Genomic DNA, 115,343 nt, shown 5'->3' with positions numbered 1-115,343 from the left:
GCAGGTGACATGACCAGACTAAATACTCTTGCTGTTGAACCCGCGCGGCAAATGGACCCAATGTTGTATCAGGCATTGTTTGTTCAGCGCAATCAAAACTGGTTGCCGCAATTAGAGAATATGTTTGGTAATAGCAATAAAGAGCTGGTTTTGATTGGCGGTGGCCATTTAGCTGGCGAGCATAGTGTATTGGCTTTATTGCAACAGGCTGGTTACAAGCTGGAGCAAGTAAGTCTGTAAGCATAGCCTGAGGCCATTGGAGATTAATCAGGTGATAAATAAAACAACCCCCACGAGCATAAACAATGTATGCGACTGGGGGCAACCAATCAGGTTTAAGATATATAGGTTGGTAGCTATGAGCAATGTTGTGGCCTGGTGCAATAAGTCAGTACAAGAATACAAAAACATACTGATCGTCAGTGGGATTTGGTTGAGTCTTTGGGTCAGTGCAAATCTGAGCTTATTGCATTGCCTGATATTTTTTAGATAGAGAGTTTTCAGTTAAACACTGTTCAGCAAAATTTCACCCTGCTCCTGTAATCTGCTGCATTATCTATTAGAATAACCGCATCGAAATTACATGGATTTTTTTATGGCTTTAAATGTTGTGATCCTGGCGGCCGGTAAAGGCACACGGATGAAATCAGATTTACCTAAAGTACTGCACAAAGTGGCTGAACGTCCTATGGTACAACATGTGATCGACACGGCCCGTTCTTTGGGCGCAGAGTCTATTAATCTGGTGTATGGCTATGGCGCCGAACAACTAAAATCTGCCTTAGGTGAACAGGGTTTACACTGGGTATTACAAGCACAACAGCTAGGCACTGGCCATGCAGTACAGCAGGCTGTGCCTCATATCGCTGATAACGATACAGTGTTGGTGCTGTACGGTGATGTACCTTTAACGCGCAAAGAAACTTTAGAGCAACTGCTGGCGGCTAAATCTGTCGATGGTCTGTCAGTTTTGACTGTGCATTTAGCCAATCCAACAGGATATGGCCGCATGGTGCGCGAAAACGGCAAAGTAGTGGGTATTGTTGAGCAAAAAGACGCCAGCGCCGAACAGCTGAAAATCACTGAAGTAAACAGTGGCATTATGGCTGTACCTGGTAAACAGCTGAAACAATGGTTAAGCCAGTTACAGAACAACAATGCGCAGGGCGAATTCTACCTGACAGACATTATCGCCATGGCGCACAAAGAAGGGGTGGATATTGCTACGGCTCATCCGGTCACAGCCATTGAAACTGAAGGCGCAAATAACCGTGTACAACTGGCTCAGTTAGAGCGGGCTTATCAGGCGCGTAAAGCCGAAGAGCTGATGTTAAATGGTGCTAACCTGCGCGATCCGGCTCGTATTGATGTGCGTGGTGATGTCACTGTTGGCAACGATGTAATGATCGATATCAACGTGATTTTTGAAGGCAAAGTTGTGCTGGGCAATGGTGTAGTGGTAGGTCCTAACTGTGTAATTAAAGATGCAGTGATAGGCGATAATACAGAGATTAAAGCCAACAGTATGATTGAAAAATCCACTATTGGCATAGGCTGTTCTGTTGGCCCTTATGCCCGTATCCGTCCTGATTCAGTGCTGGCTGACGACAGCCATGTTGGTAACTTTGTAGAGCTGAAAAAAACTACCTTAGGCGTGGGTTCTAAAGCCAACCATTTAACCTATTTAGGCGATGCGGTGATTGGCAGTAAGGTCAACGTGGGTGCTGGTACTATCACCTGCAACTACGATGGCGCTAATAAGTTTGTCACTACTATTGAAGACGGTGTTTTTGTTGGATCAAACAGCTCATTGGTGGCTCCTGTGACTTTAGGTCAGAACTCCACTGTGGGCGCTGGTTCTGTAGTCACTGCCAGTGTAGCAGCGGATGAACTGGTTGTAGCGCGTTCGAAACAGCGTCATATCAGTGGCTGGAAAAGACCGGTGAAGATTAAGAAATAATGATCGGCTGATCAGAAACAAAACCCGTCCTTGTTGGCGGGTTTTTGTTTTTTGTGCTTTTAGCTAACGATTTGAATATGCGGGCAATGTTGCCGGAAAAATGATTTTACTGCGGGCAATTGTTCCAACGGAAAACTAAATTTTAGTTTGCCGTACATATTGTATGGAAAATCAATAAAGGCTTTTGTTTCATCCAACTGATCAATGGCAACCTTATGAACATCAGTGACCGCCAGCTGATGTTGTTTCACGTGAAGCATTTTTCCTTCCAGTCGCAATTGGCTGACTGGGTTTTCAAAATACTCCGGAAAGAGCTGAAGAGATGGGTCCCTGTATGTAAAAGGCTGTATAGCGAGAAAAAGCGAGTAGATCAGCGGTGTAAACCAGAGTTGGCCCAGCTCGACATAAAACATACTGACCAAAAGCAGTACACTTCCACTCCAACTTAAATAGGCCCAGCGTCTGGCTTTTTTTTCGGCCATAATCTGTTTAAGTGTCATCCTTTTACCCTTTTTCCTAAACGCTGTTCAAAAGGATAATAAAAAGGCAGCAAAAGCAGGTCAAGACACTTGTTGATTAAAAGTTAAAACAAAACCGACAACCAGCTCATAGGAAACAATAGCTCCGGCGCTATTAATGTCTGCTGATGCAAACTGAAACTTAGCCACTGCAATGCTGAATCAAAAGCCAGCAGTAACAGCACCAGCACAATAAAGGCAGTAATAAGCTGCCGCAGGCCTGGTAATTGAATTGAGTCTTGTGTATTCATCGTTGATCTCCCTGAAGTTCTGTTACTAAGTCGGGTCTAGTTGCGAAATAGTTGGAAGCTTTTAAAAATAAATCAGGTGAGGTTCATTCGAACTTGCTAAAGTTCGCGCCAAACAGCCCCTAAGGACAATAAAATGATCACCAAACACAAAATTCTGGCTCTTGCTTTATTGCTGTTGGCCTCTTGTACTCAGCTGAATCATCTGGATATTTTTAGCCTGAAGCAGCAGGAGTTGCAGAGCTTATTGCTGGATCAATTAGAGCAGCAACAAGGTAAAGGTAAAATGTTGGGTCTGCCACTGACACTAAGGGTACGTCAGTTGGAGCTACAATTGGCGCCGGAGAATAAACAGCAGGTTGAATTGAAGCTGGCTATTGGCGCTGAAGTGGATGCGTTATTTAAACCCTTGCACACAGATCTGAATTTGCACTTGTCGGCTTTGCCATATTTTGACGACGAGAAAAACGCAATTTATCTGAAAAACTTAACTATTCTGGATTCCAGTGTCGGCAGTGGCAGCTCGCAACTCAAACTGGCACCTTTAAGTAATGAAGCCAAAGCTATCCTGACCCAGGTGCTGAATCGTCAGCCTATGTATAAGCTTGATTGCAGCAAAGTAACGGAAAAAGTCTTATGTGGCATGCCTTTAACTTTAGTGCTGCAACCAGGCGAGTTGTTGTTAAAACCTAATTACTCAGCACAGTAATCACCGTTTTCAGCAGTAAGGCTCAGTTGCTGGGCCTTTTTACCTGTTTAATGTAAAGATGAAATGATCTAGTTGCAAACGATTCTCACTTGATCTAAAGTGGCGCCCAATATTTAAATGAGATTTATTCTCATTAACTGGAGCGCTTTATGTTTAAACTCAAACCCCTGCTTTGTTCTGCCTCGTTGTTGCTGGCTTTTACTGCGGCTGCTCACACTCCTTATCTGGCCCCTGCCAGTTTTGAACCCTTAGGTGGCTGGATCACGCTGGACGCTGCTTTTGCCGAGAAGTTTTTTGTACCTGAAGTGGCTTTTGATCAAAGCGAATTTAAAGTGCTGCAACCAGATGGCAAAGCAGTGGCACCAAAAGAACTGTTTTCAGGTAAAACCCGCACTGCAGTGGCGCACCAGCTGGAACAGGATGGCACTTATAAATTCAGCACAGGCCAACGTTTCGGTGCTGTATTTCGTAGCTGGCAACAAGATGGAAAAACTCACAACAGCAGAGATCCAAAAGAACAAATTCCTGCTGGTGCTAAGTTGACTGCGCATTTCCAGTCGGTGACGCTGGCCGAAACTTATGTCAGCAAAGGTGCGCCAAGTCAGGCTGCGCTGAAGCCGACCAATCAGGGGCTGGAGCTGGTGTTCCAAAGCCATCCAAACGACTTGTATATCCAAAGCCCAATCAAAGCCACTGTGCTTTATAACGGCAAAGCTTTGGCCGAACAAAAAGTGCAGGTGTATCCAGCCAATTCAGCAGAAGCCGAAACCAAAGCTTCAAAAGAGCTCATGACGGACAAGCAAGGTCAGCTGAATTTCGAGCTGGATAAAGCCGGTACCTATGTGCTGTTGACCCGTTTTCGTACCGATGCACCAGCAGGTGCCAAAGCCCCAACCTACAGTTACAGCTATAGCGCTGTAGTTGAAGTCACTGAATAGCAGGAGTTTATGATGCAACGCCGAAGCACAGCCCTTACTTTATTTTTAGCCATCACCAGCTGTTATTTAGCTGCTGATGAAAAAGCACCCAAAAAACCAGCTCATCAGCCTACAGCTCAGGGCAAAGCCAGTTTTATTCAGGATTATGACCTGGATAAAGACGGTACTGTCAGTCAGGCCGAATTTGAGCAGGTACGTCAGCAGCGTTACAGCGCTATGGACGAGAACAAAGATGGTCAGGTGTCGGTGGACGAATACGTTAATGAATATGCGGGTCGTCTGGATAAAAAACTCGATACCGAACGCACAGGCCAAATCAAACAAACGCTGGTGCGTATTGAAGCGCTGGATAAAAACAAAAGTAACACCATAAGCCAGAACGAATACAACGCCTCTGGTGATAAAGCTTTTGCCTATATAGATACCAATAAAGATGCCGTTATCAGCAAAGCTGACCCGCTGCCAGAGCGTGAGCGTAAACCTGATGCGAAACAATCAGTGCGTGCCCGTCCGGCTTTAGTGATGCCCACGACCCACAGTGTGGCCGGAATGCTGGATATGTACGACCAGAATGGCGACGCTAAGGTCGACAAGGTTGAATACCAACAACAACGTGATGCCGCTTTTGCCCGTACTGATCTGGATAAAAATGGTGAGCTGAGCAGCGATGAATACCTGAATGAGTTTGTGGACCGTCTGGATCGTCAAATCGCCAAAACCCGTACCGCCCAGTTAAAGCAGGCTGCAGTGCGCTTTAAAGCTTTAGATAAAGACAATGATCAGCAAATGAGTAGCGCCGAGTTTCATGCTTCAGGCGAACGTATGTTTAAACGCTGGGATACAGATTTAAACCAGCAAGTGACTATGGCTGAAGCTTTGCCAGTGATTAATCACGAACAAACCAAAGGTACGGCTGAGTAATGAAAAGTTTTGTCTGGCCTTTGACGCTATTATCGCTAAGTCCTGTGCTGGTGCTGGCAAAACCTGTCAGCTATCAGCAGGACGTTGCAGGGAAGCAGCTGAAACTGCAGCTGGAAGGCGTCAGCCAAAAGGACTGGCAGGCCAGACTACCCGAGTTTCAGCACTGGTTAGCCGGTGCTAAACCAAAACAGCATGAGTTAATTCAGCTCTGTGAAGAATGGCGTGCTTTAAGCCAACAAAGTTACAGTTGCCGTTTAGGCGCTATAGCTCAGCAATGGCAACAAGCAGCAAAAAACCAAGTGTTACCCGACAGAGTGGAATTACGCCGGCAAACCAGAGCCATAGAGCAGCAAGTCGTTTCAGCAGCTAACTACAATACTGTGCTCTGGCAGTTGGACGGCTTAGCTAATGCACGGCTGCTGAATGATACCGCTGTACTGCTAAAAAGCTGGTTCCCAAAGTTAAAGCAGATGGATTTACAATCTGGTGTCAGCAGGCTGTTATGGTCTGATGCGGGGGCAATACCGCTAAATTTAGGCACTGAACAACCCTTATTGCAGCAACTGCAGCTGAGTTCTATAGCTTTAGCTCAGACCGAAACTGCTGATACTCAGCAAGGTTATAAAGTGTCGTACCGGACTTTTAGTCCGCTATTGAACCCGACTGAAGGCTGGCCAGTGGAATACGGCCCAACAGCCACTGTGCTGGCTAAAGATGCAGTCACAGCCTATTTACTGGCGCAAAGTTTGGCTGTACTGGACTTGAAGCAGGGCCAGCAGCTAACCGATCAACAGCAGGCGGCAGCTTTAATCAAAACTGATTCGGCCAACTGGTATGCGTCCAACTCCTGGTATGGTTATTTGGCCGATAAAAGCCAAAGTCAGCAGCAGGGGCTGCAAATTAGCTATCAGTTACCCAAATTTAGTGACGCTAATTACAAAAGACCTTATGTGTCGGTATGGCTGACCGATCAGCAGAAAAAACCTGTGCGCCAAATCAGTCTGGTCGGCCAGCAAAGCCGCTGGTATCAGGAGCTGAATCACTGGTGGCGTCGGTTGGGTCGTAAAAATCCGGAACAAATTGATCAGATTGCCGGAGCTACCCAAAAGCCTGGCACTTATCAGCTGCAGTGGGATGGTCGTGATCAGCAAGGTGCTGTGGTGCCATGGGGTCAATACCTGTTGCATCTGGAAGTAGCACGTGAACATGGTGGCCATGAACATTTAACTCTGCCGCTGAATTGGCAAGCCGATCTGCAGCCAGTGGAGCAGCAAGGTGAAGCTGAGCTCGGGCTGGTGCGCCTGCAGCTTCAGAGCAAAGACGGCTAAGTTTTTAGTATCAAATTCCTGTTGAGTTGCCTCCCAACTCCTGTTGTTCTCCCTATTCTCTGGATAGGGAGCTTTTTGCGTCATAAAATTATAAGTAATTGAAATTAATAGAATTAATATGAACTTTATTGTTGAGAATAATTCTCATTTGATCTAGCATAACGCCATCCTGTGGACTTACCACACCTCTTAAGCTCGTCAAGGAGAGCGTCATGCCCTGTTCTAAAACTTTAATTGCTGTTGCTATCAGCAGCTTATTTTCCACCTCGTTGTTGGCAGAAGTTGCAGCTGAACAGGCCGCAAAAGATTTGTCACAACTGGATGCAGTAACTGTCACAGCTACTGCGCTTGAAGATAAAAAATCGACCACAGCTAATAGCACAGTGATTAAAGCCAAACAGCTGGAACAGCAGCAGGTGCAACGTTTAGAAGATATGGTGCGTTATATCCCAGGCGTCAGCTTAACTGACCAGGGCCGTTTTGGTTCGGCTGGCTTTAATATTCGTGGCCTGGAAGGCAATCAGGTCGCTATTACGGTCGACGGTTTGTCTGTAGGTGAAACCTTAAACCCGCCCACTTATGCTTTTTATGATTTCTTTGCGGCCGGCCGTGGTGGTATAGACCCGGATGCAGTGAAACAAATTGAGATCGTCAAAGGTGCTGATGCTATAGCTGCAGGCAGTGGCTCTTTAGGTGGCGCCGTGCTTTTTGTCACTAAAGATGCTGCAGACTACTTAGAACCGGAAGGCAACGACACTTTTGTCCGGTTAAAAGCGGCTTACAGTGGTGCCAATGATGAAACTCAGGGCACTGTGACAGTGGCGAACCGCAGCGGCAAACTGGAAGCTTTGGCCGTGCTGACCAAGCGTGAAGGCCACGAAATGGAAAACTATGCCGACTCAGCCGAACGTCAGGCCATTACAGGTTCTGGCCGCCCTGTTGCTGATCCGCAGGACAACAGCAGCCACAATCTGCTGACTAAATTAAAGTACCAACTGACAAATACTCAGGATATTGGCCTGACCGCTGAGTTATTTAAAGCCGATATCGACACCAACAACTTATCCTGGTTAAGCCGCAGCTACCTGACCCGTACCAGTGACGATCAGCAGGAGCGCAGCCGTATAGGCTTAAACTACAATTGGTTAGCTGGTCATCAATTATTTGATGCCTTCTCAACCAGCCTGGATTATCAGAAAACCAATAACGACGCTTTTACTCTGATGTTAGCACCAGCCAGTGCCGCCCGTTTATGTACCACTGGTCCTTGTTACCGCAGTGAAGACCGCGATTACCAGCAAGACTTGCTGAAGTGGGCTTTTGCTTTGGATAAAGAACTGCACACTCAGGGCAGTAGCCATCAACTGGTATACGGTGGTGCTTTGGAGCAAAAGTCGGTTGATTTTTCTGCCATTGATACCAGCTACGTTGGTCAGACCATGGAAATTGCGAAGCAGGACATAGACCCTGACTTTGTGCCTGAAACAGACGCTGACTTATGGCATTTGTACATACGCGACAGCATCAAATTTAACGACAGTGCTTTTAGTTTAACCGGTGGCCTGCGTTACGATCATGTGTCGTACAAACCTAAGTTAAATGATGGTTTTACCGATGTCACAGGTTCAGTGCAGGACAGCAGCTTCAGCGCAGTAACAGGTCAGTTAGTAGGGCATTATCAGCTGACAGAACAGCAAAGTGTAGCGCTGCAGTTAGGCCGTGGTTTCCGTGCGCCAAGCACAGAAGAAATGTATTTCCAGACCTCATCCGTCAGCCGTACTGAACAAGCCACTGGTACTGTGGTGACTGGTTTATATGGTTCTTTATCTAACCCCAATTTAGAAGCTGAGTACAGCACCAATCTGGAACTGGCTTATCAGTGGCAAGGTGATAACAGCAGAATCAAAGTGGCGCTGTTTAAGGATAACTACCGCGACATGATTGAAAATATCACCAAAGTACAAAATCCGGGCACAGTGTATGAAAGCTGTACCAGTTTCGGTTGTACTGTCACTCAGGGCAACCCTTATACCATCAACGAGAATGTCGGTGATGTCGATGTCACAGGCGTCGAGTTGCAAGGTGCTTGGCGCTTTAATCAAAGCTGGAGTGCTCAGTTCTCTTATAGCCATCATGAAGGCGAAAAAGACAATGGCGATCCGTTGATAACAATAAGCCCGGATAAATTGGTTGCAGGGGTCAGCTACCGCGCAACCGACTGGTGGAGTCTGGCGGCGAACTTAAGTTACAGCTCTGACGTCAAAGCTAAAGATGCCTACGAAACGGAAGAAGACGGCACTCAAACCCAATTAGTCACCTATTTGCCAAAAAGCGCCACAGTAGTGGATTTAGTCAGCAATATGGAATTTGGTGACAATTGGTTACTGAATGTCGGCGTGTATAACCTGCTGGACAAAGAATACTACCGCTGGGAGCGGATTCGTTATGCCGCCAGCACCCGGAATAATATCAGCGCCGACGGTATTCAGCGTTACAGCGAACCGGGCCGTTATGCCAAGTTGAGTGTCAGTTACAGTTTCTAAGTTTTGTTTGAGACCAGTTTCATCCTGGTGTTGTCATCCCCACATGTAGGGGCGGTGGCTTGTCCCCGCCCGCCTCGCAGTCAACAAAACTGCGGCTTCAGGGACGAAGGGGATTTTATGCTCAACCACCTGCTGGGAAGACAGGTGGTTTTTTTATTCGCAGCCATCCCTGGCGCCAGCTGAAGCTGTTAAAAATCGTTCCAGACGATTTTTTCTTTAAAAAACAAAGATCCGATCGAGGAAAAAACGTTATAATGTCACAGGTTTTTAGCGTGGCTCTTGCTGTCTGAACCTGACTATCTTTATCCGCTGTTATTTCCCATAGGACAGGATTTTTTATGTTGACTCTGTTTATCCTGCTGGCTGCCTTTCTGGTGATGCTGGTGTCCCTGTCCGGGGCCGTGTTATTTCTGCTGCCGCAAAGCAAACTGCAGCGTTTTTTACCGCTGATTTTAAGCCTGGCTGTGGGCGTATTGCTGGCCAATGCCTTTTTGCATTTATTGCCGGACGCGCTGCAGCATCAGGAGTCGCATCGCCAGCTCTTTGGTTGGGTACTGGCTGGTTTATTAGGTTTTTATTTTCTGGAACGTGCACTGCAACATGGTCACCCACAACTACCGGACCAGGCTATAAGTACCGCCAGCTATGGCAAAGTGAACCTGGTGGCTGATGGCGTGCACAATTTTATTGATGGCGTATTGATAGCCGGCAGTTTTCTGGTCGACCCTTTATTGGGTGTGACGACCACTGTCGCTATTTTGATCCATGAAATTCCGCAAGAAATTGCCGATGTCGCCGTATTGCTACATGCGGGGTTCAGCCGCAAAAAAGCTTTGTTGTATAACCTGTTATCGGCCAGCGCTTGTGTGTTAGGTGCGGTAGCCACTTTAACTATCAGCCATTGGTTAACACCAAATCTGAATCTCTTATTGGCTATTACCGCTGGTGCCTTTATTTATCTGGCCAGCGCCGACTTAATGCCACTGCTGCGAAAAAATGTCGAACAACCCTTCTGGTTACATGGCTTGATGATGGGGCTTGGTGTACTAATCATGCTGCTTTTAATTGGTCCCGAAGCTTCACATCAACATTAAGTTGTTGTAGGGGCCGTGGCTTGTCCCGGCCCGTCCGCGCGCACCGCGGTATCATTAGAGGGGCGGGTACAAGACCCGCCCCTACATTTTTTATTTAATATGCCCCGCTACCTCCTTCACCACTAGTCTATTCACAAAAGCTGAATTTAACTTTCACTCTTGCACTTATCTTTCGTTTCTGTACAATATCTTTCGAAACGAAACTTAAGTGACTGGCAGATGAACAAACGAAACACCCAACAACGCCGCCGCGCTATTCTCGACCTGCTGAATCTGCAGGGCGAAGTCAGTGTTGAGCAGTTGGCCCATCACTTTGAAACTTCTGAAGTGACTATTCGTAAAGACTTAGCTGCACTGGAAAATAACGGTTTGTTATTACGCCGTTATGGTGGTGCAGTGCAAGTGCCGCATGAACTGATCCAGGAAGCTGCGGTCGAAAAAGTTTCAGAACGAAAGCAAATTCTGGCCAAAGCTGCTGCAGAACTTATTCGTGATCACAACCGCATTATTCTTGATAGCGGCAGCACCACAGCAGCTTTATTGCCAGAACTTTCGCATAAACAAGGTTTAGTGGTGATGACTAATTCCTTGTCTATTGCCAATGCTTTACGTGAGCTGGAAAACGAACCTACGCTGCTGATGACAGGTGGCAGTTGGGATCCGCAGTCTGAGGCTTTTCAGGGCCAGCTGGCGGAACAGGTTTTGCGTGCATACGATTTTGACCAGCTGTTTATTGGTGCCGATGGCATTGATCTGCAGCGTGGTACTACTACTTTTAATGAGCTGACCAGCTTAAGCCGGGTAATGGCCGAAGTGGCGCGTGAAGTAGTGGTGATGGTGGAATCCGACAAAATAGGTCGGAAAATCCACAACTTAGAATTGCCCTGGTCGTCCATTAAAATACTGGTGACAGACGAAAAGTTACCCGCCAGCGCAAAACAGCAAATAGAACAACAAGGCGTAAAAGTGATTTGCGCCCCCCTTGGCTCAGTGGAGTAAGACTTTATGTGTGGAATAGTAGGTGCTGTAGCACAACGCGACGTAGTAGATATTCTGGTCGAAGGCTTACGTCGCCTGGAATACCGTGGTTATGATTCTGCCGGTGTGGCCATCATCAGCCCAACAGGCGAATTACAACGTATCCGCCGTTTAGGTAAAGTAAAAGAACTGTCTGACGCAGTAAAACTAACCCCTGTAGTGGGCGGCACTGGTATAGCGCACACTCGTTGGGCTACCCACGGCGAACCTTCAGAGCGTAACGCTCACCCACACGTATCCGGCAATATTTCTGTAGTGCACAACGGTATTATCGAAAACCACGGACCACTGCGTGAAATGTTAAAAGCCAAAGGTTATGTGTTTAATTCAGACACTGACACTGAAGTGATTGCGCACTTAGTGGCTGATGAAATGAAAACAGCTGGTTCTTTGTTAGCTGCAGTACAAACTGCGGTAAAACAATTTAATGGCGCCTACGGCACTGTACTGATGGATCAAAACGACCCAAGCCATTTAGTAGTGGCCCGTTCAGGCAGCCCATTGGTGATCGGCTTTGGTATTGGCGAAAATTTTATCGCTTCTGATCAGTTAGCTTTGTTACCTGTGACCCGTCGTTTTATGTTCTTAGAAGAAGGCGACGTGGCCGAAATTACCCGCACCAGCGTGACAGTGTACGACAAAAACGGCAAACAGGTAGAGCGCACTATTACTGAATCCACCGCCAGCTACGATGCCGGTGACAAAGGTCAGTACCGCCACTTTATGTTAAAAGAAATCTACGAACAGCCACATGCCATCAGCAACACCTTAGAAGGTCGTTTAGGCTCAGATTCAGTACTGGATGAAACCTTTGGTAACGGTGCAGCTGAGCTGTTCAAAAAAGTACGTCATGTGCAAATCGTCGCCTGCGGTACGTCGTATCACTCAGGTATGGTGGCCCGTTACTGGCTGGAATCTTTAGGTGGTATTTCCTGTAACGTCGAAATTGCCTCTGAATTCCGTTACCGCAAATCTTTTGTACAGCCAGGCAGCCTTTTGGTCAGCATTTCCCAGTCTGGTGAAACTGCTGATACTTTAGCTGCCTTACGTTTAGCCAAAGAAGCGGGTTATATCGGCAGCTTAACTATTTGTAACGTAGCGGGTTCTTCACTGGTGCGTGAATCAGATCTGGCCTTTATGACCCGTGCTGGTGCTGAAATTGGTGTGGCATCGACTAAAGCCTTCACCACTCAGCTGGTTGGTTTGTCGATGCTGACGCTGGCTATTGGTAAATACAATGGTTTAACAGCCCAGCAGCAACAGGACATGGTGCAGGCATTAAAAACTCTGCCAGCCAAACTGGAAGAAACCTTAACCCTGGCACCAAAAATCGAAGCTTTGGCCACAGAATTCGCCGACAAGCACCATTCGTTGTTCTTAGGCCGTGGCGATCAGTACCCTATCGCTATGGAAGGTGCGTTGAAGTTAAAAGAAATTTCTTACATTCATGCTGAAGCTTATGCCGCAGGCGAGCTGAAACACGGTCCATTAGCGCTGATTGACGCCGATATGCCAATTATTGTGGTAGCGCCAAACAACGAACTGCTGGAAAAACTGCAGTCAAACGTGGAAGAAGTGCGTGCCCGTGGCGGTATCCTGTATGTATTCGCCGACGTGGATGCCCATTTTAAATCAGACGCGACGCAGCGAGTGATCAGCGTGCCACATGTGCACCCGCTGATTGCTCCAATCATCTACACCATCCCGCTGCAGTTATTAAGCTACTACGTTGCCATTATCAAAGGCACAGACGTAGACCAGCCACGTAACTTAGCTAAAAGCGTTACTGTCGAGTAAGCTATTAATTTTAAACTGTTTTTTAAAGCCTGGGTTTCCCCAGGCTTTTTTATTTGCAGCGAAAAGCTCCTTACCACTGACATTTTACTGTTATTTACTCCTATTATTTAGTATTCACTAATATATCTAAATGGTATATGCTTATATCCATAATTTAGTTTGTTGGTTTTAAAATCAGCAGCTCTTTAACTTCAGCACTATCTAAGCAAGAGGGGTCTTATGATTGATTGGTCGCATTTTACAACTCAGTCGGCCTTATTGGGCGGGCTGATGATTGGGTTGGCTTGTGCTTTGTTGTGGTTATTCAATGGCCGGATAGCTGGCGTGATCGGCATTACAGCCGGAACTTTTGCCTCCTCAAGCAACGAGCGGCTGTGGCGATTGGCCTTTATTTCAGGCTTAGTACTGTCGTCCTGGCTTTGGTTGTTGGTTGCTCCATTGCCTGTGGCTGAAGTCAGCAGCAATTATGGCTTATTGGCTGCTGCGGGTTTGCTGGTGGGTATAGGTGCACGTTTAGGCTCGGGTTGCACCAGTGGCCATGGCGTTTGTGGTTTAGCCCGTTTATCTGTGCGCTCGCTGGTTGCCACCCTGACTTTTATGGGTGTGGCTGTGATCACTGTTTTTATTGTTCGTCATCTGTTGTAAGGAATGCCCAATGCAAAAACACTGGTTTTTATCCTTAAGTGCTTTTATCTGCGGCTTGCTGTTTGGTTTAGGTTTATTAATGGCTGGTATGGCAAATCCGGCTAAAGTACTGGGGTTTTTAGATCTGGCAGGCCTTTGGGATCCGTCTTTAGCTTTGGTGATGCTTGGTGCCATAGCTGTTGCTTTTATCGCTTTTAGGTTGAGCAAAAAAATGCCGCAGAGCCTGTTAAAAGCCAAATTCAACTGGCCTGAAGCTACTGCTATTACCACGCCTTTATTGGTTGGCAGTGCTTTGTTTGGCTTAGGTTGGGGTTTAGTCGGATTATGCCCAGGACCTGCTTTAGTGTTGGCTGGCACAGGTTCTGTTGAAGGCCTGGTATTTATTGTATTTATGCTGATGGGGATCCGGTTGGTGGATTACGTTCAGGCAAGGTGATCAGCTGGACGAACAAAACCAATTATGCGACTGTACAAGCGAAAGGTATTCAAAAGACTGCCTTTGCACAAGCGTCAAACCGGAAAAGCTGAGCCTGACTACCCATGCATTGCGCTATTTACCTGAAAAGTTCGGACGATAAAAAGCTGCTGATCCAGCAATTGCAAGAAGGCAGTGTCAGTGCTGCTTTGGGCCTGCACCTGACAGGTCGTGGCGCTTTGTATTCAGCTTTAGCGTTGGAACAGTTTCTGGCGGAAGAATACCGGCATGGTCGGGATGATTTAACTGCAGGCCAACCGCAAGCTCTGGCGTCTTTGTCTGAAGGGGAACAAAAACGCCTTTTGCTGGATTATTTACTGGCATCTAATCCTGATTATCTGATCCTCGATAACTTGTTTGATAGCCTGGATTTGGCCGGGCAGCAGATGATAGAACAGCGCCTGCACCAGCTGCAGCATCAAATTCCTTTGGTTCAATTGCTGAGTCGCCGCCGCGACAAACTGGCTTTTATTCATTCTCAGTTCCGGTTGCAGAACAAGCAGCTTGTGCCGGATCAGGGCGTCAGTGCCGCAATACCAGAGCTAAAAGGCAATATTCCCCCAGCTGCGGATCAACCTGCATTGTTGGACCCTTTGTTGATCAGTATGCGGGATTTGCAGGTCCGTTATGGCGACAAAGCTGTATTAAACGGCATTAACTGGGATATCCGCGCCGGTGAGTTCTGGCAACTGCATGGCCCAAATGGTGCGGGTAAAAGTACCTTAGTGCAGTTGATTAACGGCGAAAGCACTAAGGGCTATGGCCAGCAGCTGTATTTATTCGGCCGGAAAAAAGGTAGTGGCGAAAGCGTCTGGGATATTAAGAAAAACATTGGCTGTTTTACCCGGGTGATGGTACAGAATTTCAGCAGCCACGACAGTGTGGAAAATATGCTGATCTCTGGCTTTTTTGACTCTGTCGGTTTGTATCAACAGCCTTCTGCTATTCATCAAAGATTGGCGGCACAGTGGCTTGAGCTAGTCGGTATGACTGCTTATGCCAAACTGCCTTTTGCGCATCTGGGCGCCGGACAACAACGTTTAATTCTGGCGATGCGTGCTATGGTGAAACACCCGCCTTTGTTATTGCTGGATGAACCCCTTGTCGGGTTAGATGACGAAGAAAGTGCGGTACTGATAGCACTGATCAACCGCATGGCGTCGGCCAGAACCAGCGCTATTGTGTATATCTCACACCGGGCTGAATTGGGGTTAACTGCAGATGCGGTCTATGAGCTTGTGCCTCAGGTTACAGGCTCTGTTGGCCGTATTGCTGTTGTAAGTAGGTTTTAAAATCCGCTGCCGACAAAGGTTTACTGAAAAAGTAGCCTTGTCCCATCTGGCAACCCAGTTCCAGCAGTTTGTCTTTTTGCGCTTCCAGTTCAATGCCTTCGGCTATTAGTTGCAAATTCATCGACTGAGCCAAGGATATCACAGCTTTGACTATTTCCATGTCGCCTCTGTCTGTCAACATTTCATGGACAAAGGATTTGTCTATTTTCAGCACGTCGACCTGAAATTTTTTCAAATAAGACAAGCTCGAGTAGCCAGTGCCAAAGTCGTCTATGGAAATACAAATGCCAGCGGCTTTGAGCTGACTCAACATGCTTTGGGTTTTACTGACATCTAGCATCAACGAACTTTCAGTGACTTCCAGTTCTAATAAGTGGGCTGGCATTTGTAATTCCGCCATCAGGCTGCTGATTTGTTTTACCAACAGCGGGTCGGCAAACTGAGCGGCTGCAATATTCACCGATACCGGTACCTGATAACCCAGGTGTTGCCAGCTCAGACATTCCTCACAGGCCTGACGTAACACTTGTTGCCCAAGCTCCGCTATTAATCCGGTTTCTTCCGCCAACGGAATAAACTCTATAGGCGAAATCCACTGGCCCTGATTATTTTGCATACGAGCCAGGGCTTCTGCACCTAACAACTTGCCGGTCTGTAGACAGAGTTTGGGCTGATAATAGACCTGAAGCTGCTGATTGGCTAAATTGTCCCGCAGCAGCAATTCCAGTTGATGACGATGAATGATTTGCTGTTCCAGTTCGTCGGAGAAAAAGCTGGTTCTGTTGCGGCCTTCAGATTTGGCTTTAAACATGGCGACATCGGCATGGCGCATAAACATTTCAATGGTTTGGGCGTCGTCCGGATAAATACTGACGCCAATACTGACAGCCATCTGGTACTTTTTGTCTTCCAGTACAAAAGGTTGCTGGAACTGACTATGCACCTGGCTGGTAAACAACCCTACTTCTTCAATAGACCACAGTTCGGGCAGTACCAGTACAAACTCATCACCGCCTAAACGAGCCAGTGTGGTGCCTGCACAACAAATAGAACTCAGGCGCTCTGAAGCCTGTTTGATCAACAAATCGCCGAAGTTATGGCCAATGGAGTCGTTGACGTATTTAAAGTGGTCCAAATCAATCAGCAGCAAAGCCGATTTATGATGCAACTGCCCAGCTCTTTTGATGGCCTGTTCTATGCGGTCGTACAGCAATATTCTGTTGGGTAAATTGGTTAAAGGGTCGTGATTGGCCAGATGACTCATTTTCAGCGCCAGCGCCATGCTTTCGCTGACATCATGAAACACCACTATGCTACCCAGGCACTGACCTTTGTGATCAATAATAGGGGCGGCAGAATCCTCCACCTGAAACAGCTGGCCTGTGCGTGAAACCAACTGGCAATTTAACGCCATAGCCACTACACGTTGTTCTTTTAACGCGAAATAAATAGGGTTCCATCGTGGCTCTAAAGTATGAGCATCCCGCAGTTGCATCACTTTTTCTATAGGGCGATGCAAGGCTTCCTTCGCCAGCCAGCCCGTCATACGTTCAGCTATGGGGTTCATAAAGCTGATTTTTCCATCCAGATCAGTGGCTATAACAGCGTCACCAATCGAATCAAGCGTTACTCGCAGCCATTCTTTTTCTGCAGCCACCTGACGGCTATAGCAACTTAAATTCAGTAAGTTTTTGATACGGATACGACAAGTTGTCGCATGCAAAGGTTTACGTAAAAAGTCGATGCCCCCTTCAGATAAAGAAGATATTTCGTGTTCTATATCAATATGAGAGGTAATAAACACTATAGCGATATCGCGGGTGGCGGGGTCAGCTTTTAAGGCTCTGCAAACAGCGAAACCATCCATACCTGGCATATCAATATCCAGCACTATCAGCTCAGGGAGGTGTTTACGCGCTAGCTCAAGTGCATGAAGGCCATCGGTGGCAAAATACAAAATGGCTAAATCCTGCAATAGTTCGCGTAGTAACAGTAAGGACGATGCCTGATCATCAACGAGTAGAATTTTTGACGAAGATACGGCGGATGGAGTGATTTGCATCTGGCACTTCCCTGTTTTGCCTATTTTTTTAGTGTAGACGGAAAAACTAGCCAGACAAAATTAACTGGACAAAGCACGGGATTTTTCAGCTAAAGCCCATTATGCTGGTGGAAATCATTCGGGTAGCTTTATATGCTGTTTAATTTTAGTGTGCTTGAGCAATTAATTGGCTTTTCTCAAGATGCGTTCCTGCATCTGTTTCCTGCTGTGGCAAAGTTGATTGCATCAACTCCCAGTGAAATTCAACAGCTTAGCCTGTCTTATCAGCGGCAAGACCATAAAGCCATCGAGCTTTCTTTGCATAAGTTGCGCGGCAGTTATGCCACTTTAGGTGCAGCAGCTTTGCCTGAATTATCACGTCCGCTGGAAATTCAGTTGCAACAGGGTCAATTGCCACGTGCTACTGCATTTACGAGCTATCTGGAATGTCTGGAGCAAACTTCTGCGGCTTTAAATTTATGGCTGAGCCAGTTCAAATACAGCTCAGACAGCAGCTTGCCTGACGTAGCGTTGTATATCCAGTATCTTGAAAGTAACGACATGCAGGCCTACAGCTTGTTTCAGGTACAAAGAGCTGGCTGGATCGCCTATTTGGGGCCGGATGATTTTGTGCTGATGGAACAGGACATCATGACGTTGAACTTTGCAGCAGTGGCAGAGCGCTTAAAACAGCACCTCAGCAGACAAGGAAAGGGATAAATCAGATGGCATGGTTTAAACGTAATCAGCAAGAACTGTTCGCTATTTTAGTTCCAGCTATGCTGCTTGCTGTGCTTGGATATTACATTTCTGTGCATGTTGAGCGCGATCAGTTAAAACAAAATGAGCAGAATATTCAGCACAGTCTGGATACGAAAGCCAGACAATTGGCTGATGCCATAGTCGAGAAGATGACGATTTATCAATACGGCTTGCGTGGTATGCGAGGGGCTGTATTGAGTGCCGGTCCACAAAACTTTGGTTATAAAAACATGTTGGCGTATAGCCAAAGCCGTGATCTCAATACGGAGTTTCCTGGCGCTCGTGGCTTCGGCGTTATTCGAAAAGTAACTCAGGATCAACTGACTGAATTTTTGCTCGAAGCTACAAAAGATAGAGGGCAGCTGTTTAAACTAAATCAATACAGCCCGCATCAGCATGACCTTTTTGTGATCCAATACATTGAGCCTGTAGTGGACAACTCTAGTGCGGTTGGGCTGGATATTTCATCAGAAACAATGCGCTATCAGGCGGCTTTAGCGGCAGCGCATCAGAATAAAGCTGTATTGACGGAGCCTTTGACCTTAGTGCAGGCCCAGAATAAAAAGTCGCAAGGCTTTTTATTGCTGATGCCTATTTACTTGCAACAGGCTATTCCGGAACAAGCAGAACAGCGTTATCAACAGTTGTTTGGTTTTGCTTATACGCCTTTATTGATTGATGAAATATTGTTCAGCATTAATGCTGCAAACAAAGGTATTCAGCTTGAAGTTGTTGACCTCGAACACTCACCTGAGCAGCCTTTTTTTGTCAGAGCTGTCGAAGGTTCGGCTTTAGCTGAACTACATTCAGAGGCTGAACTGACTATTTTTAGCCGTAACTGGCAAGTCAAACTGGTCGCTAGCCAATCTTTTATTAACCAACTTGAGCTGCAAAATCCTCAAAGTGCCTTTTATAGTGCTTTAAGTATCACTGCATTGGTTATCCTGATTGTCGCGTTTTTCCAACTAGCTCTGATTAGACGTTTACAGCTGTCCAGACACAGAGCTGTACTTGCCGCTATCGTTGAGAATGCCAATGAAGCTGTCATTGGAACTGACAAAGAAGGCCGAATTAGCAGCTGGAACCCTGCGGCTGAACAAATGTTCGGGTACGGCGAAGATGAAGCCATAGGTAAAAGTATTAGTACTCTGATTGTGCCTGAGGAATTGAAAGCTGAGCAGCTGCAGTTAGAGCTAGAGGTGAGTAAAGGCCACAAAGTTCGCTACAAACAAAGTATGAGATTACATCAGTCAGGGAAGTTGTATCCAGTCTCGTTGAACCTTGCACCTATATTGGACGAAAAGGGCCAATTTATAGGCGCAGCTCTGACCGTGAACGACATCAGCCATATCAAGCAGGCAGAGCAAAAGCTACAGCAAGCCAATGAAGAGCTGGAGCATCAGGTGGCGCTCCGTACTGCTGAGATTGAAAGGGTTTCCACCTTACAGCGCAGTATTTTACGCAACGCCAACTATGCCATTATCACTACTGATTTAGATGGCGTGATTACATCTTTTAACCCAGCAGCTGAAACTATGTTGCAGTATCAGGAAGTGGAGCTTGCTGGCCTTTATAGTCCGGCTCTATTTCACGATCCAGCCGAAGTGCTGGAGTATGCAGAGCAACTGACGACAGAGCTTGGTTATCTGGTTGAGCCCGGCTTTGCTGTTTTTGTCGAAAAGGCAAAGCATGGAAAAACTGACAATAGAGAGTGGAATTACATTCGCAAAGATGGCAGCAGGTGTCCTGTGCAGCTTGCTGTAACCTCTTTATTGGATCAGCAAAAACAAGTGGTGGGTTATTTAGGGATTGCCCGGGATTTAACGCTGCAAAAAGATCTGGAATTTGAGTTGGCGCTGGCGAAAGTGTCCACAGAGCAAAGCCCGGATTTAGTCTTTTGGTTAAACGATGCCGCTGATGTCATTAAAGCCAATCCGGCCGCTTTAGCCTGTAGCGCCGGTAAGTTAAGTCTGGCCGATCTTGCATTGCAGTTAGTGGGAGATAGATTACAGCAACTGATTCTTAGCACTGAGAGAAAACGCAGTGTGCAGTTTGAAACCCAGTTTGAAGACTCGCATGGCGTTTTGATCCCTTTGTCGGCAACTTTGTCCTGGATCCGATTTGAACAGCAGGATTATTTTTATCTGGTGGCCCGAGATCGTTCCGAGCAACACAAAAGGGAGCAGGAGCTGGCATATGCACGGCGACTGGCTGATGCAGCCAATGATGCAAAATCGTCCTTTTTGGCCAATATGAGTCATGAAATCCGCACGCCAATGAACGCTATTCTGGGCATGTTACAGCTAGTGCAGCAAACCAGTTTAACCCGCAGACAAGAAGATTATATCCGTCAGACCGAAATGGCAGCTGAGTCCTTATTGGCCATCCTGAACGACATTCTGGACTTCTCTAAAGTAGAAGCTGGCAAGCTGGAGATGGATAGTCATAGCTTTGAACTAGCGTCGCTAATGGAAGATTTGGGCACTATTTTATCGGCTAATCTGGGTAGCAAAGATGTAGAAGTCCTGTATCAGTTCGCTGAAGATTTACCACAGCTGGTGGTGGGTGACAGTTTACGACTGAAACAGGTGCTGTTAAATCTGACCGGTAATGCCATCAAGTTCACCGAAAAAGGCGAAATAGTGGTGAGCTTGCAGGTGACAGAGCGCACTGCAGAAGCGACCAAAATTAAGTTTAAAGTCACAGACACTGGCATAGGCATGACAGAACAACAACTGGCGGTGATTTTCCAGAGTTTCAGTCAGGCCGAGTCTTCTATCAGCCGTCGTTATGGCGGTACAGGTTTAGGTTTGGCTATCAGTAAAGGCCTGGTCGAACTGATGGGTGGCCAATTGTCGGTCGACAGCCAGTGGGGATCGGGCAGTTGCTTTGAGTTTGAGCTCTGGTTTAACTGTTTAAGCCTGAATGCTGCTCAAGCCGACCTGTCTTTGTTGCAGGGTTTGAAAGTGCTGGTGGTGGATGATAACCAGCAATCCCGGCAGATTTTATCCGAAGTGATGCGGCATTATGGTTGTCAGGTTGATTTAGCCAGCAGTGGCGAGCAGGCATTGCAACTGTTGCAGCAGCAAAATGGTTATAAGCTGGTATTGCTCGACTGGTTAATGCCAGGTATGGATGGTTGGCAAACAGCGGAAAAAATTCGTCAGTTAGTGCAAGGCCCTGAGATGCCACTGGTGATTATGGTGACAGCTCATGGCCGGGAATGTCTGGCGCAAAAACAGCAGGAAGAACAAAGTCAGCATTTGCTGAACGGTTTTATTGTCAAACCTGTCACCCCCAGCCGGCTGCTGGATGCAGTGCTGGATGCGCTGGCCGGTAAACAGATGTTTTCTAATGCGCAACAAGATGCGGCGCCAAGGCAAAGTCGCTTGAATGGCTTACAACTGCTGCTGGTGGAAGATAATCCAACCAACCAGATCGTTGCTTCTGAACTGTTAGGCAATGAAGGCGCTTTAGTGGAGATAGCACCAGGCGGTACTTTTGCTTTGGCGATGCTGGAGCAGCAGCCGGATAAATACGATCTGGTGCTGATGGATATTCAAATGCCGGATATGGATGGTTATGAAACCACCAGACGTATTCGCAGCAAAGCCGCTATGTTGGCCTTGCCTATAGTCGCCATGACCGCCAATGCGATGCAATCAGATAAACAGGCTTGTCTGGACGCTGGCATGAATGATCATGTTGCCAAACCTTTTGCCATCGACAATCTGGTGCAAACCATACTGAAGTGGTCAAAAACTCCGGTTGACCCCAGTTTGCCTGTCGCTGCCATTCAGCAGCCCCTGCTTAATCCTGCGTTGGTTGATGCCGCTTTACAGCAAGGGGTGCAGCTGAATTCTGCATTAAACCGCTTGGGCAACTCAGTCTCTGTGTATCATAAAACCCTGAAGTCTTTTGTCACTGAACTCGATGCTGCGTTGATTAAATTAAAAGCTGGACCCGCAGCCCTGACAGAAAAAGAACTGTATCTGTTGGCGCATTCACTGAAAGGTTCCGCCAGTTCTTTGGGTATTGTGCGTTTATCCGAACCTGCAGCTGCTATTGAGCAATCGATCAAACAAAAAACAGCCTTGGATTTACCTAAAGCCTTATTAACTTTTGTTGCCGACGCTGAAGCTTTTGCCCGTTTTGCACCTGTGTTAATGGCGGAAACTGCACCTGCAGAGGAAGAACCTATAGTTCTGATGCCGAGTGATACTGAAATGTCAGAGCTGCTTGGCCAGCTACAATCTTCGTTGCAGAGTTTTAATATGAATGCTTTGGCTCAGTTTTCAGAGCTGAAAGGCGCATTGCAAAGTCTGAACCCAGAGTGGGTCAGTAAATTGGAAACTGCATTAGAGCAATTGAATTTTATTCAGGCTCTGCAGTACACAGAGCAATACCAGACATTACTGAAAAGGTAGTTATTGATGAGTATGACCTCATTACACAGCGCGGACAAAATGAAAATACTTGTGGTGGATGATCAGCCGGTGAATATTCAAATCATTCATCAGATGTTGAATGCTGAGTATCAGATTTTTATGGCCACTTCCGGTGCTCAGGCCATCAGTTTGTGTCAGAACAACCCACCGGATTTGATCCTGCTGGATGTGCTTATGCCTGACTTAGATGGGTTTGCCACTTGCCGTTTGCTCAAGCAACAGCCTGAACTTGCTCAGATTCCAGTGATATTTGTCACGGGAATGCAAAGCCAGGAAGATGAAACTTTATGTTGGGAAGCGGGTGGAGCCGATTTTGTGATTAAGCCAGTAAACGCCTTAACTTTAAAACACAGGATCAAAACCCAGCTTAAACTAACGAAGATGCAGGATTGATTGCATCAACTTAAAAGTTGCAGTGAAAGCTTAATCGCATCAGGAATACAAAGCTAAAACAGCGCCGCTTTGCCTGCGCATTTCCTGCTTTAATTCATCAGGCGCCAGCACTTTTGCTGCGGTGCCTAGTGACAATAACCAGCAAGCCAACGACATCCAGTCGCTGCAGTTCAGTGTCATCACTACACCTTCGGCGTTTTGTAGCTCATCCGTTATTCCTTGCCACCATTCCCGCCTGGCTCTGTCTGCTGCCGTATGCGCAAACAGGATCTGTGCTGTCAGTTGGGCTGGCGGAGTACCGCTTTGCAAAAAGTCTTTAGCGTTAAAGTCGCTTCTCGCCTGAAACTGTTCGCTTTGCAGCTGCAGGTTTTGGATGCGATCGGTGCGAAAGTCACGGTAATCCTGGCGTAATCTGCACCAGGCAATCAAATGCCAGCGACCAAGATAAAACACTAAGCCTGCAGCTTCAACTTCGCGGCTGCTCTGCGTTTGGTTGGCATTTTGATAATCAAAACTCAGTAATTGTTGCCGTGCTATGGCTTGTTGTAATACCGACAAATCGGCTTGCAGCGGATGATTGGTTTGAGGGGTGGCCATGCCTTTGGCTAGCAGTTCCAGTCGGTGTTTAGCTTCATTGGGTAAGACAGCCTTGATTTTATCTAATGCCGACTGCATTTTTTCATTGTAGCTGTGCGTCGTCATGCGTTGTGCCAGCATCACGCCGGTCGACAGTGCATAAGCTTCCTGTTCAGAGAAATTAACAGGTGGCAATAAATAGCCTTTCATCAGGCTGTAGCCTATACCCGCTTCGGCCAGAATAGGCACACCAGCCTCACCTAAAGCCGCAATATCACGGTAAATAGTGCGTACACTTAAACCAAAGTGTTCTGCCATGGCTTCCGCTGTACACGTGCGGCGGCTTTGTAAATACAGAATCAGCGCCAGCAGGCGGTCAATACGATTCATCAGCTTCTCTTGTTATTGACGCAGTTAACGGATCATCAGACGACTGATTTTGCCATCCTGTAAAGCAAATACATAGTTCAGCTGAATTGGACTGCCCTGAAACAGGCCTGATACTTTGGCTTTCACCCAGACTTCACCATAATTGTGTTCCGCCGTCAGCACCTGAACCAGAGGCTGGTACTTTTGTTGGCTTTGCTGCAACCAGTGCTGAATCGACTCCAGTCCAGTCAGTTGTTGGCCTTCATCAAAGACGGATGCGTCCGGATCAAAGCACTCGGCCGCCAGTTGGTTATTTCTGGCATTAGTGGCTGAAAAATAACGAGCAATAGCAGTATCTAACAAAGTCATGATGCGCTCCTTTTACTTGACCCTGCCAGATTAGCAACTCAGACTGACAACCTTATGTCAGTAGCCTTGTGATGCAGTGCAGAAAAAATTTGTTAGCTGCTGCCTAATTAGCTGCCAGCCTCGAAAAACCGGATGTCAGTAGCTCAGAAATGATAGTTCGATTGATCTTTTGCTCTTTCATGGCTGTATTCACTTGTGCCTCAAGGTTTTTGTCGCAGTAAAAATACATCTGACCGAATGTCAGGCCATCTTTACTCAATCTTGACACTCACTTCATTGCAGGGCTGTACGGCCTGAATTAGAGTAGGGCCGTTTTACTAAACCTAATTTTTGTTACAGGGATTTATCGTATGTCTTTGCTGAAAAAGCCTCTTGTTTTAGCCGCCGCTCTGGCTGTTGCCGCTGCCGCTTTGTATTGGTTCTGGCCTGCTACGGAACCAGCTGCCGGAGCTGGACAAGCGGGGGCTGCACCACAAGGGCCAGGAAAACGACCTGCGGGACAAAGACCTGGTGGCCCCCGTCCTGCTATGGCCAATAATCCCTGGGCCATGCCTGTGCCTGTGCGGGTCATTGAAGCCGGTTCCACCGACTTAAAAGTGCAGATTAAAGCCATAGGTACAGTGACACCACTCAATACTGTGTTGGTGCAAAGCCGGGTGTCAGGCCCTTTACAGCAGGTGTTTTTTCAGGAAGGTCAGAAAGTTGAAGCGGGTCAGTTGTTAGCTCAGATTGATCCTGCGGATTACAAAGTGCAGCTGGCGCAGGCCCAGGGCCAAAAAGATCAAAATTTGGCGCAGTTAAAAAGTGCAAAACAGGACTTAGAACGCTATGCCAAGCTGAAAGAACAAAACACCATAGCGGCCCAGCAAATGAATACGCAGCAGGCCTTAGTAAATCAGCTCAAAGGCGCTATTAAGTCAAATCAGGCTGCTATCGATGCTGCAGCTTTGCAATTGTCCTATACCCAAATTAAGGCGCCTATTAGTGGCCGCTTGGGTTTACGAGCTGTTGACCCTGGCAATTTAATTCAGGCTAATAGTGCGACAGGTTTAGTTACTATTACCCAAAGTTCGCCTATAGCTGTGGTTTTTACTATTCCAGAAACTCAGTTGCAGCAAGTACGAGCCGCTTTTCGTGCCGGAGCTGCGTTGACTGTTGAAGCCTGGGACAGAGCAGAACAAATGCAGCTCAGTAGCGGCACTTTAACCACCCTGGATAACCAGATTGATATAGCCACAGGCACGTTGAAGCTTAAAGCTGAGTTTGCCAATCAGAATGAAGAGTTATTCCCGAACCAATTTGTGAATGTGCGTCTCAATGTGGCGGTACAAAGTGGTGCTGTGACTATTCCGCAGGACGCTGTGCAATACGGTGCTCAGGGTACTTATGTCTATATGGTCGACCAGAATAACAAAGCACAAATCCGGGTGCTGAAGTTAGGTGCTGTCGATAACGGTTTAGTGGCGGTGGAAGAAGGCTTAAAAGCCGGTGATAAAGTGGTGTTGGAAGGGCTGGATCGCTTAAGACCTGACCGTGAAGTTGAGGTGATCCAGGACGCGCCTAAGGGGTAAATGATGAACCTGTCCAAGCCTTTTATTTTACGCCCTGTCGCCACTTCCTTATTGATGCTGGCGATTTTAATAGCCGGCCTTTTAAGTTGGCGTTTATTGCCTGTGGCTGCCTTGCCACAGGTGGATTACCCCATTATTCAGGTGTTTAGTTTTAACCCCGGTGCCAGTCCTGACATTATGGCGCGCACAGTGACTGCACCTTTAGAGCGGCGTTTAGGCCAAATTCCCGGCTTAAAACAAATGTCGTCCAATAGCTCGGCCGGTGCTTCGGTCATTACGCTGCAATTTGCCTTAGTGGTGGATATGGGGGTGGCCGAGCAGGAAGTGCAGGCTGCTATTAATACGGCGTCCTCCTTGTTACCCAATGACTTACCTACGCCTCCTGTGTACCGCAAAGTAAACCCAGCCGATGCCCCTATTCTGACTTTAGCGGTCAGCTCAGATACCCTGCCTTTGCCTGCAGTCTACGATTTAGTCGATACCCGTATGGCGCAAAAACTGGCGCAATTGACGGGTGTTGGTATGGTCAGCTTAGCTGGTGGTCAGCGCCCTGCGATTCGGGTGAAAGCCAACCCGGCGGCGTTAGCCAGCCTGAACTTAAGTGTCGAAAGCCTGCGTAGCGCCATAGCTGCAGCCAATACCAATCAGCCAAAAGGCAGTTTTGATGGCGCTTTTCGCTCCACTATGCTGGAAGCCAATGACCAAATCCGCAGCACCGACGAATACAAAGAGCTGATTATTGCTTACCGCGAAGGCGCACCTGTGCGGTTAAAAGACGTGGCGAAAATTGAAAATGGCGCTGAAGACCGTTTTCTTGCCGCCTGGGCCAATCAAAAAGCCGCTGTGCTGGTGAATATTCAGCGCCAGCCCGGTGCCAATGTGATTGATGTCGCAGACAGAGTGCAGGAGCTGCTGCCGCAGCTGACAGCCACTATGCCTGCCGCTGTCAAAGTAGAAGTGTTAACAGACCGGACTCACAGTATTAGGGCTTCGGTGCGGGATGTACAAAAAGAGCTTGTGTTCGCCATAGTGCTGGTGGTGTTGGTGACTTTTGCCTTCCTGCGCACTATTCCGGCCACTATTATTCCCAGTCTGGCTGTGCCTTTATCACTGATTGGTACTTTTGCCGTGATGGTGCTGCTGGATTTCTCCGTCAATAACCTGACCTTAATGGCCTTGACCATAGCCACAGGTTTTGTGGTAGATGACGCCATAGTGATGCTGGAAAACGTGGCGCGGCACCGTGAACAAGGCGCATCCCCTATGGAAGCCGCACTGAAAGGCGCGAAAGAAATTGGTTTTACGCTGATTTCCCTAACCTTTTCGCTGATCGCTGTACTGATCCCTCTGCTCTTTATGGCGGATGTGGTCGGCCGGCTGTTTTTTGAATTTGCCGTCACTTTAGCAGTCGCTATTTTAATTTCGCTGGTGGTGTCTTTAACGCTAACCCCTATGCTCTGTGCGCGTTTACTGAAAACTCTACCAGAGCATCATGATCAAAATGGTTTAATGGACCGCATTATTGCTGCTTATGGCCGTGGTTTGCAGTGGGTGTTGCGTCATCAAACCTTAGCCATGTGCAGCATGCTGGCGACTGTGGCTTTAACAGCTCTGTTGTATCTGGCTGTGCCCAAGGGCTTTTTCCCTGTGCAGGACAGTGGGGTGATCCAGGTTGTGACTGAAGCACCGCAGGATATTTCCTTTCAGGCCATGGCGTCACGCCAGCAGGAACTGGCGGAAAATATTCTGCAGCATCCGGCTGTCAGTAGTTTGTCGTCTTTTATTGGCGTGGATGGCAGCAATACCAGCATTAACAGTGGCCGTATTCAAATCAACCTGAAACCGCATGCAGAGCGCGATTTGTCGGCTGTGGAGCTGATCCGCGAGCTGGAGCAGCAAGTGCAGGCTGTGCCTGGCATTAAAGGCTGGTTCCAGCCAGTGCAGGAACTGAGTATTGAAGACAGAGTCAGCCGCACTCAGTATCAATTCAGCTTAACCACACCGGATCAGGATGTATTGAATCAGTGGTTACCGGACTTAGTAGACGCCTTGCAACAACGGCCTGAATTGTCTGAAGTGGCGCATGATTTACAGCAGCAGGGCTTACAGGCTTATATCGACATAGACCGTACCGCAGCTGCCCGTTTAGGTATTAATGTGTCGCAAATCAGTACTGTGCTGCAAAGTGCCTACAGTCAGCGCCAGATCACTACTTTATTTACTCAGGCTAATCAGTACCGGGTGATACTGGAAGTGGACCCTAATCAGATTAACGGTGTTGATGCGCTGAATAAGCTCTATATCAGCACCAGCTCTGGTACGCCTGTGCCGCTGTCCGCTTTGGCGAAAGTGACACAACGGCCTGCTAAGTTATTGATTAACCATCAGGGGCAGTTCCCTTCAGTGACCTTGTCTTTTAACCTGGCTGAAGGTTATTCGCTGGGTGAAGCTGTAGCAGCTATTGAAGAAGTGCAGCAGCAATTGCAATTACCAGCCGAAATGGAGCTGACCTTTCAGGGCGCAGCTGAAGCGTTCAGAGCCTCTTTGAGCAATACACTCTGGCTGGTGCTGGCGGCTGTGATCACCATGTATATCGTATTGGGTATTTTGTACGAAAGTTTAATTCACCCTGTCACCATATTGTCGACTTTACCTTCAGCCACAGTAGGGGCTTTATTGGCACTGCTGATCGCAGGCCAGCCTTTGGATTTGATTGCGGTCATCGGCATAGTGCTGTTGATAGGTTTAGTGAAGAAAAACGGCATTATGATGGTCGACTTTGCATTGGAAGCACAGCGGCATCAGGGCTTATCACCGACTGAAGCTATTTATCAGGCTGCTTTAATGCGATTCAGGCCTATTTTGATGACTACGTTAGCAGCCTTATTTGGTGCTGTGCCCTTGTTACTGGCCAGCGGTTCAGGTGCAGAATTGCGTCAGCCTTTAGGTTTGGTGATGGTCGGTGGTTTGTTAGTCAGTCAGGTGCTGACGCTCTTTACTACGCCTGTGGTGTATTTATGGTTTGATCGTCACTTTAGTAGTAAAGAAGGTCAACAGGAAAACTTGCCTGAAGCCGAGGCCAAAGCGCTATGAATTTAGCTCAGCCTTTTATTCAGCGCCCGGTGGCCAGTGGCTTAATTGCCACCGCTATTTTGCTGCTTGGCATGTTGTGCTGGCGCTTATTGCCAGTATCGCCTTTGCCAGCGGTCGATTTTCCTATGATAGTGGTCACTGCCAGTTTGCCTGGCGCCAGTCCTGAGAGCATGGCCGCTACTGTGGCTACTCCACTGGAGCGGGCCTTGGGCAGCATTGCGGGTATTAACCGCATCAGTTCCAGTAGTAATCAGGGTTCAGCACAAATACGGCTCGAGTTTGATTTAGACCGCAATGTGGATGAAGCGGCGCGTGAGGTACAGGCCGCTATTAATGCCGCCCGCAGTCAGTTGCCATCCGGTATGCCGGGCAATCCAAGTTACCGCAAATTTAACCCGTCACAAGCTCCGGTGATGGCGCTGGCGTTAAGTTCTGAACACTTAGCTTCCAGTGCTTTGTACGATGCTGCTTCTACTGTGTTGGCACAGAAACTGGCTGCTATTACTGGTGTTGGTGAGGTGTCAGTGACTGGTGCTTCGTTGCCCGCTGTACGGGTTCAATTAAACCCTGGCATGTTGACGCAATACGGTGTGGCTTTGGATGAAGTGCGCAGTGCCATTAGTGGCGCTAATGCCTCAGTGCCTTTGGGCGTGCTGGAAAGCAGCGATCAGCGCTGGCAACTGGCAACCAGTCAAACGCTGCGTCAGGCCTCAGATTATCAGTCTTTAGTGGTGAAATATGTCAACGGCGCACCTATCCGGTTATCTGATGTAGCTTTAGTGACAGACTCGACCGAAAACCGTTACAGCGCTGGTTTTCATAATGATAAAAATGCAGTGATTTTGCTGATCAGCCGTCGTACCGGCGCCAATATTGTCGAGACCATAGACGCTATCTATAAGCAAATGCCAATACTGCAGGCTCTGGTACCAGCGGATGCTGACTTAGCCGTGGTGATGGATCGTAGCCCGGTGATCCGCGCTACCTTAACCGAAGCTCAAATTAGCTTATTGATTGCTGTGGTGTTAGTGGTGGTGGTGGTCTGGGCCTTTTTAGGCAGCCTGCGCAGTGCGTTAATCCCAAGTCTGGCTATTCCAGTGTCTTTGGTTGGCTCTTTTACTGTGATGTATCTTTGTGATTTTTCACTAAATAATTTGTCGGTGATGGCGCTGATTGTTGCTACAGGTTTAGTGGTAGACGACGCCATAGTAGTGGTTGAAAATATTAAACGCCATATAGAACGTGGTTTAACTCCTTTGCAAGCGGCGCGGCAAGGGGCATCTGAAGTAGGTTTTACCTTGTTGGCGATGAACCTGGCTTTAGTGGTTATTTTCCTGTCGATTTTATTTATGGGCGGTTTGGTCGAGCGTTTATTCCGCGAATTTTCTATCACTTTGGCAGCTGCCATGATGATTAGTCTGGTGATTTCGCTGACCTTAACGCCAAGCTTATCGGCGTTACTGCTGAAAGCCAAAAATCCGGGTGAAACTGAAGCCGGAGCTTTTCAGAAGTTTCAGCACAAGTATCATCAGAGCGTGGCCTGGAGCTTAAGCCATTATCGCTGGTTGTTAGCCGGATTAGTGCTGCTGTTTGCAGCCAACGCCTGGCTGTATACCAAAGTCCCCACAGGTTTGTTGCCGGATCAGGACACTGGTCAATTGAATGGTTTTGTTCGTGGTGACGATGGGTTTTCCTTTCAGATCATGCAGCCAAAAATTGAAGCTTTTCGTCAGCATTTGTTAAAAGACCCGGCCATTGCTGATGTGACAGGTTCCAGCGGCGGTGATATGGGCATCAGCAACAGCTGGATGCGTGTGCGGTTAAAACCTCTGGCAGAACGTAAAATATCAGCCCAGCAAGTCGTCGACCGAATTCGTGCTACAGCACCTAAAGTGCCAGGTGGCATGGTGTTTATGAATGTGGATCAGGACATCCGTTTATCTTCGCCTTTTGGTCGCAGTGACTACGAGCTGCTGATGTTATCCGGTGATTTGCAGCTGCTGCGTAAATGGAGCAAACAAGTCGCGGAAAAAATGCAGGAATTGCCGGAGCTGGTGGATGTAGACACGCCTAGTGGCGAAGATGCACAGCAAATTTCTTTAACCATAGACAGGGAAGCGGCGCAGCGTTTGGGTGTGGATATGCGCACCATTGCTACTTTGCTGAATAACTCTTTCTCACAGCGTCAGGTGGCAACTTTATACGATGAGATGAACCAATATCGGGTGGTGATGGAACTGACTCCAGGTTATACAGCTCAGCCTGAAGTATTAAAACAACTGCAACTGGTGACAGCTGATGGCAATAGGGTGCCTTTATCCAGTGTTGCCAGTTATCAATACAGTCTGGCCAATGACCGTATCCGCCACGACAACCAGTTTGCTTCCGTTGGTATAGGTTATGGTTTAGCGCCTGGTGTGACTTTACAGCAAGCCTCTGCGGCCATAGAAAACGTGCTGGCTCGTTTGATGGTGCCGACTGGCATTCATACCATCAATGGTGAAGATCAGCGTAATGCCATGTTTAAAAGCGGCGATCAGCTCTGGCTGATTATTGGTGTGATTTTCACTGTCTACCTGCTGCTGGGAGTGTTGTATGAAAGCACTATTCAGCCCATTACTATTTTATCGACTTTACCTTGTGCTGGTTTAGGGGCTTTGCTGGCGCTTTATGTCAGCAATACCGACTTTAACCTGATAGCTTTGCTGGGGCTGTTTTTGCTGATAGGTATAGTGATGAAAAACGCTATCCTGCTGGTCGACTTTGCCTTGCATGCCGAGCGGGAGCTGGGCTTATCGCCAAAAGACGCAGTGGCTTTGGCGGCAGCACAACGGTTGCGTCCTATTTTAATGACCAACTTCGCGGCTTTATTAGGTGCAGTGCCATTGCTGTTTGGTATGGGTGAAGGTTCAGAGCTGCGCCAGCCTTTGGGTATTACCATAGTAGGTGGTTTGCTGGTCAGTCAGTTGTTGACCCTCTACAGTACTCCGGCTGTGTACCTGGCGTTAAGTAAATTCCGCAGCTCCAGATCTGTAGAGCTGTTGGTATCGGGCGCTGCCGCTGAAAAAAAGGCTGAGGTTTAACTCAGCCTTAAGGGATGAATACTCATCCAGTACCAGGAATGTTTTTGAACAGCTTTAGCTGGCCCGTCAGGGCGAAGCCGGATGAAACATTGCCAACAGTTTGGCAATGTCCGGATGAGCGCCGGTGGCTCTGTCCACTGGCCGGTCGAGCGCCACGGATGGCGCGAATAAAATGAGCAAGGCCAACCGGGAAAACTAAACCTTGCCCCGGCTTTCGCCTTAACTCGTCACTTTGCGACTACGTAAACCGAAGTAGCAGATGTAGATATAACAAAATACCGGCAACACAAAAGATAAAGCCAGGCCAAAAGAGTCGGCCAGCATGCCCTGAGCTACAGGCACTAAAGCTCCGCCTACTATGGCCAAACACAATAAACCTGCGCCTTGACTGGTGTATTTGCCTAAGCCATGTAAAGCGAGACTAAAAATAGTCGGGAACATAATGGAGTTAGCGATACCAACGAGCAGTAGTGCAAATAACGCCAGTTGACCCTGACCTGTGATGACCAGTACCAGCAATAACATGGCCGCTGCAGCGTGAATGGCCAGCAATAAACCAGCGTTGATACGTTGCATCAGCAAAGCCCCAACAAAACGGCCGACCATAGCTCCACCCCAATACCAGGCGACATAGTGTGCCGCTTCGGCTTCTGCCAAACCTGTGATTTCAGGTAATGCAATAAAGTTGACCATCACTGAACCTATCGCCACTTCTGCACCCACATACATAAAAATACCTAAAGCACCTAACCATAAGTGGGTATATGGCATTAAAGCTTTAAAAGAAATTTTTTCCGCTGCTGTGGTGTTTTCAACAACAGGTAAGTTCAGACGTGAAAAGATAAAAGCTACAGCGAATAAGGCAATGGTCAGAACCAGATAAGGCAGCTGCACTGCATCTGCACCTTCGGTGCTGTCGAGCTGACTCAGGATTAATGCTGCACCAATCAGCGGAGCTACTGTGGTACCCAAAGAGTTAAAAGCCTGGGTCATAGTCAGGCGACTGGAGGCTGTTTTTGGATTACCCAGCACAGTGACATAAGGGTTGGCTGCAACCTGCAAAATGGTAATTCCGGAGGCCAGCACAAATAATGCGGCTAAAAACCAGCCATAACTATGAAAGCTGGCCGCTGGAATAAAGTTCAGCGTGCCAAAGCCTGCAATAGCTAAACCTATCACTATACCTTTTTGATAACCCAGCTTATTGATCAGCGCACCTGCAGGTAAAGACACCACAAAATAAGCGCCAAAAAAGCAGAATTGGATCAACATAGCCTGAGTGTAAGTCAGGTCGAACACGGCTTTTAAATGTGGGATTAAAATGTCATTCAGACAGGTAATAAAACCCCAGATAAAAAATAAAAATGTAAGAGCAGGTAAAGCCCAGCTGCTGATTGGTGTGCCGGAGCTTTGCACTTCGGCGCTTTGAACACTTTGCATTCTATTCCCCATAAGGCCGCCTGTTGACGGCCTTAGTTGTTATCAGATTAGGTTAAAAAATTATTAGGCTGCAGGACAACTCAGATCGGCTGTTGCTGTAGCTGGTGTTAAACGGATATTCGAAATACTTAACTGGTAAGCGGCTTCGCTATGCAACACAAAAGGTTGCTGTAAGTGATTCAGTGCTGCGCCTTTTGCGGCAAAACAACTTAAATCAATCACCACTTTATGCCATTGGCCTGCAGCTTTGCTACCGATGAGTTCAGCCAAATTCAAAGTACCACCACAACCAGAACCACAAGACTGAGCTAAAGTGACTGCTGCTGTAGGTGCGGCATTCCATTTCATATCCACCACCAATTGACCATAACCGCTGGCATCCAGTGGCACAGCGGCTTGCAGTACCAGTTTGGCTTTAGAATTGGCAGCCCAGTCTAGCAGTAAAGCGTCTTCCTGTTTTTGCCAGTTCACTGCGGCTAAATTCAGGCTGTGGTCGGCACTTTTGGCTTTATTGCCTGTAACTGTGACTACAGCTTGTTCATCTTGCAAAATCAGGCTGTAACCTGAAGCAGGGCGGCGCTCAAATAAATTTAAGCTGTCGTTGCTGGTGCTTTGCGCACTGTTGATTTGCTCGGATAAGTCATTGGCAACAGTGGTTTTATCCTGATAGGTCAGGCCATAACCCAAAGCGAACAGTGGATCGTAGTTGCTGTCAGCTTGATTTAATGGTGTTTGATCTGCTGTTTTTGGCCAGGAGAATGGCAGTTTGCCTTTAAAGTCATGTTGTATTTCACCAGCAGCAGTTTTGAATAACACCTCTGCCACAGCCTGGCCAGCAGTACCTGGTAACCAAGCCGCTACAAAAGCATCGGACTGATTCAGCTCCGGGTTTACCCATAAAGGCCGGCCCGTTAAAAACACTGTTACCACCGGAATACCATCGGCTTTAAGTTTCTTCAGTAATTCCAGATCGGTATTTTTACCTGCCTGATAATCCAGAGTGCGAATGTCGCCATCAAATTCGGCGTATGGGTTTTCACCTATGACCACAATAGCCACATCTGGTTTTTGCTGATAAGAGCCATCAGCACTCAGCTCGACAGTGCCTTGCGCCGCTTCGACTTGCTGTTGTATGCCTGAATAAATGGATCGGCCATTCGGGAAGTCGGCATTGACGTTGCCCGTGCCTTGCCAGGTTAAAGTCCAGCCACCACTTTGTTTGCCAATATTGTCAGCACCGTCGCCTGTCACCAGTACTTTTTGTTTTGGCGCTAATGGCAATAATTGAGCATTGTTTTTCAGCAATACTAAAGACTCACGCACGGCTTGAGCGGCAATGGCCTGATGATCTGCATGACCAATCAGCTCTGCTTTACCCGCCAGTTCAGACTGAGCTGGGTTACCTTTTTCAAATAAACCAGCACGGATTTTAACTCTTAGAATACGGCTGACCGCATCGTCTAAACGCGCAGCTGATATTTCACCAGCTTTGGCCTGAACCAGAGTATTTTTATACAGAGCTTTAGCATCTTCTGGTGCCATTAAAATATCAACACCGGCGTTGATAGCAGCAGCGCAGCTATTGTTCGTGCAACCCGGAAGTTGGCCATGGCCGTTCCAGTCACCGACCACTAAACCGTCAAACCCCATACGTTCTTTTAAAACAGTAGTGAGCAGGTAATGATTGCCATGCATTTTTTCGCCGTGCCAGCTGTTAAAAGAGGCCATCACAGTTTGCACACCAGCATCCAGGCTACTGATATAACCCTGAGCATGCAGGTGCACTAAATCTGCTTCCTTGGTCAGTGTATTACCCTGATCTTTGCCGTTTTCCGTGCCGCCATCACCCAGATAATGTTTGGCTGTGGCAATTAAACGGCCGCTTTGCATAAAGTCAGAACCAACGTTGCCCTGAATACCTTTCACCAAGGCTGCGCCTAAGTCTTTTACAATGGCTGGGTCTTCTGAATAACTTTCGTAGCTGCGACCCCAGCGATCATCGCGGGCCACGGCAACTGTTGGTGCAAATATCCAGTTAATACCAGTAGCGGCCACTTCCACTGCTGTGGCTTTACCTATGGCTTGCACTAACACTGCATTGTTGGCTGCGCCCAAACCTATATTGTGCGGAAAAACAGTAGCACCAATCACATTGTTATGACCGTGCACTGCATCAGTGCCCCAAAGCGGAGGAATACTGCTGCCATCTTTCGTTGCATCCACGCCCGCATCGTAATAGGACTGAGCTAAAGCCACCCAGTCTGCTGCCGTGGAGTTTTTATTGTCATTAGGATATGCGCCACCGCCATTTAAATAAGAACCAAAGCCATATTGACGCATATCTTCCACTGTCATCCAGCGGATATCAGGCTGGATCAGCTGAGCCACTTTTTGCTCTATGGTCATAGTGGACAATAGCTGTTGCACTTTTTGTTCTGTGCCGCTGTTGGCTAAAGGGCTTTTTAATTCGGGCCACAACGTCAGATTTTCAGCAGGAACCGCTTTGACTTCTGACACTTTTTCAGTTGTGGTGTTTTGTTGACTGCAACCAGACAAAGTGGTGACAAGGGCAGCACTGCACAACAACGCCAATGGGGTGTATCGAAACATAATGGGTATCCTGTTGAACTCTGTCTGCTTTTGTGTCTGCTTCTGTTTAAGAGTCGGGTCTTTAAAAGATGTCAGCAGAGTTTTTATCGGCGGGGGCTGGCAGGCAAATCAGCGGTTTGTATGCTGAAAATCATACAAAAGTGCTGACGGATGCTTGGTATTCTGTCCCCGTGTCCTCCGGGCTTATTATAAAGCTCCGGCATGCAAATCTTTGATTTGCTTATTATTGTTTTTTATTCACATCGCATATTGTTCGCTATTGCAACCACAGTACTGTGATTTTCGCAGCCAAGATGCAATTGTAAGCGGTTTCATTTTTAGCTGATAAAGTCATTCTTGCCAACTGTTTTTTAAGCAAAATGTAAGAATTAGTTTTTCTGTATTGACGAGTTAAAAAAAATCACCTAAGTTTGTGAAAGCGCTTACAGTTAGTTTTGGGGAGTAATTAAGCTAGCTGGCCCGCGTTAACACAACGTTTTTAAAAAGTAAAAAACCAAAAAACAGTCGACAGGGAACTACACATGAAATCCAAAACCTTTAAAAAGACCAGACTCGCCACCAGTCTGTCATTAGTGCTGGGCGTGGGTGTTGTTATGCCTGCTTTCGCGGATGACGCGCAGGAGCAAACAAGTAAAGCCGAAGAAAAAATTGAAGTGATCAGCGTGACCGGTATTCGCGGTAGTCTGATTAAATCTATGGATACCAAACGTTCATCTACAGGTATTGTGGATGCAATCTCAGCTGAAGACATAGGTAAATTCCCGGATACCAACCTGGCAGAATCTCTGCAGCGTATCAGCGGTGTGTCTATTGACCGTGTCAATGGTGAAGGTAGTAAAGTATCTGTCCGTGGTTTTGGTCCGGACTTTAACTTAGTTACATTGAATGGTCGTCAAATGCCTGTAACTACAGGCTCGCGTTCTTTTGACTTTGCCAATATTTCTGCTGATACCATCAGCGGTGTTGAAGTCAATAAAACCAGTTTTGCTAAAAATCCTACCGGTGGTATAGGTTCGGTTATTGATGTGCAAACCTTAAAACCTTTAAGTGCTGGCGGCCAAAAAGCTGTATTCAGTGCTGCTATGGTCGACGACAGATCAACTGAAGAAGGCGGTGCTACACCTGAGTTAGCAGGTTTGTATTCCACTACCTTTAACGATGATAAGTTTGGTGTTTTAGTCTCAGCCAGCTATCAGGAACGTGAAAGCGGAAGTCAACAAGCCAACGTAGGTACAGGCTGGCGTAGCTTCCCTGGTTCTGTAGATATTACTTCTGGCCAGTGGGGTAGTGTTCCATTAGATAATCAAGAGAACCGTCCTGGCGCTGATGATGTGTACTCAGTACCACAAACGACGATTTATAAATTTGAAGAACAACAACGTGCCCGTACCAATGGCCAGTTAGTGCTGCAATATGCGCCGACTGATAACCTGACGGCCAGCGTTGACTATACCTATATGCGCAATGATATCGACACTCAATACAACGACGTGTCGGCCTGGTATACCTATGTGCCTTCACAAAGTATCTGGACTAATGGTCCTGTTTCTTCGCCATTAATTTACTCTGAGCAATACGCTACTCCAGCTGACTTATCTATGGGCGCTGGTGATTCTGGCGTGCGTAACGAAAGTGGTTCTTTAGGTCTGAATCTGGAATGGCAAGCCAGTGATAATTTAAAACTGCGTTTCGATGCTCACCAGTCTGAAGCTGAATACAAACCAAATCATGTGTTAGGTTCAAGTAACACCTTAAGTACAGCTGCTTTTATCCGTAACAGTGCAGCAACTGACTTCACCGGTGAAATGCCATTATTGTCAGTGGGTGGCGGTAACTCGGTTAAACCTTCAGACATGATTGTAACTGGTAGTGTATTTGGTAATTCGACCAACAAGTCTGAAATTGATCAGTACCAGTTTGATGGCGAATATGTGTTCGAAAACGGCAGCAGTATCGATTTTGGTATTGCTCTGACCGACGTGGACAACCACTCAAAATCAGTCAACGTGCAACGTAATGACTGGGGTGGAGTAGGCAAGGCTGGCGATTTTGACGATTCCTATTTCCCTGCCGGCACTATCCATGACAAATTCAACGCTGGCAAAGGTAATTTCTCTTTAATGCCAGATCGTGATTTTGAAATCCTGGATACCATTTTCTTCTGGGATTTCAATACGGTGCGTGCTCGTGCTGAAGAGTTATATACTCCGGAAGGTTTTGTTGGCGCCGGTGATTGTGGTACCAACTTCTGTCCTTCTACCGATTACGACAGTGACGTTAACCGCTATACGAAAGAAGAATCACAATCTGCTTATGTACAGTACAACTACGAAAATGAAATCTCCGGCATGCCGTACGATCTTCATGTAGGTGTACGTTATGAAACTACAGATGTGACTTCAACTTCAGCTGTTGCTGCATACAATGGCGCACGTTGGGTGGCTGATACTGAAATCGTATTACAAGCCAGCGGTGAGCGTGAGTTCCAGACGAAAACAGGTGATTACGACTACGTATTACCTAACCTGAACTTCAATATCGAAGTGGTTGACGATGTGATGTTACGTGCTGCTTATAGTGAAACTATAGGTCGTCCTGACTATGTTTCTATTCAGGGTGGCACAGTAGTGAACACTATAGCTAACCGCGCTGGTGGTGGTGGTAATGCTGGTAACCCAAGTCTGTTGCCTTTAGAGTCTAAAAACATCGATTTATCGGCTGAATGGTACTACTCACCAGCAAGTTACGTTTCTTTAGGTTACTTCCGTAAAGACACCAGTAACTTTATTAGCAACTCTGTTGTTAAATCGACCATTTACAATATTCCTAACCCTGTTGATGGTAAAAAGTATGATGAAGCAGTTGCTGCCGTAGGTAATGACGCCAGCGCTATCCGTAACTGGATTTTTGCTAACTACCCAAATGCTGCCGGCGTAAATGTGGCGAACAAAACTATTGATGGTGTTGCTGGCGAAGATGAAGCGTTAGTCTTTGATATCAACACTCCATCTAATGGTGCAAACTCAGAAGTGATTGATGGCTGGGAATTTGCCGTACAGCACGCCTTTGGTGAAACTGGTTTTGGCGCTATTGCCAACTACACCATGGTAGACAGCGAAACGTCCTACAACAATTTCCTGTTGCAGGACCAGGCTGCTCTGATTGGTTTAAGTGACACGGCCAACGCCATTCTGTTCTATGAAATGGATGGTTTCCAGGCTCGTATCGCTTACAACTGGCGTGATGAGTTCCTGAACTCTAAAGGTCAGGATACCGGCGCTCATCCTAAATACACTGAGGCTTATCATCAAATTGATATGTCAGTCAGTTATGACTTACCACAAGTGGAAGGTTTAACTATTTTTGTTGAAGCCTTAAACGTGACTGATGAGCATATCCGTGTCCACGGTCGTGCCAAAGAGCAAGTGTTAAGTCTGGTTGAATCTGGTGCCCGTTATAGTCTGGGTGCTCGTTACAGCTTCTAAGCTGATACAGGGCCATAAGGATATGGCCCATTCTGTTTCAATTTTTAAAAGCAGCATCTTCAGCCCTGGCTGAAGATGCTATATCTTGATGTTTTCTATAGCTTCGCACTTAAACAAAAAACCAGTAGCTTTCGTATCCGGCGACAGGTTTAATCAAACTATAACTAAAAAATACACTGTAACGGTCGGGATATAGCATGAGTAAAAATGTTTTATTAAACAGCGTTGAACATAGAGACCTGAAAGTCATTACGGCCAGAGGCGCGCAATACGGTGATGCGGTCTGGTTTGCTGTTACTTTTCCTAAAGAATTCCGCACAGTTCAGGCCCACTACCCGATTTTTTTTCATAAAGACAACAAAAGTAATCAATTTTTTGCTGTCACCCTGTTTGGTTTTCAGGATCAGGAAAACTTGTTTTTACAACAGGATAACTGGCGTGGTTGTTACGTGCCGCTGATGCTCAGACGTCAGCCGTTTTTGATTGGCCAGCAACTGGTGCGTGAAGACGGTATTGAAACGCCGCAGCGGGTTATTCATATCGACTTAAATAATCCGCGAGTCAGCAGCACTGAAGGCGAAGCTCTGTTTTTACCTTTTGGTGGCAGCAGCCCTTATCTGGATGAAGTGGCTTCTATGCTGGAAACTATTCATCACGGCATGCTCGACAGCAAAACTTTTATCGATGTGTTGCTTGAGCATCAACTGCTGGAATCCTTTACCCTGGATTTAACCTTCAGCAACGGCCAGAAGCAGCAACTGGCAGGTTTTTACACTATTCATGAAGAAAACCTCGCCGCTTTAGAGCCAGAGCTTTTAGCTCAACTGCATCACAAAGGTTATCTGCAGGCGATTTATATGGCCATAGCTTCCCAGTCCAATATTCGCCATTTGCTGCAATTAAAAAATAAGCAGTTTGAGTAAGGTCTGACTAACCATGATGAACATAACGCCATTAGCACAAGTAAAAACTCTGGAAGGATGCGACTTAGCTGATGCGTTAAGTTTAATAGCGAATGCCAACCAACCATTGATATTCAAAGCCTTGTGTAAAGAGTGGCCTTTGGTGAAGGCGGGTCTTGTTTCAGCTGCGTCCGCCGCAGATTATATTCGGCAGTTTTATCAGGGCGTTCCGGTCAGTGCCTGTTACCTTGAACCTGCTCAGCAAGGCAGAGTGTTTTATAACGCAGAGCAAAATGGCTTTAATTATCAGGGCGGTAAAATTGATTTTAATCAGTTGCTGGACCGTCTTTTTGCGTTAAACACTCAGGCTGAAGTGCCCACCTATTACATGGGCTCGACTGAAATCAACCATTGGTTTCCGGGGTTGGCTGAGCACAATACTATAGCAATGGAAGGCATTAGCCCTCTGACCAGTGTCTGGCTTGGTAATCAGTCCCGCATTGCAGCTCATTATGATTTTCCGCAGAACCTGGCCTGTAATGCAGTCGGACATCGCACTTTTACTTTATTTCCACCAGATCAAATCAGCAATTTATATCCGGGCCCTATGGAATTTGCGCCAGGTGGGCAGGATGTCAGCATGGTGGATTTTGCAGCGCCTGACTTTGAGCGTTTTCCTAAATTTGCCGAAGCTCTGCAGCATGCTCAAGTAGCGCAGCTGGAACCTGGCGATGTGTTATTTATTCCAAGCATGTGGTGGCACCATGTTGAAGCTCTTGACGGGTTTAATGTGCTGATCAGCCACTGGTGGCGCGATACGCCAGCCTATTTGGGTCGACCCAACAATGCCTTGTCTATGGCGGTGCTGAGTTTGCGCAGTTTGCCTAAAGCGCAGCGTCAGGCCTGGAAAGCTATTTTTGATTACTACATTTTTGACCATGACGATGTATCGCAAGACCATATTCAGCCTGAAGCTTTAAAAATGTTAACCAAGCCGCTGGATGAATTGAATGCGCGTCAGATCAGAGCTGACTTACTGAATAAATTAAAACGCTGACGATAAGTAAAAACAAAAACAGTGTCAGGCAACAGGGGAAGTCTATGAACAGCGAACAAAACAGAATAAAAAAAGTAGTGATCGCAGGTGGTGGTACAGCAGGTTGGATGACAGCGGCAGGCTTGACCAAATTGCTGGGCAAAAACCTGGAAGTGGTTTTAGTGGAGTCTGACGATATTGGCTCTGTCGGTGTTGGCGAAGCAACTATCCCCACTCTGCATATTTTCCACCGCTTATTAAACATCAAAGAATCTGAAGTGATGGCGGCCACTAATGCCACTTTTAAGCTGGGTATTCAGTTTGAAAACTGGAAAACACCAGGCGAAGACTATATTCACTCCTTTGGATTTTTAGGCAAAGACTGCTGGGCCTGTGGCTTTCAGCACTTTTGGGTAAAAGGCAGACAAAAAGGCATTGCCACTGAAATAGGTGACTACTGTGTCGAGCATTTAGGCGCCCGCCAGGGCCGTTTTGCTGTGCTGCCAAATCAGGATTTGAACCACGCCTACCATATGGATGCGTCCTTGTATGCCAAGTTTCTGCGTCGCATGTCGGAGCAGCATGGTATTAATCGTATTGAAGGTAAAATTCGTGAAGTTCAGCAGCATATGGACGGCAATATCAGTGCTTTATTGCTGGAATCCGGCGAACTGATTGAAGGCGATTTATTTATCGATTGCACCGGTTTCCGGGCTTTGTTGATTGAACAAACTCTCAATACTGGTTTTGAAGACTGGAGTCACTGGTTACCTTGCGACAGTGCTTATGCAGTGCAAACTAAAACCACGCAAGAACCTGTTGCTTACACTCGCGCTATAGCCCGTGATGCAGGCTGGCAATGGAAAATCCCACTGCAAAGTCGGGTCGGAAATGGTCTGGTGTTCTGCAGCAAATTTATGACAGAAGCCGAAGCCAAACAAACACTGATCGACAATGTCGAAGGTGAAATGCTGTTTGAGCCACGCTTAATTAAGTTTAAAACCGGCACCCGCCGTCAGCACTGGAATAAAAACTGCGTCGCCATTGGTTTATCCAGTGGTTTTCTTGAGCCATTAGAATCAACCAGTATTCATTTGATCCATCGCAGTATTATTCGTCTGCTGCAGATGTTTCCGTCCAACGGCATAGTCTCTGCGGACGTGGCTGAGTTTAACCGCCAGACTAAAATCGAAATGGATAATATCCGCGACTTTATTATCCTGCACTACAAAGCCACCGAACGCACTGACACTAAGTTCTGGCGTTACTGCAAAGATATGGATGTGCCGGATTCACTGACCCATCGTATGGAATTGTTTAAACAATCTGGCAAGGTGTATAAGTTTGCTCAGGAATTATTTGGCGAAAGCTCCTGGTTACAGGTGATGATTGGTCAGGGTTTAATGCCAGATCAGTATCATCCCATTGTCGATTTAATGCCGGACTCAGAGCTGAATGATTTCCTGATGAGCATTAAACACAATGTGAAACGCACTGTGAGTCAGTTCCCGACTCATCACGAGTTTATCCAGCATTATTGCAAGTCATCTTTGGTCTGAGCAGGCAGTGATGGACGCGCTGAATTATCAGGTCAATTCTGCCATCCGGCCCGAAATTATTTATCTTGGGCAGGAAAAAACGCCATTGATACTGATTGATAACTTTTCGCTGGACTTGTCTGCGTTACGCCAACAGGCGCAGCAGAGCGATTTTATGCGCGAGAATCAAACCTATTACCCTGGTCAGCGTGCTGTGTTGCCAAAAGACTATGTGGCCTCCAGCTTAAATGCCTTGTATCAGCTGATTTATAAAGTCTATCAGGTGCCGGAAAAGCTCAGATTAAAACCACAAATGCTGTTTTATGCACTGATCACACAAGCGGAAAATAGCCTGCATCCGCTGCAATGCATGCCGCATTTTGATACCAGTGCGCCTTATTACTTTGCGCTTTTGCATTATCTGAATGACGGCCCTCATGGCAGCACGGGTTTTTTCCGGCATAAACCTACAGGTTTTGAGCGAGTGACGGATCAAAGGCGGCAAGACTATTTCCAGTCAGCACAAAACTTTATTGATACTCATGGTGCGCCGCCACAGCGTTATCAGATACAAAGCGATGAGCATTACGAGCTGTACTATCAGATCCCATATAAGGCCAACAGGTTGGTTATTTACCCTGGTCATTTGCTGCATTCTTCTTTGGTTGATGTCACCACAGATATCGACGCTTCACCTGTAACTGGCCGTTTAACTGCCAATATATTTATCGATTTTGTATAACCCCAAACAGCGCTGAACAACAGTAAACAAGGATTTGAGTATGGTCATAACAACACTAAAAATGAAAGCGATTACAACTTTGGGTCAGTTTTAAACAAGCCACTTTTACCCCTAATTTTTAAAGATGAAAAGAAGATAACGATGAACTATGAATTGCCAAAAGGCTCAAGACTGCTGAAGAAAGAATTTACTTATGGTGTGGCCACTTCGTCCTTCCAGATTGAAGGTGGAGTTGAAGATCGCCTGCCTTGTATCTGGGATACCTTTTGCGCCACTCCGGGCAAAGTAAAAGATGGTTCTAACGGCGATATAGCTTGTGATCACTATCACTTATGGCGTGAGGATATTGCGCTGATAAGCTCTTTAGGGGTCGATGCTTATCGTTTATCTATTGCCTGGGGCCGGGTGATGAATCAAGACGGCAGCCTGAATCAGCAAGGTGTGGATTTCTACATCAATATTCTGGATGAGCTAAAAGCGAAAAATATTAAGTCTTTTGTCACTTTGTATCACTGGGATTTACCGCAGCATATTGAAGATCAGGGCGGCTGGCTAAATCGCAATACGGCCTATTTGTTTCAGGATTATGCCGACAAGTTAAGTAAAGCCTTTGGCGACAGAGTTTATTCGTATGCCACCTTAAATGAGCCGTTTTGCAGTTCGTATTTAGGTTACGAAGCAGGTATTCATGCGCCTGGCTTAACTAAAAAAGCTTATGGTCGTCAGTCAGCACACCATTTATTGCTGGCGCACGGTCTGGCGATGCAGGTACTGCAAAAGAACAGCCCAAATAGCATGAACGGCATAGTACTGAACTTCACGCCTGCTTACCCTTTGACCGACAGCGCAGCCGATCAAAGAGCTGCACAGCTGGCCGACGAGTACTTTAACCAGTGGTACATTAAGCCCGTGTTTGATGGTGCTTACCCGGATTCATTCGCTTTGCTGGCAGAGGAAGACAAGCCAAAGATTGAAGAAGGAGACTTTGACATTATCAAAGCGCCACTCGACTTTTTAGGTGTGAATTTTTACACCCGCACTGTGTACAAAGCCGCTGAAGGCCGCGACTTTATCGAAGTGGATATGGCTGATGCACCGAAAACAGATATTGGCTGGGAAATTTATCCACAGGCCTTTACCGATCTGTTAGTGTCTTTGCATCAAAAATACACACTGCCGCCTGTTTATATTACCGAAAATGGTGCAGCGGCGGCCGATCAACTGCACAATGGTGAAGTGGATGATCAACTGCGTTTGTCCTATTACCAGTTGCATTTAAATGCAGTGCACCAGGCGGTTGAGCAAGGTGTAGATATTCAGGGTTATTTCGCCTGGAGTTTAATGGACAACTTTGAGTGGGCTGAAGGCTACTTAAAGCGTTTTGGTATAGTCTATGTCGACTACAACAGCCAGCAAAGAACTGTGAAAAGCAGCGGTCTGGCCTATAGAAATTTAATCAGTAATCGTTAATTTATAAAAAATAATAATTTTAAATCAACAGTTTATAGGATGCGCCTGACATGGTTAGTGTAAAGGAGAAAATTGCTTACGGCCTCGGGGATACGGCAAGCAATATAGTGTTCCAAACCGTCATGTTGTTTCTGACGTTTTTTTATACCGACATCTACGGCATTTCGCCGGCTTTTGTCGGCACTATGTTTCTGGTGGTGCGTATTATTGACGCTGTCACCGATCCGCTGATGGGAGCTCTTGCTGACCGTACTCAAAGCAAATACGGTAAATTCCGTCCTTATTTGCTGTGGTTTGCTTTGCCATTTGGCCTGATCAGCGTGCTGGCTTTTACTACGCCAGACTTTGGTGAAGAAGGCAAAATGATCTACGCTTTCGTCACTTATACCCTGCTGATGCTGGTTTATACCGCCATTAATATTCCGTATTGTGCTTTAGGCGCTGTACTGACGGCCGATCCAAAAGAGCGGGTGTCGGTGCAGTCGTACCGTTTTGTCTTTGCCATGCTTGGTGGCCTGATGGTGACTGCTTTAACTTTGCCTCTGGTCGAATTTTTTGGTCAGGGTGACAGAGCCAAAGGTTATCAGCTGACTATTATGGCGATGAGCGTATTAGGTGTGCTGATGTTTTTAGCCTGTTTTTATGGCACCAAAGAGCGGATCAACCCACCAAAAGAAGCGGTTAGCCGCAGCTATATGGATAACTTCCGTCAGCTGTGGAAAAACGATCAGTGGCGTGTATTAGCGCTAGTAGCTTTATGCCTGATGAGTGGCTACGTTTTACGTACAACTCTGGCTATTTACTACGTGAAGTATTATCTGGAAATGCCGGACAGTATCACCTTATTTATCACTTTGGGTATGCTCGGCAGCATGGTGGGGTGTGTAATTGCTCAGCCGCTGGCAAAACGTTACTGCAAAGTAAAACTCTATATCGGCATTCAAATTTTAGCCGCCGTTCTATGTGCCAGCAGCTATTTTGTGGCTGCTGATAATGTCACTCTTGCCATTGCTTTGTATGTGCTATGGAATCTGGTGTTTAACACTGGTACTCCGCTACTGTGGGCCAAAATGGCTGATGCTGTGGATTATGGCCAGTGGCGTACTGGTGTGCGCACTACGGGTATGGTGTATTCCTCTATTATTTTCTTTATCAAAATGGGCATAGCTGTAGGTGGCGCTTTAGGTGGCTGGTTATTGGCTGGTATGGGTTATCAGGCTGATGTCACTCAAACTGAAGAAACCAAAGCAGGTTTATTGCTGGCTTTTAGTTTGTATCCTGCCATAGGGTCTTTGATTGTGGCTTTTGTGATGAGTGCTTATAAACTCAACACACAAAAAGTTGATGAAATCACACTGGAATTGAAGAAAGCCGCAAGTTAGATCCAACAGTATTGAAAGGTGCAGGGCCGCGACAAGCAAGGGAGACCCCAGGAGCATAGACACACTATGTAACTGGGGCGATCGAGCGCAGTCAACAATGCTGCATTTTCAAGGATGAAGGATGTAAAAGCTGATAATATGGCGGCTGTAGAGCAATTCAGACTTTGCTGAATTACTCTGCAGTTTCCGATCTTCTTAGACTTAACAATAAGTGACAGCACTATATGGCGACCATTTACGACGTTTCACTGCTTGCAGGTGTATCTCTGGCCACTGTATCCAGAGTGATGAATAAAAACACCAATGTCAGCGAAAAGACCAAACAAAAGGTATTAGCCGCTATGGCTGAGTTAGGCTACAGGCCTAACACTTTTGCTCAGTCTTTGGCGTCGAATTGCTCGAATAGTGTTGGGGTATTAGTTTCTCAGCTGGATGGCCCGTATTACGGTCCTATGATGGCTGAAATTGAAGCCGCACTGCGTGCCGATAATCGTCATGTGATTATTGCCGTGGGTCACAGCGATGCAGCTCAGGAAATAGACAGTGTTGAGTTTTTGCTGAGCAAAGGCTGTGATGCGCTGATCCTGGATGTCGAAGCTATCTCAGATGATTACCTGATTAAACTGAGTCAAAGTTCAACGCCTATAGTGCTGATCAACAGATACATAGCTGAAATCAGCGACTGTTGTATTTACCTGAATAATGAACTGGGTGGTTATATGGCCACCCGGCATCTGATTGAGCTAGGCCATCGCGATATAGCCTATATTTCCGGACCTTCGAAAAAACACGATGCAATCGAACGTCTTGAAGGCCACAAGCGCGCTTTGGCAGAGGTCGGCGTCTCTTTTGATCCGGCTTTATGCTTTGAGGGTGACTATAAAGAAGACAGTGGCGTAGAGGGTATGAACTACCTGTTTAGCCAAAATAATAAATTTACTGCTGTGGTTTGTGCTAACGATCAGATGGTGTCCGGCGCTATTTCAGTCTGTCTGGAGCGTGGTATGAAAATTCCACAGGACTTGTCTTTTGTTGGTTACGACAATATTCCTTTTGCCCGTTATGTTTCACCTAAGCTGACTACGGTGAATAACCCTATTCATGAAATGGGAAAAATGGCCGCCTTGTGGTTGCTGAAGAATTTATATAAGCATGATATTGAAGTGGAAAACGTATTTGAACCTGAACTGGTGGTACGTAATTCTGCTATTCGTATAGGGTAAAACAGCCTCCGTATCAGGCGGAGGCTGTGATTAGCTTAAGGTAAAGCCGCTTCTAAGGTTAAGGTTAAACCTTCACGGATCTGATCTGCCAGCTCTGATTCAGCTTTGGCTGAATAGGAGGCTTCAATCAGAAACACACCAGCTTCAACAGGCGTATAAGTAAACTGGCCCGTTGCATCAGTTTTGTGCTGAATACGGCCTGCTTCATCACGGTAACGCTCGCCTTCGTACGACACTTCCAGTTCAACACCGGCTTGTGCCTTGCCATTGACTAAAAAAGTAAAAGTAACAGGCTCGCCTGCCACTATGTCAGCTGGATGCACAGAGCTTTTAAATTCTAAACCTTCGTTTTTCAGTGCCAGTACTTCTGAACTTGGTTTATTCACTGTGATAAATGCCATAGAGCGGCTGCGGTTTTGGCTGGTGACTACATCTGTTGCATTAGCTGGTAATTCTTTTGCGCGGGTCTTTTTGTCCGCCATGATGCGTTTACGTTCATCACCCACTTTGTACATGGTTCCAAAACGTGCAGGGCCACCCAGTTCCAGCTTGTAAGTGCCTTCCGCATTCAGTTGTGCATCGACCTGAGATTTACGTTTACCCTGGTATTTATGCTCAATGGCTTGTTTTTTACCGTCTGGTGTATACAAAGCTACGTTATCAACCGGAATGCCTTTATCGGCAACAAAAGTCATGTTCGCGGCGCTGACATCAGCCGACACCCAGCTGCCTGTTTTAGATAACACAAAGTGACTTGGTACTACCCATAGGGTATGAGCAAAAGCCGGAGCACTCACTGCCGCTGCAACCAATAATGAAGCCAGAATAGATTTTTTCATCGGACTATTTTCCCTGTACTGAAGTAAGTTGAATTTTACCCAGCTCTTTGCTGGCTTTTATTTCGATTTGAACGGCGCTGCCATCCCAAGTAAATTCCTGTTTGGCCAGGTTACGACCGCCTTGTTCGCGGGCCGCTTCAACAAAAAGCACATAGTTACCTGCAGCCACTGCTTTGCCTTGTTCGTCTTTACCGTCCCAGCGCACTTTATAGCTGCCTGGTCCTTTAGTAGCGCCTGTTTTTGCGTCCACTAATTGCGGCTCACTGCGGCCGAGTTTGCGCCAGAAGCGGCGTAAGTCTTTAATCCAATCCGGTTTTTCCAACCAGGCTTCGACTAAACGCACAGGTTGCTGTTGTTCGTTTTCAATCCATACCGCCACATAAGGTCTGTGATAAGTGCCAGTATCAATTTTTGGCAGTTCGACCTGGATTTCCAGTTCCTGTTGCGCCATGGCAGAGCCGCAACAAAACAGCAACGCAGCGACTAAATACTTGTACATACAATTCCCTCCAAGTGGAACGACTCTAAATTAATGAAACGACGCTATATAAGCTAATAAAGCCAATACCACACCAGCTACTGCTGTGGCATTGCCAAAATCTCTTCTGTTCGGCTGGCGCCACAACAAATAAAAGCCCGACAAGGCAAATAACACACAAAATACAGCGGTAATATCAATCAGCCATTTCCAGCTGCTACCGGCGTAACGGCCTTTATGTAAGTCGTTGGCCAAGGCCAGATAACCACCAAATTCTGTATCTAATTCTGCGGTGCGCTCTGCTAAATCAATCACCACAGCGGCGTAACCTGCCGGGCGTTTAAAATCGATTTCCAGCAGTTCGTCTTCAGGCGAAAAATTCAGGTTATAACCACCCTGTAACTGTTGATCTTGCTTTAACCAGTCGACATACAACGCCATAGCGGCTTGTTGTTGATCGTCTGGCAAAGCCAATAGATCCGGCAATTGCTCCGGCAATTCCAACTGCAGTTGCTGGCTGGTTTTACCCAGGCTACTGCTCAATTCAGGGTTATTTAAGGTGATGCCCGTGACGGCAAAAAATAACAACAGCAACAATACCAACATAGCGCTGTAGGTATGTAACCAACGCATCCAACGAGCTAAAGCTGAACTCTTCACAGTACCCCCTAAAAATCAGCTGCCATGCTACTGAGAATTGTTCTTATTTGCAAGGTTTTCACAAGCAGCTGATTTAGAGGTGTATTAAGCGTTGTGGCCTGCTTACTCCCAGCGCGACAATTGATAGTGCAAATAGTTCGCAATAACTATTGATCTTCTAATGAGAATCACTATCATTGTCGCCCATTGGAATTCATTAACTTATCTTTACATATCGAGGCCAGATTTTATCCGCTTTGCGATAGTCTGTTCGAACAACAGGAGTGTTTATGTTCAAGTCCCGCCCGGCCAAACTGGTGTTAGCCACTCAGCTCGCTTTAGGACTGATTGCTACAGTTCAGGCAGAAGATGCCGTTGCTAGCAAGGACGAGCCTATAGAACGCATCGTCGTCACGGCGTCTGGTTTTGAACAAAAGCTGGTGGACGCTCCTGCCAGTATTTCTATTGTGACCTCTGAAGAATTAAGCAGCCGCCCATACACTACATTACTGGATGCAGTGCGTGATCTGGAAGGCGTAGATATTGGTGAAACCCGTGACAAAACAGGTCAGGGTACTATTAGTATGCGTGGTATGGGCTCGGACTACACCCTGATCCTGGTGGATGGTAAGCGTCAGAATAACCATGGCGATATTTATCCAAATAACTTCGGTGGTAATCAGTTTGGCCATATGCCACCACTGAATACAGTCGATCGTATTGAAGTGATCCGTGGCCCGGCTTCTACCTTGTACGGTGCCGATGCATTAGGTGGTGTGATCAATATTATTACCAAAAAAGTGTCTACTGAATGGGTTGGTTCAGTCAGCCATAGCCGTACTGCACAAACGGATGACAGTTTTGGTGAAGAGATCACCACTGACTTCAACGTCATGGGGCCTTTAATCCCTGGCGTGCTTGGTATGTCCATCCGTGGTAGTGAATACAATCGTATGGCATCTACACCAGCTTATGCCGATGTGGTGTATCCAAATGGCGAAGTTCGGAACCGTTCGTTGGGTTTTGGTGCAGGTGGTAAAACTGTAGACAACGACAGTACTGTATTGGGTGCCCGTCTGAGCTGGACTCCGGCTGACAATCAAACGATCTGGTTTGATATCGACACTTCTACTCAGGAATACGATAACAGCCCTGTGATCAACGATGACGGCAGCCGTGTATACCCTGTAGGTACAGTAGACAACATCGACAGTATCTGGGCCGCTGGCAACTTCTGTAAAGGCTTTGTGCCAACCACTGGCGGTAACCAACAACAAAAATGTGCTGCGGGCGGTGGTACCTGGGCTCGTCGTGCTAATCCGCAAGTAGGCTATAGCCCAACTCAGGAATTTAGCCGTGACACCTGGTCATTAAGCCATGAAGGCAAGTGGAATTTAGGTAATAGTTTTGTGTCTTTATCTTATGTCGATACACAAAACCACGGTCGTACTTTACCTTTTACTCTGGCTGAACGCGCACAGTTATTAACCATGATCGATGGCACTGGTGCTTATGCAGGCATGACTGTTGATCAGCGCAAAGCCATAGCAAAAGAGACTTTCCTACCGCGTGATAAACGTAAAATGGCCAGTAATCAGTATACCTTTGATGCCAAAATGGATATGCCATTTGAAATGGCCGGCCAGCACAAAGCAGTATTTGGTACGCAAGTGATCCGTGGTGAGCTGGAAGACGGTGTCTTTGGTATGGAAAGCGGTACGCCAGGCGGTGTGCAGGAACACAATATGTGGTCTGTGTTTGCTGAAGATACCTGGGATGCAACTCAAGCCTTTGCTATCACGGCTGGTTTACGTCGTGATGACCACGAAGTATTTGGCAGCGAGTTAAGTCCGCGCTTGTATGGTGTATACACACTGACAGAACAATGGACTGTCAAAGGTGGTGTCAGCACAGGTTATAAAACACCAAAAACAACTCAGCTGTATGATGGTGTCGTAGGCTTTGGTGGTCAGGGTACATCCCCAATGTTTGGTAACCCGGATCTGGAACCAGAAACCAGTACCTCCACTGAAATTGCGGCTTACTGGGAACACCCGGATCACCACAGTTTCAATATCACCATTTTCAATAACGAATTTGAAGATAAAATCGCATCCCAGCCTTGTGGTGCTTCCACTGCTTTGGTCTGCAGCAGCACAGGTGAGTACGCCGACCTGGGTTATGCGACCAGCACCAAAACCGTCAATATTGATAAAGTCACTATTCAGGGCGCTGAATTGGCTGGCCGCTGGCAGATTATCGACAACATCGCGTTCCGTGCTAATTACACTTACACAGACAGTGAGCAGAAAAGTGGTGCCAATAAAGGTCAGCCTTTGACGAATACCGCCAAACATATGGCAAACCTGACCATAGACTGGAATGCGACTGATGAATTAAAAGTGTTCCTGACGTCAGAAATCCGCACTAAGCGTTTCCGGTCTTGGGATATAGTTAAAAATGCCCCGCTGCATTACAAATCCTATGATGTATATCACTTAGGTGCCAGTTATGCGGCCAGCGAATCAGTGACTTTTACCGCGCGGATCAACAATTTATTTGATCAGGACTTCACAACCTACGATTTAGAGTTTGTAGAGTGTGACAGCGGCACCAGCTGTATTCTGGATGCAAATGGCGCAAACGGTTATCAGGCCAGTTATGTCGACCATTTCAATAACAAAGACAAAGCCCGTAACTTATGGGTGAGTGTGAACGTCAGCTTCTAAGTGTGTTGTAAGTCGATCCTTTGAACAAACCGCAGAGTGATTCTGCGGTTTTTTTATGTCCATGGAAGGACGGTATGTCGAAAATGCAGGGTGATGGCGGTCTTTCGAAATGCCAACAGCATGTCTGAAAAAAATAAAGCTGAAACTTAAGTTTATCAGGCGCAGACAGTGCTTTGGTTGCGCTAACAATGCTACATTGTGGTGAATCCAACACAACAAAGGTGACAAGGATGCGACATAGTACAGCGCTGCTTTTTTTGGTTTCTTCTCTGGCTTTTGCCAATCCATCCCCTATTCCGGCTAATCCGGTACAGCAATTAAAACCTGAGCTTAGTCAGGTGATTGCTGCCGACGCTCAGCTGGAAATACTGGCTGAAGGTTTTCGCTGGGCTGAAGGTCCTGTGGCTGAACCCAAAACCGGCGATATTTTGTTCTCCGATGTGCCGGAAAATAAAGTCTGGCGCTGGAATGCAAAAGACGGTTTAACTTTGTATTTAAGCCCTTCAGGCCACACAGGTTTTGTTGACGAGCCTTCAATCAAAGAAGGTTCCAATGGCTTGATTTTTAATCAGAATAACCAGTTGGTGCTGGCACAACATGGCGACAGACGTTTAGCTGTGCTGAAGTCAGTCAGCGCAAAAGGCCCACAGTATCAAAGCCTGACAACCAGTTATCATGGCAAGTTGTTTAATAGTCCAAATGATCTGGTGCAGCACAGCAATGGCAGTTACTTGTTTACCGACCCGCCTTATGGTTTAAAAGACGCGGACAACTCCAAACAAAAGCAGCTGGCTTTTAACGGTGTGTATTGGCTTAAAGGTAGCGATGTCTCACTGGTTACCGATCAACTGACCCGCCCAAATGGTCTGGCTTTATCACCGGATGAACAGTGGTTGTATGTGGCTAACTCAGACCCACAAGCGGCGCAGTGGTGGAAGTATGCTCTGGCTGCAGATGGCACTGTAGGTGAAGGCCAGCTATTTTTTGATGCGACAGTCTGGGTTGGCAGTAAACCAGGTTTACCGGACGGTTTAAAAGTATTGCCTTCAGGCCATTTACTGGCGACAGGCCCTGGTGGTGTGCTGGTATTCAATGCCAAAGGTGAGCATTTGGGCACTATTCAAACCGGTGTTGCAGCGGCTAACGTTGCGCTAAGTCTGGATAAAGAATACTTGTACATCACAGCTTCCAGCTATTTATTGCGGATTAAGCTAAAAACCGCAGCCTGAGTATAAGTACGAAGTGTATAGAAATGTAAAGCTGCTCATAAATGGAGCAGCTTAAGGTTAAACTGCGGCCAATTAAAACCGGAGTACCAACCCTTGAACCCATTATTGCTGATTGATGATGACCACGAATTGACCTCAATGTTAAGTACTTACTTACAACGCGAGGGCTTTGTGGTGCAGGTAGCGAATGACAGTCAGCTCGGTTTACGGCAGGCCATTTCCGGGCAGTATGAACTCTTGGTGTTGGATGTGATGATGCCAGGCTTAGACGGCATATCGCTGCTGCGGCAAATACGGCAACATTCCAAAGTGCCGGTCATTATGTTAACAGCCAAAGGTGACGACATAGACAAAGTACTAGGCCTGGAACTTGGTGCTGATGACTATGTCGCTAAACCTTGCCTACCCCGCGAGTTAGTAGCCCGTATCCGGGCTATTTTGCGCCGTGTGCAGCAACAGCAGGACGAACCAACCGAAGTCAGAGTTGGGCCTTTAACACTCGAACCCGGCTCGCGTAAAGCCTGGGTTGACGACCAGCAAATTCAACTGACTGGTGCTGAGTTCAGCGTGCTTTGGGTGCTGGCTTGTCAGGCTGGCCGCCTGGTCAGTAAAGCCGAATTATCCTTGCAGGCTTTGGGGAAAACACTCACTCAATACGACCGCAGTCTGGATGTGCATATCAGCAATATCCGCCAAAAACTGGGCAAAAGAGCTGATCAACAAGCCTGGATTGAAGCTGTGCGTGGCAAAGGCTATCAGTTGATGCAGCGCTATTAATATGGGCCAGGTGTTCTGGAAGTTTTTATTAGCTTTTTGGGGCGCGTTAATTCTGGCGGGCACTTTGGTCTGGGCTGTGAACGAGGTCAGCCGCTCTACAGCAGAAGAACCTAAACATGTCTGGATAGGGCCGCAGCTGCGTTTGGTCTTGGGCTCAGCGCAGCTGATGATGGACTCTGGCGGTATCAAACTGCTCGGCGACGTATTGCAGCGCTGGGAAGAAGACCCAATGTCGCGCGATAAAATTTTGCTGCTCAATAGCAAAGGCGAAGATTATCTGCAGCGCGATGTACCAGACAACTGGGCTGAATTACTGAAAGAACAACCTGAATACCAAGTGCAGGATAAATCTGGTCAAAGCTGGTTTTTGCTGGCTGTGCCACGTCACGAGTTTTTACTGGAATGGTTGCGTAGTGGCCGGGGCATGATGGCAACTAATTCTCAACCAGCACAAAGGTTTGGCGAGCATAATAGGCCGCATGGTCCTCCTCCTGATGGCGAGAGGTTTGCAGGCAAAACAGCCACTGATGCACCTCTTGCGGATCAAGGTCCACCCGCAGAGCCGCGTGGTATGGCTGCCAGAGGTTCCATGCCTATGCCACCAGTCTGGTTTCACCCTGTATTTTTACTGGCTGCTATTCTGGGAACCAGTTTATTGGTCAGTTTCTGGCTGGCCTGGTACTTTGCATCGCCGGTACGACAATTAAAGCAAGCTTTACAATCGCTGGCGTCTGATCACTGGCTAACTCAACTGGGACCCAAAGTCACAGGGCGGCGTGATGAATTTGGCGCTGTAGCCCGCAGTTTTAACGACATGGCTAAAAGTGTCGAGCAAGCGATCAGTGGCCAGCGTCGGTTGTTGCATGATGTCTCCCACGAATTCCGCTCGCCCTTAGCCCGCTTACAAATACTGGTTGGTCTGGCGCGACAAACGCCTACTGAAAGCGCTATGGTGCTGGATAAAGTCGAAGCTGAAACTCAAAAGCTCAATGCTCTGGTTGAAGAGATCCTTACATTATCCAGACTGGAAAGTGGCGCAGCCGCTGTAAAGTTACAGCAAGTAGACTTGCTGGAACTACTGGAATCCGTGGCTGAAGATGGTCGGCTGGAAGCACTGGCGCAGCAGAAACAACTCTTGGTTCAGGCCGGTGCTGCTGTGTTGGTACAGGCTGACCCGGACCTACTTTACCGGGCGCTGGAGAACCTGATCCGCAATGCGATTAAATTTACCCCTGCAGATTCAATGGTTACTGTTGAGCTGCAACAACAGGAGCAGCAAGTTCACATCATTATTTCTGATCAGGGCAGCGGAGTGGCTCAGCAGGATTTAGCCATGCTGGCTAAGCCATTTTTTCGTGGCCATAGCAAAAAAGAAGGGGTTGGCTTGGGATTAAGTATTGCCAAAAGGGCAGTGGAAAGTTGTGGTGGCAAGCTGACGCTGCAAAATTGCTATGCAGCGTCAGGTATAGTCTGTGGTTTTCAGGCGGTGATTTCACTGCCACTGAGCTAAAAACCTCGCTTGGTTCTGGCTTGGTAAAGTCTAAGGATTATCAGGGAATTCTCACAGTAATAGTGAAAGTTTCTCCATTTGGAACTTGCAGCGTTATGGTCGCTGAATCGTTTGAAGCTCCCCCTGTTACGGTAATGGGCAAGCTGCACTGGCCAAATCTGTTTGTCCTCTTCTCCGTACTGCTATTACAGTTGCCTACGACTACAGTCATTGCGCCCAAATTTTGAGTGATAGTCGTAGTTGAATCAAAGCTTGTATAAGGCAGAGGCACTGAGCCTGCATCTTGCAGCCGCAGGTTTAATGTTGTGCTGCCGCTAATGCTGCTGCTACCTGAGTCACTGATTATGCTGGCAGGCCTGATAGAACTGAAGCACATTTGATTATCTATAGTGGTTGCACTGTTGCCGCTGGTTTCTGCAACAACCCAAACCTGTGCAGAGCCGACAGGCGCGAAACGGCGTTCAAGTGAAGTATCTACGCAACCAGCATTTATACTGTCCACATTTGCAGGGTAAGTCAGATAAAAGCTTGCGGCTCCATCCCTGACCACAGTCTGGCCGCTGACAGGTTCTGCTTTATCAGGGTCTATGCCTGAAACCTGAGCACCTAATAACGATGCACCAACGATATATTCAAGTCCGGTGGCTGAGTTTTGAAAGGCTTTATTCACTGGCAGCACTGAGCTTTGAGTGGGTGACGTGGCAACAAAGCGACTTTTATCGGCAGCCTGAGCATTAAATATCAGTACCCGATCCTGAGCTTCAATAAAACGAGAAGCATTGTTCCGGGTAATATTTGCACTTTGAAACAATGCATTGCTTAAATCAGTCAGTAAGGCAGACCCTACAGTTGTTGAAGCATTACCATCAACCACTGTACTACCAAAACCATAATTAATCTGTGGTGCCCGATTTGATAGCAGCACGCTATCAATGACGCCTAAATTGATCACAGTACCATCAGCTACCGGGTTGCCATAACGATCGGTCACCAATAACCCGCCTTGTCTTCTGTATGTACCGTTTCCCATATTCTGAATAGCAGCTTCAACAGGGTAGCTAAATACAATTGAATGAGCTGGACCGGAGGCGATGCTCAGCGTTGAACTGGTTGCCTGAATAGTTGGATTGTAGTCTTTACCGCTGTTGTCTAGCGCTTCTGCTTTCAGTTCGATAACACCAGGTAACTGGCCTGAACTTAAGGTTAAGGTTGCTACACCATTATTGGTTGCCACCTCCACGCTTTTATTGTGTTGTGTCAATTGACCTGAAGCCTGAGTGCCAAACAGCTGTTCACCACCATTTGGCTGAGTGACAAAGCTAACCCGTACATTATTTACTCCTGCTGGTGCGTCCTGTGCTGCACCACCAGTAGATGTAAGTAAACGCACAGTAATAGTGCTGCTTTCCATTTGGCCTACGCCAGCTACAAAAATAGCGCGTTCGCTGGCCGTAATGCTAATACTGGCAGGTACTGGCCGCTCTGGTTCTGCAGCAGTACCAGCGATAGTCACAGTCGTAGTGGTCTGCACACCATTGACATAAGCGGTCACCGTCGCTGATCCAGCGCTTTGGCCCGGATATAAACGAACAGCAGCTACACCGTTTCCTGCATCATTCGAACCACCTCGGCCAGTTTCAGCTGTTGTGCGGGTTACTACTTCTGTAGCACTAAAGCTGCCTAAGTTAGTACTGAATTGCACTGTGGCGTTTCGCAAAAGCTCGCCGTCAGCGTCCCTTACAGTGGCGGAAATCGTAGTGAAACGCTCGGGGAAACCAATATCCAGACTGGTTGTACTGGCACCTACTGTAATAGTAGTGGCGTCTTCAGTTTTATTGGAACCACCACAGGCAGATAAAAGCAGCGCAGGCAGTAATAAAAGCAGAGCGGAGAAAACTCGTGACAACACTGTCATACATCATCCTTGTAACCAGATCGTTAGCTTATGTAAAAAATTGCAGATTTTACTGAATTCTAAAGAGGTAAGGGTCTTTTGTATAGACGCCTGTTTAGTTTTGAAGCATCAACTTGTCGTTTGCTTGTGGTTTGTGCCAGAACAGCGCATGCTGACACTTCATTTCTCCGGAAGATCAGATTGTTATGTTAATTACATTTAAATCCACCGCCAGCGCGCCAGTTCAGATGTTTGGTCATATCGCTTTGCAGTTGTTAGAGCTGATGGGCCGCCAGCCTAAAGCTCCGGGCGCCTTGTATGCTGAAGATGTCGCAGCGGCTTTGGCCCAACTGCAACAGGGGTTGGCGTTGCAAGCCACAGAACAAATACCGGCCTCTGCCGATCTGCAGGGAGACAATCCGGCAGCCATTCCGCTGCGTAACAGAGCCTTGCCACTTATTGAATTAATGGAAGCGGCAGTGAGGGCGCAAAAAGGCGTCAGTTGGGAGTAAGGCTATACTCAAGTTAACTTGCCGTTGTCAGGAGTTAGCTTATGTTAGTAACTTTCCATTCCAAAGATTCAGCCCCTGTTACCTTATTTGGTCAGGTCGCAGTGCAACTGCTGCATATGATGGGGCACAGCGGTAAAGTGCCAGGCGCTTTATACGCTGAAGATGTAGCTAAACATTTGGCTAGCCTGCAGGAAAAAATGCAGTACTGGCCCGAAGAAAGCATTATGGCCAAAACCGGCCATTCCCCGGATTCCTCCGTCAGCTTGCACCACCGCGCTTTGCCATTAATAGCACTGCTTAGCAGCGCCGTGGCTGGGGGCAATAATGTAAGTTGGGATAAAGGGTGAGCGCACTTACCCTTTTTTTATCTGTCTGCCCCTTAGTTATTTTCTAATCCCCCAATCTTTACGATCTCTTTACGCCCTTCCTTTTTATCCATCTGGAGACTTTACGCCTCTGGCCCCTAAGCTTTGCCCCGGATTGATACCTCTGAGGATAAGCGGAATGAGCTGGTTGTTATTGTTGTTGATTGGCGCCTTAAGCGCTTTGTTGATTTACGCCATGTTGGCACCGGAAAAGTTCTGAGGAGCCATTGATGGACGTTATGTTGATTTTAGCTTTGGCTTTGCTGTTGGCATGGCTTTTGGGCGCTTATATGACCGGGATTTTCTCCGGTCAGAAGCATTGGAGTGACAAGGTGTTTGGTCCTGTTGAAAACGGGATCTTTAAAATTTTGGGCGTAAAGGCCAGCGAGGGCATGAACTGGAAAAGTTATGGTATAGCTTTTTTAATCAGTAACCTGGTGCTGGGTGTGATCGCCTTTTTACTGCTGATGTTCCAGCAAGTCTTGCCGATGAACCCGGATGGCATTGGTCCACTGAGTTGGGATTTGGCGCTGCATACGGCTGTGTCTTTTTTAACCAATACCAACCAGCAACACTATTCTGGTCAGGCTCAACTGAGTTATTTAAGCCAAAGTTTTGTTATTGTCACTTTGCAGTTTGTCACTCCAGCTATGGGTTTGGCGATTTGTCTGGCCGTATTACGTGGTTTGATGGGCGGTCGTAACGCTAAGGACGCAGCAGAAGGCGAAGAACGTGATTTAGGCAACTACTACCAGGACACAGTGCGTGCTGTGCTGAGGTTGATGCTGCCTTTAGCCGCTGTGGTGGCTCTGTTATTAGCCAGTCAGGGTGTGCCTTCCAGTTATCAGGCCAGTCCTACAGTGCCTGTACTGGAGCAAGGCCAATCTTCTATCGATCAACTGACTGAACAAAAAATCCCCTTAGGCCCTGTTGCCGCTATGGTCGCTATTAAACAACTGGGTACCAATGGTGGTGGCTGGTATGGCCCTAACAGTTCAAACCCGCTGGAAAACCCAACTCCTGTTGCCAATGCCATTGAAACCATAGCGCTGGTGTTGATCCCTATGGCTATTGTCTTTATGGCCGGTGGTCTGTTGCGTCAACGTGGTTTTGCCAAAATGTCTTTGGCTGTGATGGGCTTTTTAAGTTTGTTGTGTGTAGCTGCAGCCATTTACAGCGAACAGCAGCCAAATGCTGCCTTTAGTGGCTTAGCAGAGCAAGCAGGCAATATGGAAGGCAAGGAAGTGCGTTTTGGCACAGACCTGTCCGCGCTCTGGGCAACCCTTACCACTCAAACGTCCAATGGTTCAGTCAATGCCATGCACGACTCGCTAAATCCTGTGGCAGCTTTGGTGACCCGTTCTGGCATGCTGATCAATGCCATCTGGGGCGGTATTGGTTGTGGTTTTGTGAACTTTATTGTCTATGTCTGGATAGCGGTGTTTATTGCCGGTCTGATGATAGGCCGCACACCGGAAATCTTTGGCCGTAAGCTGGAAAAAACTGAAATCAGCTGGTTGGGTGTATTGCTGGTATTACCTAGTGCTGTGATTTTAACTTTTACCGCTATTACCGTGGCTATCCCAGCCATAACCGGCAACAGCAACCCTGGTTTGCACGGTATTGCCCAGGTGTTTTATGAATACACTTCAGCTTTTGCCAACAATGGTTCTGGTTTTGAAGGCTTAGGCGATAACACGCCGTGGTGGAATATCAGCTGTGTGATAGTGCTATTACTGGGCCGTTATTTACCGCTGCTGATCCCATTGTTGATTGCAGGTTTATTGGCGAAAAAACGTCAGATCCCGGTCAGCAACGGTACCTTACCTCTGCATAACCTGACCTTTGCTGTCACTTTGGTCACAGTGATTTTAATCCTGAATTTCCTGTCCTTTTTACCTTCTATGGTGCTGGGCCCAATCGGCGAAGCACTGGAATTAACTTCTATTGCAGGTGATTTAAAATGAGTAATGCCTTAGCTCAGGCCAGCGTACAGGCTTTTGTAAAACTACAGCCACAACTGGCGATAAAAAGCCCTATGATGCTGGTGGTATGGGTGGGTACAGTGCTGGCGCTTGGTATGACAGCCAATAGTGTCATCAAAGGCCAGGACTACGGCTTTGAACTGGCCAGCAGTCTGATCCTGTTTTTCACTTTATGGTTTGCTAACTTTGCCGAAGCTATAGCCGAAGCCCGTGGCCGTGGTCAGGCTGCCAGCTTAAAAGCCACCCGTCGTGATTTAACAGCCCAGTTGCTGCGTGAATCCGAAGAACCTATAGCGGTTTCCGCCAGTCAGCTGAAAGCCGGTGACAAAGTGCAGGTTGAAGCTGGCCAGTTTGTACCAGCAGACGGTGAAATTATCCTGGGGGTCGCCACTATCAATGAATCGGCCTTAACGGGCGAATCAGCTCCGGTGCTGCGTGAAGCTGGTACCGACCACTCAAGTGTGATTGCCGGTACCAAGGTATTGAACGGTACTATTACTGTGATGGTGACGGCAGAAACTGGTCATAGTTTCCTCGATAAAATGATCAGCCTGGTGGAAGGCACCAACAGACAAAAAACACCAAACGAGCTGGCGCTGACCGTGCTGTTAGCCGCGTTGACCTTAGTGTTCTTAATAGCTGTAGCAACTTTGCCTGCAATGGCCGCTTTTGTTGGGATCGAACTTGATCTGTTGATGTTAATAGCTCTGGTGGTCTGTTTAATTCCAACTACTATTGCCGGTTTATTACCTGCCATAGGTATTGCCGGTATGAACCGTGCTTTGGCTGCCAATGTGATTGCCAAGTCGGGTAAAGCTGTTGAAGTAGCGGGTGATATAGATACGTTATTACTGGATAAAACCGGCACCATCACTTTTGGTGACCGTCAGGCCACTGCGTTTTTTGCGCTGCCTGGTGTGGCTCAGTCTGAACTGGTGCGTGGTGCTGTGCTGTGCTCAGTACAGGATCCAACGCCTGAAGGTAAGTCTGTGGTACGTCTGGCGCAGGAGCAAGGTGTTGCGGCTGAAACTCTGCCAGACAATGCTCAGTTTATTCCATTCAGCGCTCAAACCCGGTTATCAGGTGTACAACTGGATAGCGGTGAACATTGGGTCAAAGGCGCTGCCGATGCGGTAAAAAAATGGGCGCAAAGCCGTGGTCTGGCTGTACCCAACAATCTGGACCCTATAGTCACCAAGGTGGCGCAACAAGGTGCGACGCCTTTAGTGGTGGCCAATCAACAACGTATTTTGGGTGTGATCCAGTTATCTGATGTGATTAAACCTGGTGTAGCTGAACGTTTTGCCGAGCTGCGTGCTTTAGGTGTGCGCACCATTATGGTCACAGGTGACAACCCTATTACGGCTGGCGCTATTGCCGCTGCTGCTGGTGTGGATGACTTTGTGGCTGAAGCCCGCCCTGAAGACAAGCTGGCGCTTATTCGCCGCGAGCAGGCTTTAGGTCGTTTAGTCGCCATGGTCGGTGATGGTACCAACGACGCGCCCGCTTTAGCTCAGGCAGACGTTGGCTTAGCCATGAACTCAGGTACTCAGGCCGCCAAAGAAGCGGGCAATATGGTGGATCTGGATTCAGACCCAACCAAGCTGCTGGCCGTGGTGGAAGTGGGCAAACAGTTGCTGATCACCCGTGGCGCTTTAACCACCTTCTCTTTAGCCAATGATGTCGCTAAGTACTTTGTCATAGTGCCAGCCGTTTTTGCGGCCGCTATGCCTGGTATTGCTGCTTTGAATTTTATGCAGCTGCCGGACCCAAAAATGGCGGTGTTATCTGCGCTGATTTTTAATGCGCTGATTATTCCGGCTTTAATTCCGCTGGCACTCAAAGGCGTAAAAATCCGTGCCATCAGTGCTGAAAAACTGTTACGCAACAATATGTTGATCTTCGGTTTAGGTGGGGTGTTATTGCCTTTCGCCGCGATCAAACTGATTGATGTTTTACTGAACTGGATGTTTTAACTATGAACACTACTTCAATTTCTCGTTCTGGAGCTGTCCGTGCTGGTTCTGATGCCGCCCTTTCGTCACAGCACGCCATCTGGCGTCCGGCTTTGGGTTTAGCCGCTGTGATGCTGGTGACTTGTGGTCTGGTCTATAGCGCCACTGTCACAGCTTTAGGCGGAATGTTATTTCCACAGCAAGCTACAGGCTCTTTAGTAATGGTTGATGGCAAAGCCGTTGGCTCTGCCTTAATAGCTCAGCCTTTTAGCGGCGCTAAGTATTTCCATGGTCGTCCAAGCAGCGCCAATACCGACCCCATGGCAACAGCAGGCAGTAACTTAGCTCCTTCCAATCCTGCTTTGCGTGACAGAGTCGCGGCAGAAAGCCTTGTACTGACAGAACGTTATCAGGTCCCTGCCACACAACTGCCAGTGGACTTACTGGCAAGCTCTGGCTCTGGTGTCGACCCGCATATTTCGCCTGCAGCTGCAGCTTTGCAGTTAAAGCGGGTGGCCGCTGCACGCAGCATCCCAACAGAGATGCTGGGTAAATTAGTAGAACAACACACAGAAGCGCCACAGTGGGGAATTTTTGGCCAGCCACGGGTCAATGTGTTGTTGTTAAATCTGGCGTTGGATAAACATTTTCCGCTGCGTTAATCCGTTTTAGGTTGGGTGATTAACGGGACACCAAACCGCTGTCCCCGTCGTACTTGAAGCTGCAGCTTTGTTGACTGCGTGCTCTCGCCCCAGTCACATAGGTTAACTATGCTCCTGGGGTCTCGGGCACTTGTCGCCGCCCTGCAACATCAATTACTTAGGGGATATACATGCAGCACTATGCAGTGGTTTGGTGTCCCGTCTTATTTCAGGAATCTATATGCGTATTTTTGTTTCTGCTCTGAGTTCTGTTGTGTTGCTATTAAGTCAGCTTGTTGCGGCTGAAACCGCTAATAGTACGGGCTCTGTGCTGTTGATTTCAGATTATTTATACCGTGGTATTTCACAAACCGATGAAGGTCCAGCGTTGCAGGGTAGCCTCACGTTGACCACCGAATCGGGTTGGTATGCCAGTGCCTGGGGTTCGAATATAAAGTTTGGTCAGGGCAGCATGGAGCTGGATCTTTCTGCTGGCCGCAGCTTTGCTGTTGCCCCGGACTGGACAGTGGATCTGGGCCTGATGCAATACCTTTACCCTAAAGGCGATAACAGCACAGACCAATTTAACTTTGTCGAAGGGTACGGCAAGTTACTCTACAAAGACTGGACTTTTGGTCTGGCACTGACCGACGATTATTTTGGCACCGGTGTGGGTAAATTCTGGTATTTAAGCGCGGATTGGAATCAGCAACTGACAGAGCAGCTGCAGCTGCAATGGCATCTGGGCTACAATAAGTTTGCTAATGCATTGGAATTTAACAGCTTTTTAGCTTCAGCCAGCGAAGATGGTTCTGGCTACACCGACTGGGGCGTTAAGCTAAACAGCACCCAGCTGGGTCTGAATTGGTCTGTGGGTTATGCCGGAACTTCTGTCAGCAGCTCAGCCTGCAGCGAACTTTGTGACAATCGCTTGCTTATCAGCGTCGGCAAAAGTTTCTAATTGCCCGTCGTCCTTGCAGCCGCAGCTGTGTTACCTGCGTTCACTCGCCCCAATCACATAGTGGTCTATGTTCCTGGGGACTCGTTCGCTTGTCGCCTTGCTGCAACTGCAATGACTTAGCGCAATTTTTTCAGGAGATATCCGTGGTAACAGACTCCCGCAGACAACAAGCTGATGCGCTTTTAAAAAACCTGCAACAGCAGCAGGGTGGCCAGCTAAAGATCTTTTTAGGTGCTGCGCCTGGTGTAGGTAAAACCTGCGCCATGCTCAATGCCGCCCGCGAGCGTATGCAACAAGGCACAGCAGTGATGGTGGGGCTGGTGGAAACTCATGGCCGCGCCGACACAGAAGCGTTGTTGCAGGGTTTTGAGCTGTTACCACGGCGTCAGCTGGATTATCAGGGCCAGCAACTGACCGAATTTGATTTAGACGCAGCCATAGCCGCCAAACCTGCACTTTTGCTGGTGGACGAGCTGGCGCACAGTAATATTCCGGGCAGCCGGCATAAAAGGCGTTATCAGGATATTGCCGAGTTATTGGCCGCTGGCATAGACGTGTACACCACTATTAATGTGCAGCATATCGCCAGTCTGAACGATTTAGTGCTGCAAATCAGTGGCATACGCGTAAAGGAAACAGTGCCTGATCAGTTTATCGACAGCGCTCAGCAATTGGTGTTTGTCGATTTAGCGCCTAACCATCTGCTGGAGCGTTTACAGCAAGGCAAAGTTTATGTCGCCGACTATGCCGCTTTGGCGGTGAAGCAATTTTTCCAGCTGGAAACTTTAACAGCGCTGCGTGAAATGGCGATGAAGCTGGTGATGAGCCATGTCGATGCGCAGTTAAAAACCGAGCAGGACGCCAAAGCCCGTGGCAGTGATTATCTGATCCAGGATAAATTGCTGGTGCTGATCTCCAATCGCCGTGATCACGAATACCTGATCCGCATTGGCCGCCGGGTTGCCGAAAAACGTCAGATGCCCTGGGTTGTGGTTTGGGTTGACACAGGGCAGATGCAGTATCAGTCGACACAACAACGCTTGCAGTCGGCCTTTGCTCTGGCGCGTGAACTGGGCGCTCAGACCGATATTTTGCGTGGCCCCTCTACGTTACAGACTATTTTGCCTTATATCACAGAGCATAGGATTAACGCTGTATTAGTGGGGGCTGGCACTAAGCGTGTGCTGCAGCCCTGGCGTAAACCCTTGTACCAACAACTGATTAATAGCGGTTTGCCGTTAGAAGTGTCGGTGTATCGCTCTGGTGAATCGGCCCAACAAGCCAGAGTGTCAGCACCAGCTTCAGGCACCTTTGGCCAAAAAGCCGGTTATGCTTTTGGTGCAGTTTTTACCGCAGCCGCCAGTGCTTTGGCATTGGCTTTGGACCAATGGCTGCAAAGTGGCAATCTGGTGCTGATTTTTGTGTTGGCTGTAGTGCTTTGTGGTCTGAAATACGGCGCCCGCCCCGCTATTTTTACCGCTTTGTTGTCGTTTTTCAGCTTTAACTTTTTCCTGACCGAACCTTATTTCACCTTTAATGTGAATAAAAACGATGACGTCGCCACGCTGATTTTTATGCTGGTGATAGGTATCACTTGTGGCCCGGCCGCTTCGCGTATCAGGCAGCAATTATTGCTACTAAAAGAAGCCAACCGATACTCAGAATTACAACGGGATTTTGCCCAGCAACTGACCGTAATCCATCAAACCGATGAACTCTGGACCATTTTGGCGGCCCAGCTGACCCAGGCGCTGCGCTGCCCTGTACATCTGGTCACTCTGGATCAACAAGAACAACAGATACTGCCTGCACTGAATCAGCCATTGCTGGCCTTGGATCAGGCGATGATTGATTGGTCCAGACGGCATCAGCAAATGGCAGGGCGTTTCAGCGATACCCTTAATGCCAGCCAGTGGACTGCTTTGCCTTTGTTGGCTCAGGACAAAACTGTGGCTGTACTTTTGCTGCAATTTCCAGCCAGTCAGCAGGTGTTAAGACCGGACGACCGCGACTTAATCACTACGTTAAGCCAGCAGGCCGTCAGTGTCTGGCAGCGCATTAGCCTGAATACAGAACTGGAGAGCTCAAAACTCAAAGCCGAAATGGAGCAATTGCGTTCGGCTTTATTATCCTCTGTGTCGCACGATTTACGTTCACCGCTGGCGGCCATGATGGGTTCTGCCGAGAGTTTACAGGTACTGGACCAGCAGTTATCCAAAGAGGATCGGAATGAGCTGTTAAGCACTATTCTGCTGGAAAGTCAGCGGCTGGACCGATATATCCAGAACCTGCTGGATATGACGCGTTTAGGTCATGGCACCTTAAAGCTGGAACGTGATTGGGTGTCTGTCGCCGATATTATTGGCAGTGCCAAACAACGCTTAAAGCGCTTTTTCCCGCAAGTGGACGTGGACTACGAAGCTGCACCGGATTTACCTTTACTTTATGCCCATGCCGCTTTGCTGGAACAGGGGCTGTTTAATATTCTGGAAAATGCGGCTAAATACAGCCCGGATGGCGAGCCGGTGCGGGTGTGGGTCAGTCAGCAAGGCAAGCTCTGCCGCATTGAAATTGAAGACAGTGGCCCTGGTATTCCGGAGGCTCTGCGGGAAAAAGTCTTTGATATGTTTTATGTGGTGGCCGATGGCGACAGTAAAAGGCACAATACCGGCATGGGGCTGGCAATTTGTCGGGGCATGATTGGTGCGCACGGCGGCTCCGTGAAAGCCAGCTCAGCCCGTGTTGGTAGTGGTTCACGTTTTATTGTCGAATTGCCTTTGCCTGAAACCCAAGCAGGAGACTAAGTCTATTGTCCGCCCGAATTCTGGTTGTTGATGACGAAATGCAAATCCGCAAAATGCTGCGGATTGCGTTAAAAAGTGTCGGTTATGAGGTGACTGAAGCTGATTCCGTCGAGTCTGGTCTGGCGGCTTTGGTGCGCCAGCAGCCGGATTTATTGGTGCTGGATTTAGGTTTGCCCGATGGTGATGGCCTGGAGTTATTAACTGAGCTGCGCAGTTTTTCCAAAGTTCCGGTCATCGTATTGTCAGTGCGTAACGGCGACTCCGACAAAATCAAAGCGCTGGATATAGGTGCTCAGGATTATGTGACTAAACCTTTTAGTGTCGAAGAGTTGCTGGCGCGGGTGCGGGCGCAATTACGCGACCGTTTACCAGATAAAACCCCGGCTGTACTGGACGATGGTTATCTGCATATAGACCTCGCCCGCCGTCTGGTGACCTGCAAAGCGGTGGAAGTGGAACTCACCCCAAAAGAATATGCGGTGCTGGCGACTTTGGCTCAGCATCGGCAATGTGTGATCACACAAAAACAGCTGCTGGAACAAATCTGGGGCCCAAGCCATGGTCAGGACACTCATTATTTGCGTATTGTGATTAGCCATATCAGGCAGAAGATAGGCGACGACCCCACTGAACCTAAGTACTTGAAAACTGAGGCGGGGATAGGTTATCGCCTGATGCTATAAAACCCTTCGTTCTTGCAGCCGCAGCTTTGTCGCCTCGCTGCAACTGCAATTACTTTGGGTTTTGATTTGGTGTAGTGATATTGGCAATCAACCTGCCACTGCGGCCGGGTCCATCCAGAAAAACTCCCAGATATGACCATCTAAATCCAGCACAGAGCGGCCATACATAAAGCCCAAATCCTGCTTTGCGTTGATATCAGCTGTACCACCTGCTTTGGCAGCTGCATCACAGACTTGATCCACTGCTGCTTTGTCTTCACAACTTAACGCCAGCATTACTTCACTGCTGCCTGAGTCTGGTATTGGTCTTTGAGTAAAACTTTGCCATTTGGCGTGGGTTAATAGCATGACAAAAATATGCTCACTCCAGACCATACAAGCGGCAGTGTCGTCGCTGAACTGCATATTTTGGCTAAAGCCCAGCGCCTGATAAAATTCGATTGAAGCGCTTAAGTTACTGCAGGGGAAATTAACAAAAAGCATTTTGGCCATGGGCCCTCCTGTTGATATGAACTGAGCAGCGGTTTCACTGTCTTTCACACCTTAGTCGGTTCAGCTTTGACACAATCGACAAGAGATGCCGACTTTTTTAATTTCAGCCCCCTTTTTTACCCGGGTTCCGAGGTTTTTTCGTGTCGATTCAGTTGTTGGTAATACGCAAAGGTCAGGCTAAAGCAGGTGCCTTTGCCTAGCTCTGATTCAAAGTCGATAGTGCCCTGCATCATTTCTACCAGAGTTTTACTGATATTTAAGCCCAGGCCAGAGCCTTGGTTGCTGCGGCTATCAGAGCTGTCGGCCTGAGCAAATTTCTGGAAAATTTTGCTGCGAAAGGATTCCGCTATACCAGAGCCCTGATCTTTTACCTGGATCACCAACTGACTTTCTTTTAACTGATAACTTAATTTCACCACTGAGTGGCTGGGGGAAAATTTAATCGCATTGGAAATTAAATTCGACAAAATTTGCAGCAAGCGGAATTTGTCCTGATACAAAAAGACAGGTGTGGCATCTGCTGCTACGACCAAGTCCAGCCGGACTGAATATTTATCGGCATAAGCCTGATTCTGCAGTTTAGCTTCCTGTAATAACGCCAGTACTTCTACTTCTGCGGGCTGCAGTTTTAATTGACCAAACTCCAGTTTTTCAATATCCAGAATATCATTCACCAGCCTCACTAATCGATCGGTATTGGTTTTGGCAATCTGTACCAGTTGTTGTGCTGCCGAAGGTAATTCACCCACTACACCTCCAGCCAATAAACCTAAAGAACCGTTAATGGATGTTAGGGGAGTGCGCAGTTCATGGCTGACGGTTGAAATAAACTCACTTTTCATTCGGTCTATTTTTTTACGTTCACGTAGGTCATGCAGCATCAGAGTAAACAAATGCTTGTCGGCGGTATCCACTCGGCTTAAGCCCATTTCCAGTGGAATTTGTTGGCCATCTTCGCCGAGCCCTGTCACTTCCACTGTATGGCCCACCCATAAATTCAGCTGCTCTATAGTTAAGGGCTGCAACAATTGATGATTTTTATGTTCAGGCAAACACGCCAATAGCTTACTGACGGGTTGGCGTAACAAAGTTGGCATGGCGTAGCCAAATAGCAGGGAGGTTTCTTTATTTACTCTTTCGATAAGCCCTTGTTGGTCCACTATCACAATAGATTCAATAGCGTTATCCAGAATCGAACTCAGCTCTTTGGTGCGCTGAGTGATTAAATGCTCAATGCGTGCTGAGCGCCCTGTCAGAACCAACAGGAAAATACCAAGCAAACTACAGAGTACTAAACCACCTGTTAAAACATACCAACTTTGTTGGCCTGAATTTCGACTGAGCATGGTTTTACTGGGAACCAGCTGCAGTTCCAGCGAGCGGCCAGCGTGTGACCAATGCCGGGTCCAGGTCAGATAATGCGCCTGATCGGATAAATCGGGTAACGAGCCGTAATAAGGCATGCCTGTGCCTAAATCTTTAATTTGCAGGTGAAACTCTGATGTATCGTATTGGCTTAAACTGGTGCTGACTAATTGTTCTGTTTCAAAGATACCACAAATAAAACCACGGATTTGTTGGCGTTTATCTTCGACACTTTCTGGAATAATCCCTTTGTTATACACAGGAATAAAAAACATCAAAGCAGCATTTCCGCTAACCAGTCGCACAGGCGCTGTAATACTGATACTGCCTGAATCCATTGCATAGTCCATGGCTTCTTTTCGTGTTGGCTCTGCAGCTAAATCCAGCCCAGCCAGCGATTTATCGCCAGAGGCTGAAGCCATATACTTAATCACACTGTAGTCTGGCCGCACAGCAGCTGGTGTTACTCCGGGACTGGCATATTCTTTAAAACCGGTAAGCAGCTGCGCTTCCACAGCAGCACGTTGTTGATGTGGCACCCGCTCTATCCAGTCAAAAAACAATACCCCAGCCTCTTGCCAGGGGTAATCCTGTAAAAATTGCTGAAACATAAGCTCTGTGACTTCAGGCTGAGTAACAAACAGCCGCTCAAGCATCTGCATTTGCTGTAGCACTTTGCTGACTCTGTACTGAAAAGTAGCGCTGATTTGTGCTGCCTGATCAAAAAACTTCTGCTGCAAGGTCTGACTATGTTGAAAACGCGCCAACACAAATAACGCCACCACCAAAGCTGTACAGACCAACAAAGGTAAACCTACCGTCAGCCAGCGGGCGCGCCATAAAGGGCGGGGTTTGGCAAACAACATAAAAACCAGAGGTATGGCGATCATCACGCCAATCATGTCGCCAATCCACCAGGTAAAGCCGTTTAATCCGGCGTTGTCATTGGTCACTATGCCAAATTGGCGCAAGATCAGAGTGGATAAACCAGAGCTGATTAAACACGCAAAAGGGCCCGCCAGCACAAAAAGCCAGAGTATGCTTTTTTCGTAAGTCAGGGCGCTGTGAAAACTGGCGAAGCGACGTACAGACCACAACGCAAAAGCGACAGTCAGGGCCGTAACAGTAGCCATGCTTAAGCCGTAGATCACTTTATCTGACCAGAGCAGGCTTGATGGCCAGTCGGGCTGGGCCAGCTTAAACAGCAACGACCCTAAAAAAGCGCCGGCCAGCATGGGGTAACCCCACAATAACGCTGCCGCAATAGCTATACCAATGGAAGGAAATACAGAAGTTGCCATGCCCGGCGATATCGCCAGCACCATAGCCAATTGACCGAAAACAAAATAGGCCAGAGCCAGCAGAAGGATCCGCAACAAGGTCAGACTGGCAGATGAAAATTTAATCAATGTTGACAGTTCACCAAAGCAGCTTCCGGTTTCGCCCGGGAAAGCCTTAGCTTACTCTGTACCCGACAGAAAACAAATGCTTGAGCCTTTGCTTTTTTGGGAAAACTGCGGTTAAATTAACTGTTTTTTCATACAGTGATTTGTTTATGAAATTGTATATAGCCGAAAAACCCAGCATGGCCAGAGCTATTGCCGACGCCTTTGGGTCACATCAAAAACAGCAGGGTTATCTGCAACTTAGCAATGGCGATAAAGTCAGCTGGTGTCTTGGGCATTTATTAGAGCAGGCCGAACCAGAAGCTTATGATCCGGTATTTAAAAGCTGGCGGCTGGAGCATTTACCTATTTTGCCTGAACAATGGAAACTGGTACCTAAAGCACAAAGCAAAGCTCAACTTAAAATATTGACCCAACTGATTAAAGAAGCAACAGAGCTGGTACATGCAGGCGATCCGGATCGGGAAGGTCAGTTGCTGGTGGATGAAGTGTTGCAGCACAGCAAAATCAGTCAAACCAAACTTAAGCAAACCAAAAGACTGCTGCTCAACGATTTAACACCCACTGCTGTTCGCTTGGCTTTGCAGCAGTTAAAACTGAATTCTGAGTTTGCGCCATTGTCGCAAAGTGCCTTGGCCCGCAGCAGAGCTGACTGGCTGTATGGCATTAACTTAACCCGCGCTTATACCTTGCATGGCCAGAGGCAGGGTTATCAGGGCGTGTTGTCGGTGGGGCGGGTGCAAACTCCGGTGTTGGGTTTAGTCGTACAACGCGACTTGCAGATCGAAAATTTCGTCAGCCGCGATTTTTATCAGGTCAAAGCGCATTTAACCGGAGCTGACTGGCCTTTTAGCGCCATCTGGCAACCCAGTGAAGCCTGCGCTCCTTATCAGGACGAGGAAGGCCGGGTGCTTAACAGGGAACTGGCTGAGCTGGTACAACGCAAAACCAGCCATCAACCCGCTGTTGTGGAGCAGGTGCAGCAACAACCGAAAAAACAGTACGCGCCTTTACCTTTTAGCTTGTCGGCTTTGCAAATTGATGCAGCAAAACTTTATGGCATGACAGCGCAGCAAGTGCTGGATACCTGTCAGCAATTGTATGAACGTCATCAATTGATTACTTACCCACGTTCAGATTGCCGGTATTTACCAGAGCAGCAATTTGGTCAGTCAGCTGCTGTCTGCCGCGCTATAGTAGCCAATAGTCCGGAGCTTGCAGAGATGCAACAGCAAGCCAGTATCAGCCTGCGTAGCAAAGCATGGGATGACAGCAAAATTACCGCTCACCACGCTATTATTCCTACCGATAAAGCGCTGAAATCAGCCAGCCTGAATAGCTCTGAAGCTAAATTGTATTGGCTGATAGCGCGGCAGTTTTTATGGCAGTTTTTCCCGCCATACTGCTATCTTGAGCAGCAAGCGCTGATTAAAATTGCCGGAGGTTTGTTTAAAGCTCAGGCCAGGCTGGAGCAGTCTTTGGGCTGGAAAGCTTTTTATAAAACCAGCCAGAAGGAGGAGCAAGATGAGGATTCTGACGAACAACAAAGTTTGCCGCCTTTAACGAAAGGCCAGCAATTGCAGTCGGGCCAATCGGAATTACTGTCGAAGCAAACTCAGCCTCCGGCTTATTTTACTGATGCTACTTTATTGGCCGCTATGACCGGGATCAGCCGTTTTGTCACCGACCCGGAATTAAAGCGGATCTTAAAAGAAACCGCAGGCTTAGGCACTGAAGCCACCCGGGCCGGTATTCTGGAGCTGTTATTTAAACGTGGTTATTTGCAGCGACAGGGCAAACAAATCCGAGCCAGTCAATTGGGACGGGTTTTTATACAAAGTTTGCCACAACGCATTACGGCACCGGATTTAACCGCCTTATGGGAAGCTCAACTGGAACAAATTTGCCACCAGCAACAGGACTATCCAGAGTTTATGGCGCAGCTGCAACCGGAAATTATCCGGCTGGTACAACAGGCACAGGTATCAGCTGATATTGCAAAAACAGCTCCTCAACAGAAGCCGGCCTATAAGAAGAAAAGACGATTTTCTGCATCAGGAACAACGGCCAAAGCAGTAAATAAAAGGGTTAACAAAATTACTTAGTTCGTTACTATTTGTAATGACGCTGGATTGAATTTCGGCTCTGGATTAAAGTCGGAGCACTTTAAAATCAGAGAGCCATACCATGTTGAAAAAATCTGTGCTTGCGGCAGTTTTTGCCACCACTTTAGCTATCAGCCATAACGCCGCCGCTACTATTGTTTTAGTTGAAACCAATATGGGTGATTTTGAAATCAACCTGTTTGACCAAACCACACCAAAAACAGTGACGAATTTTCTGACTTACGTTAAAGACGGTTCGTATAACAACTCTATCTTTCACCGTTCAATAAAAGACTTTGTAGTTCAAGGTGGCGGGATGCGATACAGCGGCAACAACGCATCGCCTTTTACTGAAGTTCCGGCACGAGGCCCGATAGATAATGAGCCGAAACTGTCGAATGTGCGTGGTACTGTGGCTATGGCAAAAAAAGCCAGCCCAAACAGTGCAACTACTCATTGGTATGTGAATGTAGAAAATAACTCCAGCCACTTGGACAAAAGTAACGGTGGTTTTACGGTGTTTGGTGTTGTGACCGGCACGGGCATGTCAATTGTTGACAGTATTAATGATCTGTATGTACCAGGTGGCGCGGGATTATTTAATGAAACGCCACTGCGTAATTACAGTGCTACTGATTGGGCCAATAAAGTTCCTGTCACAGCAGCAAATATAGTGACTATTGAACGTATCACTATTATCAACGACAGCCCAACTACAGCGGCAAATCTGAATCCGGCGCCAAACACTTTGGCAGGTCAGGGGGAAACAGAAGGCGCTAGCAGTGGTTCTTCAGCCCCAACTTTATTAATGGTTCTGGCTGGTTTAGCTTTTTGGCGTCGTCGTAAGGTTTAATCTAAATAGGTTGGGAATTCTGTTGGATTAAAGACGGGCGCGGATAAACCGTGCCCCTACACTTCCGTCGAATTAGGCGGACTGTTGTCGTAAGTGATTGGTTAATAACTCACCTGCTTGCCGAATATGCTGTTGTAGTAAATCTACAGCAGCATCCAATTGCTGAGCTCGTAATAACTCCAGCATCTGCCAGTGCTCCTGATGGCTGGTGCCTGCATAATTCAGACTGATTTCCTGAAAACCTAAATAACGTTCCACTTGCTGATGCAGGCTGTGCAGTAAACGCAGCAAATGCGGGCAATGGCTGGCCTGATACAACATCAGGTGAAACTGCCAGTTGAGTGCGCCTCTGTCTGCGGCAGATAAATTCTGATCCTGCTCAATTTTATGTAATAAATCTTCAGCCTGACCAAGCAAACTAAAGGTGAGCTGGGGAAAAGCACGGCGCAGCGCCATAGGCTCCAGCTGTAAGCGGATTTGATACAACTCTTCAGCTTCTGCAGCCGTTAAAGGAGGCACCATTAAGCTGGCTTTACCTGCCATCACCAGCAAAGCTTCAGCTTTGAGTTGCTGCAACGCATCCCGCACCGGAATGCGACTGACCTGATAATACTCCGATAACTTTTGCTGATTCAGCACTGAACCCGCTGGCCAAACGCCTTGGCGGATATCCTGTTTTAGCTGCTGATATAAACTGGCTTTGGTCATATTAAGCCGCCTTGTTCTTTGGTAGCTTTACTATCAATACACAGACTAAGCCAGCCACTAACCCCCAAAAGGCCGAGGCTATACCAAAAAAGCTGACGCCAGATACTGTCACTAATAAAGTCACTACTGCCGCTTCTCTATCTGGCCCTGCTTGTGTGGTCAGGGCTAAATTAGTGCCTATAGTGCCAAGCAAAGCTAAACCTGCCAAAGCGGTGACCAAAGTAGTTGGAAAGGCAGCAAATAAAGCCACAACTGCTGCACCTGCCAAGCCGGTCAGCAAGTAAAAAATACCTGCAGCCACACCTGCGCTGTATCTTTTTGCAGGGTCTGCATGAGCTTCAGGGCTGGCACAAATAGCAGCAGTAATAGCAGCTAAATTGATAGAAAAAGCCCCAAGCGGTGCCAGAACTAAGGTCGTAAAAGCGCTGGCGTTGATCAGTGGCGACACCGGCAGGTTGTAACCGCTGCTTTTAATCACAGCTAAACCCGGGATGTTTTGTGAGGTTAAAGTGACAATAAAAAGTGGTAAACCTACACCTAATAAAGCACTGACCGACCATTCAGGCCAAATCCAAACCGGAGCAGGCCAGTCAAAATGCACTTGTGTCATGCTGAGCTGACCTTGCAGACTGGCATAAAGCACAGCTACCACTAATACCAGTGGAATGGCGTAACGAGGTTGATACTGTTTACTAACCAAATAGACGATACACATCAATCCAACCAGCCATAAATCCTGCTGCAGGGAGGTGAAAATCGATAAGCCAAAGTTAAACAAAATACCAGCGAGCATGGCAGAGGCTATTTGCAGCGGAATTTTATTGCTGAGTTTTTCAAACCAGCCAGTCAGGCCCAGCAACAAACTTAAAGCGGCAGCGAAGATAAACACACCTACTGCTTCGGCTAAACTCAGACCTTGCAAGCTGCTGACTAAAAGTGCAGCGCCTGGGGTAGACCAGGCCGTTAAGACCGGCGCTTTAAAATACAAAGATAAACCAATGCAGGTGAGGCCCATGCCCAGGCCCAAGGCCAAAATCCAGGACGCCATTACCGCTTGATCGGCGCCAGCCGCAGCTGCAGCCTGAAACACAATAGCCACTGAACTGGCAAAGCCCACTAGTACAGCCACAAAACCAGCAGCTATGGCTGATAAGCTAAAGTCGCGCCACATCGAGAGTCACCTGAATAGTTGTTTTTGGATACATTAAATTAATTTGTATACAAAATGCAATGCAGATCCCTGATTTATGGTCTGCAGCTATGTTTTTTTTCACTACAACTTGAACAAGTGGGCGAATTAGCTTAAGAAGCTTGTCAGGACAGCTGGATCTGCGGAGTATTGATGGGCACTAAAACTGTATTGCTGGTTGAAGATGATGAGCTGATCGGCAAGTTGTTAGTTTTTATTTTGCAACGTGATGGTTATCAGGTGGAGTGGCTTAAAGATGGCCAGCAGGCTCAGGAACTTGTGTTGTCTGGTCGCGATTTTAATGCTGTGGTGCTGGATTTAATGCTGCCCTTTTTTGATGGTTTGTTTTTACTGGAGTTGATCCGCAATCAAGCCGCTATGGCAACAGTACCCGTATTAATTCTGACGTCCAAAATGGGTGAAGAAGATATAGCTCTTGCTCTGAAAAAAGGTGCAGATGATTATTTGGTTAAACCATTTCAGCCACCTGAGCTAAGTGCTCGTTTGCGTCGTCTTATAGGAAAGCAAGGATGATCAAAAGCTTAGTTTTAGGGCTGGCTGCTTTAGCGCCACTGATTTGTGTGGCAGCGGAAAGTTATCAACTGGAAACAGGGGCAGGTTATGAGCAACTGTCGGACAGTTTTGCCGATGGCTCATTTTATTATGCCGGATTACGCCATGCAGCTACAGATTATGGGTGGGGAGCTCGCTGGCAGCGCAGCAAGCGTTTTGACTTAAAGGACCAGGAATGGCTGACGGATGGTTATTATAAAATCAGTGACAACCTGACCTGGTTGGGACAAGCCGCTTATAGCCCTCAAAACCGAGTGCGGCCTGAACTCTCGATAGGCAGTCAGTTGGCCTGGCAATGGACTAAGGGCTGGGTTGTAACGCCTGGGGTATCTGTTTCCAATGATGATCAACAGGACAGCCGCAGCTATAGCCTGATGAACGAACATTACAGTGGTTCATGGCGTTATGCGTATACCTTGTATCACTCCAGACCTGAAGATACGGGCTCAGCCAATACTCATGTGCTGCAAGCCAGTTATTACTTTAACGATACGGATTCACTCACTGCCTTGCTGGTGAAAGGTAAAGAATTGGAACGTTTACCTAACCGTGTATTAGTGATGGATGTCACCCGCATCGGCTTATTTGGCCAATTCTCTTTTGCCAGCGACTGGAGCCTGTTGTACAACCTGAGCTGGTCTGAACAAGATGTGTTATACGAAAAAACCGAGGTGGGTTTAGGTGTCCGGTACAGACTCTGATGTGATAGTGCAGCTGGTTTGGTACAGTAGCGCCGTGTTATTGCTGATGACACTCCTGCTGTTAGTGCTGACCTTGTTTATGCATTATGAAAGACGGCAGCGGGAAAAAAGCCGCCAGCAGGCCACTGAACAGTGGACTCCAATCCTGTTTTCCTGGATTTATTCACCAGAAGAAAATGCAGGGCCCTTGCCACAACTGAATGCTGAACGTTTTGGTTTTGTAGTGCAATTATGGTTGCAGCTGGAACAAACGGTACGAGGCAGCGCTTCCAGCCGTTTGGCGGAATTGGCACAACGGCTGAAGTTAATTCCAGTCATGAAACAATGGCTGCACGGCTACAGTACAGATAAAAAACTGACCGCTATTATGGCACTGGGCATAGTGCAGGAGAAATCTGCTTTTGCCGATCTGATCCCCCATGTATTAGACAAACGAACTATTTTTTCTTTAGTTGCCGCCAGAGCTTTATTAGCCATAGATCCAAAGCTGGGTTTGCCAGTGATTTTGAGTCAAATTCATCGGGACGATTGGTCTGTCAGTCGCTTAGCTGGTTTGCTGGTGCGCTTGCCTCATGATCTGATGGTGCGGTCCATTAGTGAATGCGCCGAAAAAGCTACAGCCAAAGAGTTAAGACGTTTGATTAAGTTGATGCATATTTTATCTCCCATCGACAGTCAGCCACTGATCCAGCAAGCTTTAGTGCATTACCCCGAAGAAATGGAACTCTTGACCACAGCTTTTGCCTGCGCAGTGTCACCTGACTTATTGCCGTTATTACGTCAGCAGGTATCAAATTCGCAGTGGGAAGTTCGGGTACAGCTTGCCAAAGCACTGGCCCGCTTGGGAGACAGTTCAGACGCGCCTTTATTAGTGAAGATGTTGTCGGATCCCAACTGGTGGGTGAGATACCGTTCAGCCCAAAGCCTGGTTGCATTGCCAGGCATAGATGAGACTGAGTTGCAGCTTTGGCAGCAACAACTGACAGACCCTTTTGCTATCGCTATTTTGTCGCAGGTGAAGGAAGAGCAGCAGCGTCAGCAACAAGGGAGAACCTGATGGCAAATGATTGGCTACAGCAAACGATAGAGCTGACGCATCAATGGATACAACAGTTGGATTTGGCACCCTGGCTGGTCCCCCTACAATGGGTGTTAGTAGGCTATTTTGTTTGTTTATCTGCCGGCTACCTGATCCTGAATTTAGTCGCCCTGTTGGTGATGCGCAGCCATATTCAGTCGGCTCGCACCGAGTTATTACCTGCCAGCTATGCCAGTTTTTTAACCCCTATTTCTGTGCTGGTACCTGCCTACAACGAGCAGGAAACTATTGCCAGTTCAGTCTTGTCTTTATTGCAATTGACTTACCCTGAGTACGAAGTAATAGTCATTAACGACGGCTCTAAAGATGAAACCTTACAGGTGCTGAAAGATAGTTTTGCTTTAACCTTGTCCTCAGCCACTTGCCCATTACATTTACCTTGCCAGCAAATTCGCGGTATCTATCAGTCCAGCCGTTACCCGAATTTAAAAGTGATAGATAAAGCCAATGGCGGTAAGGCCGATGCGTTAAATGCTGGCGTGAATTTGTCGCGTTTTCCGTTGTTTTGTGGAGTCGACGCCGACTCTATTTTGCAACGTGACAGCTTGCTGCGCATTATCCGCCCTTTCCTGGAGGATCCGGATGCTATAGCGGCTGGCGGCACTGTACGTATTGCCAATGGTTGTCAGGTAAAAGATGGCTTGTTATTAAAAGCCGCTTTACCCAATAAAATATTGCCGCAACTGCAAATAGTCGAATACCTGCGCGGTTTCTTATTTGGCCGCCTCGGCTGGTCGTCCTTAAATGCGTTATTAATCATCAGCGGTGCTTTTGGTTTGTTTAAAAAAGATCTGGTGATTGAAGTGGGTGGCTACCGGCATAAAACCATAGGCGAAGATATGGAACTGGTGGTGCGGATGCATAAATATATGCGGCTGAATAAACGCAAATACCGGATTTATTTTATTCCTGACCCTGTGTGCTGGACTGAAGCGCCGGAAGATTTGGCCACTTTGGCACAACAACGAGTGCGCTGGCAGCGTGGTTTGCTGGAAAGCTTAGGCGCGAACATGTCTTTGTTATTTCATCCAAAATCTGGTGCTGTGGGCTGGTTAGCTTTTCCTTTTGCTTTGTTATTTGAAGCTTTTGGCCCAGCCTTGGAAGTGCTGGGTTACTTGTTTATGTTATTTACCTGGTTGGCCGGTTGGTTAGACCCAGCTGCTTTATTAGCCTTTTTAGTGGTGACTATAGGTTTTGGCATACTGATTTCTGTCGTGGCGCTGGTGCTGGAAGAAATGTCTTATCCTGTATATCCGGGCGGGCGCAGCATTATGAGGTTGTTTTTAATGGCGGTATTGGAAAACTTTGGTTATCGCCAGTTGAATTCATGGTGGCGGTTAAAAGGTTTATGGCTCTGGGCGCGCAATAGCAAAAGTTCCTGGGGCACGATGAAACGTTCCGGTAAATGGCAAAATAGCAAATAACACTCTGTGATTAGTCAGGCTTAAACTGCTGCACCGGTTTTGCTTGTTTTTGAAAACGAGCTAAGCAGTCTGCACAAATGCAGCTGCTTTGGTCAGGCACTTGCGCCAAGAGTTCAGCCGGAAACTCTTGCTGCATACACCAACATTGGCTTTGGTCAGCAGTGCCGGCCTTGCATAAATTGGCTTGCTGGCATAGAGGGCATAGTTGTTCTGACATCATCATTCTCTGTTTGAACTTCCTTTTACTATACCTCAACGGCAAAGTTCGGGCTGAAATCATTAAGTGTTCATAGCTGAATTTTGGTATGCTCTTGCACATTAAATCAAGGAGCTGCAGATGAGCCAGATAGGAACCCCGGGCGCGGCCAACGCCACCAAAGTACTGTTATTAGGCAGTGGTGAACTCGGTAAAGAAGTATGTATTGAACTCAAACGTTTAGGCTGCGAAGTGATAGCAGTCGACCGTTACGCCAATGCACCTGCGATGCAGGTGGCTGATCGTCGTTACGTGATTTCTATGCTGGATGGTGCCACCTTGCGCCAAATTGTGATCAAAGAAAAACCTGCGCTGATAGTGCCTGAACTGGAAGCTATAGCGACCAGCACTTTGGTTGAGCTGGAGCAACAGGGTTTTACTGTGATCCCTAGCGCCAAAGCAGCCAATTTAACTATGAATCGCGAGGGGATCCGCCGTTTAGCAGCTGAAGAGTTACAACTGCCAACTTCGCCTTTCCGTTTTGCCGATGACAAAGCCAGCTACTTAGCCGCAGTGGCGCATATTGGTTACCCTTGTGTGGTGAAACCTATTATGTCGTCCTCGGGCAAGGGCCAGTCTGTACTGAAATCCGACGCCGATTTAGAAAGCGCCTGGGCTTATGCACAAGAAGGCGGCCGTGCCGGTAAAGGCCGGGTGATAGTTGAGGGGTTTATCGACTTCGATTACGAAATCACTTTGCTGACAGTGCGCTCTGTGTCCGGCACTCAGTACTGCGAACCAGTCGGCCATCGTCAGGAAAAAGGTGATTACCGCGAATCATGGCAACCTCAGGCCATGTCTGCTGTTGCTTTAGAAAAAGCCCAACATTACGCCGCTAAAGTGACAGAAGCTTTAGGTGGTTTTGGTTTATTTGGCGTCGAGCTTTTTGTGAAGGGCGACGAGGTCTGGTTTAGCGAAGTATCACCCCGGCCACACGACACCGGCATGGTGACCTTAATTTCACAAAACTATTCCGAATTTGCGTTGCATGCCCGCGCTATTTTAGGTTTACCTATTCCGCTTATTCGCCAATACGGCCCGGCCGCTTCAGCTGTATTGCTGGTTCCGGGCAACTCGGATCAAATTGGCTATGGCAACTTAGCTCAGGCATTAATGCAACCCGACACCGACCTGCGGCTGTTTGGCAAACCCGAAGTGCAAGGCGAACGCCGTATGGGTGTGGCTTTAGCTTTAGGCGACAACATCGATCACGCCAAACAAAAAGCACTGGATGTGATCGCCAAAATTAAAGTGGATGTGTTGTAGGTTTTATCATTGAACAAACAGGGGCCACAGAGCCCCAGTTTGTTGTCTACGACTGGCATTCAGATGCTTTCAATCTGCAAAACTAAATTTCTTTATTGATCAATTCACTAAGTCTCATTTTTGCATCAAGGCTGATTTGGCCTTGTGATTCACTTTTGTTAAATTATGATTATTTCAATGTTAATTTGTTGAGTGTTTAATGAATCCGCGCTTGCGGTCATTTAGTCCATTGTCGTCGCACATGAGTTGAATAGCGCAGATAAGGAGCCAAAACGAGGTTGTTTTGGTTTGTCAGAAGCCTGCTTGTCAGGCTTTAATTAACTCAAGGATATAAATCATGAAAGAGTTAACATTGGAGCAAGTGGAAGAAGTTAGTGGTGGAGTATCTCAAGATCTGGCAATTGGCGGCAATTTGAGCATAGTTGGAATAGGTGTTGGTATTGCGGTGGCTGGTTCTGCTCCTGCATGGTTTCCTATTGCCATGATTGGTGTCAGTATCGGGTTGACCGTATCATATATATCGAGCCGTTTAGATTAGTAGCTTCGTCGGGCGCATCATGGATGCGCCCTCTCGCATGAGCAACAATCGGGAGTGATAAAATGAGCTGGCAAGCAAAATTTAGACTCTGTAAACGCAGTATGCTGGTAGGTATCTGTTTCGGTCTTGCAATAGGCATAGGCTTGCAAATAATGATTCAACAATTATTTGGTTGAGTGTTTTTTATTATTGGTTGATTTTGAGTGCAACATGAGCTCATCGACTTTGAAGCTGAACCTTTGAATGCCAGCCAATTATTTGACTAAAAGGCATTGTAAGCCAAGGCATAGATGGATGATTTGCCAATCCGAAATCGGCAGGCTTTTAGTCCTTAGTTCATAACTTTTGTTTCTAATGAGCGCATGCAGAGTTGTTCCTGATGTGGGTGCTTGCTGGTACGGATATTGCCACTGTATTGGGCGCACACTTGCGCCATAAAAACTGAAAGCAATCAGTTCTTTACTTACTGAACTCTTCCAGCTTGGGATACTGCTTTAACACATCACAGGCTCTTTGCATGGCGTCGCCAAATAAGGCTGGATGAAAATCTCCGTTTTGGCAGTAGTCGCGGCGAAATTGCAGCAGGCTGTTGATGTCTTGCGCGGCTTTAGCTAAGGCTTCTTGTTGGCCTGTGCCGTAATCCTGGCCTATGGCATAAAAAGCTTTCTGAATTTTGCGGGTGACCACTGAATCTGACTGAACGCCCGGCAATGAAATATGTTCAGCCAGCCAATCCAGTACAGGTTCTGAGTAAGGCAGAACTCGTGGGTGATCATAAAATGTCAGGGCGCTGACTATAAGCAAACACAACAGCAAAAAATTGCGCATAACCTGTTACCCCATCTATAGCTGTATTGGTTATAACACAGCAGTAGCAGCATGGCACTGTCAATCTGACAACCAAAGACCTGAATACTGTCAACAAAGTTGACAGTAAAAAACTCAGTCTGATATTAAAACTCAATATGGATCATAGTGTTATATACTATAGGCCTTTGGTTCAAATATTGCAGTGATTTATCTGGTTATAACCTAAAGCAGTGCAGGCAAAACGTTAGCAACATGATCACAATGCCTTAAAGCAGACAGGCGCTGTGTTCAGTTGTTCGTCAGAGCAGCTTTGGTTTTGTCCTGTATCAACAAGCTGCAATAAACAGCCTGCTACACTGGATACTGGGTAGCAGCACGAGGAATGGGCGTGGATAACAAGATAGATATTAAAAACATTCCGGTAGAGGTGCATCAACCTGATCCGGCTAAAAAAGCCAAATACAATCCAAGAGATCGCATCTATATTCGGGCGGTGAAGGGCTTGCATCAAAGCTTAAGACGTAATATTGGCTTTGTGTTTATGGCTGCTTTTATGTTGCTGCCATGGCTGCAATTTAATGGTCAGCAGGCTATTTTGCTCGATATCATGGAGCAGAAGTTTTATATCTTCGGTATGACCTTATGGCCGCAGGATTTCACTATTCTGGCCTGGATTTTTGTGATTGGCGCTTTTGCCTTGTTTTTTGTCACCACCTTTTATGGTCGGGTTTGGTGTGGTTATTTATGCCCTCAAACCGTCTGGACCTTTATTTTTATGTGGTTTGAAGAAAAAATTCAGGGCACCCGTAATCAGCGAATGAAACTGGATCAGGACCCCTGGACCTTCAGCAAGGTGGTGAAAAAAGGTCTGACCCATTTTAGCTGGCTGGCGTTCTCTGTGCTCACTGCGCTGATTTTTGTTGGCTATTTTACTCCTGTGGATCAGCTGTTTATTCAATTCTTTACACTGGAAGCCAGCTTTTGGGCTGCGGTATCTGTCTGGTTTTTTGCCTTCTGTACTTATGGTAATGCCGGCTGGATGCGCGAAATTATGTGTACTCACATTTGCCCTTACGCTCGTTTCCAATCGGCTATGTTTGATAAAGACACTTTTACCGTGACTTACGATGCCAAACGTGGCGAAAACCGTGGTCCACGTGCCCGTAAAGACACTGAATACAAAGCCAAAGGCCTGGGCGATTGTATCGACTGTAATTTATGTGTACATGTTTGCCCTACCGGTATCGATATTCGTAACGGTCTGCAGTACGAGTGCATTAATTGTGGCGCCTGTATCGATGCTTGTGACGATACGATGGATAAAATGGGTTATGCCAAAGGCTTAATCAGCTACACCACAGAACATAGCCTGGAAGGCAAAACCACCAAAGTAGTACGTGGCAAGTTAGTTGGGTACTTTATGGTGTTAGTTGCTGTATGCGCGGCTTTTGGCTGGACCTTAGTGGTGCGTAAACCTGTGGTGATGGACATAGTGCGTGACCGTGGCGCTTTATACCGTGAAACCGACGAAGGTTTAATTGAAAACACTTACACTTTAAAAGTCATTAATAAATCGCAGCTGGAACAAACCTATCAGTTGTCGGTGCAAGGCCTGGATGACGCGCAGTGGATTGGCGAGAAAGAGCTGACCATCAAAGGCGGTGAAACAGCCAACCTGCCTATCAGCTTATCGCTGGACCCTGTGGACGCGAAGAGGCCAGTGCTGGAAATTGAGTTTGTGCTGCAAGACAGCGACGAACCGGATATCCGTTTAACCCAGGGCAGTAAGTTCTTTTCCGCCCGTTAAATCTGTAAAAGCGTTAGACTAGGGAGCTTCGGCTCCCTATTTTTTTATGGCAATTGGCTGTACTGACCAAACGGAATTCCATGAGCACTTTTGATTTTTCTACTTTAAGTCCGGATTTAATGCTGGACGCGCTGTTTCATTATGGCTTTGATGTCAGCTCTGGTTTATTACAACTAAACAGCTTCGAAAACAGAGTCTGTCAGTTTCGGGATGACGATCGCAAAAGCTGGGTGGTTAAGTTTTACCGGCCAGAGCGCTGGAACTTAGATCAGCTGAACGAAGAACATCAGTTTGTGCGTGAACTGGCTGAAATTGAAGTGCCGGTGGCCGAAGCCGTTGAGCGAGATGGCCAGCAAGTATTATCCTTCGGCGGTTTTTATTTATCGGTTTTTCCAAGCCGAGGTGGCCGTACATTAGAGCCGGATAATGATGATCAAATGCTGCAACTGGGCCGTTTTTTAGGCATGGTGCATCAGGTTGGCGCTGCCCGGCCTTTTCTGCACAGACCTACCATCAACCATCAGACTTTTTTACTGGATAGTCAGCAAAGCTTGTTGCAGTCGGGTCTGATCCCACCTTCATTGGAAAAAGATTATCAGGCGATGATGCAACAATTGTGCGACAAGGTCGGTCCTTTGTATAAGCCGGAAAAAATCCGCCGGGTACATGGTGACTGTCATATCGGCAATTTGTTGTGGCATGACGACAGGCCTTTGTTGCTGGACTTTGACGACAGTCGTAATGGCCCCGCAGTGCAGGATTTGTGGTTATTACTCAATGGCGACAGAGTGGAGCAAAACTACCAGCTGTCGTTATTGCTGGAAGAATATGACCAGTATTGTGATTTTGATCATAAAGAGCTGCGTTTAATCGAGCCGCTAAGGGCGATGCGGATTTTGTCTTATATGGCCTGGATAGCAAAAAGGTGGAGCGATCCCGCTTTTCCAAAGAACTTTCCATGGTTCAGTACAGACCAATACTGGCAGCAACAATTGCGGGCGCTGGATGAACAGCTGAAATTCTGTGACCAGAGCCCACTTTCTCTGATGCCTCAATGGTAAGATTTTGTTAGAGTAGTGACAGTTTTATTCCAAGGAACATTCGAATAATGAAAAAGTTAACAGCGTTGTTAGTAGGTGCTTTGTTATTACCTGTGGCAGTTTTTGCAGCTCAGTTTGAGGAAGGTAAGCACTACGAAGTGATTTCAGAGCAGGCGACAGCCAAGCCTGAAGTGAAAGAGTATTTTTCTTTTTATTGCCCGGCCTGTTTTGGTTATGAGCCTAAAGTGCAGGCATTAGCAAAGCAGTTGCCAGCTGGCGCTGAACTGAAAAAGGTGCATGTTGATTTTTTACAACACGCAGCGCCTGAAATTCAGGTCACTTTAGCCAAAGCGTATTTAGTGGCGAAAAATCTGGGCAAAGGCGATCAGGTAGCCAGTGCTTTTTTTAACCACATTCATGTAGACCGTAAAGCCTTTGCCAGCGATGACGATATCAAAGCTGTTGTGGTTGCCAATGGGGTAGATGCAGACACTTACGATAAAGCGTTGAAAAGCTTTACTGTAGCTGGCGGTGCTAAACAAATGAAAAAAGAGCAGGACGCTTTATCAGCCCGTCGGGTGTTAACCGGGGTTCCAACCTTTATCGTTAACGGTAAATACAAAATTCTCAACCAGGGTTTAAGCCGCGAAAATCAGGATGAAGAATTTAAGCAGTTAGTTAATTTTTTACTGACTCAATCTTAATTAGAAGGCGTTCCTTATGTTAAAAAAATTACTGCTTGCTTTGGTATTGGCTCCTGTCATGGCCTTTGCTTCTGCAGCTGCTCCTGTGCAGTATCAGGAAGGCGTGCATTACGACGTAGTCGCAGAAAAAGCGACGACAAAACCAGAAGTTCTGGAGTTTTTTTCGTTTTATTGCGGACACTGCAAAGCCTTTGAACCCTTTGCGCAGACCTTAAATAAAAATCTGCCAAAAGGTGTCAGTCTGACGAAATATCACGTCGATTTTTTACGGGCAGCTTCACCTGAACTACAGCAGTCACTGGCTAAAGCTTATGTAGTTGCGAAAAATGCCGGTCAGGGCGATCGTATTGCGGATGTGATTTTTGATTATCTGCATAACCAGCGCGCCACCTTTAGTTCTGAGCAGGATATCCGCAACCTGTTGGTAGTAAATGATATTCCGGCCATGTTATTTGACTCAGGTATGGTGAACCCTGCTGTAAAGGCTGAAGTAGCCACGATGAAAAAAAGCCAGGACCATTACTCTGAAGCTAAAGTACTGCAAGGCGTACCGACACTGCTTGTGAATGGTAAATATCTGGTGAAGTTTTCCGGTTTAAGTCAGGAGAATTTCCAGCAAGATTTAGACGCTGTTGTGGCTTATCTGCTCGCGAAGAAAGATTAACTGCTCTGCTGTGGCCTGAATTCTGTCAGGCCACTCTCCACTCCCCACCCCCTGTTTATACACTCCCACTTATCTCCAATTGTAATACCGACCCTGATTCGGGTCCTGACCGGTACAGCAGAGTGTGGACTAACATTTTAGGGACAGCTATTTCACATCTGGAATTAGAGCTTGATTGTCGATTTGACAAAATCTACAGACATTGTTGCGAACTATTCGCAATTGAAATGGTCTAGATGACATCAATTCTCAATTGGGGACTTTTATGGATCAGTGGCAACAGATCATTGCGCAAGGCAATCAGGCCTTTACCGAACGGCATTTAACGGCTGCAGCCTGTTTTTACCGTCAGGCTATTTCTGATGTCTGGCCTGTCTGGTATCACTGCGCTTTTGTTTGTTGTCCGCCTGAATTGAGCCCTGAAGAAGCGTCGCTGCCGACCTTTTGTTTATCTATTTCTATTCAGAATCTGGCAGAAACTTATGCACAACAGCAACGCTGGCGTCGTTGTCAGATCACATTAAGGCATGGCTTAAACTGGTTTGAACAAATGTTGCAGCGTCTGGATGGTGATCATCCGGCCAGTCTGGCTGTGTTGCAGGAATCAGCCAAGCTCAGAGCTGAATACAACGCAGTGTGTCAGAGATACAAGATGTGGCAGTTGTCACGGTTACCCGCCAGCAGGCTGTATTTGCATTAAAAACCCGGCTGGTGTTAAGCCGGGCTTGGTATTGTTGATGCTGTTATCGGCCCAAAGCTTTAGCCACTCCTGCGCCATAAGCCGGATCAGCTTTAGTACAGTTGGTGATATGCCTGTCCTGAATATCTCTGGATACGCCAGCCAGATTAGCGGCTGTATTGGCAAACAGGATCTGCTGCTGTGCCGGTGTCATCAGCCGGAATAAATCGCCAGGTTGTTCGTAGTGGTCGTCATCGACATAATGATCATAACGGTCTGCAGCGCCTGCCATGGCCAAAGCGGGTTCGGCATATTCAGGTCTGTTATCCCACACCCCTTTTGAATTGGGCTGATAGCTGATAGTGCCACCTAAATTACCATCGGTACGCATCTGACCATCTCTGTGGTAACTGTGGAAAGGACAACGTGGGGCATTGACTGGTATATGGTTAAAATTGACGCCTAATCGATAACGCTGGGCATCTCCATAAGAAAACAACCGCGCCTGCAGCATACGATCGGGTGAAAAACTGACGCCTGGTACTACATTGGCTGGTGAGAAAGCCGCTTGCTCCACTTCAGCAAAGTGGTTCTCCGGGTTTTTATTCAGCTCCATCACACCCACTTCATGCAGTGGATAGTCTTTGTGTGGCCAGACTTTGGTTAAATCAAAAGGATTATGTTTATGTGTGGCGGCTTGCTGCTCAGTCATGATCTGCACTTTTAGAGTCCAGCGCGGATAATCACCGGCTTCTATGCAGTCGTACAAATCACGTAAATGGCTTTCTCTGTCTTTGCCTATCACCAGCTCCGACTCTTCAGCACTCAGGTTTTTAATGCCCTGGTGAGTGTGAAAATGGAATTTTACCCAATACCTTTCATTGGCGGCGTTAATAAAGCTAAAGGTGTGGCTGCCAAAACCATGCATATGGCGGTAGGTCGCCGGAATACCTCTGTCGCTCATTACTATAGTGATCTGGTGCAGAGCTTCTGGTAACAAAGTCCAGAAATCCCAGTTGTTTTCGGCACTGCGTAAGCCTGTGCGCGGATCACGTTTTACTGCGTGGTTTAAGTCAGGGAAGCGCATAGGATCCCGAAAGAAAAACACCGGCGTATTATTGCCGACAATATCCCAGTTTCCTTCTTCGGTATAAAACTTTACGGCAAAACCACGAATGTCGCGCTCTGCATCGGCTGCTCCACGTTCACCAGCTACAGTGGAGAAACGTAAAAATACATCGGTTTTTTTGCCAACCTGAGAAAACAATTTGGCTCTGGTGTAACGGCTGATGTCGTGAGTAACTGTGAAGGTGCCATAAGCACCAGCGCCTTTGGCATGCATACGCCGCTCTGGTATCACTTCGCGGTCAAAATGGGCCAGCTTCTCTAAAAGCCAGATATCCTGTAGTAAGGCTGGACCGCGGGGGCCTGCTGTCATGGTATTGGTGTTGTCCGGAACCGGGGCGCCTGTGGCATTCGTTAAAGGGAGGGCTTTACTCATCGCAATTCTCCGTGTCTGCAAAACATATACATAGTGGTGTTAACGGCAATGTCTCTGGAACTGGCCAGACTGCAGACCTGTAAAACTATAGTCAGATTTTATAAAGCAGGCGAAAGTTGTGGCGCACAAGAGGGGTTTTTAGAGCAGTTGCCATTTACCTTGTTGTAATTGCAGGCTTTGAAGTTTTTGTTCCTCTTCACCATTGTGATAATGCAGCCGGATAAACTCTACTTTATCCGGGCTAACCCAGCGCACATTCAGCGGATTCCAGGGTTGTATTCTGTTGTCATCGCCACTGAGCACCATTTCAGCATAAAGCTTGTGATTACGAATGCGGTAAATCACCACCAGATTGGCATTCTCTTTGTCTGAATAAGCTTCGGAATACACCAGTAAACGTTTGTTGTCTGGTGACAGCAATGGAAAACCGTTGATCTGAGTCTGCAAACCGGTTTGGGTATTAATCAGATACACGCTACGGCCACGATATTCAAATACCCAAACCACAGCTAATTGCGCAGGCTTTAAGTACGAAACTAAGTAAGGCTGGGTGTCTTCATCCGTTCTTTCTTTAAATACTGGAAAAGACAAAGCTCCGGCTTTGGTTTGTAGATGTAAAAAATTACTGTTGCGTTGCACTTGAAAGGGGACCTTGGGTAACAGATCCTCCTCCAGTTCCTGCGCACAGGATTGCTCCAGTTCCACTTCAAACTCACATGCCATTGCAGTCGTCGCAATAGCACTACAAAACAACCAAAACAGGAACGACAGTGCTGTTTTTTGCAGTAAGCTGATGTTGGACATCAGAAGTTTTCCTCGTTTTACGTGGGGTTTTGACTCGCCATGTGGCTTAGTGTAGGTAAATTTACACGGCAGTCATTACTATTTCATTTGAAAATGTTAAAAACTAAGGTGAATGGACTGAGAGTCAATCAAAAGGGAGTGGGTTTATGAGTCAGCCGCAACAAAAAACAGTATTGATTACGGGCGCAAACCGGGGCATAGGTTTTGCGATCGCTAAAACTCTGCTGCAACAAGGCGGTTTTCAGTTATTGCTGGCTGCTCGCCATCAAAAAGATGCAGAGGAAGCCGTAGCCTTGTTAGGCGCTGGTATAGCAATTCGATTGGATTTGACCGACCCTTTGCTGCTGGAACAAAAAGCCTTGCAGATTGAACGTCACTATGGCCCTGTTGATATATTAATTAATAATGCAGCCATACTGCATTCCACTGAAGTGCAACATACTCAGGCTGAGGATTTACTCCACAGTTTATCGGTTAATACTGTGGCGCCTTTTATGCTCTGCAAAGTTTTTGGTCATTTGATGAAGCAGCGGGGTTATGGCCGTATTGTCAATGTTTCATCCAGTTGGGGTAGTTTTTCAGAGGGGCTGGAAGGTCCGGCTTGTTACGCCATCAGTAAAGCTGGGTTGAATGCAGTCACGGTGAGCTGTGCCCGTGAATTAATGCCTGAAGTGAAAGTAAACGCAGCTTGTCCAGGTTGGGTACGTACCCGTATGGGTGGCGAAGCTGCAGATTTAAGCCCGGAGCAAGGTGCTGAAACACCAGTCTGGCTCGCCACGCTGGATGACGATGGTCCGACTGGTGCGTTTTTCCGCAATAAAACTCAGATTGACTGGTAGCGCTGGTGGTGCAGGCTTAGAAATCCTGCACAGTAGGGCGCAGCACTATTTCGTTAATATCTACCTCTTTAGGTTGTGCTATTGCATAAGCAACGGCTTTTGCCACCGAATCTGCCGGAATAGCTATCTGATAGAAGTTATTAACAAATTCAGCACTTTGCTGGTGGCTGCTGCCGTGCTTCAGTTCAGAATCTACTGCGCCAGGCAGTATGGTTGTGGTGCGGATAGCTCCACCCACTTCATGGCGCAAGCCTTCGCTGATGGCCCGAACAGCGAATTTAGTGCCACTGTACACTGTGCCACCCGGGCTGAAGACTTTAATGCCCGCTACTGAAGAGATATTAATAAAATGGCCGGATTGTTGTTGCTCAAATACCGGCAAGGCTGCAGCTATACCATACAACACGCCTTTGATATTGATATCGATCATCCGATCCCATTCATCTGTTTTTAATTCACTGATAGGGGCAATAGACATCAGACCGGCATTATTGATGATGACATCCAACTGGCCAAAACGACTGACCGCCAGTTGCACCAGAGCCTGAACTTCGCTGGCTTTAGTGACATCCGTCACCAGATAAGCGGCTTGTCCGCCTTTGGCTTCGATGTGTGCTGCTATCTGCTGCAGTTTGTCTTCGCGACGTGCGCCTAATACAACCCTGGCACCCAGACTGGCCAGATGGTAAGCCGTGGCTTCCCCTAAACCGCTGCTGGCACCTGTGATCACTACAGTTTTTCCTGAAATATTCTGACTCATGGTTTTATCCTCAGTTGAGTGGCATCTGATTAATTTCGACCTGTTCAGTATGAAGTGATAGACAAATCCAAAAAATGGAAATATTTTGATTTTATAATTCCTTATTTTGGAATAATTAATGTTGAACAAAGTTGAATTGCTGCGGATTTTTTGTACTGCGGCAGAAAGTGACAGTTTTAAAGCCGCAGCTGTAAGGTTAGGTATTTCACCTCAGGCAGTCACCAGAGCAGTGCAGCAACTGGAGCAAAGTACGGGTGAAGTGTTGTTTCATCGCAGTACCCGCCATATCCGGCTGACCGTTTTTGCTGAAGGTTTTGCAATGCAGGCGAAAAGCACTCTGCAGCAATTGGATGCATTGTTTCAGCAGCATCAGGCAGTTTTAAATCATGCTATTGCCGGATTAGTGCGGCTGGCGGCTCCGAGAGTGATTCGGCCTGTGCTGATGCCTGTACTGAGTGCTCTGGCGCAACAGCATCCTGCGTTACAGCTCGACCTGCGTTTGTCAGATCAGATTGCGGATGTAGTGGACGAACAAATTGATGTAGGAGTGCGGATTGGATTGATCCGGGATAATGGTTTTATTGCCCGGAAAGTCGCCAATGTTGGCTTGTTTTTGACAGCCAGCCCGTTGTTGCTGGCAAAACACCATAGCCCGCAGGACTTAGAGCAACTGGCAGAACTGCCGACAACAGCCTTGATGGACAAAGCGACAGGCCGGGCCTGGCACTGGTATTTTCATGAGGGCCAGCAATGGTCGCCCAAAAAAATTAGTTTTGTCGCAGATGATTCTGAAACAGAAGCCGATGCAACTTTAGCTGGGCTGGGCGTATCGCAACTGGCTTCTTGTATGGCTATTCCTCATCTGCGCTCTGGCGCTTTAGTACGTCTACTCCCCGAACTTGATCCCAAACCCTGGCCTTTGTCTGTCTACAGGCCCCAGCGTGGCCCTGTACCTGACCGGGTCAGGTTGGTATTTGATGCACTGATTACAGCGCTAAGTGACAGAGAGATATTCCCCGAATTGCCATAACTTTACTCAGGCACATGAATTCGCTCTTTGACGTACTTAAGCTGCGCCACTATGGTAAAGGTCATAATCACCAGCAATGACCAGGAGCTCCATTTGCCAACATGCACCACAGACCAGGCTCCCAACTGATTAGGGTAACTCCACAAGCCCATAAAAGTACTAATGTTTTCTGCCAGCCAGATAAAAAATCCGACTAAAACAAAGCCCAGCAACAGCGGCATTTGCCGTTCTTTATCCAAAGGGTGGTAATAGACTATGGTTCTGGCATACAAACCTAAGGTTATAGCGGCCAGATACCAGCGGTAGTCACCAATATAGTGGTGGCTGAAAAAATTCAGATAAATCAGTGAAGCAATCAGCACCGCCATCCAATAAGGTGGATGGTGTCGTACCCGCAACTCCATTAAACGCCAGATCTGAATAATGTAACTGCCAACTGCCGCATACATAAAGCCGGCAAAAAGTGGTACTCCGAAAACTTTGCTTAAGGCAGGATCAGGGTAGCTCCAGGACTGAATGGTGCCGGAAGTCTTAAAGACTTCCAACGCAAAACCAACAACATGAAACAAGCTGATGGCTTTGGCTTCATCCCATGTTTCCAGTTTGGCCCAGACCATCCAGATTTGGATCAACAAGGCCAGCACCAACAGTACGTCGTAACGACTGACACCCGCTATCCCTTCACGTGGGACCAGCAAAACAGACAGAAAAAACAAGCCAACAAATAGGCAGGCCCGTGCCTGTTTGATACCAAAAAATAAGAACTCCCAGCAAAACCTATGTACAGTCGAACTGTTTTTTGGTGTTGTAACTGACATAAGCCATTGATCGAAAGAGTTAAGTTGCAATGCCATCTAATAAAAAGTCCTTGATGTGGGCAGGGGGAGATATCCAAGGTTAGTTTGTATCACTGCTGTGGGTTCAGCTCAATTCAGTTGAGAAATAAAATACATCTGCAGGCATAACGCTGAACTAAGTTGGTCGCTTAAATTATTCAATTTAACCAGATTTGGCTTGTTGTTCTTTTGTGCTTTCGTCACTCTCGGTAGAACTACAATAAAAAAGGAAAGGCCCTATGAAAACAATGATGACCAGTATTGCCACTTTGCTTTTGTCGTACAGTGCTGTTGCTGCAGTCCCTGTTATCGAAATGAATCAGAAAGCAGAACTCGATGCGAACACACTGGTGCTGTTGGTCAGCCCGGAGCAGCTGACGCAGTCTTCTTCCACGATACTGCAGCACAAGGTGGTACAGCATGCGATTAAAACGGCAGGCTTTGCAGCTAAAAAAGCGGCACAACTGGATATTTTGGCTGAAGTCGCCGGTTATAACAGAGTGGTTCTGCTGGGAACAGGTGAACCTAAAGAGCTGACCGCTGCCATCAGTAACAACCTGGGGGCAGATATTGCTGCATGGGTAAAAAAAGACAAAGCCCGTACTTTTACGATAGACACCGCAGCGCTTCAATCTGTGCTTAGCAACGCCGAATTTGCTGCCCAACTGGCGCATGGTATTGAATTGCGCTCCTACAGCTTTGACCGCTATTTCAGTAAGAACAAAGCAGACGAAGCTAAAAAGCTGGAAATTCTGGTGACGGATGAACAAGCGGCAGAGCGCCAGTTCAGTAAGTTACAGGCCGTAACCGAAGGAGTATTTTTAGCCCGGGATATGGTCAATGAGCCTGCAGCTGCATTAACGCCCGAAACCTTTGCGGCCGAAGCGAAAGCTTTGGAGAAGCTAGGGGTGAAAGTGCGGGTGCTGGATGTGCCTGCGATGGAAAAACTCGGAATGGGCGCTCTTTTAGCTGTAGGCAAAGGCAGCAACAGACCTCCACGTTTAGTGGTAGCACACTGGCAGGGCAGCGATCAAAAGCCACTGGCTATTGTTGGTAAGGGCATCACTTTTGATACGGGCGGTTATAACCTGAAAACAGATTCTGACTCGATAGTCCGTATGACCAGCGATATGGCCGGTGCAGCAGCGGCATTGGGGACTATTAAAGCATTAGCATTGCAAAAAGCCCCGGTGAACGTGGTTGCTGTGATGGCTATGGCGGAGAATATGGTATCCGACAAAGCCATGTTGCCCGGCGATGTACTCAAATCAGCCGCTGGTTTAACTATTCAGGTCACTAACACTGATGCCGAAGGCCGCTTAGTGCTGGCCGATGCGCTTTGGTATGCCAATAAAGAATTCCAGCCGCGTGCTATGGTCGATATTGCGACTTTAACAGGGGCCAAAGTAGGTGCTGTGGGAACTTACTATGCGGGTTTGTTCTCCCAGCAGCAGTCACTGGTGGATCAATTAACCTTAGCGGGCGAAAAAGTAAATGAACCGCTGTGGCGTTTACCTTTAGGCCCACAATTTGGCGATGAAATTAAAAGCGACATTGCCGATCTGAAAAATACCGGCAGCAGCACTGGAGCTTCAACCGCGGCCTGGTTTTTAAAACAATTTGCCGGTGATACGCCATGGGCTCATTTGGATATCGCAGGTAATGCGTTAAGCAGAACAGATAAAGAGGTTAATACCAAAGGTGCAACGGGTTATGGTGTGCGTTTGCTGACAGAGTGGGCGTTAAAGCAACCTTAAGGTCTATCTCCAATAATTATTTGTTTGGAATTTTGAAGGGGCCGCGGCTTGTCCCAGCCCACCAAAGGGCTCCACGACATCAACAGACGGGCGGGTGCAAGACCCGCCCCTACACCTCGTCCTGCAGTGGCTGAGGCAGAAACCCAGCCAGCTGCGTTTGATGGCTGATCCCTGTTCTGTTATTGCCGTACACTAAAAACATCTTGGTATGCAGGTACAGAAATTATCTGATGACTTTGTTTTTACGCCTCTTTTTCTTTGCCGTTTTAGTGCTGCTCACTACAGTTTCTGTTCAGGCTGAAACCAGTGGCTGGGTTAATGCCAGTCATTTAAAAGCAGAGCTGGTCAGCGATCATCAGGACGTGCGGCCCGGGCAGAGCTTTAAACTGGCGCTGCATTTTATTCCGGATGAATATTGGCATACCTACTGGCAAAACCCGGGTGACTCAGGCTTAGCCACCAGCATTGAATGGACTTTGCCGGATGGCGTTGAAGCTGGTGCTATTCAGTGGCCTGCTCCACTGGCTATTTCGGTGCCTCCCCTGGTGAATTACGGTTTTGAAGGCCCGACTATTTTAGTGTCGGAACTCACTATCCCGGCCGATTTCAGCGGCTCCCAACTCCAAATTAAGGCAAAGGTGGACTGGCTGGTCTGCAAAGAGATCTGTATTCCGGCTGACGCCAGTTTTGAGCTGAACTTGCCCGTAACTCAAGCCGCTATTGAAGCGCGTGATTATAAAAAACTCTTTGAACAAGCCAGCCAGCATCAGCCCAAAGTCACGCAGTTACAGGGCCGCTATGATGTACAAAACCAGAAGTTTTCTGCAGCTATTCAAATGCCGGAAGATTTAAAAGTATCGGCCTTTTTTGTCTCAGCCCCAGAGCTGGTCGATCACGCGGCCCCTCAGCAAATTGACTGGGTGGATGGCGAGTTATTATTACGTCAGCAGCAAAACACCTACTTTAGCCAGGCTCTGCCCCAGTTTGATTTAGTGCTGAATACGGCCGCTGGCCCTGTGTTGCTGCAACTGCAACATGAAAGTGCACCACAAGTTTCACCAGCCACTCTTGCCAGTTTCAGCCTGTTGGATTGGTTGGGAATGCTGGTGCTGGCCGCTGCAGGTGGTTTGATCCTGAACCTGATGCCTTGTGTATTTCCAGTGTTATCTTTAAAAGCTCTTAGTCTGGTCAATGGCCAGAATTCAGCACAACAAACCAAAACTGAAGCTTTATGGTACAGCGCCGGCGTGCTACTTAGTTTTGTTGCATTAGCTGCTGTATTGCTGCTGCTCAGAGCCGCAGGTCAGGCTGCTGGCTGGGGATTCCAGTTGCAGAATCCATTTGTAGTTGGTGCATTGGCTTATCTGCTGTTTGTTTTGGGTTTAAGTTTATCCGGTGTGGTACAGCTGGGTTTAGGCTGGATGAATTCAGGCCAACAGCTGACACAAAAGCAAGGCCATAAAGGCTCATTTTTCACAGGTGTATTGGCTGTAGTGGTCGCCAGCCCTTGCACAGCGCCATTTATGGGCACAGCTTTAGGTTATGCCGCTACTCAGCCTGCATTAGCTGCTTTGGCTATTTTTGCTGCGTTAGGTCTGGGTATGGCGTTACCTTTCCTGTTATTGGCCTGGTGGCCAGGCTTGGCGGCTTTATTACCTAAACCCGGGCTTTGGATGGAAAAGCTGAAGCAGTGGCTGGCTTATCCTCTGTATTTAAGTGCGGTTTGGTTATTGTGGGTTTATGGCCGCCAGCAAGGTTTAGATGCCTTAGCTCTGGCTTTGGTGGGGCTGGTATTGGTTGGTGCTGCCTGTTGGTTATGGGGGCAACAGCAACTACAACAGGCCGGTAAAATCAGTGGCCTGATCGCAGTGGTGCTGCTGCTGGGTGCTATCGCTTTGTTATGGTATCCGCAGCCTGCAGCGCAACAGGTTGCACAAACAGACCATGCTGAAGTCTGGTCAGAGCAACGTTTAAAGCAATTGGTGCAGGATGGTCAGCCTGTATTAGTGAATATGACGGCAGACTGGTGTATCACCTGTTTAGTCAACGAGCGTGTGGCCTTGGACACAGACAGCAGCAAAGCCGCTATGGCGTTATATAACCTGCGATACCTCAAAGGCGACTGGACTAATAAAGATCCGGCTATCAGTGCCTATTTGCGTCAGTTTCAGCGCGATGGTGTGCCTTTGTATGTGTTGTATTGGCCAGGCCAGCCGCCTGAAGTGTTACCCCAAATTTTAACGCCGGATTCATTACGTCAGGCGTTGGAGCAATTGAGCAGTAAACAACCTTTAATTACCAGTCAATAGCCACAGGAGTTCAACCATGAAACTCAAGCTTGCTTTAAGTTTATCTGCATTATTTTTTGCCAGCTCTTTGTTTGCCGCGCCCCAGGTCGGTCAGGCTGCGCCAGCCTTTAATCTGACAGACAGCAAAGGCAAAAGCCATTCCTTGGCTGATTTCGCTGGTAAAACTGTGGTGCTGGAATGGACCAATCACGATTGTCCTTTTGTCGTGAAGCATTACAGCGGCAATATGCAAAGTTTACAAAAACAATTTGGCACCGACGATGTGGTCTGGCTGACGGTGATTTCCTCAGCTCCAGGCAAGCAGGGTCATGTCACTGGCGCTAAAGCCGATGAGCTGACCATAAGCCGCAATGCAATGCCGGATGCTGTGCTGTTTGATGAAACAGGTGTTACAGGCAAAGCTTACGATGCTAAAACTACACCTCATATGTATGTGATTGATAAAAAAGGGGTATTGCAATATATGGGCGGTATCGACAGCATTGCGTCTGCCAAGGTGGATGATATCGCCAAAGCAACGCCTTATTTTTCTGACGCTTTAACCGCTGTGTTAGCAGGCAACCCGGCCAATCCTGCAGTGACTAAGCCTTATGGTTGCAGTATAAAATATTAAAACCTTTTGTCTCTGAAAAGCCGCCTTCATTAGCGGCTGTTTCTTTGTCTTGATAAAAATCCTGATTTACTCTTTTACGCCTGCGTTAAACAAGGTATAAGTGCGCAATGAAAACTCCAAAACGCATTCAACCCCTGATCGACGAAGGTCTGGTGGATGAAGTACTCAGGCCACTGATGAGTGGCAAAGAAGCCTCCGTATACGTGGTACGTTGCGGGGACGATATTCGCTGCGCCAAAGTGTATAAAGACGCCAGTCAGCGCAGCTTTAAAAAAGCAGTGCAGTATCAGGAAGGTCGTAAAGTACGCAGCTCCAGGCGTGCCCGGGCTATGGAAAAAGGCTCGAGTTTTGGTCGTGAGCAAGCAGAAGAAAGCTGGCAAAACGCTGAAGTGGACGCTTTATACAAACTGGCCGACGCTGGTGTGCGGGTGCCTGTGCCTTATGGCTGTTTTGACGGCATTTTGCTGATGGAACTGATTTTAGACGAAGAAGGTGATGTGGCCCCTCGTTTAAATGATATTCAACTGACGGCAGAACAAGCCCGACGTGACCACAAAACCATGATGCAGGATATTTTGCGGATGTTGTCTGTGGGGTTAGTGCACGGCGACTTATCCGAATTTAATGTACTGCAGGACCCACAAGGCCCTGTCATTATCGACTTACCGCAAGCGGTAGACGCTGCTGCCAATAACAATGCACAGTGGATGCTGGAACGGGATGTCAATAATATCACTCAGTATTACGCTCAGTTTGCACCTGAACTTGCCGCCACTAAATATGCCAAAGAAATCTGGGCCTTATTTGAAGCTGGTAATTTAAATCCAAATACAGAACTGACAGGCGAATTCGCTGAAGCAGAACAGGCCGCTGATGTCGGCGCTGTACTGGATGAAATCAATGCCGCTTTTGCTGAAATGCAGGAGCGTAAAGAACGGCAACAGGCCGCCAATGAACCGGATTAACGGAGAGAACATCATGTTAGTCAAGCAGATGGACAGCCTGGTATTACTGATTGATATGCAGGAAAAACTGGCTCCGGTGATCGATCAAGGCAAAGAGGTTGAACAAGCCGCAGCCTGGGTATTACAAATTGCTGTGCAGCTTGGGGTGCCTGTGCTTGCCACCGAACAGTATCCACAAGGTTTAGGTGTCACTTTACCTGCTTTGGCCGAGTTAGTGCCTGCAGAGCATGTAATGGAAAAAATTCATTTCAGCGCTTTGCGCGAACCTCTGATTGCCGAACGTTTAAAGTTAAGCGGTAAAAACCAGCTGGTGATTATTGGCACTGAAACTCATGTCTGCGTGCTGCAAACTGCTATGGATGCCTTAACTGCTGGTTATCAGGTGTTTATTGTTGAAGAAGCTGTCGGCTCCCGCACTGAACAAAACCGTCAGTTAGCTTTGTTACGTTTACAACAGGCTGGCGCGCAAATTATCAGTAAAGAAATGCTGGCTTTTGAGTGGCTGGATAAAGCCGGTACAGAGAGCTTCCGTACTATCAGTAAAGGCTGGATCCGATAAATAGGAAGAGAAAGCGGTAAAGTTGTTATGTTAAAGCTGCTGACAGTTTCTTTCTGGCGTTTATTGGCCTGTATTAGTTTGCTGCTGGGTTTAATAGGTGTGGTGTTGCCCGGTTTACCTACAGTGCCTTTTTTACTGGTCTCTGTCTGGTCAGCAGGCAAAGGATGGCCACGTTTAGAACTTTGGTTATTAGCACATCCCAGCTTTGGTCCACCCATCAAGCGTTGGCGTGAATATGGCGCTGTACCACGTAAAGCCAAATATCTGGCGACTGTGATGATGTCCTTGTCGGTTTTGATGTTGCTGTTTTCCACTGCACCCTTCTGGCTCAAACTTGTTTTACCTGCTTTTCTTTGTTGTGTTGCTATTTGGTTATGGCGCCGCCCAGAAATATGATTGTTCCTTTTAAATCAACAATTTAAAATTTGACAGCGGGATAGTTGCACATTAATTTGTTTACATAATTTTAAACAATGGAGTGTGTGATGGAGTTAACTTTAAGTCAATTGCGGCAAAGTTTTGAACAAAGAACAAACCGATCTATGTCTATGCCACTGGCAGGCACAGTGTTTTGGTCTGTGGTGCTGGGGTTGAGTTTTGTTTTACCTTATAACACTGCTTTAATGGTGATGTTGTTTGGTTCAGGCTGTATTTTTCCACTAGCTTTGTTGTTCGCGAAATTGCGTAACGAAGACTTTTTTATGAAAGGCCATGCCTTGGGCAAGTTAATGCTGATTGGCGTTATTATGGCCAACTCACTTTGGGTTGTGCATATTCTGTTGTTATTCACGCAACCTAAATTGGTACCTTATAGTCTGGCTTTAGCAGCCGCCATTCACTGGCCTTTATACGGCTGGATTATTCAACACAGTTTAGGTTTGCAGCATTTACTGATGCGTGCTTTTGGCCTTTTTGCTGCGTTTTTCTGGCTACCACTGAATTCAATAGCCGCAGCGGCCTTAGTGACTGTGGTGTGTTATCTGATCACGCTAGTGCAAATGCAGCGTCGTGTGGTGGATGTCGGAAATCCTGCTGTGTAATTTGTGCGGGCGACCATAAAGGTCAACCCTACGATAATTTTGATGGAAAAGACGTAGGGGCGGGCCTTGTGCCCGCCCGCCTATTCGATGAACACAAAACCAGAAAGGTTAATCCCCGCCCGTCTATCTAACGAAAACTTAAAACTCAGGCTGAAAATGAAAGGCCACTGCGATACGGTTCCAGCTGTTGATGGTGACGATCAGCGCCGTCAGGTTCAAAATTTCCTGCTCTGAGTATTCTGCTGCAACAGTAGCGTAATCCTGATCAGACAAGCCTTTACCTGCCACTAAAGTTAAAGCTTCAGTCCAGATTAAAGCCGCCTGCTCACGGGCGGTAAAAGCGGATTTCACTTCCTGCCAGGAGGGTAAAACATCCAGTCTGTGCTGTTGTTCACCATCTTTTCTCGCTTCATTGGCATGCATATGCTGGCAAAAGGCACAGCCATTGAGCTGGGATGCACGGATTTTCATTAAGTGGATCAGCCTTTTATCCAAACCAGAATCCTCTGCCGCTTTGGCAAGCCCCACCAGATGCTGCACTATGGCTGGCTGACCTTTATAAACAGCTGTACGACTGATACGTTCTGACATAAACACCTCCGTTGGTTGAGGTCTTTAGTGTACAAAGGGCTTATGCGGCAGAATTGGAGAATTGCGACATCTTACGTTTTTTATACTGACCCGGAGTTTGGCCTGTGATGCGGACAAAATGCTGGTGCATATGAGCCTGATCGTAAAAACCTGCTTGTTGCGCTACGCTGGCTAAATCAGTCAGCGGATTGGCGCTGATTAAGAATCGCGCCAGTTTGACTTTAAACAGCAGCTGTAATTGCGCCGGTGATAAACCTGTTTCCAGCTTAAACAGCCGTTCAAATTGTCGGCGGCTTTTCGGTAGCTGATGATAGAGATGCTGCAGATCTGCGGCGGGCTGTTGTAACAGTTGCAGGCTTTTCTGCACCAGACTGGTGTTGGTCATCGTCCGTTCGGCCAGATGTAATAACCAACATTCAACAGCTGTCAGCTGGGTAGACAAATCGCTGCTATTGGCTAATTGCTCCAACAGCCAGTTCAATCCGACCAGGTTGGATAGGCGTAAATCCAGCTGCTCTGTTGCCAGCTCGCCAGGGCTAATGCCCAATAACTGAAAAGCGCCGCTGGCATGAAAACGCACGCTGAGCTGATGCTGGCCGGCAGAAAAGCAGCGTTGGCTTAGCTGTTGAGTGTACTGAAAATACACTGCAGGCAGTTGGTTGGGGGTAAAATCGAAGGTCAGATTGCTGCCGCCATCCGGATACAAGGCATGAGTTTGGCTTACATAGGCCTGCTCTGGCACTAGCACAGCCCAATACAATTGCACCCATGGTTGCAGCTGTACACAAGGCTGACGCTGACTAAAACCCAAAGCGGACAACTGACTATTTTGTTGAAAAGCCAGCTGTTCCGGCGTGGGCTGAATGGCCATTGCTGCAATCAGAATTGAGGTTTAATCGGCAATTTCAACGGCAACAGGCACCAACTGATACAAAGTGATGGCTTCAGTGACGCTGGCCGGATCAAAGGCTTCGCCTTGCTCTTCGGCTTTATGCGCCAGATATTCACGGGTCGATTCTAAATCCATTTCAATAGGATCCAGCTTGCCACTGGCGTAAGCCGTTTTGCCTTTGGCGCTGACCGGGAACACCATATCGCCGTCTTTTACTTTAATGCGAAAAGTGGGTTGATTCGCATCAGCGGCGAATTGCATCCAGCAGCCTTTTTTCTGACAGACAGCTTCTACAGTGCCTTTGACAGTCACTTGTTGCTGCAGGTAACTTTGGGGTTTAGCCAGAATGTCAGCAACCGCGACCAGCTTAGTTTTATCAACAGGTCCACCAAAACTAGTGGCTGAGGCGGTAAAGGCTGTTAAAGCCAAAGCTGTTGTCAGTAGTAAATGTTTAATTGGTTTCATGATACTTTCCTGTGCTTTGTATCGACCTGATATTCAAACCATTATGCGCTGACTGCACAAGGCTGTCATCAGCCCGGCGTATAAGGGCCTGTGCCTGGCAAGAGTTTAACCAAAGCCCGGCTTATCATGGACGGAAACACAGAGAGGTGGTCTTCGTCGGCAATAATCTGGCTTTGGATCTGTAAACCCGGGTAATGCCGGCTTTTCAGCACCTTCTCAAACTGCAGGGTGTCTTCCACTATATTGACTCGGCTGGCGTAACGTTTGCCAGGTTTAACCTGTTCAAATTCAGCGGCATAGAGCTGCACTCTGGCTTTCAGGTTTTTGTGCTGTGCGGCGTACTGCTGTTCCAGTTTGAACATGGTTTTATTATCAAACCACAAAGACGGGCTGCTTAAAATATAGGTATCAAAAGTATCGGGCTGGGTCAGCAATATCTGTGCGCCTAATAAGCCACCATAAGAATGTCCAACAAAAAGCTTACGTTTTGGGTCCACCTGGTAGGTGTTCAACACAAAAGGGATCACCTGTTGTCGCAGATACTCTGCATAGAAAGCCGCGCCACCGTAGGCTTTAGCCGTTAAATTTTTGCCCGGCTTTTTGCCTTTCGCCAGAATATTAGTTGGGGTGTAATCCAGACTGCGGCTATCTGTTGGGTTATCTTCTTTGGCGTAGGACAAACCTACAATGACAAAGTCTTCAATATTCTGACCACCAGCGCCTAACCTGTTGCGGATGCTACGGATCAAAGGAAAAGCGTAGTTAGCGTCCGAAACAAAAAGCACAGGAAACTTTTTTTCGGTTTTGCCATACGAAGGCGGCAGCTCAACCCAAACCTCGTACTGCCGGCCTGTGTTTTTAGCAGGCAACTGATGCACCTGAGTATTAGGTAATTCCCATGCCGGGAATTGTTCTTCTGCGGTCAGGCTGAGACTAAGCAGTGCCAGCGCCGCTATCCATAGCTTCATGAGGATTCCTTACTGATTAAGAACTTAAAACCTGTTGCCAGAACCATTTGGCTAAATCACCTGTGATATCCGCTTCAGCATTGGTCAGTAGCACTAAACCTATGTCTTGTTGTGGTGAATAGGCGATGTAAGGCCGGAAACCATCCACCACACCACCGTGATAAAACAGTTTGTTTTCATCGTATTGGATCACCCGCCAACCACGGCCATACCAGTTGGACACTTGCTTGAATTGTTGCCAAACCGGCCATCTGGATTTGCCCCTTAACCTCACCATAGGTTGCTGCAACTGCGCCAAGGCTTCAGCGCTGAATACACTGGGTTTATGGCCCAGCATGGCAATCAGGTATTTAGCCATATCATTGACGCTGGCATTAACACCAGCTGCTGGATTGACCCAATAAAAGTTCGGGTCTATTTTGACCGGACGCCAGCCTTTGCCGCCCCTTTTATGCGGCATGGCTTTGTTTTCAGTGGCTAAAAAAGGCGCATAACCGACAGAGGCCGTGCTCATCTGCAGAGGTTTAAAAATACGTTCCGGCAGCAATTCTTCGTAAGTTTTGCCAGTGCCACGGCTTAATACCTGATCCAGCAAAGCAAACACAATATTCTGATAGCTGTAGCAAGTACCGGGTTTACAGCCAGGTGCCAGCTGCTGAAATTTAGGTAAAATTTGCTCTGGAGTTTGTTTAGCTTCCAGCAGGTTTTCATATGCATGCGGCATCAAGCCTGTGCTTTGGCTTAATACCTGATCCACTTTAATTTGCTTGGTGGCGGTAGCTGTTTTTAATTTAAATTCAGGCACATAGTTAATCAGTGGCAAGTCTAAATTCACTTTGCCTTGCTGAGCAGCCAATACGCTGATGCCACCGGTAAAGGTTTTGGATACCGAAGCCAGCCGGAATACGGTGTTGGCATCGATTTTTTCCGGTTTGCCCATAGCCCGCACCCCATAACTGCCGGTGGCTATAATCTGGTTACCCCGCACTACGGCATAAGCACCACCAGGCACTTTGGCTTTGTTTAGCTGCACCCTAAACTGCAAATCCAGCCCTTGCAGCAGTTCGGTTTGCTGAAACTGCGCTGAGGTTGAAAAAGCGCAGAGCAAGAGGCTACGTAAGGTGGTTTTTATAAATAATTTCATCAGGTTGCCTTTACAACTTTAAATAAGGAGTTGGATCTTGCTGCTTGCCGTCGACCAGCATTTCAAAATGTAAATGTGGTCCCGTTACCCGGCCTGTTGATCCCACTTTGCCTATAGGCTGACCTGGTTCTACTGTCTGGCCTGCTTCGATATAAAAATCATCCAGATGGGCGTACAGGGTTTGATAACCATGGCCATGGTCAATCAACACAGCTTTGCCATACCTGTCATTCAGGCTTTTGGCGTCTGCTATCAGTACTTTGCCTTTTTGTGCGGCTTTGACTGTTGCGCCCCTTTTGGCACCAAAATCCAGCCCCTGATGCGGACGGTTTTTACGAAACGGGTGTTTTTCACCATAAAAAGAGTTGATAGGCACTTTGCCAACCGGCAATACCCATTCTTGTGGCGGCGAGCTGAAGCTAAGCTGAGCGCAACCCACATTCAGCAATAAAGCTGTACCAGACAACAGCGTGGTAGCGCGCCATTTTTGCCAGAAGGACAACACAGGCGCTGGTTGAAATAACTGCTGTAAACGTTGCTGATAAAAGCTTTGGCTGGCATTGCTTTGAATAAAACCTGGCATCAGCGCCGGCATCTGCTCTGCCTGACTTTGCTTTAAACTGCAAAGCAAGGTTTGACCATACAACAGCGCTTGTTCTGGCTGCTTTTGCAGTACAGTTTTGTCCACCGCCAATTCCATACTGCGAATAAAGGCCTGTTCAATCAGCCGTAATACAGGGTTAAACCAGCATAACGCCACCAGAATACGAAGCAGTAACAGCTGTTGTGGGTCGCGTCGTTGCAGATGCACCAGTTCGTGATCGATCAATAACTGGCGCTGCGGCTCTGACATATCTTCTATATAAGCGGGCAACACCAATACCATACGGTTCCAGCCAGCAACAAAAGGCGAAATAGCGGCCTGGGTTTGGCGAATTTCAAATTGACTGGGTAACAATTCGAGTTGTGTTGTGTTCAGCAGCGAAGCCTTATCTAAAGGTTCGGACAGCTGGATAAGCCGCTGCACCTGCTGCCATTGTTTCACTAAACGCCATAGCGATAACAGGCTGATGATGGCAATCAAAGCCAAGGCCAGACGCCAGTAAAAGGCGGTATCAGCGGGTGGTTCCAGTAAAGACGGGTGTAGTGGCTGAGCCGTTAAAGCTTGCACAGAGCTGACCGTATCCAGCAGGAGTACCGAAGGTACAGTCCAGTGCTGATACAGTTCCGGCATAGGCAATAAAGGTAAAAAACTTAACGCCAGTAAACACCAATACAAGGCAGGCCAATGCTGCAAAGCGCTGAATTTTTTCAGTAAAGGCTGAGTTGCAAACCAAAGCAAGCCAGACCAAAGACTACAAAGCAGCAACGAAAGCAACAATTGTTCAGCCATTTTAAGCCTCCCCATTGTTGATTGGAGCCTTTTGCTGCTGCGCTAAATCAGCCAGCAGCCTTTCCAAATCAGCTATTTCATCGGCATTTACCAGCTTGCTGTTGGCAAACATGGCCACAGGCAAAGGGCCATTCAGCTCAAATACCCTGCGGGCAAAATCCTGCGCAAAAGCCGCCAGAGTTGGCATTTTATCCAATAGCGCTTTGTAGCTGTTTTTATTGCCCAAAGTTTCACAAGCGACAAAACCTTTTTCACCCATACGCTCCAGAGTTTTGCGGGTAGAGGAATAACCCCAACCTAAAACAGGCTCCAGCTCGTCATGCAATTCACGCGCAGTCAAAGGTTGCTTTAGCCAAAGTAACTTCAGAATTTCCAGCTCAGGAGCAGTAGGTTGGTGCATAAAATTCAGTCTGTGATTTCACTATGCTTTTAGAGTGCGACAAATGTCACACCAAGGTCAAGTAAAATCTGCGACATTTGTCGCGGTGGTGAGGTATTTGTTTGGGATTATGCTGTAGGACGACCTTGACAGCGTAACCTCATGGGTTACAATTTTGACATGATTAAGAACTTTAAACATAAAGGTCTTGAGCGCTTCTATAAAACAGGCAGTACGGCTGGCATACAGGCCAAGCATCAGAATCGCCTGAGACTTATCCTGTCAAACCTTGATCAGGCACAAGCCATAGATGATATGGATCTGCCTGGCCTTCGGCTGCATGAACTTTCGGGTGACCGAAAAAGTATTTGGTCTGTTACTGTGAATGGAAATTGGCGTGTCACATTCAGATTTATTGGCCGGGATGCTGAAATTGTTAACTACGAGGATTATCACTAATGAGTATGCATAACCCGGCTCACCCTGGTGAGATTCTAAAAGAGCTGATTATTGAGCCTTTGGCTTTAACCGTGACTGATGTTTCAGCGCATTTGAATATCAGCCGTAAAACCTTGTCCAAAGTACTGAATGCCAAAGGTGCTATTACACCGGAAATGGCACTGCGTCTGGAACTGGCATTTAGTAAACCTTCGGCTGAGCATTGGCTCCGGTTACAAAACGCCTACGATCTGTGGCTGGTGCGTGAGCAACAATCGGAGTTACAGGTGTTGCCTTATCAGTTGAAATTTGCCTGACATCACACGCCGCAGCGGGTGACCATAAAGGTCACCCCTACAATTAATTCTCAAATTCTATTCTCGCCTAAGACGAAATAGGTCGATAGCATCGACATATCAAGAAAACATGTTTAAAAAACGTATTTTTTCGACACGTCTCTGAGTCATGTCGATTCGATAAATATCAACTGGCTGTAATAATTCCATTTTGGCGTTATGCTGATGGTGTTGGCCACAACTACCCCAGATTCTTAGCATTGAGTAAGGATATCTCTATGTTACCCAACGAGCTTTTTATTCATCCTTTACGTCAGTTTTCCTTGTTGTTGCAGAAAATTCAGCAGCATGACGTCGATTTGCTGGATGCAGCTTTAACGGCTGAGCAGTTTCCGTTGTGGCAACAAGCGCAGACTGCTATTGGTTTTTCATTGCGTGCTTGTTGTGCTTTATGTGAAAAAGAAGTGCCAAATTTTACTAAACCTATGCCTGTGTGGCTGGATCTACAGCAACAAATTCAGCTGAGTCTGGATTATTTAACGCTGCTGACTGCGCAAGACTTTGCTGGTTGGCAGCAAAAACCTATAGCAACTACAGCGGGTTTTGCTGAGCTGGAACTGACGGGAGAGCAGTTTGTCTATTTGTATGCATTACCGAATTTTTACTTTCATTACAGTATGGTATACGCGATAGCCCGTGCTCAGCAGGTGCCTTTAAGTAAAGCTGATTTTGATGGCTGGCATCAGTATCCGGTTGGTTTTTCTTTTCTGCGTTAGAATACAAAGAAAAAGGGCAAAGTAAATTTGCCCTGTTCAGGTTTGAAAGGTCGCTGGCTTATTGCACTTTTACAACCAGTATTGATTTCGCAGGTAACTCCAGGCTCAACTTGCCGTTTTTCCCTTTCGCGCTGAAGGCCGTTGGTTTAATGGCTTCTGGTTTAGCGAAGGTGTTGTGCGTGTCCATAGCGTCTGCTGTTAATAACTGGCCTGATACGCTATTGATTTGAATACCATCCAGCTTGATCTCCGCCATTTCCGCTTTATTTGGGTTGGCATTCACCAGCGCCAGATAGACATTGCCATCTTTGGCCTTGGCTGCTGTGGCGCTGATGGCTGGTATAGCAACATCACCCAGTTTGTAGTCAGGTACATTGCTCAGCTTTAATGGCATTGCAGTAGCGTCCTGAAATGGCACATACATTTTAAAGGCGTGATAAGTAGGAGTCAGGATCATTTTTTCCTTATCCGTCAGTATCATGGCCTGTAATACGTTCACCATCTGCGCAATATTGGTCATATGCACCCGGTCGGCATGCTTATGGAAAATATTGAAGTTCAGCGCCGCTACTATGGCATCCCTTAAGCTGTTTTGTTGATACAAAAAGCCAGGATTTTCACCTTTTTCCACGTCGAACCAGGTGCCCCATTCATCGACATAAAAGCCGACTTTTTTCTCAGGATCATGTTTATCCATCACCTTTTTGTTATTGGTGATAAAAGTATCCATCGCCAAAGTGCGCTGCATAGTGCTGGCCCACTCGCTTTCCGGGAATTGTAACGCCGCACCTTTTACATCCCACTTGCCTGTCGGCAGTGTGTAGTAGTGGAAAGTCACCGCATCCATTTTTTGTTTAATATTGGCTGTCATATAGTCAGCCCAGGAGGTGTCGTCACTGTGGCTGCCGCTGGCTATCCATTTCGGAGTATTGTTGGCCGGAGTTTTCAGAAAGGTGGTGTAATGTTTATACAAGTTGGTGTAGTACTCCACCGACATATTACCGCCACAGCCCCAGGCCTCGTTGCCCACACCAAAATAATGCACTTTGAATGGCTTATCGCGGCCATTTTTGCGGCGCAATTCGGCAAGGGTAGACTTGCCTTCGGCCGTCATATACTCGATCCATTCAGCCATTTCTTGTGGTGTGCCAGTGCCGAGGTTGCCATTGACATAAGCTTCAGCGCCCAGCAGTTCGACTAAATCAAAAAATTCGTGGGTACCCACCGCATTATCTTCTTCGACACCGCCCCAGTTGGTGTTTACTTTAACTGGTCTTTTATCCCTTGGGCCTATGCCATCACGCCAGTGATATTCATCGGCAAAACAACCGCCTGGCCAGCGAATTAATGGCACATGCAAGTCTTTTAACGCGGCTAACACGTCGTTACGAAAGCCTTTGGTGTTGGCAATTTTAGAGTCCGGCCCTACCCACAAACCTTCATAAATGCCGCGGCCTAAATGTTCAGCGAACTGACCATAGATATTTTTATTAATCACAGCGCCTTTGGCTGTGGTATCCAATTGAATTTGTGTAGCAGCCAGAGCTGTAGCGCTCAAGCCAAAACCTAGGGCCAGCAATAGTGGTTTTACGACTCTCATCGGGTTCTCCTGTTGATGTCTATCCTTTGCACCTTCGCAGCTTTGTTGACTGTGCGACTCGCCCCCATACAGCACAACTGTGCTGCCGGGATCCTGTTCGCTGGTCTTCTCCCTTCAGTTCCAATGACTTGGGCTGGCTGGGGAGTTTGATCTGTGCTGTCTGATCGGTGGTGAGGGTTTTTTATACATCCTATTGTAGGACAATACAACGTTTAACCTCGTTGACAGGAAAAAGTGAAGTCGCTTTGTGAAAAAACATAACTTGGGTCAGGCACTGTACCTGACCCCAACAGGTTCTGATGCCAAAAGTTTAGACTGTGGCTTCCGCTGCTTTTAGCATTGTGAATAAATCATCTTTTAAGTGCAGACGTTGTACTTTTTGTTGTTCCAGATAATCGTCACTGCATACCGATATACCCAAGTAACTTCAATATGCAGAATTCAGCGGGAGAAAAAAGCGCTTTAGGCAAGGCAGCTGTTGGAAGCTTTAGTGGTTCTAAAGCGACAACAGTTAACGCTGCATAAAGCGCTTTTAGCCCCGCCCGAAGGGAGTCGCTGGGCGATTGCACTGCGGTGTTAGCCTGTCTCACAAGGTAGTCGACATTGCTTCGCCAGGCTGCCTTGCATTGCAAGCGCCCAGCGGCTCTGAAACTCGCATCTTGATGTCACTTGGGTATATACCTTGTTCAATACGATATATTTCGCGGTCGATTTCATGGTAGCGGTTAAACAGCACAGCAAAGTGGTTATTGTGCTGTTTTAACTGATGAATTTGTTCTTTGAATTCTGGAAATTCAGTATGTAAATCGTGTTTATCTGGCATAATTTTTTCCCCGTTGGTTTTAGTTTGCCGGGCCGGTAAAACATGCTCCGGTGCAGGCAGTACAGCTTTATGCTGCTTTGTTACAGTTGTGCTGTCTGTGCTCTGTCCCTCATGCTACGCCTTTCATCTGATTGGTCTTTGATCCAGCACAAGCGGACACTAAAGAGTAATAAGACCAGTGTAGCTCTTGTCGCGTTTGATGATCTGGCCTTAGCCCGCAGTATTGCGGCACTATAACGCCACTCTTTTTTTACCCTGAGTTGATGATGAAATTAATCCGTCTTTCTCTGATTGTCACAGCCGCCTTGGCTTTATTTAGCTGTACCCCTAAAGTCACAGAACCTTTACTAGTGCTGCACAATGTTCAACTGGTGGATGTAACCACAGGTCAGTTGGTGCAGGATCAACTGCTGGTGATCAAACAAGACCGTATTCAGGCGATTTTGCCTGAAGCGAAGTTGCGTGATTACCCGCAAGCGCAACAACTGGATGGCGGTGGCCGCTACTTAATTCCGGGTTTATGGGATATGCACGTGCATTTTGAAGGCCGTGATTTAGTGGAAGATAACAAGCTGCTGCTACCTGTCTATCTGGCTTATGGCATTACCGGCGTGCGTGAAGCGGCCAGCAATCTGGCTCCTACGGTACTGAACTGGCGTACTTTGGTGGATCAGAACAAACTGCTAGGGCCTAAGATTTTCACCGCGGGTCAGAAGTTTGAAGGCATTAATTCGTTATGGGATGGCGACTTAGAAATAGGCAGCGAAGCCGATATGCTTGCTGGTATGGATAAGTTGCAGCAGATGCAGGTCGATTTTATCAAGATCACTGAAAATACCCTGCAACCGGATTTATATCTGGCGACTATTAAAGAAGCAAAAAAACGCGGTCTGTTAGTGTCCAGCCATGTGCCTTATGGCACCAGTATTGCGCAATTAGCCGAAGCGGGTTTATCCAGCCTTGAACACGCCTCTTATTTGCTGCGCCTGGGTTTTACTGACGAAGCCGCTGTAGCAGCGCAGGTGCGTGCCGGAACCCTGACCAATCAACAGGCGGCAGAGCACTACAAAACAGGTTTTGACCAGCAGCAGGCCTTGTCGGGATACCGCATGTTAAAACAGTTGAATGTAGCTGTTACCCCAACTTTAATTGGTGGGCGACAACTGGCGCATTTACATGACACCGACCATAGCCATGATGAATTTTTAAAATATCTGACTAAAGATTTCACCTCCAACTATCAATGGCGTATCGACCGTATGGCTAACGAAACGCCAGAGCAGCAACAACAGCGTAAAGACAAAGAGCAACTGATTGCCAGTCAGCTGCCTTATTTGCTGCAAGCCGGAGTGACCTTGCTGGCTGGCAGTGACTCGGCGGCGCTGAACACTTATGTCTATCCGGCTCAGGCATTACACGACGAACTGGAACTGTTTCAGCAGGCAGGTTTAACGCCGGCGCAAATTCTGCAAACGGCCACCATCAATGGTGCGCGTTTTATGCATCAGGACCAAGACTACGGCACTATAGCAGTGGGGAAAAAAGCAGACTTAGTGTTGCTGAATCAAAACCCGCTACTGGATATCAAAGCCAGCCGCAGTATTGAAACTCTGTTGTATCAGGGCAAAGTCTATAACCGCGCCACATTGGATCAACTGCTACAGCAAGCCGAACAACGTAAGCTGGAGCTGGAACAAAAAGCAGGTTAGCGCATAAGGCCGGAATGTTTCCGGCCTTATTTCTTTTTAAGCCTGGCTTTGACGCCCTTTTCACTTTTGTTTTGTCACTCTGCAGGCTAACCCTGAACATGGAGTAATAAAAGATGAACTCAACACTCTTCAAAAAAGCGGGTGGATGTTCCGCTGCTGGCCATTTGGGGTTATGACTACCTGCAATTTGCCAAAGCCGATCCAGAACCGAAGCAAGCAGTGCAGGTGATGGAGTTAGTCAGCGGTAGCTTTACCGATCCACAGTTTTTAATGGCATTGGCACTAGGCCAATTGCAGCTGGGTAATACAACTCGCGCTGTTGAACTGGCAAAAGCTGTGCTAAAACAACAACCAAGCAGAACAACTGCTGAGCAAAGTGAAGGGATAAGTTGAAAGCTCACATCCAACCTGGCCTGCGTATTCTGCTGGTGGAAGATCAGCAGGCGCTGGCCTGCAATATTATCGATTATCTGACCACAGCAGGGCATCAGCTGGATTATGCCGCCACAGGCGCTTTGGCCTTGCAGCTGGCGAAACAGCATAGCTACGATTTAGTGCTGCTGGACTTGATGTTGCCTGATACGGATGGCCGACAGCTCTGTAAGCAGCTGCGCCAGTTGTGGCTAAAAGCTGTGCCTGTGCTGATGTTAACGGCTTTGGATAGTCTGGATGATAAGTTGCAGGGTTTTGCTGCTGGTGCTGATGATTACCTGACGAAGCCTTTTGAACTGGCTGAATTGGCGGTGCGTTGTCTGGCGTTAAGTCGCCGCCATGTATTGAGCATTGACCCATGGTTGCAGCTCGGGCCTTTAGTAATAGACCGCTCACAACAACAAGCCAGTCGCGCCGGGTTGCAACTGGATTTACATCCGCTAGGTTATCGTATTTTAGTGGTACTGGCTGAAGCTTATCCAGCTTTGGTCAGCCGCTCTGATTTAAGTTATCAGCTCTGGGGCGACGAGCCGCCGGATTCAGATGCTTTGCGTGCTCATATTTACCTGCTGCGTCAGCAACTGGATAAACCTTTTAAAGACAGCATGTTACAAACCGTCTACGGCATAGGTTTTAAGCTGGTATTGCCACAGGAGCAAGCTGATGCATAAACCTGCCCGCAGTTTAGGCCAACGAATTATTTGGGCTTGCGTCATTCTGGCGCTGCTTTGTGCTTCCTTGTTCAGCTTTTTTAATGTGATTTTTGTCTACACGGTGGAAGACCAGTTTTTCCGCCATCAGTTAATGGATGAAGAAAAACGCCAACTGCAACAGCCGCAGTTAGTCACCCCTTTATCTGCAGCTATGCAAATTTTCCAAAGCCCTAAGGATTTCCCAGCCGATTTACAGCAGCAGTTTAAACCCAACACCAAAAGCACTGAATACAGTGGCCTGGAAGGGCGGCATTACCATATTCGATCTTTTATTCACCCCTCAGTCAAAGAGCCTGTCTGGTTAGTGGCCGAAGTCAGTCAGCAACTGGTGGTGAGGCCTATTCGGGATGAAATGTTTTTGCTGTATGGCGTCACTACCTTACTGATGTTGTTGCTGGCTGCGGCTTTGGGTTTTGCCTTAGCACGCCGGGCCACAAGGCCTTTAACTCAATTGGCAGAGCTGGTGCAAAAAGACCAGTTTAGGCCGGGTTTTGCTAAAACATTTCCGGCCAATGAAATTGGTGTATTGGCCGAAGCTTTAGAGCAAAACTGGTTAAGAGTGCAGGCTTTTATTGAACGGGAACAAGCTTTTAGCCGTGATGCCAGTCACGAGCTGCGTACACCGCTGGCGGTGATCCAAAGCAGCTGTGAGCTTTTATTGGCGCAAGCATGGCCAGCAGAGCAGCAACAACGCTTAGAGCAAATTCAGCACAGCAGCAGGCAAATGAATCAGCTGATCAGCACTCTATTGGCGATGTCACGTGAGCAGCATCTGGGGCAGACTGAAAACATCAAACTAGAGGGCTTGCTGGAGCAATTAATCCTGAACTTATCACCTTTGTTAGATGGTAAAAACATCGAGTTGGAGCTGCAGGTCGCACCGGATTTAACGCTGCAACTTAACCCTGTATTGCTGCAGATGGTGCTGACCAATTTGCTACAGAATGCTTTTTTACATAGCGCTGCCGGTACTATTTATATCAGTGCTAACGCGCAGCAATTGCTTATTCGTAACCCGCTGCAAGATGACGATCAGCCCACAGAACTGACTGCTTTATTCGCCAAAGGGCGTCAAAGTTCAGGTTATGGTTTGGGGCTTGGTATAGTGCAGCGGCTCTGTCAGCAAACAGGGCTGGACCTTCAGTTAGAGCGAGCAAAACAGCAACTGCACGTCAGACTGATCTGGCCATAGCTTTGACGCCCTTTTCACATCTGCTCCACTATTCTGCTGATGATTCATCAAGTGGAGCTTTTATGTATCGGCTATTTTATCTGTTAAAACAATGCACCCTGGTGTTGCTTGCTGGGCTGCTGCTAGGCTTAGTTGTATTGGTTGGCTGCGCCAGTTGGCCTTTAGCAGAAGCACCAGGCCCTGCAAGCACAGCGCCTTTGCTATTGGATAATGTCAGTCTTGTGGATGTGGAGACTGGCCAGATTCATCCGCATCAGGCGGTTTGGATTGATAAGGGCCGGATCAGCAAAATTGCTGCTTCGGATACTATAGCCACGGATAACAACGCAGCACTGCGTACCGAACTGATAGCCGACGGCCGCTTAAAAGTATATGCAGCCGGGCGTTTTTTAATGCCAGGCCTGAGCGATATGCACACTCATTCCTTACAGCTTTCACCTCAACTGCATCATCCGCTGTGGATAGCTGCAGGTGTCACTACAGTGCGGGATCTATCGGGTTGTATGCTGCAGCCTGATAGTTTTCAGGCCTGCACAGCAGACAGAAAACGCTGGCAGCAGGAACTGAAAGCAGGGAAGCGAACCAGTCCAAACTATTGGTTACACAGCAGTTATCAGCTCAATGGCGGGCCTGAAGTACCAGCGAGCTATCCTGCATTTTTTAAGCTGCAATCTGCTGCTGATGCCATAGAGTTAGTTGCTCATTACAAGGCGCAAGGCACTGATTTTATTAAAGTCTATGAACAACTTAGTGCTCAGCAATACCAGTGGTTAGTTGCTGCAGCGAAAGATGCCGGTATG

99 protein-coding genes (2 of these 99 only partly in view) are annotated in these 115,343 nt (G+C 47.3%); 69 read left to right on the top strand and 30 right to left on the bottom strand.

From position 1 onward, the window contains the following. Together EK374_RS20505 and glmU are read left to right on the top strand one after the other, a co-directional pair. Positions 1-240 carry the 3' portion of a TraB/GumN family protein gene (locus EK374_RS20505; RefSeq protein WP_127026374.1) on the top strand. 648 nt of this gene lie to the left of the window's left edge, so only the last 240 of its 888 coding nucleotides appear in the window; its start codon lies beyond the left edge, outside the window; its stop codon occupies positions 238-240. 355 nt (positions 241-595) lie between these two features. Continuing rightward, the gene (glmU, locus tag EK374_RS20500; protein WP_127026373.1) at positions 596-1,960 is read left to right on the top strand and encodes a bifunctional UDP-N-acetylglucosamine diphosphorylase/glucosamine-1-phosphate N-acetyltransferase GlmU; all 1,365 of its coding nucleotides are present in this window, start codon (positions 596-598) and stop codon (positions 1,958-1,960) included. Positions 1,961-2,019: 59 nt separating this feature from the next. On the opposite strand, the gene EK374_RS20495 is transcribed toward glmU, so the two are convergent. Together EK374_RS20495 and EK374_RS20490 are read right to left on the bottom strand one after the other, a co-directional pair. Then, positions 2,020-2,460: a hypothetical protein gene (locus tag EK374_RS20495; RefSeq protein WP_127026372.1), complete on the bottom strand. Its 441-nt coding sequence runs from the start codon at positions 2,458-2,460 to the stop codon at positions 2,020-2,022. 83 nt (positions 2,461-2,543) lie between these two features. Then, positions 2,544-2,729, bottom strand: a complete 186-nt coding sequence (locus tag EK374_RS20490) for a hypothetical protein (protein WP_127026371.1) — start codon at positions 2,727-2,729, stop codon at positions 2,544-2,546. A gap of 133 nt (positions 2,730-2,862) precedes the next feature. Here EK374_RS20490 and EK374_RS20485 point away from each other — a divergent pair, with 133 nt between their 5' ends. The 11 genes from EK374_RS20485 (at position 2,863) to EK374_RS20435 (ending at position 15,506) form a co-directional block, all read left to right on the top strand. Further along, positions 2,863-3,435, top strand: a complete 573-nt coding sequence (locus EK374_RS20485) for a DUF1439 domain-containing protein (protein ID WP_127026370.1) — start codon at positions 2,863-2,865, stop codon at positions 3,433-3,435. A gap of 149 nt (positions 3,436-3,584) precedes the next feature. Continuing rightward, positions 3,585-4,373, top strand: coding sequence for a DUF4198 domain-containing protein (locus EK374_RS20480; RefSeq protein ID WP_127026369.1), 789 nt, complete (start codon positions 3,585-3,587; stop codon positions 4,371-4,373). Positions 4,374-4,382: 9 nt separating this feature from the next. Then, positions 4,383-5,294, top strand: a complete 912-nt coding sequence (locus tag EK374_RS20475) for an EF-hand domain-containing protein (protein WP_127026368.1) — start codon at positions 4,383-4,385, stop codon at positions 5,292-5,294. Further along, complete coding sequence (locus EK374_RS20470) at positions 5,294-6,622, top strand: DUF2271 domain-containing protein (RefSeq protein WP_127026367.1); 1,329 nt, start codon at positions 5,294-5,296, stop codon at positions 6,620-6,622. The genes EK374_RS20475 and EK374_RS20470 overlap by 1 nt, the downstream gene beginning before the upstream one ends. Before the next feature lie 212 nt (positions 6,623-6,834). Further along, positions 6,835-9,165: a TonB-dependent hemoglobin/transferrin/lactoferrin family receptor gene (locus EK374_RS20465; protein ID WP_127026366.1), complete on the top strand. Its 2,331-nt coding sequence runs from the start codon at positions 6,835-6,837 to the stop codon at positions 9,163-9,165. Between the two features lie 338 nt (positions 9,166-9,503). Then, a complete protein-coding gene (locus EK374_RS20460) occupies positions 9,504-10,259 on the top strand; it encodes a ZIP family metal transporter (RefSeq protein ID WP_127026365.1) in 756 nt (251 codons plus the stop codon). Positions 10,260-10,478: 219 nt separating this feature from the next. After that, a complete protein-coding gene (locus tag EK374_RS20455) occupies positions 10,479-11,258 on the top strand; it encodes a DeoR/GlpR family DNA-binding transcription regulator (protein ID WP_127026364.1) in 780 nt (259 codons plus the stop codon). Positions 11,259-11,264: 6 nt separating this feature from the next. Next, positions 11,265-13,094, top strand: a complete 1,830-nt coding sequence (glmS, locus tag EK374_RS20450; protein ID WP_127026363.1) for a glutamine--fructose-6-phosphate transaminase (isomerizing) — start codon at positions 11,265-11,267, stop codon at positions 13,092-13,094. A 219-nt stretch (positions 13,095-13,313) separates the two neighbouring features. Then, complete coding sequence (locus tag EK374_RS20445; RefSeq protein ID WP_127026362.1) at positions 13,314-13,739, top strand: YeeE/YedE family protein; 426 nt, start codon at positions 13,314-13,316, stop codon at positions 13,737-13,739. A 10-nt stretch (positions 13,740-13,749) separates the two neighbouring features. Beyond that, positions 13,750-14,175, top strand: a complete 426-nt coding sequence (locus EK374_RS20440) for a DUF6691 family protein (protein ID WP_127026361.1) — start codon at positions 13,750-13,752, stop codon at positions 14,173-14,175. Positions 14,176-14,279: 104 nt separating this feature from the next. After that, complete coding sequence (locus EK374_RS20435) at positions 14,280-15,506, top strand: ATP-binding cassette domain-containing protein (RefSeq protein WP_127026360.1); 1,227 nt, start codon at positions 14,280-14,282, stop codon at positions 15,504-15,506. Here EK374_RS20435 and EK374_RS20430 read toward each other — a convergent pair. Then, positions 15,463-17,568: a putative bifunctional diguanylate cyclase/phosphodiesterase gene (locus EK374_RS20430; RefSeq protein ID WP_127026359.1), complete on the bottom strand. Its 2,106-nt coding sequence runs from the start codon at positions 17,566-17,568 to the stop codon at positions 15,463-15,465. The two genes, EK374_RS20435 and EK374_RS20430, sit on opposite strands and share 44 nt — an antisense overlap. A gap of 132 nt (positions 17,569-17,700) precedes the next feature. Between EK374_RS20430 and EK374_RS20425 the strand changes: the two genes are divergently transcribed. The 3 genes from EK374_RS20425 to EK374_RS20415 are packed head-to-tail and all read left to right on the top strand — an operon-like array spanning position 17,701 to position 23,150. Continuing rightward, positions 17,701-18,267, top strand: a complete 567-nt coding sequence (locus EK374_RS20425) for an Hpt domain-containing protein (protein ID WP_127026358.1) — start codon at positions 17,701-17,703, stop codon at positions 18,265-18,267. A 5-nt stretch (positions 18,268-18,272) separates the two neighbouring features. After that, positions 18,273-22,736, top strand: a complete 4,464-nt coding sequence (locus EK374_RS20420; RefSeq protein WP_127026357.1) for a CHASE domain-containing hybrid sensor histidine kinase/response regulator — start codon at positions 18,273-18,275, stop codon at positions 22,734-22,736. A gap of 6 nt (positions 22,737-22,742) precedes the next feature. After that, entirely contained in the window at positions 22,743-23,150 is a 408-nt protein-coding gene (locus EK374_RS20415; protein WP_127026356.1) for a response regulator, read from the top strand. A 39-nt stretch (positions 23,151-23,189) separates the two neighbouring features. On the opposite strand, the gene EK374_RS20410 is transcribed toward EK374_RS20415, so the two are convergent. Together EK374_RS20410 and EK374_RS20405 are read right to left on the bottom strand one after the other, a co-directional pair. Continuing rightward, positions 23,190-24,116, bottom strand: a complete 927-nt coding sequence (locus tag EK374_RS20410) for a helix-turn-helix transcriptional regulator (RefSeq protein WP_127026355.1) — start codon at positions 24,114-24,116, stop codon at positions 23,190-23,192. Between the two features lie 24 nt (positions 24,117-24,140). After that, a complete protein-coding gene (locus tag EK374_RS20405; protein WP_127026354.1) occupies positions 24,141-24,464 on the bottom strand; it encodes a nuclear transport factor 2 family protein in 324 nt (107 codons plus the stop codon). A gap of 350 nt (positions 24,465-24,814) precedes the next feature. Between EK374_RS20405 and EK374_RS20400 the strand changes: the two genes are divergently transcribed. From EK374_RS20400 to EK374_RS20390, 3 genes are read left to right on the top strand one after another with little or no spacing between them, the layout of a single operon-like run. Next, positions 24,815-26,035, top strand: coding sequence for an MdtA/MuxA family multidrug efflux RND transporter periplasmic adaptor subunit (locus tag EK374_RS20400; RefSeq protein WP_127026353.1), 1,221 nt, complete (start codon positions 24,815-24,817; stop codon positions 26,033-26,035). Next, positions 26,036-29,128 (top strand): multidrug efflux RND transporter permease subunit, encoded by a 3,093-nt coding sequence (locus tag EK374_RS20395; protein ID WP_325049688.1) that lies wholly within the window; start codon positions 26,036-26,038, stop codon positions 29,126-29,128. Next, a complete protein-coding gene (locus tag EK374_RS20390) occupies positions 29,125-32,211 on the top strand; it encodes an efflux RND transporter permease subunit (protein ID WP_127026352.1) in 3,087 nt (1,028 codons plus the stop codon). The genes EK374_RS20395 and EK374_RS20390 overlap by 4 nt, the downstream gene beginning before the upstream one ends. A 219-nt stretch (positions 32,212-32,430) precedes the next feature. Here EK374_RS20390 and EK374_RS20385 read toward each other — a convergent pair whose 3' ends face one another. Further along, positions 32,431-33,651 carry a sugar MFS transporter gene (locus EK374_RS20385; RefSeq protein WP_206099255.1) on the bottom strand — a complete coding sequence of 407 codons (1,221 nt, stop codon included), beginning with the start codon at positions 33,649-33,651 and terminating at the stop codon, positions 32,431-32,433. A 63-nt stretch (positions 33,652-33,714) separates the two neighbouring features. Next, on the bottom strand, positions 33,715-36,261 hold the full coding sequence (locus EK374_RS20380; protein ID WP_127026350.1) for a glycoside hydrolase family 3 protein: 2,547 nt from the start codon (positions 36,259-36,261) through the stop codon (positions 33,715-33,717). Positions 36,262-36,782: 521 nt separating this feature from the next. Between EK374_RS20380 and EK374_RS20375 the strand changes: the two genes are divergently transcribed. From EK374_RS20375 to EK374_RS20340, 8 genes are all read left to right on the top strand, one after another. Next, complete coding sequence (locus tag EK374_RS20375) at positions 36,783-39,746, top strand: TonB-dependent receptor (protein ID WP_127026349.1); 2,964 nt, start codon at positions 36,783-36,785, stop codon at positions 39,744-39,746. A gap of 197 nt (positions 39,747-39,943) precedes the next feature. Further along, positions 39,944-40,669 carry a SapC family protein gene (locus tag EK374_RS20370; protein WP_127026348.1) on the top strand — a complete coding sequence of 242 codons (726 nt, stop codon included), beginning with the start codon at positions 39,944-39,946 and terminating at the stop codon, positions 40,667-40,669. A 13-nt stretch (positions 40,670-40,682) separates the two neighbouring features. Next, complete coding sequence (locus EK374_RS20365) at positions 40,683-41,705, top strand: cupin-like domain-containing protein (protein ID WP_206099254.1); 1,023 nt, start codon at positions 40,683-40,685, stop codon at positions 41,703-41,705. 44 nt (positions 41,706-41,749) lie between these two features. Next, positions 41,750-43,243, top strand: a complete 1,494-nt coding sequence (locus EK374_RS20360) for a tryptophan halogenase family protein (protein ID WP_127026347.1) — start codon at positions 41,750-41,752, stop codon at positions 43,241-43,243. A gap of 10 nt (positions 43,244-43,253) precedes the next feature. Next, complete coding sequence (locus EK374_RS20355) at positions 43,254-43,964, top strand: DUF6445 family protein (RefSeq protein WP_164731927.1); 711 nt, start codon at positions 43,254-43,256, stop codon at positions 43,962-43,964. A gap of 141 nt (positions 43,965-44,105) precedes the next feature. Next, positions 44,106-45,434, top strand: a complete 1,329-nt coding sequence (locus tag EK374_RS20350) for a GH1 family beta-glucosidase (RefSeq protein ID WP_127026345.1) — start codon at positions 44,106-44,108, stop codon at positions 45,432-45,434. Between the two features lie 50 nt (positions 45,435-45,484). Then, positions 45,485-46,816, top strand: coding sequence for a glycoside-pentoside-hexuronide (GPH):cation symporter (locus tag EK374_RS20345; protein ID WP_127026344.1), 1,332 nt, complete (start codon positions 45,485-45,487; stop codon positions 46,814-46,816). Positions 46,817-47,040: 224 nt separating this feature from the next. Further along, positions 47,041-48,039 (top strand): LacI family DNA-binding transcriptional regulator, encoded by a 999-nt coding sequence (locus EK374_RS20340; RefSeq protein WP_127026343.1) that lies wholly within the window; start codon positions 47,041-47,043, stop codon positions 48,037-48,039. Between the two features lie 35 nt (positions 48,040-48,074). On the opposite strand, the gene EK374_RS20335 is transcribed toward EK374_RS20340, so the two are convergent. The 3 genes from EK374_RS20335 to EK374_RS20325 are packed head-to-tail and all read right to left on the bottom strand — an operon-like array spanning position 48,075 to position 50,016. Continuing rightward, entirely contained in the window at positions 48,075-48,878 is an 804-nt protein-coding gene (locus tag EK374_RS20335) for a DUF4198 domain-containing protein (protein WP_127026342.1), read from the bottom strand. Between the two features lie 4 nt (positions 48,879-48,882). After that, positions 48,883-49,377, bottom strand: a complete 495-nt coding sequence (locus EK374_RS20330) for a DUF2271 domain-containing protein (RefSeq protein ID WP_127026341.1) — start codon at positions 49,375-49,377, stop codon at positions 48,883-48,885. A 30-nt stretch (positions 49,378-49,407) separates the two neighbouring features. Beyond that, the gene (locus EK374_RS20325) at positions 49,408-50,016 is read right to left on the bottom strand and encodes a PepSY-associated TM helix domain-containing protein (protein WP_233280294.1); all 609 of its coding nucleotides are present in this window, start codon (positions 50,014-50,016) and stop codon (positions 49,408-49,410) included. A 269-nt stretch (positions 50,017-50,285) separates the two neighbouring features. Between EK374_RS20325 and EK374_RS20320 the strand changes: the two genes are divergently transcribed. The 4 genes from EK374_RS20320 to EK374_RS20305 all read left to right on the top strand — a co-directional run bounded on the left by EK374_RS20320 (position 50,286) and on the right by EK374_RS20305 (position 56,240). Next, positions 50,286-52,724 (top strand): TonB-dependent receptor domain-containing protein, encoded by a 2,439-nt coding sequence (locus EK374_RS20320; protein WP_127026340.1) that lies wholly within the window; start codon positions 50,286-50,288, stop codon positions 52,722-52,724. A gap of 230 nt (positions 52,725-52,954) precedes the next feature. Further along, positions 52,955-53,953, top strand: coding sequence for an SMP-30/gluconolactonase/LRE family protein (locus EK374_RS20315; RefSeq protein ID WP_127026339.1), 999 nt, complete (start codon positions 52,955-52,957; stop codon positions 53,951-53,953). A gap of 93 nt (positions 53,954-54,046) precedes the next feature. Further along, positions 54,047-54,730, top strand: coding sequence for a response regulator transcription factor (locus EK374_RS20310; protein ID WP_127026338.1), 684 nt, complete (start codon positions 54,047-54,049; stop codon positions 54,728-54,730). Position 54,731: 1 nt separating this feature from the next. After that, entirely contained in the window at positions 54,732-56,240 is a 1,509-nt protein-coding gene (locus tag EK374_RS20305) for a sensor histidine kinase (RefSeq protein ID WP_127026337.1), read from the top strand. Between the two features lie 40 nt (positions 56,241-56,280). On the opposite strand, the gene EK374_RS20300 is transcribed toward EK374_RS20305, so the two are convergent. Beyond that, positions 56,281-58,155, bottom strand: a complete 1,875-nt coding sequence (locus EK374_RS20300) for an Ig-like domain-containing protein (RefSeq protein WP_127026336.1) — start codon at positions 58,153-58,155, stop codon at positions 56,281-56,283. Between the two features lie 185 nt (positions 58,156-58,340). Between EK374_RS20300 and EK374_RS20295 the strand changes: the two genes are divergently transcribed. The 8 genes from EK374_RS20295 (at position 58,341) to EK374_RS20255 (ending at position 68,040) form a co-directional block, all read left to right on the top strand. Then, positions 58,341-58,646 (top strand): DUF1840 domain-containing protein, encoded by a 306-nt coding sequence (locus tag EK374_RS20295; protein ID WP_127026335.1) that lies wholly within the window; start codon positions 58,341-58,343, stop codon positions 58,644-58,646. A 41-nt stretch (positions 58,647-58,687) separates the two neighbouring features. After that, complete coding sequence (locus EK374_RS20290; protein ID WP_127026334.1) at positions 58,688-58,993, top strand: DUF1840 domain-containing protein; 306 nt, start codon at positions 58,688-58,690, stop codon at positions 58,991-58,993. 248 nt (positions 58,994-59,241) lie between these two features. Then, the gene (gene kdpA, locus EK374_RS20280) at positions 59,242-60,978 is read left to right on the top strand and encodes a potassium-transporting ATPase subunit KdpA (protein WP_233280293.1); all 1,737 of its coding nucleotides are present in this window, start codon (positions 59,242-59,244) and stop codon (positions 60,976-60,978) included. Further along, entirely contained in the window at positions 60,975-62,972 is a 1,998-nt protein-coding gene (kdpB, locus tag EK374_RS20275) for a potassium-transporting ATPase subunit KdpB (RefSeq protein WP_127026331.1), read from the top strand. Before kdpA ends, kdpB begins: the two co-directional genes overlap by 4 nt. Positions 62,973-62,974: 2 nt before the next feature. Then, positions 62,975-63,613, top strand: a complete 639-nt coding sequence (kdpC, locus tag EK374_RS20270; protein WP_127026330.1) for a potassium-transporting ATPase subunit KdpC — start codon at positions 62,975-62,977, stop codon at positions 63,611-63,613. 220 nt (positions 63,614-63,833) lie between these two features. After that, entirely contained in the window at positions 63,834-64,553 is a 720-nt protein-coding gene (locus tag EK374_RS20265; RefSeq protein WP_127026329.1) for a TorF family putative porin, read from the top strand. Positions 64,554-64,696: 143 nt separating this feature from the next. Next, positions 64,697-67,357 (top strand): sensor histidine kinase, encoded by a 2,661-nt coding sequence (locus EK374_RS20260; RefSeq protein ID WP_127026328.1) that lies wholly within the window; start codon positions 64,697-64,699, stop codon positions 67,355-67,357. Between the two features lie 5 nt (positions 67,358-67,362). Continuing rightward, positions 67,363-68,040, top strand: a complete 678-nt coding sequence (locus EK374_RS20255; protein WP_127026327.1) for a response regulator — start codon at positions 67,363-67,365, stop codon at positions 68,038-68,040. Between the two features lie 87 nt (positions 68,041-68,127). Here the strand turns inward: EK374_RS20255 and EK374_RS20250 are convergent, their stop codons facing one another. After that, a complete protein-coding gene (locus tag EK374_RS20250) occupies positions 68,128-68,532 on the bottom strand; it encodes a VOC family protein (RefSeq protein ID WP_127026326.1) in 405 nt (134 codons plus the stop codon). 116 nt (positions 68,533-68,648) lie between these two features. Then, positions 68,649-71,306 (bottom strand): CHASE domain-containing protein, encoded by a 2,658-nt coding sequence (locus EK374_RS20245; RefSeq protein ID WP_127026325.1) that lies wholly within the window; start codon positions 71,304-71,306, stop codon positions 68,649-68,651. 146 nt (positions 71,307-71,452) lie between these two features. On the opposite strand from EK374_RS20245, the gene EK374_RS20240 reads away from it, so the two are divergent. Next, complete coding sequence (locus tag EK374_RS20240; RefSeq protein ID WP_127026324.1) at positions 71,453-73,408, top strand: DNA topoisomerase III; 1,956 nt, start codon at positions 71,453-71,455, stop codon at positions 73,406-73,408. 82 nt (positions 73,409-73,490) lie between these two features. Next, complete coding sequence (locus EK374_RS20235) at positions 73,491-74,261, top strand: peptidylprolyl isomerase (RefSeq protein ID WP_127026323.1); 771 nt, start codon at positions 73,491-73,493, stop codon at positions 74,259-74,261. Positions 74,262-74,333: 72 nt separating this feature from the next. Here the strand turns inward: EK374_RS20235 and EK374_RS20230 are convergent, their stop codons facing one another. Next, on the bottom strand, positions 74,334-74,969 hold the full coding sequence (locus tag EK374_RS20230) for a GntR family transcriptional regulator (protein ID WP_127026322.1): 636 nt from the start codon (positions 74,967-74,969) through the stop codon (positions 74,334-74,336). A gap of 1 nt (position 74,970) precedes the next feature. After that, complete coding sequence (locus EK374_RS20225; protein WP_127026321.1) at positions 74,971-76,140, bottom strand: benzoate/H(+) symporter BenE family transporter; 1,170 nt, start codon at positions 76,138-76,140, stop codon at positions 74,971-74,973. A gap of 171 nt (positions 76,141-76,311) precedes the next feature. Here EK374_RS20225 and EK374_RS20220 point away from each other — a divergent pair, with 171 nt between their 5' ends. Genes EK374_RS20220 through EK374_RS20205 form a run of 4 tightly spaced genes read left to right on the top strand, consistent with a single transcriptional unit; the run spans position 76,312 to position 79,955 of the window. Next, positions 76,312-76,692 carry a response regulator transcription factor gene (locus EK374_RS20220; protein ID WP_127026320.1) on the top strand — a complete coding sequence of 127 codons (381 nt, stop codon included), beginning with the start codon at positions 76,312-76,314 and terminating at the stop codon, positions 76,690-76,692. Next, positions 76,689-77,432 carry a YaiO family outer membrane beta-barrel protein gene (locus tag EK374_RS20215; RefSeq protein WP_127026319.1) on the top strand — a complete coding sequence of 248 codons (744 nt, stop codon included), beginning with the start codon at positions 76,689-76,691 and terminating at the stop codon, positions 77,430-77,432. The genes EK374_RS20220 and EK374_RS20215 overlap by 4 nt, the downstream gene beginning before the upstream one ends. Beyond that, entirely contained in the window at positions 77,413-78,489 is a 1,077-nt protein-coding gene (locus tag EK374_RS20210) for a HEAT repeat domain-containing protein (RefSeq protein ID WP_127026318.1), read from the top strand. Before EK374_RS20215 ends, EK374_RS20210 begins: the two co-directional genes overlap by 20 nt. Then, complete coding sequence (locus EK374_RS20205) at positions 78,489-79,955, top strand: glycosyltransferase family 2 protein (protein WP_127026317.1); 1,467 nt, start codon at positions 78,489-78,491, stop codon at positions 79,953-79,955. The genes EK374_RS20210 and EK374_RS20205 overlap by 1 nt, the downstream gene beginning before the upstream one ends. A gap of 10 nt (positions 79,956-79,965) precedes the next feature. On the opposite strand, the gene EK374_RS20200 is transcribed toward EK374_RS20205, so the two are convergent. Beyond that, on the bottom strand, positions 79,966-80,178 hold the full coding sequence (locus tag EK374_RS20200; protein ID WP_127026316.1) for a cysteine-rich CWC family protein: 213 nt from the start codon (positions 80,176-80,178) through the stop codon (positions 79,966-79,968). Positions 80,179-80,292: 114 nt separating this feature from the next. On the opposite strand from EK374_RS20200, the gene purT reads away from it, so the two are divergent. Then, positions 80,293-81,477, top strand: a complete 1,185-nt coding sequence (purT, locus tag EK374_RS20195) for a formate-dependent phosphoribosylglycinamide formyltransferase (protein ID WP_127026315.1) — start codon at positions 80,293-80,295, stop codon at positions 81,475-81,477. A gap of 337 nt (positions 81,478-81,814) precedes the next feature. Beyond that, the gene (locus EK374_RS20190) at positions 81,815-82,015 is read left to right on the top strand and encodes a hypothetical protein (RefSeq protein WP_127026314.1); all 201 of its coding nucleotides are present in this window, start codon (positions 81,815-81,817) and stop codon (positions 82,013-82,015) included. Between the two features lie 459 nt (positions 82,016-82,474). Here the strand turns inward: EK374_RS20190 and EK374_RS20185 are convergent, their stop codons facing one another. Next, positions 82,475-82,843 carry a hypothetical protein gene (locus tag EK374_RS20185; RefSeq protein ID WP_127026313.1) on the bottom strand — a complete coding sequence of 123 codons (369 nt, stop codon included), beginning with the start codon at positions 82,841-82,843 and terminating at the stop codon, positions 82,475-82,477. Positions 82,844-83,213: 370 nt separating this feature from the next. Between EK374_RS20185 and ccoG the strand changes: the two genes are divergently transcribed. From ccoG to EK374_RS20160, 5 genes are all read left to right on the top strand, one after another. Continuing rightward, entirely contained in the window at positions 83,214-84,632 is a 1,419-nt protein-coding gene (gene ccoG, locus EK374_RS20180; protein ID WP_206099253.1) for a cytochrome c oxidase accessory protein CcoG, read from the top strand. 80 nt (positions 84,633-84,712) lie between these two features. Next, a complete protein-coding gene (locus EK374_RS20175) occupies positions 84,713-85,693 on the top strand; it encodes a serine/threonine protein kinase (protein WP_127026311.1) in 981 nt (326 codons plus the stop codon). 47 nt (positions 85,694-85,740) lie between these two features. Then, entirely contained in the window at positions 85,741-86,376 is a 636-nt protein-coding gene (locus EK374_RS20170) for a thiol:disulfide interchange protein DsbA/DsbL (protein ID WP_127026310.1), read from the top strand. Positions 86,377-86,392: 16 nt separating this feature from the next. After that, positions 86,393-87,040: a thiol:disulfide interchange protein DsbA/DsbL gene (locus EK374_RS20165; RefSeq protein WP_127026309.1), complete on the top strand. Its 648-nt coding sequence runs from the start codon at positions 86,393-86,395 to the stop codon at positions 87,038-87,040. A gap of 265 nt (positions 87,041-87,305) precedes the next feature. After that, positions 87,306-87,740 (top strand): hypothetical protein, encoded by a 435-nt coding sequence (locus EK374_RS20160; RefSeq protein WP_127026308.1) that lies wholly within the window; start codon positions 87,306-87,308, stop codon positions 87,738-87,740. Between the two features lie 43 nt (positions 87,741-87,783). Here the strand turns inward: EK374_RS20160 and EK374_RS20155 are convergent, their stop codons facing one another. Both EK374_RS20155 and EK374_RS20150 read right to left on the bottom strand, forming a co-directional pair. Next, the gene (locus EK374_RS20155) at positions 87,784-89,220 is read right to left on the bottom strand and encodes a catalase (RefSeq protein ID WP_127026307.1); all 1,437 of its coding nucleotides are present in this window, start codon (positions 89,218-89,220) and stop codon (positions 87,784-87,786) included. A gap of 138 nt (positions 89,221-89,358) precedes the next feature. Continuing rightward, positions 89,359-90,024 carry a hypothetical protein gene (locus EK374_RS20150; protein ID WP_127026306.1) on the bottom strand — a complete coding sequence of 222 codons (666 nt, stop codon included), beginning with the start codon at positions 90,022-90,024 and terminating at the stop codon, positions 89,359-89,361. A 146-nt stretch (positions 90,025-90,170) separates the two neighbouring features. Here EK374_RS20150 and EK374_RS20145 point away from each other — a divergent pair, with 146 nt between their 5' ends. After that, positions 90,171-90,863, top strand: a complete 693-nt coding sequence (locus EK374_RS20145; protein ID WP_127026305.1) for an SDR family NAD(P)-dependent oxidoreductase — start codon at positions 90,171-90,173, stop codon at positions 90,861-90,863. A gap of 16 nt (positions 90,864-90,879) precedes the next feature. On the opposite strand, the gene EK374_RS20140 is transcribed toward EK374_RS20145, so the two are convergent. After that, positions 90,880-91,623: an SDR family oxidoreductase gene (locus EK374_RS20140; RefSeq protein ID WP_127026304.1), complete on the bottom strand. Its 744-nt coding sequence runs from the start codon at positions 91,621-91,623 to the stop codon at positions 90,880-90,882. A gap of 118 nt (positions 91,624-91,741) precedes the next feature. Here EK374_RS20140 and EK374_RS20135 point away from each other — a divergent pair, with 118 nt between their 5' ends. Then, positions 91,742-92,653: a LysR family transcriptional regulator gene (locus EK374_RS20135; RefSeq protein ID WP_127026303.1), complete on the top strand. Its 912-nt coding sequence runs from the start codon at positions 91,742-91,744 to the stop codon at positions 92,651-92,653. Between the two features lie 2 nt (positions 92,654-92,655). Here EK374_RS20135 and EK374_RS20130 read toward each other — a convergent pair whose 3' ends face one another. Further along, positions 92,656-93,507, bottom strand: coding sequence for a DUF817 domain-containing protein (locus tag EK374_RS20130; protein ID WP_127026302.1), 852 nt, complete (start codon positions 93,505-93,507; stop codon positions 92,656-92,658). A gap of 221 nt (positions 93,508-93,728) precedes the next feature. Here EK374_RS20130 and EK374_RS20125 point away from each other — a divergent pair, with 221 nt between their 5' ends. The 7 genes from EK374_RS20125 to EK374_RS20095 all read left to right on the top strand — a co-directional run bounded on the left by EK374_RS20125 (position 93,729) and on the right by EK374_RS20095 (position 100,732). After that, positions 93,729-95,246, top strand: a complete 1,518-nt coding sequence (locus tag EK374_RS20125) for a leucyl aminopeptidase (RefSeq protein WP_127026301.1) — start codon at positions 93,729-93,731, stop codon at positions 95,244-95,246. Positions 95,247-95,476: 230 nt separating this feature from the next. Further along, the gene (locus EK374_RS20120; protein WP_127026300.1) at positions 95,477-97,555 is read left to right on the top strand and encodes a protein-disulfide reductase DsbD family protein; all 2,079 of its coding nucleotides are present in this window, start codon (positions 95,477-95,479) and stop codon (positions 97,553-97,555) included. Positions 97,556-97,571: 16 nt separating this feature from the next. Then, positions 97,572-98,168 (top strand): thioredoxin family protein, encoded by a 597-nt coding sequence (locus EK374_RS20115; protein WP_127026299.1) that lies wholly within the window; start codon positions 97,572-97,574, stop codon positions 98,166-98,168. 107 nt (positions 98,169-98,275) lie between these two features. Then, positions 98,276-99,133 carry a PA4780 family RIO1-like protein kinase gene (locus tag EK374_RS20110; protein WP_127026298.1) on the top strand — a complete coding sequence of 286 codons (858 nt, stop codon included), beginning with the start codon at positions 98,276-98,278 and terminating at the stop codon, positions 99,131-99,133. A gap of 13 nt (positions 99,134-99,146) precedes the next feature. Then, positions 99,147-99,692, top strand: a complete 546-nt coding sequence (locus EK374_RS20105) for a hydrolase (RefSeq protein WP_127026297.1) — start codon at positions 99,147-99,149, stop codon at positions 99,690-99,692. Between the two features lie 27 nt (positions 99,693-99,719). Then, entirely contained in the window at positions 99,720-100,088 is a 369-nt protein-coding gene (locus tag EK374_RS20100) for a YbaN family protein (protein WP_127026296.1), read from the top strand. A gap of 89 nt (positions 100,089-100,177) precedes the next feature. Next, positions 100,178-100,732 carry a DUF7010 family protein gene (locus tag EK374_RS20095; RefSeq protein ID WP_127026295.1) on the top strand — a complete coding sequence of 185 codons (555 nt, stop codon included), beginning with the start codon at positions 100,178-100,180 and terminating at the stop codon, positions 100,730-100,732. Positions 100,733-100,870: 138 nt separating this feature from the next. Here the strand turns inward: EK374_RS20095 and EK374_RS20090 are convergent, their stop codons facing one another. From EK374_RS20090 to EK374_RS20060, 7 genes are all read right to left on the bottom strand, one after another. Further along, positions 100,871-101,323 carry a carboxymuconolactone decarboxylase family protein gene (locus EK374_RS20090; protein WP_127026294.1) on the bottom strand — a complete coding sequence of 151 codons (453 nt, stop codon included), beginning with the start codon at positions 101,321-101,323 and terminating at the stop codon, positions 100,871-100,873. A gap of 40 nt (positions 101,324-101,363) precedes the next feature. Then, the gene (locus tag EK374_RS20085) at positions 101,364-102,194 is read right to left on the bottom strand and encodes a helix-turn-helix domain-containing protein (protein WP_127026293.1); all 831 of its coding nucleotides are present in this window, start codon (positions 102,192-102,194) and stop codon (positions 101,364-101,366) included. A gap of 21 nt (positions 102,195-102,215) precedes the next feature. After that, positions 102,216-102,680: a DUF4920 domain-containing protein gene (locus EK374_RS20080; protein ID WP_127026292.1), complete on the bottom strand. Its 465-nt coding sequence runs from the start codon at positions 102,678-102,680 to the stop codon at positions 102,216-102,218. 68 nt (positions 102,681-102,748) lie between these two features. After that, positions 102,749-103,648 carry an alpha/beta hydrolase gene (locus EK374_RS20075; RefSeq protein WP_127026291.1) on the bottom strand — a complete coding sequence of 300 codons (900 nt, stop codon included), beginning with the start codon at positions 103,646-103,648 and terminating at the stop codon, positions 102,749-102,751. Between the two features lie 16 nt (positions 103,649-103,664). Then, positions 103,665-104,792, bottom strand: a complete 1,128-nt coding sequence (locus tag EK374_RS20070; RefSeq protein WP_127026290.1) for a serine hydrolase domain-containing protein — start codon at positions 104,790-104,792, stop codon at positions 103,665-103,667. Between the two features lie 10 nt (positions 104,793-104,802). Further along, entirely contained in the window at positions 104,803-106,185 is a 1,383-nt protein-coding gene (locus tag EK374_RS20065) for a M23/M56 family metallopeptidase (RefSeq protein ID WP_164731926.1), read from the bottom strand. A gap of 1 nt (position 106,186) precedes the next feature. Further along, positions 106,187-106,585 carry a BlaI/MecI/CopY family transcriptional regulator gene (locus tag EK374_RS20060; RefSeq protein ID WP_127026288.1) on the bottom strand — a complete coding sequence of 133 codons (399 nt, stop codon included), beginning with the start codon at positions 106,583-106,585 and terminating at the stop codon, positions 106,187-106,189. 159 nt (positions 106,586-106,744) lie between these two features. Between EK374_RS20060 and EK374_RS20055 the strand changes: the two genes are divergently transcribed. The 3 genes from EK374_RS20055 to EK374_RS20045 all read left to right on the top strand — a co-directional run bounded on the left by EK374_RS20055 (position 106,745) and on the right by EK374_RS20045 (position 108,074). Next, complete coding sequence (locus EK374_RS20055; RefSeq protein ID WP_127026609.1) at positions 106,745-107,023, top strand: type II toxin-antitoxin system RelE/ParE family toxin; 279 nt, start codon at positions 106,745-106,747, stop codon at positions 107,021-107,023. Further along, a complete protein-coding gene (locus EK374_RS20050) occupies positions 107,023-107,319 on the top strand; it encodes a HigA family addiction module antitoxin (protein WP_127026287.1) in 297 nt (98 codons plus the stop codon). The genes EK374_RS20055 and EK374_RS20050 overlap by 1 nt, the downstream gene beginning before the upstream one ends. A 257-nt stretch (positions 107,320-107,576) precedes the next feature. Then, the gene (locus EK374_RS20045) at positions 107,577-108,074 is read left to right on the top strand and encodes a DUF1993 family protein (protein ID WP_127026286.1); all 498 of its coding nucleotides are present in this window, start codon (positions 107,577-107,579) and stop codon (positions 108,072-108,074) included. 58 nt (positions 108,075-108,132) lie between these two features. Here the strand turns inward: EK374_RS20045 and EK374_RS20040 are convergent, their stop codons facing one another. Then, on the bottom strand, positions 108,133-109,674 hold the full coding sequence (locus EK374_RS20040) for an alpha-N-arabinofuranosidase (RefSeq protein ID WP_127026285.1): 1,542 nt from the start codon (positions 109,672-109,674) through the stop codon (positions 108,133-108,135). A gap of 586 nt (positions 109,675-110,260) precedes the next feature. Next, on the bottom strand, positions 110,261-110,497 hold the full coding sequence (locus EK374_RS20030) for a YdcH family protein (RefSeq protein WP_127026284.1): 237 nt from the start codon (positions 110,495-110,497) through the stop codon (positions 110,261-110,263). Positions 110,498-110,763: 266 nt separating this feature from the next. Between EK374_RS20030 and EK374_RS20025 the strand changes: the two genes are divergently transcribed. The 5 genes from EK374_RS20025 to EK374_RS20005 form a co-directional block, all read left to right on the top strand. After that, positions 110,764-112,206 (top strand): amidohydrolase family protein, encoded by a 1,443-nt coding sequence (locus tag EK374_RS20025; RefSeq protein ID WP_164731925.1) that lies wholly within the window; start codon positions 110,764-110,766, stop codon positions 112,204-112,206. A 141-nt stretch (positions 112,207-112,347) separates the two neighbouring features. Next, positions 112,348-112,599, top strand: a complete 252-nt coding sequence (locus tag EK374_RS20020; protein WP_127026282.1) for a hypothetical protein — start codon at positions 112,348-112,350, stop codon at positions 112,597-112,599. Continuing rightward, positions 112,596-113,309 (top strand): response regulator transcription factor, encoded by a 714-nt coding sequence (locus EK374_RS20015; RefSeq protein WP_127026281.1) that lies wholly within the window; start codon positions 112,596-112,598, stop codon positions 113,307-113,309. The genes EK374_RS20020 and EK374_RS20015 overlap by 4 nt, the downstream gene beginning before the upstream one ends. Beyond that, positions 113,302-114,543 carry a sensor histidine kinase gene (locus EK374_RS20010; protein ID WP_127026280.1) on the top strand — a complete coding sequence of 414 codons (1,242 nt, stop codon included), beginning with the start codon at positions 113,302-113,304 and terminating at the stop codon, positions 114,541-114,543. Before EK374_RS20015 ends, EK374_RS20010 begins: the two co-directional genes overlap by 8 nt. Before the next feature lie 62 nt (positions 114,544-114,605). Continuing rightward, on the top strand, positions 114,606-115,343 hold the beginning of the coding sequence (locus EK374_RS20005) for an amidohydrolase family protein (protein ID WP_127026279.1). Its footprint extends 864 nt past the window's final position; 738 of the gene's 1,602 nt are visible here — the first part of the coding sequence; the start codon lies at positions 114,606-114,608; its stop codon lies beyond the right edge, outside the window.

Origin of the sequence: Rheinheimera mangrovi (assembly GCF_003990335.1) — a bacterium.
Taxonomy (GTDB): domain Bacteria; phylum Pseudomonadota; class Gammaproteobacteria; order Enterobacterales; family Alteromonadaceae; genus Pararheinheimera; species Pararheinheimera mangrovi.
The sequence above is the reverse complement of the archived record's forward strand: the minus strand, read 5'-3'. Positions and strand labels throughout refer to the sequence as shown.

What these genes read in the sequence shown, in the direction of transcription:
- glmU (WP_127026373.1), top strand. Translation starts at nt 596, where the DNA reads ATGGCTTTAAATGTTGTGATCCTGGCGGCCGGTAAAGGCACACGGATG.
- EK374_RS20495 (WP_127026372.1), bottom strand. Translation starts at nt 2,460, where the DNA reads ATGACACTTAAACAGATTATGGCCGAAAAAAAAGCCAGACGCTGGGCC.
- EK374_RS20490 (WP_127026371.1), bottom strand. Translation starts at nt 2,729, where the DNA reads ATGAATACACAAGACTCAATTCAATTACCAGGCCTGCGGCAGCTTATT.
- EK374_RS20485 (WP_127026370.1), top strand. Translation starts at nt 2,863, where the DNA reads ATGATCACCAAACACAAAATTCTGGCTCTTGCTTTATTGCTGTTGGCC.
- EK374_RS20480 (WP_127026369.1), top strand. Translation starts at nt 3,585, where the DNA reads ATGTTTAAACTCAAACCCCTGCTTTGTTCTGCCTCGTTGTTGCTGGCT.
- EK374_RS20475 (WP_127026368.1), top strand. Translation starts at nt 4,383, where the DNA reads ATGATGCAACGCCGAAGCACAGCCCTTACTTTATTTTTAGCCATCACC.
- EK374_RS20470 (WP_127026367.1), top strand. Translation starts at nt 5,294, where the DNA reads ATGAAAAGTTTTGTCTGGCCTTTGACGCTATTATCGCTAAGTCCTGTG.
- EK374_RS20465 (WP_127026366.1), top strand. Translation starts at nt 6,835, where the DNA reads ATGCCCTGTTCTAAAACTTTAATTGCTGTTGCTATCAGCAGCTTATTT.
- EK374_RS20460 (WP_127026365.1), top strand. Translation starts at nt 9,504, where the DNA reads ATGTTGACTCTGTTTATCCTGCTGGCTGCCTTTCTGGTGATGCTGGTG.
- EK374_RS20455 (WP_127026364.1), top strand. Translation starts at nt 10,479, where the DNA reads ATGAACAAACGAAACACCCAACAACGCCGCCGCGCTATTCTCGACCTG.
- glmS (WP_127026363.1), top strand. Translation starts at nt 11,265, where the DNA reads ATGTGTGGAATAGTAGGTGCTGTAGCACAACGCGACGTAGTAGATATT.
- EK374_RS20445 (WP_127026362.1), top strand. Translation starts at nt 13,314, where the DNA reads ATGATTGATTGGTCGCATTTTACAACTCAGTCGGCCTTATTGGGCGGG.
- EK374_RS20440 (WP_127026361.1), top strand. Translation starts at nt 13,750, where the DNA reads ATGCAAAAACACTGGTTTTTATCCTTAAGTGCTTTTATCTGCGGCTTG.
- EK374_RS20435 (WP_127026360.1), top strand. Translation starts at nt 14,280, where the DNA reads ATGCATTGCGCTATTTACCTGAAAAGTTCGGACGATAAAAAGCTGCTG.
- EK374_RS20430 (WP_127026359.1), bottom strand. Translation starts at nt 17,568, where the DNA reads ATGCAAATCACTCCATCCGCCGTATCTTCGTCAAAAATTCTACTCGTT.
- EK374_RS20425 (WP_127026358.1), top strand. Translation starts at nt 17,701, where the DNA reads ATGCTGTTTAATTTTAGTGTGCTTGAGCAATTAATTGGCTTTTCTCAA.
- EK374_RS20420 (WP_127026357.1), top strand. Translation starts at nt 18,273, where the DNA reads ATGGCATGGTTTAAACGTAATCAGCAAGAACTGTTCGCTATTTTAGTT.
- EK374_RS20415 (WP_127026356.1), top strand. Translation starts at nt 22,743, where the DNA reads ATGAGTATGACCTCATTACACAGCGCGGACAAAATGAAAATACTTGTG.
- EK374_RS20410 (WP_127026355.1), bottom strand. Translation starts at nt 24,116, where the DNA reads ATGAATCGTATTGACCGCCTGCTGGCGCTGATTCTGTATTTACAAAGC.
- EK374_RS20405 (WP_127026354.1), bottom strand. Translation starts at nt 24,464, where the DNA reads ATGACTTTGTTAGATACTGCTATTGCTCGTTATTTTTCAGCCACTAAT.
- EK374_RS20400 (WP_127026353.1), top strand. Translation starts at nt 24,815, where the DNA reads ATGTCTTTGCTGAAAAAGCCTCTTGTTTTAGCCGCCGCTCTGGCTGTT.
- EK374_RS20395 (WP_325049688.1), top strand. Translation starts at nt 26,036, where the DNA reads ATGATGAACCTGTCCAAGCCTTTTATTTTACGCCCTGTCGCCACTTCC.
- EK374_RS20390 (WP_127026352.1), top strand. Translation starts at nt 29,125, where the DNA reads ATGAATTTAGCTCAGCCTTTTATTCAGCGCCCGGTGGCCAGTGGCTTA.
- EK374_RS20385 (WP_206099255.1), bottom strand. Translation starts at nt 33,651, where the DNA reads ATGCAAAGTGTTCAAAGCGCCGAAGTGCAAAGCTCCGGCACACCAATC.
- EK374_RS20380 (WP_127026350.1), bottom strand. Translation starts at nt 36,261, where the DNA reads ATGTTTCGATACACCCCATTGGCGTTGTTGTGCAGTGCTGCCCTTGTC.
- EK374_RS20375 (WP_127026349.1), top strand. Translation starts at nt 36,783, where the DNA reads ATGAAATCCAAAACCTTTAAAAAGACCAGACTCGCCACCAGTCTGTCA.
- EK374_RS20370 (WP_127026348.1), top strand. Translation starts at nt 39,944, where the DNA reads ATGAGTAAAAATGTTTTATTAAACAGCGTTGAACATAGAGACCTGAAA.
- EK374_RS20365 (WP_206099254.1), top strand. Translation starts at nt 40,683, where the DNA reads ATGATGAACATAACGCCATTAGCACAAGTAAAAACTCTGGAAGGATGC.
- EK374_RS20360 (WP_127026347.1), top strand. Translation starts at nt 41,750, where the DNA reads ATGAACAGCGAACAAAACAGAATAAAAAAAGTAGTGATCGCAGGTGGT.
- EK374_RS20355 (WP_164731927.1), top strand. Translation starts at nt 43,254, where the DNA reads ATGGACGCGCTGAATTATCAGGTCAATTCTGCCATCCGGCCCGAAATT.
- EK374_RS20350 (WP_127026345.1), top strand. Translation starts at nt 44,106, where the DNA reads ATGAACTATGAATTGCCAAAAGGCTCAAGACTGCTGAAGAAAGAATTT.
- EK374_RS20345 (WP_127026344.1), top strand. Translation starts at nt 45,485, where the DNA reads ATGGTTAGTGTAAAGGAGAAAATTGCTTACGGCCTCGGGGATACGGCA.
- EK374_RS20340 (WP_127026343.1), top strand. Translation starts at nt 47,041, where the DNA reads ATGGCGACCATTTACGACGTTTCACTGCTTGCAGGTGTATCTCTGGCC.
- EK374_RS20335 (WP_127026342.1), bottom strand. Translation starts at nt 48,878, where the DNA reads ATGAAAAAATCTATTCTGGCTTCATTATTGGTTGCAGCGGCAGTGAGT.
- EK374_RS20330 (WP_127026341.1), bottom strand. Translation starts at nt 49,377, where the DNA reads ATGTACAAGTATTTAGTCGCTGCGTTGCTGTTTTGTTGCGGCTCTGCC.
- EK374_RS20320 (WP_127026340.1), top strand. Translation starts at nt 50,286, where the DNA reads ATGTTCAAGTCCCGCCCGGCCAAACTGGTGTTAGCCACTCAGCTCGCT.
- EK374_RS20315 (WP_127026339.1), top strand. Translation starts at nt 52,955, where the DNA reads ATGCGACATAGTACAGCGCTGCTTTTTTTGGTTTCTTCTCTGGCTTTT.
- EK374_RS20305 (WP_127026337.1), top strand. Translation starts at nt 54,732, where the DNA reads ATGGGCCAGGTGTTCTGGAAGTTTTTATTAGCTTTTTGGGGCGCGTTA.
- EK374_RS20300 (WP_127026336.1), bottom strand. Translation starts at nt 58,155, where the DNA reads ATGACAGTGTTGTCACGAGTTTTCTCCGCTCTGCTTTTATTACTGCCT.
- EK374_RS20295 (WP_127026335.1), top strand. Translation starts at nt 58,341, where the DNA reads ATGTTAATTACATTTAAATCCACCGCCAGCGCGCCAGTTCAGATGTTT.
- EK374_RS20290 (WP_127026334.1), top strand. Translation starts at nt 58,688, where the DNA reads ATGTTAGTAACTTTCCATTCCAAAGATTCAGCCCCTGTTACCTTATTT.
- kdpA (WP_233280293.1), top strand. Translation starts at nt 59,242, where the DNA reads ATGGACGTTATGTTGATTTTAGCTTTGGCTTTGCTGTTGGCATGGCTT.
- kdpB (WP_127026331.1), top strand. Translation starts at nt 60,975, where the DNA reads ATGAGTAATGCCTTAGCTCAGGCCAGCGTACAGGCTTTTGTAAAACTA.
- kdpC (WP_127026330.1), top strand. Translation starts at nt 62,975, where the DNA reads ATGAACACTACTTCAATTTCTCGTTCTGGAGCTGTCCGTGCTGGTTCT.
- EK374_RS20265 (WP_127026329.1), top strand. Translation starts at nt 63,834, where the DNA reads ATGCGTATTTTTGTTTCTGCTCTGAGTTCTGTTGTGTTGCTATTAAGT.
- EK374_RS20250 (WP_127026326.1), bottom strand. Translation starts at nt 68,532, where the DNA reads ATGGCCAAAATGCTTTTTGTTAATTTCCCCTGCAGTAACTTAAGCGCT.
- EK374_RS20240 (WP_127026324.1), top strand. Translation starts at nt 71,453, where the DNA reads ATGAAATTGTATATAGCCGAAAAACCCAGCATGGCCAGAGCTATTGCC.
- EK374_RS20235 (WP_127026323.1), top strand. Translation starts at nt 73,491, where the DNA reads ATGTTGAAAAAATCTGTGCTTGCGGCAGTTTTTGCCACCACTTTAGCT.
- EK374_RS20230 (WP_127026322.1), bottom strand. Translation starts at nt 74,969, where the DNA reads ATGACCAAAGCCAGTTTATATCAGCAGCTAAAACAGGATATCCGCCAA.
- EK374_RS20225 (WP_127026321.1), bottom strand. Translation starts at nt 76,140, where the DNA reads ATGTGGCGCGACTTTAGCTTATCAGCCATAGCTGCTGGTTTTGTGGCT.
- EK374_RS20220 (WP_127026320.1), top strand. Translation starts at nt 76,312, where the DNA reads ATGGGCACTAAAACTGTATTGCTGGTTGAAGATGATGAGCTGATCGGC.
- EK374_RS20215 (WP_127026319.1), top strand. Translation starts at nt 76,689, where the DNA reads ATGATCAAAAGCTTAGTTTTAGGGCTGGCTGCTTTAGCGCCACTGATT.
- EK374_RS20205 (WP_127026317.1), top strand. Translation starts at nt 78,489, where the DNA reads ATGGCAAATGATTGGCTACAGCAAACGATAGAGCTGACGCATCAATGG.
- EK374_RS20200 (WP_127026316.1), bottom strand. Translation starts at nt 80,178, where the DNA reads ATGATGATGTCAGAACAACTATGCCCTCTATGCCAGCAAGCCAATTTA.
- purT (WP_127026315.1), top strand. Translation starts at nt 80,293, where the DNA reads ATGAGCCAGATAGGAACCCCGGGCGCGGCCAACGCCACCAAAGTACTG.
- EK374_RS20190 (WP_127026314.1), top strand. Translation starts at nt 81,815, where the DNA reads ATGAAAGAGTTAACATTGGAGCAAGTGGAAGAAGTTAGTGGTGGAGTA.
- EK374_RS20185 (WP_127026313.1), bottom strand. Translation starts at nt 82,843, where the DNA reads ATGCGCAATTTTTTGCTGTTGTGTTTGCTTATAGTCAGCGCCCTGACA.
- EK374_RS20175 (WP_127026311.1), top strand. Translation starts at nt 84,713, where the DNA reads ATGAGCACTTTTGATTTTTCTACTTTAAGTCCGGATTTAATGCTGGAC.
- EK374_RS20170 (WP_127026310.1), top strand. Translation starts at nt 85,741, where the DNA reads ATGAAAAAGTTAACAGCGTTGTTAGTAGGTGCTTTGTTATTACCTGTG.
- EK374_RS20165 (WP_127026309.1), top strand. Translation starts at nt 86,393, where the DNA reads ATGTTAAAAAAATTACTGCTTGCTTTGGTATTGGCTCCTGTCATGGCC.
- EK374_RS20160 (WP_127026308.1), top strand. Translation starts at nt 87,306, where the DNA reads ATGGATCAGTGGCAACAGATCATTGCGCAAGGCAATCAGGCCTTTACC.
- EK374_RS20155 (WP_127026307.1), bottom strand. Translation starts at nt 89,220, where the DNA reads ATGAGTAAAGCCCTCCCTTTAACGAATGCCACAGGCGCCCCGGTTCCG.
- EK374_RS20150 (WP_127026306.1), bottom strand. Translation starts at nt 90,024, where the DNA reads ATGTCCAACATCAGCTTACTGCAAAAAACAGCACTGTCGTTCCTGTTT.
- EK374_RS20145 (WP_127026305.1), top strand. Translation starts at nt 90,171, where the DNA reads ATGAGTCAGCCGCAACAAAAAACAGTATTGATTACGGGCGCAAACCGG.
- EK374_RS20140 (WP_127026304.1), bottom strand. Translation starts at nt 91,623, where the DNA reads ATGAGTCAGAATATTTCAGGAAAAACTGTAGTGATCACAGGTGCCAGC.
- EK374_RS20135 (WP_127026303.1), top strand. Translation starts at nt 91,742, where the DNA reads ATGTTGAACAAAGTTGAATTGCTGCGGATTTTTTGTACTGCGGCAGAA.
- EK374_RS20130 (WP_127026302.1), bottom strand. Translation starts at nt 93,507, where the DNA reads ATGGCATTGCAACTTAACTCTTTCGATCAATGGCTTATGTCAGTTACA.
- EK374_RS20125 (WP_127026301.1), top strand. Translation starts at nt 93,729, where the DNA reads ATGAAAACAATGATGACCAGTATTGCCACTTTGCTTTTGTCGTACAGT.
- EK374_RS20120 (WP_127026300.1), top strand. Translation starts at nt 95,477, where the DNA reads ATGACTTTGTTTTTACGCCTCTTTTTCTTTGCCGTTTTAGTGCTGCTC.
- EK374_RS20115 (WP_127026299.1), top strand. Translation starts at nt 97,572, where the DNA reads ATGAAACTCAAGCTTGCTTTAAGTTTATCTGCATTATTTTTTGCCAGC.
- EK374_RS20110 (WP_127026298.1), top strand. Translation starts at nt 98,276, where the DNA reads ATGAAAACTCCAAAACGCATTCAACCCCTGATCGACGAAGGTCTGGTG.
- EK374_RS20105 (WP_127026297.1), top strand. Translation starts at nt 99,147, where the DNA reads ATGTTAGTCAAGCAGATGGACAGCCTGGTATTACTGATTGATATGCAG.
- EK374_RS20100 (WP_127026296.1), top strand. Translation starts at nt 99,720, where the DNA reads ATGTTAAAGCTGCTGACAGTTTCTTTCTGGCGTTTATTGGCCTGTATT.
- EK374_RS20095 (WP_127026295.1), top strand. Translation starts at nt 100,178, where the DNA reads ATGGAGTTAACTTTAAGTCAATTGCGGCAAAGTTTTGAACAAAGAACA.
- EK374_RS20090 (WP_127026294.1), bottom strand. Translation starts at nt 101,323, where the DNA reads ATGTCAGAACGTATCAGTCGTACAGCTGTTTATAAAGGTCAGCCAGCC.
- EK374_RS20085 (WP_127026293.1), bottom strand. Translation starts at nt 102,194, where the DNA reads ATGGCCATTCAGCCCACGCCGGAACAGCTGGCTTTTCAACAAAATAGT.
- EK374_RS20080 (WP_127026292.1), bottom strand. Translation starts at nt 102,680, where the DNA reads ATGAAACCAATTAAACATTTACTACTGACAACAGCTTTGGCTTTAACA.
- EK374_RS20075 (WP_127026291.1), bottom strand. Translation starts at nt 103,648, where the DNA reads ATGAAGCTATGGATAGCGGCGCTGGCACTGCTTAGTCTCAGCCTGACC.
- EK374_RS20070 (WP_127026290.1), bottom strand. Translation starts at nt 104,792, where the DNA reads ATGAAATTATTTATAAAAACCACCTTACGTAGCCTCTTGCTCTGCGCT.
- EK374_RS20065 (WP_164731926.1), bottom strand. Translation starts at nt 106,185, where the DNA reads ATGGCTGAACAATTGTTGCTTTCGTTGCTGCTTTGTAGTCTTTGGTCT.
- EK374_RS20060 (WP_127026288.1), bottom strand. Translation starts at nt 106,585, where the DNA reads ATGCACCAACCTACTGCTCCTGAGCTGGAAATTCTGAAGTTACTTTGG.
- EK374_RS20055 (WP_127026609.1), top strand. Translation starts at nt 106,745, where the DNA reads ATGATTAAGAACTTTAAACATAAAGGTCTTGAGCGCTTCTATAAAACA.
- EK374_RS20050 (WP_127026287.1), top strand. Translation starts at nt 107,023, where the DNA reads ATGAGTATGCATAACCCGGCTCACCCTGGTGAGATTCTAAAAGAGCTG.
- EK374_RS20045 (WP_127026286.1), top strand. Translation starts at nt 107,577, where the DNA reads ATGTTACCCAACGAGCTTTTTATTCATCCTTTACGTCAGTTTTCCTTG.
- EK374_RS20040 (WP_127026285.1), bottom strand. Translation starts at nt 109,674, where the DNA reads ATGAGAGTCGTAAAACCACTATTGCTGGCCCTAGGTTTTGGCTTGAGC.
- EK374_RS20030 (WP_127026284.1), bottom strand. Translation starts at nt 110,497, where the DNA reads ATGCCAGATAAACACGATTTACATACTGAATTTCCAGAATTCAAAGAA.
- EK374_RS20025 (WP_164731925.1), top strand. Translation starts at nt 110,764, where the DNA reads ATGAAATTAATCCGTCTTTCTCTGATTGTCACAGCCGCCTTGGCTTTA.
- EK374_RS20010 (WP_127026280.1), top strand. Translation starts at nt 113,302, where the DNA reads ATGCATAAACCTGCCCGCAGTTTAGGCCAACGAATTATTTGGGCTTGC.